This is a genomic window from Streptomyces sp. NPDC052114 (genome assembly GCF_040680155.1).
GTDB lineage: Bacteria > Actinomycetota > Actinomycetes > Streptomycetales > Streptomycetaceae > Streptomyces.
The window spans coordinates 472,185-572,379 of record NZ_JBFAWC010000004.1 but is presented as its reverse complement, the minus strand read 5'-3'; the positions used below and the strand labels follow the sequence as shown (position 1 = coordinate 572,379).

Annotated in this window: 73 protein-coding genes and 1 pseudogene (1 of these 74 running past the window's edge); 42 read left to right on the top strand and 32 right to left on the bottom strand. The window is 72.2% G+C overall.

Annotated elements, in window-relative coordinates; genetic code table 11:
- Positions 1–54 precede the first annotated feature (54 nt).
- From AB0L89_RS12290 to AB0L89_RS12275, 4 genes are all read right to left on the bottom strand, one after another.
- Positions 55–1,317, bottom strand: coding sequence for a transposase (locus AB0L89_RS12290; protein ID WP_365138527.1), 1,263 nt, complete (start codon positions 1,315–1,317; stop codon positions 55–57).
- Between the two features lie 218 nt (positions 1,318–1,535).
- Positions 1,536–2,177, bottom strand: a complete 642-nt coding sequence (locus AB0L89_RS12285) for a TetR family transcriptional regulator (protein WP_365138524.1) — start codon at positions 2,175–2,177, stop codon at positions 1,536–1,538.
- A 124-nt stretch (positions 2,178–2,301) separates the two neighbouring features.
- Positions 2,302–3,282, bottom strand: coding sequence for an NAD(P)-dependent oxidoreductase (locus AB0L89_RS12280; protein WP_365138521.1), 981 nt, complete (start codon positions 3,280–3,282; stop codon positions 2,302–2,304).
- Positions 3,279–3,905 (bottom strand): ScbR family autoregulator-binding transcription factor, encoded by a 627-nt coding sequence (locus AB0L89_RS12275; protein WP_365138518.1) that lies wholly within the window; start codon positions 3,903–3,905, stop codon positions 3,279–3,281. Before AB0L89_RS12275 ends, AB0L89_RS12280 begins: the two co-directional genes overlap by 4 nt.
- Before the next feature lie 141 nt (positions 3,906–4,046).
- On the opposite strand from AB0L89_RS12275, the gene AB0L89_RS12270 reads away from it, so the two are divergent.
- The 8 genes from AB0L89_RS12270 (at position 4,047) to AB0L89_RS12235 (ending at position 18,038) form a co-directional block, all read left to right on the top strand.
- Complete coding sequence (locus tag AB0L89_RS12270; protein ID WP_365138515.1) at positions 4,047–4,970, top strand: ScbA/BarX family gamma-butyrolactone biosynthesis protein; 924 nt, start codon at positions 4,047–4,049, stop codon at positions 4,968–4,970.
- A gap of 100 nt (positions 4,971–5,070) precedes the next feature.
- Positions 5,071–5,643: a GNAT family N-acetyltransferase gene (locus AB0L89_RS12265; RefSeq protein ID WP_365138512.1), complete on the top strand. Its 573-nt coding sequence runs from the start codon at positions 5,071–5,073 to the stop codon at positions 5,641–5,643.
- A gap of 329 nt (positions 5,644–5,972) precedes the next feature.
- The gene (locus AB0L89_RS12260) at positions 5,973–7,469 is read left to right on the top strand and encodes a 3' terminal RNA ribose 2'-O-methyltransferase Hen1 (RefSeq protein WP_365138509.1); all 1,497 of its coding nucleotides are present in this window, start codon (positions 5,973–5,975) and stop codon (positions 7,467–7,469) included.
- Entirely contained in the window at positions 7,466–10,126 is a 2,661-nt protein-coding gene (locus tag AB0L89_RS12255; protein ID WP_365138506.1) for a polynucleotide kinase-phosphatase, read from the top strand. Before AB0L89_RS12260 ends, AB0L89_RS12255 begins: the two co-directional genes overlap by 4 nt.
- Positions 10,127–10,187: 61 nt before the next feature.
- Entirely contained in the window at positions 10,188–11,420 is a 1,233-nt protein-coding gene (locus AB0L89_RS12250; RefSeq protein WP_365138503.1) for an arginine deiminase, read from the top strand.
- Positions 11,421–11,523: 103 nt separating this feature from the next.
- Positions 11,524–12,522 carry an ornithine carbamoyltransferase gene (argF, locus tag AB0L89_RS12245; protein ID WP_365138500.1) on the top strand — a complete coding sequence of 333 codons (999 nt, stop codon included), beginning with the start codon at positions 11,524–11,526 and terminating at the stop codon, positions 12,520–12,522.
- A gap of 138 nt (positions 12,523–12,660) precedes the next feature.
- Positions 12,661–14,106 carry an amino acid permease gene (locus AB0L89_RS12240; protein ID WP_365138497.1) on the top strand — a complete coding sequence of 482 codons (1,446 nt, stop codon included), beginning with the start codon at positions 12,661–12,663 and terminating at the stop codon, positions 14,104–14,106.
- A gap of 41 nt (positions 14,107–14,147) precedes the next feature.
- Positions 14,148–18,038 (top strand): trypsin-like peptidase domain-containing protein, encoded by a 3,891-nt coding sequence (locus AB0L89_RS12235; RefSeq protein ID WP_365138589.1) that lies wholly within the window; start codon positions 14,148–14,150, stop codon positions 18,036–18,038.
- On the opposite strand, the gene AB0L89_RS12230 is transcribed toward AB0L89_RS12235, so the two are convergent.
- Positions 18,031–18,474, bottom strand: a complete 444-nt coding sequence (locus AB0L89_RS12230) for an ATP-binding protein (protein ID WP_365138494.1) — start codon at positions 18,472–18,474, stop codon at positions 18,031–18,033. The two genes, AB0L89_RS12235 and AB0L89_RS12230, sit on opposite strands and share 8 nt — an antisense overlap.
- A 286-nt stretch (positions 18,475–18,760) precedes the next feature.
- Here AB0L89_RS12230 and AB0L89_RS12225 point away from each other — a divergent pair, with 286 nt between their 5' ends.
- Entirely contained in the window at positions 18,761–19,588 is an 828-nt protein-coding gene (locus tag AB0L89_RS12225; RefSeq protein WP_365138491.1) for an enoyl-CoA hydratase family protein, read from the top strand.
- 2 nt (positions 19,589–19,590) lie between these two features.
- Positions 19,591–21,906, top strand: coding sequence for a bifunctional salicylyl-CoA 5-hydroxylase/oxidoreductase (locus AB0L89_RS12220; RefSeq protein WP_365138488.1), 2,316 nt, complete (start codon positions 19,591–19,593; stop codon positions 21,904–21,906).
- Positions 21,907–21,908: 2 nt separating this feature from the next.
- Here AB0L89_RS12220 and AB0L89_RS12215 read toward each other — a convergent pair whose 3' ends face one another.
- Positions 21,909–22,730 (bottom strand): PaaX family transcriptional regulator C-terminal domain-containing protein, encoded by an 822-nt coding sequence (locus tag AB0L89_RS12215; RefSeq protein WP_365138485.1) that lies wholly within the window; start codon positions 22,728–22,730, stop codon positions 21,909–21,911.
- A gap of 4 nt (positions 22,731–22,734) precedes the next feature.
- Positions 22,735–24,393: an AMP-binding protein gene (locus AB0L89_RS12210; RefSeq protein ID WP_365138482.1), complete on the bottom strand. Its 1,659-nt coding sequence runs from the start codon at positions 24,391–24,393 to the stop codon at positions 22,735–22,737.
- 109 nt (positions 24,394–24,502) lie between these two features.
- On the opposite strand from AB0L89_RS12210, the gene AB0L89_RS12205 reads away from it, so the two are divergent.
- On the top strand, positions 24,503–25,669 hold the full coding sequence (locus AB0L89_RS12205; RefSeq protein ID WP_365138479.1) for an acyl-CoA dehydrogenase family protein: 1,167 nt from the start codon (positions 24,503–24,505) through the stop codon (positions 25,667–25,669).
- Positions 25,666–26,067 (top strand): RidA family protein, encoded by a 402-nt coding sequence (locus AB0L89_RS12200; RefSeq protein ID WP_365138476.1) that lies wholly within the window; start codon positions 25,666–25,668, stop codon positions 26,065–26,067. Before AB0L89_RS12205 ends, AB0L89_RS12200 begins: the two co-directional genes overlap by 4 nt.
- Before the next feature lie 75 nt (positions 26,068–26,142).
- Here AB0L89_RS12200 and AB0L89_RS12195 read toward each other — a convergent pair whose 3' ends face one another.
- The gene (locus tag AB0L89_RS12195) at positions 26,143–27,672 is read right to left on the bottom strand and encodes a UDP-N-acetylglucosamine 1-carboxyvinyltransferase (protein ID WP_365138473.1); all 1,530 of its coding nucleotides are present in this window, start codon (positions 27,670–27,672) and stop codon (positions 26,143–26,145) included.
- A 93-nt stretch (positions 27,673–27,765) separates the two neighbouring features.
- Positions 27,766–29,682: an amidohydrolase gene (locus AB0L89_RS12190; protein WP_365138470.1), complete on the bottom strand. Its 1,917-nt coding sequence runs from the start codon at positions 29,680–29,682 to the stop codon at positions 27,766–27,768.
- A gap of 165 nt (positions 29,683–29,847) precedes the next feature.
- Here AB0L89_RS12190 and AB0L89_RS12185 point away from each other — a divergent pair, with 165 nt between their 5' ends.
- Positions 29,848–30,861, top strand: a complete 1,014-nt coding sequence (locus AB0L89_RS12185) for a LacI family DNA-binding transcriptional regulator (RefSeq protein WP_365138467.1) — start codon at positions 29,848–29,850, stop codon at positions 30,859–30,861.
- On the opposite strand, the gene AB0L89_RS12180 is transcribed toward AB0L89_RS12185, so the two are convergent.
- Complete coding sequence (locus AB0L89_RS12180) at positions 30,856–31,452, bottom strand: TetR/AcrR family transcriptional regulator (protein ID WP_365138464.1); 597 nt, start codon at positions 31,450–31,452, stop codon at positions 30,856–30,858. The genes AB0L89_RS12185 and AB0L89_RS12180 overlap by 6 nt on opposite strands.
- 75 nt (positions 31,453–31,527) lie before the next feature.
- Between AB0L89_RS12180 and AB0L89_RS12175 the strand changes: the two genes are divergently transcribed.
- Complete coding sequence (locus AB0L89_RS12175) at positions 31,528–32,337, top strand: class I SAM-dependent methyltransferase (protein ID WP_365138461.1); 810 nt, start codon at positions 31,528–31,530, stop codon at positions 32,335–32,337.
- 237 nt (positions 32,338–32,574) lie between these two features.
- The gene (gene acnA, locus AB0L89_RS12170) at positions 32,575–35,289 is read left to right on the top strand and encodes an aconitate hydratase AcnA (protein WP_365138458.1); all 2,715 of its coding nucleotides are present in this window, start codon (positions 32,575–32,577) and stop codon (positions 35,287–35,289) included.
- Positions 35,290–35,371: 82 nt separating this feature from the next.
- Here acnA and AB0L89_RS12165 read toward each other — a convergent pair whose 3' ends face one another.
- Positions 35,372–36,679, bottom strand: a complete 1,308-nt coding sequence (locus AB0L89_RS12165) for an NAD(P)-binding domain-containing protein (RefSeq protein ID WP_365138455.1) — start codon at positions 36,677–36,679, stop codon at positions 35,372–35,374.
- Between the two features lie 91 nt (positions 36,680–36,770).
- On the opposite strand from AB0L89_RS12165, the gene AB0L89_RS12160 reads away from it, so the two are divergent.
- Positions 36,771–37,406, top strand: a complete 636-nt coding sequence (locus tag AB0L89_RS12160; protein WP_365138452.1) for a MerR family transcriptional regulator — start codon at positions 36,771–36,773, stop codon at positions 37,404–37,406.
- Here AB0L89_RS12160 and AB0L89_RS12155 read toward each other — a convergent pair whose 3' ends face one another.
- The 3 genes from AB0L89_RS12155 to AB0L89_RS12145 form a co-directional block, all read right to left on the bottom strand.
- On the bottom strand, positions 37,407–38,186 hold the full coding sequence (locus tag AB0L89_RS12155) for a hypothetical protein (RefSeq protein ID WP_365138450.1): 780 nt from the start codon (positions 38,184–38,186) through the stop codon (positions 37,407–37,409). It abuts the gene before it with no gap.
- A gap of 112 nt (positions 38,187–38,298) precedes the next feature.
- The gene (locus AB0L89_RS12150) at positions 38,299–38,691 is read right to left on the bottom strand and encodes a VOC family protein (RefSeq protein ID WP_365138448.1); all 393 of its coding nucleotides are present in this window, start codon (positions 38,689–38,691) and stop codon (positions 38,299–38,301) included.
- Positions 38,692–38,808: 117 nt separating this feature from the next.
- The gene (locus AB0L89_RS12145) at positions 38,809–40,149 is read right to left on the bottom strand and encodes an MFS transporter (RefSeq protein WP_365138445.1); all 1,341 of its coding nucleotides are present in this window, start codon (positions 40,147–40,149) and stop codon (positions 38,809–38,811) included.
- Between the two features lie 382 nt (positions 40,150–40,531).
- Here AB0L89_RS12145 and AB0L89_RS12140 point away from each other — a divergent pair, with 382 nt between their 5' ends.
- On the top strand, positions 40,532–41,704 hold the full coding sequence (locus AB0L89_RS12140; protein ID WP_365138442.1) for a S1 family peptidase: 1,173 nt from the start codon (positions 40,532–40,534) through the stop codon (positions 41,702–41,704).
- A gap of 34 nt (positions 41,705–41,738) precedes the next feature.
- On the opposite strand, the gene AB0L89_RS12135 is transcribed toward AB0L89_RS12140, so the two are convergent.
- From AB0L89_RS12135 to AB0L89_RS12125, 3 genes are all read right to left on the bottom strand, one after another.
- The gene (locus AB0L89_RS12135) at positions 41,739–43,673 is read right to left on the bottom strand and encodes a HEAT repeat domain-containing protein (RefSeq protein WP_365138439.1); all 1,935 of its coding nucleotides are present in this window, start codon (positions 43,671–43,673) and stop codon (positions 41,739–41,741) included.
- Entirely contained in the window at positions 43,674–44,387 is a 714-nt protein-coding gene (locus tag AB0L89_RS12130; protein ID WP_365138436.1) for an SAVMC3_10250 family protein, read from the bottom strand.
- Between the two features lie 80 nt (positions 44,388–44,467).
- Positions 44,468–48,373: a GH92 family glycosyl hydrolase gene (locus AB0L89_RS12125; RefSeq protein ID WP_365138433.1), complete on the bottom strand. Its 3,906-nt coding sequence runs from the start codon at positions 48,371–48,373 to the stop codon at positions 44,468–44,470.
- 691 nt (positions 48,374–49,064) lie between these two features.
- Between AB0L89_RS12125 and ngcE the strand changes: the two genes are divergently transcribed.
- From ngcE to AB0L89_RS12085, 8 genes are all read left to right on the top strand, one after another.
- A complete protein-coding gene (gene ngcE, locus AB0L89_RS12120; RefSeq protein WP_365138430.1) occupies positions 49,065–50,498 on the top strand; it encodes an N-acetylglucosamine/diacetylchitobiose ABC transporter substrate-binding protein in 1,434 nt (477 codons plus the stop codon).
- Positions 50,499–50,769: 271 nt separating this feature from the next.
- Positions 50,770–51,711, top strand: a complete 942-nt coding sequence (locus AB0L89_RS12115) for a sugar ABC transporter permease (protein WP_365138586.1) — start codon at positions 50,770–50,772, stop codon at positions 51,709–51,711.
- Between the two features lie 20 nt (positions 51,712–51,731).
- Positions 51,732–52,628, top strand: a complete 897-nt coding sequence (locus AB0L89_RS12110; RefSeq protein ID WP_365138427.1) for a carbohydrate ABC transporter permease — start codon at positions 51,732–51,734, stop codon at positions 52,626–52,628.
- 190 nt (positions 52,629–52,818) lie between these two features.
- Complete coding sequence (locus AB0L89_RS12105; protein ID WP_365138424.1) at positions 52,819–54,039, top strand: extracellular solute-binding protein; 1,221 nt, start codon at positions 52,819–52,821, stop codon at positions 54,037–54,039.
- 52 nt (positions 54,040–54,091) lie between these two features.
- Positions 54,092–55,039 carry a sugar ABC transporter permease gene (locus AB0L89_RS12100; RefSeq protein ID WP_365138421.1) on the top strand — a complete coding sequence of 316 codons (948 nt, stop codon included), beginning with the start codon at positions 54,092–54,094 and terminating at the stop codon, positions 55,037–55,039.
- Entirely contained in the window at positions 55,039–55,920 is an 882-nt protein-coding gene (locus AB0L89_RS12095; protein ID WP_365138418.1) for a carbohydrate ABC transporter permease, read from the top strand. The genes AB0L89_RS12100 and AB0L89_RS12095 overlap by 1 nt, the downstream gene beginning before the upstream one ends.
- Before the next feature lie 3 nt (positions 55,921–55,923).
- The gene (locus AB0L89_RS12090; protein WP_365138415.1) at positions 55,924–56,427 is read left to right on the top strand and encodes a hypothetical protein; all 504 of its coding nucleotides are present in this window, start codon (positions 55,924–55,926) and stop codon (positions 56,425–56,427) included.
- 42 nt (positions 56,428–56,469) lie between these two features.
- Positions 56,470–59,781 (top strand): CHAT domain-containing protein, encoded by a 3,312-nt coding sequence (locus AB0L89_RS12085; protein WP_365138412.1) that lies wholly within the window; start codon positions 56,470–56,472, stop codon positions 59,779–59,781.
- Positions 59,782–59,784: 3 nt separating this feature from the next.
- Here the strand turns inward: AB0L89_RS12085 and AB0L89_RS12080 are convergent, their stop codons facing one another.
- Positions 59,785–61,392, bottom strand: a complete 1,608-nt coding sequence (locus AB0L89_RS12080) for a serine/threonine-protein kinase (RefSeq protein ID WP_365138409.1) — start codon at positions 61,390–61,392, stop codon at positions 59,785–59,787.
- A 396-nt stretch (positions 61,393–61,788) separates the two neighbouring features.
- On the opposite strand from AB0L89_RS12080, the gene AB0L89_RS12075 reads away from it, so the two are divergent.
- The 7 genes from AB0L89_RS12075 (at position 61,789) to AB0L89_RS12045 (ending at position 71,967) form a co-directional block, all read left to right on the top strand.
- Positions 61,789–62,988, top strand: a complete 1,200-nt coding sequence (locus AB0L89_RS12075; protein WP_365138406.1) for an ROK family transcriptional regulator — start codon at positions 61,789–61,791, stop codon at positions 62,986–62,988.
- A 131-nt stretch (positions 62,989–63,119) separates the two neighbouring features.
- Complete coding sequence (locus tag AB0L89_RS12070) at positions 63,120–64,208, top strand: substrate-binding domain-containing protein (RefSeq protein ID WP_365138583.1); 1,089 nt, start codon at positions 63,120–63,122, stop codon at positions 64,206–64,208.
- A gap of 240 nt (positions 64,209–64,448) precedes the next feature.
- The gene (locus AB0L89_RS12065; RefSeq protein WP_365138403.1) at positions 64,449–65,249 is read left to right on the top strand and encodes an ATP-binding cassette domain-containing protein; all 801 of its coding nucleotides are present in this window, start codon (positions 64,449–64,451) and stop codon (positions 65,247–65,249) included.
- Positions 65,246–66,550, top strand: coding sequence for a sugar ABC transporter permease (locus AB0L89_RS12060; protein WP_365138400.1), 1,305 nt, complete (start codon positions 65,246–65,248; stop codon positions 66,548–66,550). Before AB0L89_RS12065 ends, AB0L89_RS12060 begins: the two co-directional genes overlap by 4 nt.
- A gap of 266 nt (positions 66,551–66,816) precedes the next feature.
- Positions 66,817–68,748, top strand: a complete 1,932-nt coding sequence (gene dxs / locus AB0L89_RS12055) for a 1-deoxy-D-xylulose-5-phosphate synthase (protein ID WP_365138397.1) — start codon at positions 66,817–66,819, stop codon at positions 68,746–68,748.
- A gap of 114 nt (positions 68,749–68,862) precedes the next feature.
- Positions 68,863–70,389, top strand: a complete 1,527-nt coding sequence (locus AB0L89_RS12050; RefSeq protein ID WP_365138394.1) for an amino acid permease — start codon at positions 68,863–68,865, stop codon at positions 70,387–70,389.
- Positions 70,390–70,473: 84 nt separating this feature from the next.
- Entirely contained in the window at positions 70,474–71,967 is a 1,494-nt protein-coding gene (locus tag AB0L89_RS12045) for a glycosyltransferase family 39 protein (RefSeq protein WP_365138391.1), read from the top strand.
- 88 nt (positions 71,968–72,055) lie between these two features.
- Here the strand turns inward: AB0L89_RS12045 and AB0L89_RS12040 are convergent, their stop codons facing one another.
- Positions 72,056–73,039 carry a hypothetical protein gene (locus AB0L89_RS12040; RefSeq protein WP_365138388.1) on the bottom strand — a complete coding sequence of 328 codons (984 nt, stop codon included), beginning with the start codon at positions 73,037–73,039 and terminating at the stop codon, positions 72,056–72,058.
- A gap of 23 nt (positions 73,040–73,062) precedes the next feature.
- Here AB0L89_RS12040 and AB0L89_RS12035 point away from each other — a divergent pair, with 23 nt between their 5' ends.
- The 5 genes from AB0L89_RS12035 to AB0L89_RS12015 all read left to right on the top strand — a co-directional run bounded on the left by AB0L89_RS12035 (position 73,063) and on the right by AB0L89_RS12015 (position 79,875).
- Complete coding sequence (locus AB0L89_RS12035) at positions 73,063–74,265, top strand: CapA family protein (protein ID WP_365138385.1); 1,203 nt, start codon at positions 73,063–73,065, stop codon at positions 74,263–74,265.
- A gap of 221 nt (positions 74,266–74,486) precedes the next feature.
- Entirely contained in the window at positions 74,487–76,724 is a 2,238-nt protein-coding gene (locus AB0L89_RS12030; protein WP_365138382.1) for a HAMP domain-containing protein, read from the top strand.
- Positions 76,725–76,729: 5 nt separating this feature from the next.
- Complete coding sequence (pgsB, locus tag AB0L89_RS12025) at positions 76,730–78,307, top strand: poly-gamma-glutamate synthase PgsB (protein ID WP_365138379.1); 1,578 nt, start codon at positions 76,730–76,732, stop codon at positions 78,305–78,307.
- A complete protein-coding gene (locus AB0L89_RS12020; RefSeq protein WP_037664152.1) occupies positions 78,304–78,786 on the top strand; it encodes a poly-gamma-glutamate biosynthesis protein PgsC/CapC in 483 nt (160 codons plus the stop codon). The genes pgsB and AB0L89_RS12020 overlap by 4 nt, the downstream gene beginning before the upstream one ends.
- Positions 78,787–78,801: 15 nt before the next feature.
- Positions 78,802–79,875: an NlpC/P60 family protein gene (locus tag AB0L89_RS12015; protein WP_365138376.1), complete on the top strand. Its 1,074-nt coding sequence runs from the start codon at positions 78,802–78,804 to the stop codon at positions 79,873–79,875.
- Between the two features lie 9 nt (positions 79,876–79,884).
- Here the strand turns inward: AB0L89_RS12015 and AB0L89_RS12010 are convergent, their stop codons facing one another.
- A complete protein-coding gene (locus tag AB0L89_RS12010; protein WP_365138373.1) occupies positions 79,885–80,256 on the bottom strand; it encodes an NTP pyrophosphohydrolase in 372 nt (123 codons plus the stop codon).
- Between the two features lie 64 nt (positions 80,257–80,320).
- On the opposite strand from AB0L89_RS12010, the gene AB0L89_RS12005 reads away from it, so the two are divergent.
- Complete coding sequence (locus AB0L89_RS12005; protein WP_365138370.1) at positions 80,321–81,391, top strand: hypothetical protein; 1,071 nt, start codon at positions 80,321–80,323, stop codon at positions 81,389–81,391.
- 87 nt (positions 81,392–81,478) lie between these two features.
- Here the strand turns inward: AB0L89_RS12005 and AB0L89_RS12000 are convergent, their stop codons facing one another.
- The 5 genes from AB0L89_RS12000 to AB0L89_RS11980 all read right to left on the bottom strand — a co-directional run bounded on the left by AB0L89_RS12000 (position 81,479) and on the right by AB0L89_RS11980 (position 88,117).
- Entirely contained in the window at positions 81,479–83,614 is a 2,136-nt protein-coding gene (locus tag AB0L89_RS12000; protein ID WP_365138367.1) for a 3-hydroxyacyl-CoA dehydrogenase NAD-binding domain-containing protein, read from the bottom strand.
- A complete protein-coding gene (locus tag AB0L89_RS11995) occupies positions 83,611–84,837 on the bottom strand; it encodes an acetyl-CoA C-acyltransferase (protein WP_365138364.1) in 1,227 nt (408 codons plus the stop codon). The genes AB0L89_RS12000 and AB0L89_RS11995 overlap by 4 nt, the downstream gene beginning before the upstream one ends.
- A 343-nt stretch (positions 84,838–85,180) precedes the next feature.
- Entirely contained in the window at positions 85,181–86,446 is a 1,266-nt protein-coding gene (locus AB0L89_RS11990; protein ID WP_365138361.1) for a ribonuclease D, read from the bottom strand.
- A gap of 78 nt (positions 86,447–86,524) precedes the next feature.
- Positions 86,525–87,187 (bottom strand): response regulator transcription factor, encoded by a 663-nt coding sequence (locus tag AB0L89_RS11985; protein ID WP_016643199.1) that lies wholly within the window; start codon positions 87,185–87,187, stop codon positions 86,525–86,527.
- Positions 87,188–87,457: 270 nt separating this feature from the next.
- A complete protein-coding gene (locus tag AB0L89_RS11980) occupies positions 87,458–88,117 on the bottom strand; it encodes a DUF3000 domain-containing protein (RefSeq protein ID WP_365138357.1) in 660 nt (219 codons plus the stop codon).
- A gap of 85 nt (positions 88,118–88,202) precedes the next feature.
- Between AB0L89_RS11980 and hemE the strand changes: the two genes are divergently transcribed.
- Positions 88,203–89,276, top strand: coding sequence for a uroporphyrinogen decarboxylase (gene hemE / locus AB0L89_RS11975; RefSeq protein ID WP_365138354.1), 1,074 nt, complete (start codon positions 88,203–88,205; stop codon positions 89,274–89,276).
- A gap of 110 nt (positions 89,277–89,386) precedes the next feature.
- On the opposite strand, the gene AB0L89_RS11970 is transcribed toward hemE, so the two are convergent.
- Positions 89,387–90,778 carry an FAD-dependent oxidoreductase gene (locus tag AB0L89_RS11970; RefSeq protein ID WP_365138351.1) on the bottom strand — a complete coding sequence of 464 codons (1,392 nt, stop codon included), beginning with the start codon at positions 90,776–90,778 and terminating at the stop codon, positions 89,387–89,389.
- A gap of 54 nt (positions 90,779–90,832) precedes the next feature.
- Positions 90,833–91,834 carry a DUF4349 domain-containing protein gene (locus AB0L89_RS11965; protein WP_365138348.1) on the bottom strand — a complete coding sequence of 334 codons (1,002 nt, stop codon included), beginning with the start codon at positions 91,832–91,834 and terminating at the stop codon, positions 90,833–90,835.
- 124 nt (positions 91,835–91,958) lie between these two features.
- On the opposite strand from AB0L89_RS11965, the gene hemG reads away from it, so the two are divergent.
- The 3 genes from hemG (at position 91,959) to AB0L89_RS11950 (ending at position 94,707) form a co-directional block, all read left to right on the top strand.
- Entirely contained in the window at positions 91,959–93,422 is a 1,464-nt protein-coding gene (gene hemG / locus AB0L89_RS11960; protein ID WP_365138345.1) for a protoporphyrinogen oxidase, read from the top strand.
- 4 nt (positions 93,423–93,426) lie between these two features.
- Positions 93,427–94,161, top strand: coding sequence for a hydrogen peroxide-dependent heme synthase (gene hemQ, locus AB0L89_RS11955; protein ID WP_365138342.1), 735 nt, complete (start codon positions 93,427–93,429; stop codon positions 94,159–94,161).
- Between the two features lie 171 nt (positions 94,162–94,332).
- Positions 94,333–94,707, top strand: a complete 375-nt coding sequence (locus AB0L89_RS11950; RefSeq protein ID WP_365138339.1) for an RNHCP domain-containing protein — start codon at positions 94,333–94,335, stop codon at positions 94,705–94,707.
- Positions 94,708–94,735: 28 nt separating this feature from the next.
- Here AB0L89_RS11950 and AB0L89_RS11945 read toward each other — a convergent pair whose 3' ends face one another.
- The 5 genes and pseudogenes from AB0L89_RS11945 to AB0L89_RS11925 all read right to left on the bottom strand — a co-directional run.
- Positions 94,736–96,337: an alpha/beta hydrolase gene (locus tag AB0L89_RS11945; protein ID WP_365138336.1), complete on the bottom strand. Its 1,602-nt coding sequence runs from the start codon at positions 96,335–96,337 to the stop codon at positions 94,736–94,738.
- Positions 96,338–96,467: 130 nt separating this feature from the next.
- Positions 96,468–97,241, bottom strand: coding sequence for a TIGR04222 domain-containing membrane protein (locus AB0L89_RS11940; RefSeq protein WP_365138333.1), 774 nt, complete (start codon positions 97,239–97,241; stop codon positions 96,468–96,470).
- Between the two features lie 189 nt (positions 97,242–97,430).
- A pseudogene (locus AB0L89_RS11935) lies at positions 97,431–98,171 on the bottom strand (DUF4142 domain-containing protein); the annotation flags it as partial.
- A 143-nt stretch (positions 98,172–98,314) separates the two neighbouring features.
- On the bottom strand, positions 98,315–99,427 hold the full coding sequence (locus AB0L89_RS11930; protein ID WP_365138330.1) for a TIGR04222 domain-containing membrane protein: 1,113 nt from the start codon (positions 99,425–99,427) through the stop codon (positions 98,315–98,317).
- A 4-nt stretch (positions 99,428–99,431) separates the two neighbouring features.
- Positions 99,432–100,195, bottom strand: partial view of a DUF692 domain-containing protein gene (locus AB0L89_RS11925; RefSeq protein ID WP_365138580.1) — the 3' portion only. The gene runs 556 nt beyond the window's last position; 764 of the gene's 1,320 nt are visible here — the last part of the coding sequence; the start codon falls outside the window, past its right edge; the stop codon is at positions 99,432–99,434.

Below are 100,195 nucleotides of genomic sequence, written 5' to 3'. Positions count from 1 at the left end.
GGCGGACACTCCCCCCGGAGTGTCCGCCGCCGTCGTCGTGCCGGGCCGGGCCGGTCAGGCCGAGCGCAGCGCGGGGGACCGGGCGTGGTCCGTCATGAGGGCGCGGTAGGCGAAGGCCCCGGACACCAGCGTCATGTGGTGGTGCCAGCCGGGGAAGGAGCGGCCCTCGAAGTCGTACAGGCCGAAGTCGTCGGTCAGGCTGTGCAGGGTCTCCGCCGTGGCGGTCTGCGCGCCGATCAGGCGCAGGAGGTCCTCGGTGGGCCGGTGGACCATGTTGGTGATCCACAGCTGTCCGCCGCGCGGGGTGCCAGGACCGGGCCGCGGGTCGGTGAAGAGGCGGTACGGGCGCGGATCCGCGGTCCGCTCCCCGGCGAGCCGCACCCACGCGGACCCGAGCCGGCCGCCGCCGGCCGCCTTGCCCTGCGTGCGCAGCAGCCGCTCGGCGTGCAGCGCGGGCACGGGCACGGGCTCGGTGCGGCGCGGGCCCCGGGGCGGGCCGTCCGGCACGAGCGGCAGCGAGGCCGGGACCGCGACGACGAACTCCCGTCCCCGCGCGCTCAGCCCGTGGACGAGCTCGCCAGGGTCGCCGTGCCCTGCGATGTCCGCCACCACGGGCAGCGGCCGCTGCGGGCTGCGGACGGTGAGGTTGTCGACGAGGCTCAGGACCCCGGCCGCCACCGAACGGGCCGTCACCGACTCCGGGATCCGGGCGCGGCTGCGCAGGACCGGGTCGTCCAGCCACGGGCCCGGCAGGTGCAGGGACCAGTCGACGGGGATCTCCCCGGCCGCGGTGGACAGGAAGGCGCCGAGGGCCAGCTGGCAGCTGACCGACCGGCCGCGCTCCGGCGCGAAGCGGCGGTGCACCCCGCAGGACTTGGTGCCCCGCTTGGGCAGCACGACCGGCGCGACGGTCCAGGCGCGGGGCCGCTCGTACCGGCTGACCTGCCAGATCAGGTCCTCCCGCACCTCCGACCAGAGCCACGGGCTGGCGTTGACGAACTGGTGCAGCGCCTGGGAGGCGGTGGGCGAGTCCGAGACGGAGGCCGCGAGCCGGCGCATCGTCTTCTTGCCCGGTGTCACCAGCAGCGCCTGCACATAGGCCTGCGCCCAGCGGCGCTGGTCGGCCCGGGGCAGCCGGCGGAAGAGCTCATCCGCGAAGGCCGGGGCCGAGGCCGGCGTCGAAGCCGTGGGCCCGGCCGGGGCCGCAAGTGCCGCCGACGCCGCAAGCGCCGCCGGCGCCGAAATCGAGGCCGAAGCCCGGGCATTGGCCATGGTCGGGGCCGACACCGGTCTACGGATCTCCTGCTGTACGAACATGCCCGTTCCCTCCCTCGTACCCGCCCGCCCACGGACGGCCCAGGGAAAGAATAGAGAACGATCGCTATTTTTTCTCCCCCGGGGTACGCATCGGCTCTACTTCGAGAGGTTCTCTCCGGTGAGAGGGGTGTGGAGAGTCGTGGAGAAACGATGGAGAGGCGGCCGAGGGGTGACCCAAGGGGCCACGGGGAGTGCGAGGGGCCGTTCCCGGGGGCTCGTCAGGCCGGCGCGGCGCGGCGTCCGCCCGCGGAGTCGCTGAGCAGCAGGTTCCAGAGCCGGTGCACGTGTTCCTGCGCGCTGCCGTCCAGGCGGCCCGCGCGTATCGCGGCCTCCGCGCCCGCCACCAGATAGATGACCAGCAGCTCGATGCCGTCGGGGTCCCAGCCGTCGTCCGCGAGGCCCTGGCCCTCCGCCGTCCTGTCGAGCAGCTCCCGCACCCGCGGCAGCCACACCGCGTGCCAGCCGTTCGGCCCGGCGCCCGCGCGCTCCTGGCCGAGCCGCGCGGCCGCCCGTACGACGGTGTCCTCCTCCAGGAGCCGGACCAGCGCCACCGTCAGCTCGATCAGGGGGCGCAGCTGTCGGGAGGGCCGCGCCGCGGTGCCGCGCAGGGCCTCCCGGGTGAGGGCCGCGCCCTCGACGCCCACCGCGGCGGCCAGGTGCCCCTTGGTGGGGAAGTGGAAGGTCAGCGCCCCCATGGTGACGCCCGCCGCGCCGCAGACGCGGGAGAGCGACGTGCCCGCGTAGCCGTTGCTGTCGAACTCGGCGGCTGCCGCCGCGACCAGTGCGCGGCGGGTCCGTACGGCTCGTGCCTGGCTCACCGGTGCGCCGGGCGCGGACAGGAGTGTCGCGGGGCCGGGCATGCGGGCAGCAGGCACAGAGGGCTTCGGGCGGGCGGTTCCACGTCTCCTCCGGGCAGAGTGGTGCGGCGGTACCGGGAAGCTATCCCACCGCTCTGCCGGGGACGTCGATCATCAGTCATATCGCCTACGGCTTTGGCAACTTGGCCTTCTGTTCCCGCTGTTCCCTTTCGTCCCGGTACCAGGCGGCCGAATCGGCCAGACGCGCGAGCGGTCCCGGCCCCTCGGGGCAGCCCGCCATAGGCCAGATCTCCTCGCTGCGGTACCAGTGGTCGCGGGCGACGAGGGCGAACTGACGCTCCGTCATGCGGCCCGGTGCGGCGTGGAAGCGGTCCAGGCACTCCTGCCACGTCCAGTCCTCCGTCACCGGGTCGAGCACCCCGAGCTCGGTCAGCCGGGACATCAGGTCCCCGTTGCGCACCGGGACCGGATGGCTGGCGTGGTGCACCCCGGCCGGCGAACTCTCCGTCCGGCAGGCCAGGGTGACGATCAGTCGGGCGAGATCGTCGACGTCCACCATGGACGAGAGTCCCCGGCCGCCGTCCCACTGCGCCGGGACACGCTTGCGCAGCTCGCCCAGCGCCGGGACGACCCAGCGGTCGCCGCGCCCCAGCACGAGCCCCGGCCGCAGGACCGTCGCGCCCGCGGCGAGCGCCGCCGACTCGCCCTCCAGGCGGGTCCGGCTCGCGGGTGACGTGGGCGCGGGGGCGACCTCGTCGACGTCGAGGCCGCTGTGCGGGCCCGGTCCGTAGACGGCCGCGGTGGACAGGTGGACGATCCGCCCGATCCCGGCGCGCCGCGCCTCCTCCATCAGGGCCCCGGTGCCGTGCACGTTGACCGCGGCGCAGGTGTCCTCGTCCCCGCTGACGAGCGAGGCGAGGTGGATGAGGACGTCCCCGTCGCGCCCGACGCCCCGCAGGGACTCCGGCGCCGTGAGGTCGGCGCTCGCCCAGTCGAGGCCGGGCAGCTCGGGGCGGCCGGCCGTGCTGCGCGCGAGCGCCCGCACCTGAACACCGCCCTCCTGGGGCCGGGCCGCGAGGAGGCGGCGCAGCACGGCGGAGCCGACGAAGCCGGTCGCGCCGGTGAGGATCACACGGGTCGGGTTCACGAGGTGGCCTCCGGGTCTCTGGGGGAGAGGTCGAGACGGGCGATGACGTCGGCGGGCGCGATGGCCGGCAGCAGATAGCGCCACATGATGGTGATGCGCTGCGGCAGGTCGGCGCGCTCGCAGGAGATGTGCGACATGATCTGGATCCCCGTGTACGAACCGACCAGTGTCCGCGCGAAGTCCGCCTTGTTCACGTCCGGCAGCAGCTCGCCCAACTCGTCGGCCCTGACGAGCTGTTCTCGGAACTGCTCGGTCCACCAGTCGTAGATGGTGTAGTCCTGCAGCCCGGACTCGTTCTGCTCGACCGCGAGCCGCACGCCCGCGCGCAGCAGGCTGTTGCGCTGCATCTCCAGGGCCAGGTACTGGGTCATGTCGACCAGCTGCTGCAGACCGTCCCGCTCCTGAGGGAACCTCAGGTCGGCGGCCTGTTCGAGGATCACCGCGCGGGCCAGGCCCTCCTTCGACTTGAAGTGGAAGTACACCGCGCCCGCGGTGACGCCCGCCTGGTCCAGGATCTTGTTGATGCTGGCTCCGGCGTATCCCACCTCGTCGAACACTTCGGCGGCCGCGCGGAGCAGTACCTCGCGCGTCCGTTGGGCCCGTTCTTGCATCTGGCGCGCCATGCTCCCGACTCCTGCGTCTTTCGACGTTGCTCGATGTTGCTCGACAAACAAAAAGAATGACCTCTATGTTATGCGTGCGGGCCTCGCAGGACCATCGGGTACCGCGGTCGCATCGCATCACGCACGTTGGGGAGAGTCAGTATGTCGTTGCACCTCGCTCAGGACCGTACCGCCGTCGTTCCGCAGGCCTTGACCCACAAGACAAATCAGGACGAAGTCCTGCTCGACCGCTGGGGGCGCACGGGCGACGACGCCTTCACGGTCATCGCGCGCTGGCCGCGTACACACGCGTTCTACCTCACCCGGGACGGACTGCACGACCCGCTCCTGCTGAGCGAGACGATTCGGCAGACCCTGCCGCTCATATCCCACGGCGCCTACGAGGTGCCGCTCGGCCACCAGCTCCTGTGGCACGACTTCCACTGGAGCCTGGCCCCCGAGGCGCTGGCCGCCGGCGAGGGCGACGCCGAGATCGAGCTGCGCATCACCTGCCCCGACGTGACCTACCGCAGGACCCGCGCGGCGTCGATCACCCTGCACGTCGAGGCCCTCCGCGACGGCACGCCGCTCGGCACCGCCCGCACCCGCTTCGCCATCCAGGACCGCGCCGTCTACGAGCGCCTGCGCGGCCAGTACGCCGACATCGCGGCGGCCAACGCCCGCGCGATCCCGCTGGCTCCCCCCGCCCCCGCGGCGCCGGTCGGCCGCGAGAGCTTCGCCGACGTCGTGCTCTCCAGCACCGACAGCGCCAACCGCTGGCAGCTGCGCGCAGACTCGGCCCACCCGGTGCTCTTCGACCACCCCGTCGACCACGCCCCGGGCATGCTGCTCCTCGAAGCCGCGCGCCAGTCCGCCCTGGCCATGGCCCACCCCCGCCCGATGACGGTGGTCGGCATGGACTCGGTCTTCACCCGCTACGTCGAACTGGACAGCCCCTGCTGGGTCCTGGCCGAGTCCCTCCCCGACGACCTGGCGGGCCGCACCCGCGTGCGCGTCGTCGCCGAGCAGAACGACGCGGTGCTCTACTCCTGCGTCGTGACCCTCGCCCCGGTCCCCGCGAACTAGCGCACGAGCGCTCCCGCGCGGGGTGGTCCGGCACCGGGTCGCCCCGCGCCCGCGTCGTCGCTCCTGATCGCCGGCGTGCGGGGAGCGATACGGTGAACACATGGCGTTAAGCGACAACAAGTCAGCAGAGGGCGGGACGGCCGGAGCCGTCACCTATCGCGTGGCCGAGAGCCAGGAGGACAAGTCCGCCGTCATCAAGGGCGAGTTCACCTCCGACACCGTCTTCGAAGTGACCCGTACGGACGGCGGGTTCACCATGCGGCCCGTCCGGCTTGATCCTCCGGTGCACAAGGTCTTCCCCGACGACGAGCCCGAGGACGACGGGGACCCGGAGGGCGGGCGCCGGGTCGTCGCGGTGCGCGGCGACCGCGTGTGCGGCTATGTCGACATGGAGTACGAGCCCTGGAACCGGCGGCTGATCATCGCCGACATCGAGGTGGTCGGTGACTGCCAGGGCCAGGGCATCGGGCGCACGCTGATGAACCACGCCATCGCCTGGGCCCGGGAGCGCGGTGCCGGGCACGTGTGGCTGGAAGTCACGAACATCAACGCTCCGGCCATCCGCGCGTACCAGCGGATGGGGTTCGGCTTCTGCGGTCTGGACACGTCCCTCTACAGCGGTACCGGGTCCGAGGGGGAGACGGCGCTCTACATGAGCCGCTTCCTCGACTGACCGCCGACCCACCCGGCCCGCCCGAGACGGCCCTTGTGTCCCGGTCCGCGCGGGAGCAGCGGCAGAGGGCGAAAAATCCTGAGTCCGCCTTCGATCAACGCTGTACGTTGAGAAGGCGCGCCGGAGATGGCGCGCCGCGCGAGCGGGTGACCGCGGCGCGGCGCCCACACCGTTCCGAGGCCGAGAAGGACGACGAGCTGTGATCACCGAAGCGCGCGCCCCGACCGCTGCGGTTCATCGAGCTCGGGCACCTGCGCAGCGGATGCGCGGCGCTTGAGACCGCTCGACACGTATCCGCAGCTCAGACCCCATTCCGAGGCCTACCCACCGTGTTCCTCACCATCACCACCACAGGCACCCCCGAACGCCCCGCGACCGACCTCGGCTTCCTGCTGCACAAGCATCCCGAGAAGGCGCAGGCGTTCTCCACCTCCTACGGCACCGCGCACGTCCTCTACCCGGAGGCGAGTGCCGAGCAGTGCACCGCCGCCCTGCTCCTGGAGGTCGATCCCGTCGCGCTCGTGCGGCGCGGCAAGGGGAAGGGCCGCGACCAGGCGCCCGACGCGGCCCTCGCGCAGTACGTGAACGACCGGCCCTACGCCGCGTCGTCGCTGCTCGCCGTGGCGCTGAGCGCGGTGTTCTCCAGCGCGATGCGCGGCGTGTGCAACGCCCGCCCCGAGCGGGCCGCGCAGCCGCTGCCGCTGCGCGTGGAGGTGCCCGCGCTGCCCGCGCGGGGCGGCGCCGCACTGGTGCGGGGGCTCTTCGAGCCGCTGGGCTGGACGGTGTCGGTGGAGCCGGTGCCGCTGGACGCGCGGTTCCCCGAGTGGGGCGACTCGCGGTACGTGCGCCTCGTGCTCGACGTGCCCGACGGGCGGCTCACCCTGGGCGAGGCGCTGCGGCACCTGTACGTCCTGCTGCCCGTCCTCGACGACGCCAAGCACTACTGGGTCTCGCCCGACGAGGTCGACAAGCTGCTGCGCGCGGGCGAGGGCTGGCTCGCCGCCCACCCGGAGCAGGAGCTCATCACCAGCCGCTATCTGGCACGGCGCCGCTCCCTGACCCGGGAGGCCAGGGAGCGCCTTGAGCTCGTGCGGCTGGCCGACGCGGACGACACGGACGTCGAGGAGATCGACAACGCCGTCGACGAGGAGCAGGACACCGAGGAGCAGCCGGTGCCGCTCGCCGTGCGGCGCCGCGAGGCGATCCTCGCCGCGCTGACCGCGGCCGGCGCCGGGCGTGTGCTCGACCTGGGCTGCGGCCAGGGCCAGTTGGTGCAGGCGCTGCTCAAGGACACCCGCTTCACCGAGATCGTCGGCGTCGACGTGTCCATGCGCGCGCTGACCGTCGCCTCCCGGCGGCTGAGGCTCGACCGCATGGGCGAGCGCCAGGCCGAGCGCGTCACGCTCCTGCAGGGCTCGCTCGCGTACACCGACAAGCGGCTCAAGGGCTACGACGCGGCGGTGCTCAGCGAGGTCATCGAGCACCTCGACGAGGAGCGGCTGCCCGCCCTGGAGTACGCGGTGTTCGGCTCCGCGCGGCCCCGCACGGTCCTCGTGACGACGCCGAACGTGGAGTACAACGTCCGCTGGGAGACGCTCCCGGCCGGTCACGCGCGCCACGGCGACCACCGCTTCGAGTGGACGCGCGAGGAGTTCGGCGCCTGGGCCCGCAAGGTGGCCGAACGGCACGGATACGCGGTGGAGTTCGTCCCCGTGGGCGACGACGACCCCGAGGTCGGCCCGCCGACGCAGATGGCGGTCTTCACGCAGGGCGAGGACCAGCGGAACAGCAGGGGCGAGGGCCCGAAGGGAGTGAAGGCGGCATGACGCAGCAGAACGAGGACCGCGACCGTGCGACGGCCGCGACCCCGCCGCCCGCCGGAGCGCCCGCCGCACCGGAGGCGTCCGCCCCCGCCGCGGGCCGCAGGCTCCCCGTCACCGACCTCTCCCTGGTCGTCCTGATCGGCGCCACCGGCTCCGGCAAGTCCACCTTCGCGCGGCGGCACTTCAAGGCCACCGAGGTCATCTCCAGCGACTTCTGCCGCGGCCTCGTCGCCGACGACGAGAACGACCAGAGCGCCAGCCGCGACGCCTTCGACGTACTGCGCTACATCGCGGGCAAGCGCCTGGCCGCGGGCCGGCGCACCGTCGTCGACGCGACCAGCGTGCAGAGCGACAGCCGCAAGCAGCTGATCGAGCTGGCCAGGCAGTACGACGTGCTGCCCATCGCCATCGTGCTCGACGTGCCCGAGGACGTCTGCGCCGCGCGCAACGCCGTGCGCGCGGACCGGGCGGGCCTGCCGCGCCGCGTCATCCAGCGCCACCAGCGCGAACTGCGCCGCTCCCTGCGGAACCTGGAGCGCGAGGGCTTCCGCAAGGTGCACGTCCTGCGGGGCGTCGAGGAGATCGACGGCGCCCGGATCGAGACGGAGAAGCGCTACAACGACCTCTCCCACCTCACCGGCCCCTTCGACATCGTCGGCGACATCCACGGCTGCGCCTCCGAGCTGGAGACCCTGCTCGGCAAGCTCGGCTACGTGGACGGCGTCCACCCGCAGGGCCGTACGGCCGTGTTCGTCGGCGACCTCGTCGACCGCGGCCCGGACACCCCGGGCGTGCTGCGCCGCGTGATGTCCATGGTCGGCTCCGGCAACGCCCTGTGCGTGCCCGGCAACCACGAGAACAAGCTCGGCCGGCACCTCAAGGGCCGCAAGGTCCAGCACACCCACGGACTCGCCGAGACGATCGAGCAGTTGGCGGGGGAGAGCGAGGAGTTCCGCACGCGGGTGCGGGAGTTCGTCGACGGCCTCGTCTCGCACTACGTCCTCGACGAGGGCAGGCTCGTCGTCTGCCACGCCGGTCTGCCCGAGAAGTACCACGGCCGCACCTCCGGCCGGGTCCGCTCGCACGCGCTGTACGGCGACACCACCGGCGAGACCGACGAGTTCGGCCTGCCGGTGCGCTACCCGTGGGCGGAGGAGTACCGCGGCAAGGCCGCCGTGGTCTACGGCCACACCCCGGTGCCCACCGCGTCCTGGCTGAACAACACCATCTGCCTGGACACCGGCGCCGTCTTCGGCGGACGGCTCACCGCGCTGCGCTGGCCGGAGCGCGAGCTCGTCGACGTACCGGCCGAGCGGGTCTGGTACGAGCCGGCCAGGCCCCTGCGCACCGAGGCGCCGGGCGGCCACGACGGACGGCCGCTCGACCTGGCCGACGTGCACGGGCGCCGCGTGGTGGAGACCCTTCCCCTGGCTCTCAACTCCGTTCGAGCAGGGGAGGCCCCGTCCGCGGGCCGTGTCGCGGTGCGCGAGGAGAACGCGGCGGCGGCCCTGGAGGTCATGAGCCGCTTCGCCGTCGACCCGCGCCTGCTGCCCTACCTGCCGCCGACGATGGCCCCGACCGCCACGTCGCAGCGGGAGGGCTACCTGGAGCACCCGGAGGAGGCCTTCGCCGCGTACGCGCGCGACGGCGTCGCCCGTGTCGTGTGCGAGGAGAAGCACATGGGCTCGCGCGCGGTGGCGCTGGTCTGCCGCGACGCGGACGTGGCCCGCGAGCGGTTCGGTGTGGACGGGGGCCCGACCGGGTCGCTCTACACCCGCACCGGCCGCCCGTTCTTCACGGACCGGGCCGTCACCGAGGAGATACTCGGCCGGCTGCGCGCCGCCGCCACCGAGGCGGGCCTGTGGGACGAGCTGGCGACCGACTGGCTGCTGCTCGACGCGGAGCTGATGCCGTGGTCGCTGAAGGCGTCCGGTCTGCTGCGCACGCAGTACGCGGCCGTCGGTGCCGCCTCCGGAGCCGTCTTCCCCGGCGCGCTCGCCGCCCTGGAGGCGGCGGCGGCGCGCGGTGTCGACACGGGCGACCTGCTGCCCAGGCAGCGGGAACGGGCGGCGGACGCGGCGGCGTTCACGGACGCCTACCGCCGCTACTGCTGGCCGACCGAGGGCCTGGAGGGCGTGCGTCTGGCGCCGTTCCAGATCCTCGCGGTGCAGGGCCGCAGCCTCGCCGGGCTGCCGCACGACGAGCAACTGGCCCTGATCGACCGCATGGTGGAGCACGACGGCACGGGCCTGCTGCAGACCACCCGCAGGCTCTACGTGGACACGGCCGACGAGGCGTCCGTGCGGGCGGGCGTGGACTGGTGGCTGGAGATGACCAGCCGCGGCGGCGAGGGCATGGTCGTCAAGCCGGTCGGCGCGCTGGTCCGCGACGACAAGGGGCGGCTCGTCCAGCCGGGCATCAAGTGCCGCGGCCGGGAGTACCTGCGGATCATCTACGGCCCGGAGTACACCAGGCCCGAGCACCTCGACCGGCTGCGGGGCCGCTTCCTCGGCCACAAGCGCTCGCTCGCCACCCGGGAGTACGCGCTCGGCCTGGAGGCGCTGGACCGCCTCGCGGACGGTGAGCCGCTGTGGCGCGTGCACGAGGCGGTGTTCGCGGTGCTCGCCCTGGAGTCGGAGCCGGTGGACCCGCGGCTCTGAGCCGCCACCGGGTCCGGCATAGACCGCGCGTGAGCCGTCCGGCCGGGGAAAGATGGACCCCATGGGATTCCATGTCGACTCCGAGGCCGGGCGGCTGCGCCGCGTCATCCTGCACCGCCCCGATCTGGAGCTCAAGCGGCTGACTCCGAGCAACAAGGACGCCCTGCTCTTCGACGACGTCCTGTGGGTGCGCAGGGCACGTCAGGAGCACGACGGGTTCGCGGACGTGCTCCGCGACCGGGGGGTGGCGGTCCACCTCTTCGGCGACCTGCTGACCGAGACCCTGGACGTGCCCACGGCGCGCACCCTCGTCCTGGACCGGGTCTTCGACGAGAAGGAGTACGGCCCGCTGGCCACCGACCACCTGCGGGAAGCGTTCGAGACCCTCCCGTCGACCGCGCTCGCCGAGGCGCTGGTCGGCGGCATGACCAAGCGGGAGTTCCTGGAGCGCCACCCCGAGCCGACTTCCGTGCGCTTCCACTGCATGGACCTGGACGACTTCCTGCTCGGCCCGCTGCCCAACCACCTCTTCACGCGCGACACCTCGGCCTGGATCTACGACGGCGTCTCCATCAACGCGATGCGCTGGCCCGCCCGGCAGCGCGAGACCGTGCACTTCGAGGCGATCTACCGGCACCATCCGCTCTTCCGCGACGAGGACTTCCACGTGTGGTCCGAGGGGCAGTCGGACTACCCCTCCACCATCGAGGGCGGTGACGTCCTGGTGATCGGCAGGGGCGCGGTGCTCATCGGCATGAGCGAGCGGACCACGCCCCAGGCCGTCGAGATGCTCGCGCACAAGCTGTTCGCGGCGGGTTCGGCGCAGACCATCGTGGCGCTCGACATGCCCAAGCGGCGCGCGTTCATGCACCTGGACACGGTGATGACGATGGTCGACGGCGACACCTTCACGCAGTACGCGGGCCTCGGCATGCTCCGCTCGTACACCATCGAACCGGGCGTCGGCGACCGGGAGTTGAAGGTCACCGACCATCCGCCGGAGCACATGCACCGGGCGATCGCCGCCGCGCTCGGGATCAGTGACGTCCGGGTGCTCACGGCGACGCAGGACGTGCACGCGGCCGAGCGCGAGCAGTGGGACGACGGCTGCAACGTCCTCGCGGTGGAGCCGGGCGTCGTCGTCGCGTACGAGAGGAACGCGACGACCAACACGTATCTGCGCAAGCAGGGCATCGAGGTGATCGAGATCCCGGGGAGCGAGCTGGGCCGCGGCCGGGGCGGCCCGCGGTGCATGAGCTGCCCGGTGGCGCGGGACGCCGTGCCCGGCGCATAGCCCCTGACGTGCCGGGACGGCCCTGTATATAAATGTGGAGCGTCGTATATAGTTTCAAGGTCCCCGTTCTTCAGCGTCCCCTATCCGCATCCAGGAGCACCCCATGGCCCCAGTCCTCACCGGCCGCCACTTCCTCAAGGAGCTGGACTTCACCACCGAGGAGTTCCGTGGCCTGCTCGCCCTGGCCGCGGAGCTGAAGGCCGCCAAGAAGGCGGGGACCGAGATCCAGCGGCTGCGCGGCAGGAACATCGCGCTGATCTTCGAGAAGAACTCCACGCGGACCCGCTGCTCCTTCGAGGTGGCCGCCGCCGACCAGGGCGCCGCGACGACGTACATCGACCCGTCCGGCTCCCACATCGGCAAGAAGGAGTCGGCGAAGGACACCGCCCGGGTGCTCGGGCGGATGTTCGACGCCATCCAGTTCCGCGGGGACGCCCAGGACACGGTCGAGACGCTCGCCGCCCACGCGGGCGTGCCGGTCTACAACGGCCTGACCGACGACTGGCACCCCACCCAGATGCTCGCCGACGTCCTCACGATGACCGAGCACAGCGGCAAGCCGCTGACCCGGATCGCCTACGCCTACCTCGGCGACGCCCGCTTCAACATGGGCAACTCCTACCTGATCACCGGCGCGCTGCTCGGCATGGACGTCCGCATCGTCGCGCCGAAGGCCTACTGGCCCGCCGAGGAGACCGTCGCGAGGGCCCACGAGATCGCCCGGTCCAGCGGCGCCCGCATCGCGCTGACGGAGTCCGTCGAGGAGGGCGTGCGGGGGGCCGACTTCGTCGCCACCGACGTCTGGGTCTCCATGGGCGAGCCCCAGGAGGTCTGGGACGAGCGCATCGCCGCCCTCGCCCCCTACGCCGTGACGATGGACGTGCTGCGCGCCACCGGCAACGCCGACGTCAAGTTCCTGCACTGCCTCCCGGCCTTCCACGACCTCGGGACCAAGGTCGCCCGTGAGCTCCACGAGCGGCACGGCATGACCTCCCTGGAGGTCACCGACGAGGTCTTCGAGTCGGCGCACTCCGTCGTCTTCGACGAGGCCGAGAACCGCATGCACACCATCAAGGCGGTCCTCGTCGCGACGCTCGCCTGACCGGCCGTACGCGGACCGTACGACCTGCCCCATCCGTTAGACCGGCACAAACTGGTGGGACCGGAACATCACGTCCGGCCCCACTGGTCCGCGGCCCACCCCTCGCCGCATCGCACCACCAGAAACGAGAACCACCCCATGAGCCCCACACGCACCACCGGGCTGCGCATCAAGTCCCCCGAACAGCTCGTCGCCGAATCGGGGGCGGACCTTGAGGGCCACGGCCTCAAGCGCACCATGGGGCTCTTCCAGCTCGTGTGCTTCGGCGTCGGCGCCATCGTCGGCACCGGCATCTTCGTCGGCCTGTCCGACTCGGTCGCCGAAGCCGGTCCCGCCGTCGCCGTCTCCTATGTGCTCGCGGCCGTGACCTGCATCTTCACCGCGTTCTCATTCGCCGAGCTGGGCGGCGCGATCCCTGTCTCCGGCAGCTCGTACTCCTTCGCGTACGCCTCCCTGGGCGAGCGCACCGCCTTCCTCGTGGGCTGGTGCCTGCTCCTGGAGTACGGCGTCTCCGTCTCCGCGGTCGCCGTCGGCTGGAGCCAGTACCTCAACGAACTCCTGCACAGCCTCACCGGCTGGGAGCTGCCCGCCGCCCTGTCCGCCGGGCCCGGGGAGGGCGGCGCGGTGAACCTGCCCGCCGTCGTCGTCATCCTGCTCGCCGCCGTCCTGCTGGTGCGCGGCATCCGCGAGAGCGCCCGCGCGACGGCCGCCATGGCGGTGCTGAAGATCGGCATCCTGCTGCTGTTCCTGGCCATCGCGTTCACCGCGTTCAAGGACGGCAACCTCACGCCCTTCGCGGGCGCCGGCGTCTCCGGCATCACCGCGGGCGCCTCCCTCGCGTTCTTCTCCTTCATCGGCTTCGACGCGGTCACCACGGCGGGCGAGGAGGTGAAGAACCCGCGGCGGAACATCCCGCTCGCGATCATGATCTGCATCGGCGTCGTCACGCTGCTCTACGTCGCCGTGGCGCTCGCGGCCATCGGCGCGCTCGGCTCGGACGCCGTCGCGGACAAGCCCGCCGCGCTCTCGCTGATCGTCAACCAGGTCACCGACTCGACCGTCGGCGGCGGCATCATCGCCTTCGGCGCGGTCGTCGCCATCGCCTCCGTCGTCCTCGCCGTGATGTACGGCCAGACCCGCATCCTGATGTCGATGTCCCGCGACGGCCTCATGCCGCGCGTCTTCGAGCGCGTCTCGCCCAGGACGTCGACACCGGTGGCCAACACCTGGATCGTCGCGGCGGTCGTCGCCGTCCCCGCCGCCTTCTCCTCGCTCGACGTGGTCGTCAACCTGACCACCATCGGCACGCTCGCGATCATGGTCGTGGTGAACATCGCGGTGATCGCGCTGCGCCGCTCGGAGCCGGACCTGCGGCGCACCTTCCGGGTGCCGTTCTACCCCGTCAGCCCGGTGCTCGGCGTGGGCTTCTGCCTCTATCTGATCTGGGGCACGGGCTGGTCGACCTGGGTCCAGTTCGCCGTGTTCGTCGCGGTGGGCGCGGCGGTGTACGCGGGGTACGGCCGCAGCAGGTCACGTCTGGCGAACGCGCCGGAGCAGGCCCCCTCCGAGGGGGTGTCCCAGTAAACTGATGCGCTGACCGGAGCGGGGGAGCGGCGGTGGGGGCAATGGGCCTGGACGTCGGGCGGGTCGCCGAGATCATCGTGACGACGGCGTACGGCGACCGGCGCCGCGGCTCCGGTTGCCTCGTCCGTGACGGCCTTGTCCTCACGGCCGAGCACGTCATACGCGGCGCGCTGGGCGTGGAGGTCCGCTTCGACGCCGACCGGCCGGGCGAACGCACCCACCGGGCGGCCGTCGCCTGGTCGCACGCGGGAGCCGACACGGCCCTCCTCTCGGTGCCGCGGGAGAAGGCGGACGGCCCCCTCGCCCTCGGCCGGATCGGCGAGCGCGACGCCGTCCTGCGCTGCACGACGCTGGGCTTTCCCCGGTACAAGCTGCGCACCGACCCGACGGGCGCCGCCCGCGCCTACCGCGACTCCAGCCACGCGGTGGGCTCGGCACCCGTCCTCGCCAACCGCCGCGAGGGCACCCTCGACCTGCGCGTCCCGCCGCCCGACCGGGACCCCGACCCGGACCGTTCGCCCTGGGAGGGCATGTCGGGCGCACCCGTCTTCAGCGGTGAACGGCTCATCGGCATCGTCGGCAGGCACCACCGCTCGGACGGCCTCGGCAGCCTCGCCGTGCTGCGCGTCGACCGCTGGCACGAGCACCTCGGCGCCGGTGAGCTCGACGCCCTGGAGACCCTGCTCGGGGTGCGCATGGGCCCGGACGGCGAACTGCGCGACGTACTGCCCCTGGACGGCGGGGCGCTGGCGCACAGCGCCCACCTGCGGCAGGTGCGCGACATCGCGCCGCCCGAACTCATCGGCCGCGAGCGGGAGATCGAGGAGCTCGTCACCTTCTGCGCGGGCCGCGACGAGCCGTACCAGTGGTGGCAGGCCCCGCCGTGGAGCGGCAAGACGGCCCTCGCCTCGACCTTCGTCCTGCACCCGCCCGCCGGGGTCCGCACGGTGTCGTTCTTCGTGACCGCGCGCTGGGCCGAACAGGCCGACAGCGACGCCTTCACCGACGCGCTGATCGCCCAGCTCGCGCCCCTCGCCGGCATCGAGGCGGCGGCCACGGGACGTGACGCGCTGCGCCGACTGCTCCTGGAGCGCGCCGCCGAGCGCCTGGCCGAACGCGACGAGATCCTGCTCCTCGTCGTCGACGGCCTGGACGAGGACCGCGCCGCGGGACCCGACAGCCCCCGCCCCAGCATCGCCACCCTCCTGCCGCCCCGGCCCCCCGACAACGTCCGGGTCCTGGTGACCAGCCGCCCGCACCCGGGCGTTCCCCTCGACGTGCCGGACGACCATCCGCTGCGGCGCTGCCCCTGCCGGCGCCTGGACGCGAACGAGTTCGCCCGGCACACCCGGGACGAGGCCAAGCGCGAGCTGCACGAGGCGCTGCGCGGCGACCGGTCGCAGGTGGACCTGATCGGCCTGCTCACCGCGGCCCAGGGCGGCCTGACCGCCCGCGACCTCGTCGAGCTGACGGGGATGCTGCCCTACCAACTGGAGTCCCGGCTCGCCAGCGTGCTCGGCCGCAGTCTGCGCACCCGCACCCGCTGGGGCCTGCGGGAGGAGCAGGGCCATCTGTTCGCCCACGAGACGCTGCGCGAGCAGGCCGAGCAGGCGCTCGGCCCGGCCGTCGCGGAGTACCGCGCCCGCATCCACGCGTGGGCCGACGAGTACCGCGACCGGGGCTGGCCCGAGGGGACGCCCGGCTATCTGCTGCACACCTACGGCAGGCTCCTCGCGGGCGGCGACGACCTGGAGCGCCTCCTCGCCACCATCACCGATCCGCGCCGGCAGGAACGACTCCTCGCCGTCACCGGCAGCGACGTCGTCGCACGGGCCGACGTCCAGGCCGCCCGCCGACGGCTCGTCGCGCTGCCCGGTGCCGACCTCGGCACGGTGAGCGCCCTGGCTTTGCTCGACGACGAGCTGGGGCAGCGGGGCGGGGCCCTGCCGGAGTGCCTGCCCGCCGTGTGGGCCGCTCTGGGGCGCCGGGCGCTCGCGGAAGGCATGGCCCGCTCCCTGCTCTCGCCCGAGGGCAGGCAGTACGCCCTGGCGCGGATGGTCGCGCACACGGCGGCGCCCGACCCGCGGCTCGCCCGGAGCGTGGCCGAGGAGACCGCGCACCTCGCGGAGCGCTCGGCGGTCACGTACGCCCATTTCCGGTTCTGCCTGGACCGCGCGGTCGGGCTGATCAGGGCGGGGGAACCCCGCGCCGCCCTGGCCGAGGCGCTGCGCCCGGAGCCGGTCGGGCAGCGGGTCGCCGTGCTGCGCGCCCTGGCCGAGCGCGTCCGCGCGGGCACGCTCGCCGGCGTGCGGGAACTGGCCGACGCCGCAGAGGAGTCGGCGGAGCTGCTGCGCAGGCGGCCGGACCGGGAGCAGCCCGACCGCGCCCTGCTCCTGGGGTGCGCGGCGCTGCTGGTCCGCGAGGCGTACCCGGAGCGCGGCGAGCGCCTCCTGCGGGCCGCGGAACAGGTGCCCCGCAGGCGCGCCGGGCTGGCTCTCTCCTCGCTCGCCCTGTTGATCTGGCCGACCGATCCCGTGCGCGCCGAGCGGCTGGACATCCGTGCGCGGCTGCGCGGCGGCACCGCGCACAGTCCCGAGGACGCGGCGCCCGGCGGCACGTTCGCGCTCTGCGCGGCGGCCGAACGCGGGGAGAACGTCGACCTGCCGCCGCGTGACGCCGAGGCGCGGCGGTACGCGGGCGAGGCGCTCGCGATGGCGGGGCGGTTCACGGAGGCCGGGCGGGCCGCGGCCACGCTGGCCCCCGAGACGGCCGCGGAGGTGGAGGCGGCGATCGCCCTCGGCCTGGCCGCCACCGCGCCCGAGGAGGCCGCCGCCCGTGCCCGGTCGCTCGCCGAGCGCTCGCGCAGCCCCGGCAGTGACCGCGTCGCCCTGCGGCCGGTGCTCTCGGTGCTCCCCGAGGCGCTCGCCGCCGCGGGCCACGGCGACCTGGCCCGCGGGCTCGCCCAGTACGCCGCCGAGCCGTCGACGACCTGGGCGTACGTCCTGGCCTGGCGGTCCGAGGGCGGGGCCGGGACGAAGGGCGCCCTGGGCAGGGCGGGGGTGCGACTGCCGAGCGGCGCGGGCGGGCTCCGGCCCGACGCGATCGACATGCTGGCCCGCTTCGAAGGGGTGGACCGGGCCGCCGCCCACGTCGAGGAGGGGTACGGCGAGAGGGCGGTCTCCGGTCTCGCCTCCCTGATCCGGCAGCTCCCGCCGGACGACCCGCGCCGGGCGCGGTACGCGGAGCTGGCCCGCGCGAAGGCCGGTGAGGAGGACCCGCGGCCCGATGCCTCCACCCTGTGGTGGGCGGCGCTCGCCGCGACCCTGTGGGGTCAGCCGGACGCGGTGCGCCAGTGGATCGCGAGCCGCGAGCGTGCCGTGGCCCGGAAGACGACGGCTGGACACTCCCGTATGCCGAGGGCGGTCTCCACGCGCTGGCTGACCTCGCCGTTCGAGCGCGCGTCGGCGGTGCTGGCCCTGGCCCGCGTCGACCGCGCCGAGGCCTTCACGCGGTTCAAGGAGTGGCGGCGCAGGGACGTGTGGCCGGGAAGCCCGCACCAGGCCGAGTCCGAGGCGCTCTGGGCGATGACCGCATTCCTGCTGGGGGACGCCGTCGGCGAGGGGGAGCCCCGGGTACCGGAGCACGCGGCGGGGCCGTTCCTCGCCATGGCCGCCCTCGCCCACCTGGGCGGCGGTCGTGAGTGGTGCTCGCTGGACGGCCTGCCCGGGAGCATTCCGGCGATGCTGCGCCGTCTCGTGCTCCTGCACGCCTACGCGGAACCGCCGCCGGAGGTCCGCGCGGCCTCGGGCGAGCGGCTCCTGCGCGATCTGCTGGTGCGCGACGACTGGTGGCGGGCGCTGCCCGTGCTCGCGCTGCTCGACCCGGCGGCGGTCGGCCGCTTCGGCGAGGCCGTGCGCGGTCGGCTCAGCTGACCGGGGGGCCGCCCGCGCACCCGTGGGCCGGCAGCGTGAACCAGACCGCCTTGCCGGAGTCGGTGGCGCGGTGGCCGCAGGACGAGCTGAGGGTGCGGATCAGCAGGAGGCCGCGTCCGTGCTCCTGCCAGGGGTCGGGCGCGTCGGCCGGGTCCGGGTCGGTGAGGTCGCCGGGCGGCAGCGGGTTGGAGTCGTGCACCTCGACCTGGCAGCCGGTCGGCAGCAGCTCGATCACCAGCTCTATGGGGTCGTGTCCCTCGGTGTGCTCGACGGCGTTGGCGACGAGCTCCGCGGTGAGCAGCTCGGCGGTGTCGGTGTCGGCGGTCGACTCGATGTCGTTGAGCGCGGTACGGACCAGGGCACGCGCGATCGGAACGGCCGCCGTGGTGTGCGGCAGGGCGATGCGCCACGAGGCGGGCGAGGGAGGTTCGGGCAAGGCGGGTCCGTTCAAGGCAGCAGGCGATCCTGCTTTCAACCGTACGAATCTTAAGCGCTATGTCGACAGGGGCGACGGTCGGGCATTTCCGGGACGTCCGGCCCTGCGGTGCTCCGGGAGACAAGACGCGTATATCGGGATTTCCGTTCCCGTTCGAGGCGTCCGGGACGGGTGGGGTGCGGGACCCCGCGACCGCTGTATCGCGTACTCGTGACGACGGTCACGGAACGGTGATACCTTCGTGAGGCAGCGCACTTCAGCCCCCAGGCCGAGGAGGCCGCACCTCATGAGTCCCTTCACCGGCTCCGCGTCCCGCACCCCCGACTGGCGGCATCTGCGCCTGGCCGTCGACGACGGGGTCGCCACGGTCACCCTCGCCCGCCCGGACAAGCTCAACGCGCTCACCTTCGGTGCCTACGCCGACCTGCGCGACCTGCTCGCCGAGCTCGCCCGCGACAAGTCGGTGCGGGCCCTGGTGCTCGGCGGTGAGGGGCGCGGCTTCTGCTCCGGCGGCGACGTCGACGAGATCATCGGCGCCACGCTCGCCATGGACACCGCCCAGCTCCTCGACTTCAACCGCATGACCGGGCAGGTCGTACGGGCCATCCGCGAATGTCCCTTCCCGGTGATCGCCGCCGTACACGGCGTGGCCGCGGGCGCCGGTGCCGTGCTCGCCCTCGCCGCGGACTTCCGCGTCGCCGACCCCTCGGCCCGCTTCGCCTTCCTCTTCACGCGCGTCGGCCTCTCCGGCGGCGACATGGGCGCCGCCTACCTCCTGCCGCGCGTCGTCGGCCTCGGCCACGCCACCCGGCTGCTGATGCTGGGCGAGCCGGTGCGCGCCCCCGAGGCCGAGCGGATCGGCCTGATCAGCGAGCTGACGGAGGAGGGTGCGGCGGCCGGGGCCGCCGCGACCCTGGCCCGCCGCCTCGCCGACGGCCCCGCCCTCGCGTACGCCCAGACCAAGGCGCTGCTCACCGCCGAACTTGACATGCCGCTCGCCGCCGCCGTCGAACTGGACGCGGCGACCCAGGCCCTGCTGATGAACGGTGAGGACTACGCCGAGTTCCACGCGGCCTTCACGGAGAAGCGCCCGCCGAAGTGGCAGGGGCGGTGACGATGGCCGGCCCCGCGACCTCCGCGCCCGCCCCCGCGCCGGGCAGTGCCCACCGCGTCGCCGTCATCGGCGGCGGCCCCGGCGGCCTCTACGCCGCGGCCCTGCTCAAGCGCCTCGACCCCGGCCGCGAGGTGACCGTCTGGGAGCGCAACGCCCCCGACGACACCTTCGGCTTCGGCGTGGTCCTCTCCGACGAGACCCTCGGCGGCATCGAACACGCCGACCCCGCCGTCTACGCCGCCCTCCAGGCCGAGTTCGTGCGCTGGGACGACATCGACATCGTCCACCGCGACCGGCGGCACACCTCCGGCGGCCACGGCTTCGCCGCGCTCGGCCGGCGCAGGCTCCTGGAGATCCTGCACGCGCGCTGCCGCGACCTCGGCGTCGAACTCCGCTTCCGCGCCGAGGCGCCGCCCGCCGCCACGCTCTCCTCGGCGTACGACCTGGTCGTCGCCGCCGACGGCGTGCACAGCCTCACCCGCGAGGCACACGCCGACGTCTTCGGGCCGAGCGTCACCACCCACCGCTGCCGCTACATCTGGCTCGCCGCCGACTTCGCCTTCGACGCGTTCCGCTTCGAGATCGCCGAGACCGAGCACGGCGTCATGCAGCTGCACGGCTACCCCTTCGCGCGCGACGCCTCCACGGTCATCGTGGAGATGCGCGAGGAGGTCTGGGAGGCCGCGGGCTTCGCGGAGCTCGACGAGCGCGAGTCCACCGAGCGCTGCGCCAAGATCTTCACGGACGCGCTCGGCGGCCGCCCCCTGCACGGCAACAACTCCTCCTGGATCAACTTCCGCACGGTCGTCAACTCCCGCTGGTCGCACGGCAACACCGTGCTGCTCGGCGACGCCGCCCACACCGCCCACTTCTCCATCGGCTCCGGCACCAAGCTCGCCGTCGAGGACGCCCTCGCCCTCGCGGCCTGCCTCCAGGAGCAGCCCGACATCCCGGGCGCCCTGGCCGCGTACGAGACCGAGCGCCGCCCCGTCGTCGCCTCCACGCAGCGCGCGGCCCGCGCCAGCCTGGAGTGGTTCGAGCGGCTGCCCGACTACCTCGACCAGCCGCCCCGCCAGTTCGCCTTCAACCTCCTCACCCGCAGCCGCCGCGTCACCCACGACAACCTCCGGCTGCGCGACGCGGACTTCACCCGAGGCGTCGAGCGCGACTTCGGCTGCCCGGACGGCACCCCGCCCATGTTCACGCCCTTCCGGCTGCGCGGACTGACCCTGCGCAACCGCGTCGTCGTCTCCCCGATGGACATGTACTCCGCCGTGGACGGCGTCCCCGGCGACTTCCACCTGGTCCACCTGGGCGCGCGGGCCCTCGGCGGCGCGGGCCTGGTCATGACCGAGATGGTCTGCGTCAGCGAGCACGGCCGGATCACCCCGGGCTGCGCCGGGCTCTACACCGCCGAACAGGCCGGGGCCTGGCGCCGCGTCACCGACTTCGTCCACGCCCAGGCGCCCGGCACCGCCCTCGGCGTCCAGCTGGGCCACTCGGGCCGCAAGGGCTCCACGAAGCTGATGTGGGAGGGCATCGACGAGCCGCTGCCCGACGGCAACTGGCCGCTCGCCGCCGCCTCCCCGCTGCCGTACCGGCCGGACGGGCAGACCCCGCGCGCCCTCTCCCGCGCCGGACTGACCGAGCTCCGCGAACAGTTCACCGCGGCCGCCCGCCGCGCCGACCTGGCCGGCTTCGACCTCCTCGAACTGCACTGCGCCCACGGCTACTTGCTCTCCGGCTTCCTCTCCCCGCTGACCAACCACCGCACGGACGCCTACGGCGGCTCCCTGGAGAACCGGCTCCGCTTCCCCCTCGAAGTCTTCGACGCGGTACGGGAGTCATGGCCGGACGGCAAACCGATGACCGTGCGCATCTCCGCCACCGACTGGGCCGAGGGCGGCACCACGGCCGAGGACGCCGTCGGGATCGCCCGCGCGTTCGCCGCGCACGGCGCCGACGCGATCGACGTCTCCACCGGCCAGGTCGTCAGTGACGAACACCCCGACTACGGCCGCTCCTACCAGACGCCGTACGCCGACCGGATCAGGAACGAGACCGGCATCCCCGTGATCACGGTCGGCGCGATCTCCTCGTGGGACGACGTCAACTCCCTGATCCTGGCGGGCCGCGCGGACCTCTGCGCCCTGGCCCGCCCCCACCTCTACGACCCCCACTGGACCCTGCACGCCGCCGCCGAACAGGACTACGCGGGACCGGGCGCGCCCTGGCCCGTGCAGTACCGCGCGGGCAGCCGCCGGCCCCGGACCGGCCGCACCGACACCCCCAAACAGCGCCTCACGCTGGGCGGCTGAGGTCAGCCGCCGCCGGCCACGAACCGCCCGCCGGCCTCCCGCAGCCGTCCGTCGAGCGCCGTGAACACCGCGGCGGACCGGGCGCCGGGCCAGCCGTCCGGCAGCAGCTCCGCGGGCAGCCCGGGGTCCGCGTAGGGGAGCCGGCGCCAGGAGTCGAGGGCCAGGAGGTAGTCGCGGTAGGCCTCCTCGGGCGGCGGGGGGCCACCGTCCCTGTGCTTCTCCCAGGAGTGCAGCACCGGCTCGTGCCGGTCCAGGAACGCCTCGTGCTCCTTGGCCAGCGAGGAGAGGTCCCACCAGCGCGCCACGGCCTCGGCCGTCGGCGCGAAGCCCAGGTGCTCACCGCGGAACAGGTCGACGTACGGAGCGAGTTGGAGGCGCTCCAGGGTGTGCCGCGTCTCCTCGTACAGATGCGCGGGGGCGATCCAGACGCCCGGTGCCGCCGTGCCGAAGCCGAGGCCCGCGAGGCGCGAGCGCAGCACGTGCCGCTTGTGGCGCTCCGCCTCGGGGACGGAGAAGACGGCGAGCACCCAGCCTGCGGCCGCCCCGGCGGCCGGCGGTCCGTAGATGCGGCGGTCGCCGTCCTCCAGGAGCTGACGGGCCTCGGGCGAGAGCGCGTAGCCCGCGGCGCCCGACTCCGTGCGCGCGGGCACCAGCAGGCCGCGCCGCTTGAGCCGGGACACCGACGACCGCACCGACGGCGCGTCGACGCCGACCGGCGCGAGGAGGCGCACCAGTTCGGCGACCGGCACCGGGCCGGGCGCGGCCCGGCCGTAGGCGCCGTAGAAGGTGACGATCAGGGACCGTGGAGTGTGCTGCTCGGACACGTGATCACTCTACGGGCCCGGACCCCGCGGGCGGTCCGCCCCGGTGCCCGGCCCGCAGCACGAAACGCTGCAGCTTCCCCGTCGCCGTCCGCGGCAGCGCGTCCAGGAAGACGATCTCGCGCGGGCATTTGTAGGGCACCAGCTCCGCCTTGACGAACGCGCGCAGCCGGTCCGCGTCCGGCGCCGCTCCCGCGCGCGGGACCACGTACGCCACCACCACCTGGCCGCGCAGCTCGTCGGCGCGCCCCACGACCGCCGCCTCGGCGACATCGGGGTGGCGCAGCAGGGCGTCCTCCACCTCGGGGCCCGCGATGTTGTAACCGGCCGAGATGATCATGTCGTCCGCGCGGGCGACGTAGCTGAAGTAGCCGTCGGCGTCGCGGATGTAGGTGTCACCGGTGACGTTCCAGCCGTGCCGCACGTACTGGAGCTGGCGGTCGTCGGCGAGGTAGCGGCAGCCGACCGGGCCGCGCACGGCGAGCAGTCCGGGCTCGCCGTCCGGCACCGGGGCGCCGGTCTCGTCGACCACGCGCGCGTGCCACCCCGGTACGGCCCGGCCCGTCGTGCCCGGCCTGATCGCGTCGTCCGCGGCGGAGATGAAGATGTGCAGCAGCTCGGTGGCGCCGATGCCGTTGATGACGCGGTGCCCGGTGCGCTCGTGCCAGGCCTGCCAGGTGGCCGCGGGGAGGTTCTCGCCGGCCGAGACGCAGCGGCGCAGCGAGGAGACGTCGTGCTCCGCCAGCTGGTCCAGCATCGTGCGGTACGCGGTCGGCGCCGTGAAGAGCACGGTGATCCCGTGCCGTCCGATCGCCGGCAGCAGCTGCTTGGGCCCGGCCTGTTCGAGCAGCACGGACGAGGCGCCGAAACGCAGCGGGAAGACGACCAGGCCGCCGAGCCCGAAGGTGAAGCCGAGCGGGGGACTGCCCGCGAAGACGTCGTCGGCGACCGGCTTGAGGACGTGGCGCGCGAAGGTGTCCGCGACGGCGAGCACGTCGCGGTGGAAGTGCATGCAGCCCTTGGGGCGGCCCGTGGTGCCGGACGTGAACGCGATCAGCGCGACGTCGTCGGCGGCCGTGTCCACCGCTTCGTACGACGCGGGCTGCCGTGCGGCACGCGCCAGGAGGTCGTCGGGGCCCTCGCCGCCGTACGTGGTGACGCTCAGGCCCGGTACGCCGGCCTTGATCAGGTCGTCGACCGAGCGGATGTCGCACAGCGCGTGCCGCACCTCGGCGATCTCGCACATCGTGGCGAGCTCCTGCGCGCGCTGCTGGGCGAGGACGGTCACGGCGACCGCGCCCGCCTTCATCACCGCGAGCCAACAGGCCGCGAGCCAGGGGGTGGTGGGCCCGCGCAGCAGCACGCGCTGCCCCGGCCGTACGTCGAGTTCGCCCGTCAGGACGTGCGCGATCCGGTCGACGTGGCCCTTGAGCACGCCGTACGTCCAGGTCTCGCCGGACGCCGCGTGGAAGGCGGGGCGCTCCGCGCCGAGCCGCTCCACGGTCCGGTCCAGGAGTTCCGCGCCGCAGTTGAGGCGGTCGGGGTAGTGCAGCTCGGGGCGGTCGTGGACCAGGGCGGGCCACCGTTCACGCGGCGGGAGATGGTCCCGGGCGAAGGTGTCGACGTGGCCGGATGGTGTCAGCCCTGGGTTGCCGGTGGATTCCATGGCGGCTCTGCCCCCTTGCCTGCCGGTCGGGCGCTGTGGTGGGCTCGCTCCATGAGCGTATCGTGATGGTGACGACAGTCAACGGTGCGCGATAGAGGAGGGGTCCGAGATGACGGCATTCTCGCTCAATGCGGAACAAACCGCCCGCTGTGCGGAGCTGCGCACCCTCGCCGCCGAGCGGCTGCGCCCGCTGGCCGAGAAGGGCGAGCCCGGTCATGTGAACCGGCCACTGGTGGCGGCCCTGGGGGAACTGGGGCTCCTGGACGGCCTGTTCACCTCCGGCGCCCTCGACCTCTGCCTGATGCGCGAGTCCCTCGCCCACGCCTGCACGGAGGCGGAGACCGCCCTCGCGCTGCAGGGCCTCGGCGCCCATCCGGTGCACGCCCACGGCTCGGCGGCGCAGCGGGAGCGCTGGCTGCCGGGGGTCCGCGCGGGGCGCACCGTCGCGGCCTTCGCGCTCTCCGAGCCGGGCGCGGGGTCCGACGCCGCGGCCCTCTCCCTGGAGGCGGCCGGGGACGGCGCCGGCGGCTGGCGCCTGACCGGCGAGAAGTGCTGGATCTCCAACGCCCCCGAGGCCGACCTCTACACCGTCTTCGCCCGTACGTCCCCGGGCGCGGGCTCCCGCGGCGTGACCGCCTTCCTGGTCCCCGCCGACCGCGCGGGCCTCACCGGCAGCCCCCTCGACATGCTCTCCCCGCACCCCATCGGAGCCCTCGCCTTCGACGGCGTGCGGGTCGACGGGGCCGACGTCCTCGGCGAGGTGGACCGCGGCTTCCGGGTCGCGATGACCACCCTCAACCGCTTCCGGCCCAGCGTCGGCGCGTTCGCGGTCGGCATGGCCCAGGCCGCCCTCGACGCCACCCTCGCCCACACCGCCGAACGGACCGCGTTCGGCGGCCCGTTGAAGGACCTCCAGTCGGTGGCCCACCAGGTCGCCGAGATGGCCACGCGCACGGAGGCGGCCCGCCTGATGGTGTACGCGGCGGCGGCCGCGTACGACCGCGAGGGCCCCCAGGCCCCGGGCATCGCCCGCCGCGCGGCCATGGCGAAGCTCCTTGCCACCGAGACCGCGCAGTACGTGGTTGACGCGGCCGTCCAGTTGCACGGCGCGCGTGCGCTGCGGCGCGGGCACCTCCTGGAACACCTGTACCGCGAGGTGCGCGCGCCCCGCATCTACGAGGGAGCGAGCGAGGTCCAGCGCACGATCATCGCGAAGGAGCTGTTCGCGAACCCGCCGCAGTCCGCCCCGACCTCAGCCGAGGAGCCGCCCGCATGAGCAGCCTGCACCGCGTCAACCCCGCCGAACTCTCCCCGCCCACCGGCTTCTCGCACGCCGTCGCCGCGACCGGCTCCCGGCTCGTCTTCCTCGCCGGGCAGACCGCCCTGGACGCCGAGGGCAAGGTGACCGGCGCGACGCTGCCCGAGCAGTTCGAGCGGGCGCTGGCCAACCTCCTCACCGCCCTGCACCACTGCGGCGGCACCCCCGCCGACCTCGCCCGCGTCACGGTGTACGCCACGGACGTCGCCGACTACCGCGAGCACGCCCCCGAACTGGGCCGCGTCTGGCGCCGCCTGGCGGGCCGCGACTACCCGGCGATGGCGGTGATCGGCATCGCCCGGCTGTGGGACGAGCAGGCCCTGGTGGAGGTGGACGGGGTGGCGGTGCTCGACTGAATCAGGGGCCCGACACGGCCACCGCCCGCACCCCGAAGGGAGTGCGGGCGGTGGACGGAGCGGCGGGCGTCGGGCTCAGATGTCCCGGAACGTCTCGATCTGCGCCCCCACGGAGTTGAGCCGCTCCGCCAGGTCCTCGTACCCGCGGTTGATGACGTACACGTTGCGGAGCACCGACGTGCCCTCCGCCGCCATCATCGCGAGCAGCACCACCACCGCGGGCCGCAGGGCCGGCGGGCACATCATCTCGGCGGCGCGCCAGCGGGTCGGGCCCTCGACCAGGACCCGGTGCGGGTCCAGGAGCTGGAGGCGCCCGCCGAGGCGGTTGAGGTCCGTCAGGTAGATCGCGCGGTTGTCGTAGACCCAGTCGTGGATCAGCGTCTTGCCCTGCGCCGCCGCCGCGATGGCCGCGAAGAAGGGGACGTTGTCGATGTTCAGGCCCGGGAACGGCATCGGGTGGATCTTGTCGATCGGCGCCTCCAGCTTGGAGGGCCGCACCGTGAGGTCGACCAGGCGCGTACGGCCGTTGTCCGCGAAGTACTCCGCCGTGCGGTCGTGGTCCAGGCCCATCTCCTCCAGGACCGCGAGCTCGATCTCCAGGAACTCGATCGGCACCCGGCGCACCGTCAGCTCGGACTCCGTGACGACGGCGGCGGCCAGCAGGCTCATCGCCTCGACCGGGTCCTCGGAGGGGGAGTAGTCGACGTCGACGTCGATGGTCGGGACACCGTGCACGGTCAGGGTGGTCGTGCCGATGCCCTCGACCTCGACGCCCAGCGCCTCCAGGAAGAAGCACAGGTCCTGGACCATGTAGTTCGACGAGGCGTTGCGGATGACGGTCGTACCGGCGCTGCGCGCGGCGGCGAGCAGCGCGTTCTCGGTGACGGTGTCCCCGCGCTCGGTGAGGACGATGGGGCGGTCGGGGGTGACGTCGCGCGCGACCTCGGCGTGATACAGCCCCTCGGTCGCCGCGATGTCCAGACCGAACCGGCGCAGCGCGATCATGTGTGGCTCGATCGTGCGGGTGCCCAGGTCGCAGCCGCCCGCGTACGGCAGCTTGAAGCGGTCCATGCGGTGCAGCAGCGGGCCGAGGAACATGATGATCGAGCGGGTCCGGATCGCGGCCTCCGCGTCGATGGCCTCCATGTCCAGCTTCGCGGGCGGCACGATCTCCAGGTCGACGCCGTCGTTGATCCAACGGGTGCGCACGCCGATGGAGTTGAGGACCTCGAGGAGGCGGTAGACCTCCTCGATGCGGGCGACGCGGCGCAGCACCGTGCGGCCCTTGTTGAGCAGGGACGCGCAGAGCAGCGCCACGCACGCGTTCTTGCTCGTCTTGACGTCGATGGCGCCGGAGAGCCGGCGGCCGCCGACCACCCGCAGGTGCATCGGCCCGGCGTAGCCGAGCGACACGATCTCGCTGTCGAGCGCCTCGCCGATCCGGGCGATCATCTCAAGGCTGATGTTCTGGTTGCCGCGCTCGATGCGGTTCACGGCGCTCTGGCTGGTGCTGAGCGCCTCGGCGAGCTGCGTCTGTGTCCAGCCCCGGTGTTGCCGGGCGTCACGGATGAGCTTGCCGATGCGTACGAGGTAGTCGTCTGCCATGCGTCGCAGGTTATCTCAGATATGAGATGGCGCACGCGCTGGGGTAGGCCATATGAGGAGCGGCCGCCCGGCGGCCGCTCCCCGAGGGGGAGTTCAGCCGCAGCCGCACGACGCGTGTCGCCCGCCGTGCACCGACGCGTGAGCCGTGGGCCGGGGCCCCGCCGCCGCCCGCGTCACTCGGGCGGCGGCCGCGCGACCTGCCGACGACTCGGCGTCGTGCACCACTGTGCCCCCGACGAGCGTGAGGCGCACCTCGACGGAGCTGATATCGGCCACCGGACACCGCGTCACATCGCGGTCGAGCAGCACGAGATCGGCCGCTTTCCCTCTCTCGACGGTCCCGGTCAGGTGCTCCGCGCGAAGTTGACGCGCGGTGCCCAAGGTGTGCATGAGCAGGGAGGACGTGCGCGTGAGGCCCTCCTCGGCGCGGTAGAGGTCGCCCTCGCCCTCCATGCCCCTGCGGTCGATCGCGGTACGGATCTGGTTCCAGACCTGTAGAGGGTCGACCGGCCAGTCCGAGCCACCCGCGAGCGCCGCGCGCCGGTCGCGCAGACTGCGCGCCGGGTACAGCCAACGGTGGCGCTCCGCCCCGATGTAGGGCAGCAGGGCGTCCATGGTCCAGGTGTTGCGGGCGGCCCACTGGAGCTGCATGCACGCGACGGCACCGAGCGCCGCGAAGCGGGGGAGGTCGGCGGGATCGACCAGTTGGAGGTGTGCCGTGGTGTTGCGGAGATCACGGCGGCCGGTCTTCCGCAGGGCGTACGCGTACCCGTCCAGGGAGGTGCGCACGGCGCGGTCGCCGATGGCGTGGGCGTGCATCTGCCAGCCCTCCGCGTTGAAGGCGGCGCTCAGCCGTCCGTAGTCCGCCGACGAGACGTACAGGTCGCCGCGGTGGTCGGTGGGTTTGCCGTCCTTGTCCAGATAGGGCTTCAGGAGCGCGGCGGTCTGCGCCGGGTACTCGATGACGCCGTCGAGGAACACCTTGATGGTGCCGAAGCGCAGTCCGCGTACGTCCGCGAAGTCCTTGCGCAGTCCCTTCGCGTACGCGACCGCGGCGGCCGGGTCCTTCGTCAGGTCGGTCTCGATGCGCAGGGCAGGAACGAAGCGCTGGAGGAGGCGGTCCGACCCGGCGAGCCGCCGGTACAGCTCCAGTTCGCCGCGGCCCACCACGGCCTCCATGAACGTCGTGACCCCGGACGCCGCCGCCTCCGCGAGGATTTTCGCGGCGGCATCGGCCAATTGGGTCTCGTCGGGCTCGGGGATGTGCCGCGAGACGAGCGGCTGCGCGTCGTCCTTGAGCACGCCGGTCGGCTTCCCGTCCGCCCCCTTCACGATCTTGCCGCCGACCGGGTCGGGCGTCGACGGCGTGATCTTCGCGATGTCCAGGGCGCGCTGATTGGCCCACAGGTTGTGGCCGTCGCCGCCGCGCAGGGCGATCGGGCGGCGGGTCGGCAGGGCGTCGAGCATGGAGTGGTGCGGGGCGGTGCCCTGCGGAAGCAGACCCACCGGGTTCCAGTCCTCCACGACCAGCCACCCGTCCGGCTCCTGCTCGGCGGAGTCCTTCAGGAACCCGGTCAGCGTCTTCTGGAGCTCCTCCACGGTCTGCTCGGCGCCCGCCAGCGAGGGCCGCAGCGAGCGGCCCGCGGCGTCCATCGGGTGGGCGTGCCCGTCGTGCACGCCGCTCATGACGGTGCCGCCGCGCGCGTCCACGACGTCGGTGTCCCGCCCGACGAAGCGGCGCAGTGCGGCGTCCGTCCCGACGGCGAGGATCTTCCCGTCCCGCCCGACGGCCACGGCGTCGGCCCGCGCGTGGTCCGAAGTCCCGGTGAACACACGGGCGTTGTGCACGACGAGCGCGGCGGACCGGCGGGTCGACGAGGCCTCGGCGGGCCCCGCGGCGGTGACGAGCCCGGCGGCCCCCGCGGCCCCGGCGGCGGTGAGGAGACCGCGCCGGGAGAGCGGGGGCGACGACGGCGGCGACGGCAGGGGCGGCAGGGACGACTGGGGCATGACCACACTCCAACGCGTAGCGGTGACGGGTGGAGGGAACCCTCGACGAGTAATCCGTTAACCAGAACCCGCCCCCGACGACGAATTCCGCACGAGGCGTCCCCGCGGGGACGCGGGCTGCCGTGTGAGGCGTCCGCGCGACCCGCCGCCACCGGACTCCGTACGATGTGCCGCGTGCCAGGGCCGACTCTCGCCGACATCGCCCGTGCCGCGGAGGTGTCCACCGCGACGGTCTCGCACGCCCTCAACGGCACCGGCCGGATCGGCGAGGCCACCCGCCGCCGGGTCCGCGAGACCGCCACCCGGCTCGGCTACGGCACCCCCCACGGCCCGCGCAGCCGCACGATCGGCATCGCCGTCACCACCTTTCCGGCCGCCTGGAACTACACGGAGATCGCCTACTTCTCGCGTGCGGTGAGCGCCGCCACCTCGGCCGCCCACGCGCGCGGCTACGCCCTCACCACGCTCCCCGCCGACCGCGCCGCCGACGACTCCTGGCACGGCCTCGCCGTCGACGGCATGGTGATCATGGACAGCCCGCGCGGCGACCCCATGGCGCGCGCCCTGCGCGCCCGGGGCATCCCGCTCGTCTTCGACGGCGTCCCCGGCGATCCGCACCCCGGCGACCACTGGGTCGACAACGACCACGAGAGCACCACCCGCGAGGTCCTCGACCACCTCGCCGCGTCCGGCGCCCGCCGCGTCGCCCTCCAGTCGGGCAACGGCGACGAGCACTACGCCCACGCGGTGACGGCGGCGTACGAACACTGGTGCGCGGAGCGCGGCGCGCCCGCGCTGATCGTGCCCTTCGACGTGACCGACACCCACGGCCACGCGTTCGACCCCCTGCTGCGGACCCCCGACCGCCCCGACGCGTTCTACGCCGCCTACGACCCCGGCGGCCGCCAACTCCTGACCGCCGCCCACCGGCACGGCCTGCGCGTCCCGGACGACCTGCGCGTGGTGTGCGCGAGCGAGGACCCCGCCTACGCCCGCACGACACCCCCGCTCACCACGGTCACCCTCGACCCGGACCGCACGGCCCGCACGGCGGTGACGCTCCTCGTCGACCTGATCGAGGGCAGCTGCACGACGCCACCGGGCCCGGTCGCCGTACCGGCCCGTCTGCTCGTGCGCGCGTCGTCCGACGTCACGGAGGTACGGCCGCCCGCGTCATGAGGACGGCGGCAGCACCCCCGCAAGCACCGTCCCCACGACCCTGCGGACCTCATCGGCCGGCGGCCGGGCGCCTTCGCGGCCCGCGAAGAGCAGGTGGCCGCTGCCGATCAGGGTGAGCGCGAGCGTGTCGACGTCGGCGTCCGGGGTCAGGCGGCCGAGGTCGCGTTCGGCCGTGAGATAGGCGGTCAGTGCCGTGCCGGCCTCCGTCAGGACGGGGAGGCCGACCGGTGTGGTCGCGCGCAGGCGGGCCCGCAGCGTGTCCCGCGCGGTGACCAGGCCGAGGATCGCCAGGGCGACCGAGCCGAACAGGTCCGTCAGGGCGCCGGTGACCCGGTCCGCCACCGTGCCCGTCCCCGCGGTGGCGCACAGGGCGGCGCCCCGTGCGTCGACGCGGGCGATCCGGTCGCGTACGAGCTCTTCGAGGAAGGCGTCGAAGTCGGCGAAGTGGCGGTGCAGCACCCCCTTGGCGCAGCCCGCCTCCGTGGTGACCGCGCGGCTGGTCAGCGCGTTCGGACCCGACCGCAGCAGCACGCGCTCGGCCGCGTCGAAGAGCTGCTCGCGCACATCGCGGATGGCGACCCCTGTCGGCACGGATGGTCCGCCCTTCTCTCGCTGATCCCGTTCGTCCCGTTGACGAGTGGGCATGCGCCCACTCAGAGTGGGCGCATGCCCACTATCCCCGAGAACCAGCCGCACCGACACCGTCAGGTGGCCGAGTCCTTCGGCGTCGACGCCGAGCGCTACGACCGGGCCAGGCCCCGCTACCCCGACGCCCTGGTCGCCCGGATCGCCGACGGCGCCCCCGCACCCGCCGTCCTCGACGTCGGCTGCGGCACGGGCATCGTGGCCCGGCAGCTCCGGGCGGCCGGCTGCGCGGTCCTCGGGGTCGAGCCCGACACGCGCATGGCCGAGGCGGCGGAGCGGCTCGGGGTCACGGTGGAGGTGGCCGCCTTCGAGGACTGGGACCCGGCGGGGCGGCGGTACGACGCGGTGGTGGCGGGTCAGGCCTGGCACTGGGTCGACCCGGTCGCGGGCGCCGCCAAGGCCGCACGCGTGCTGCGCCCCGGCGGCCGTCTGGCGGTGTTCTGGAACGTCCCCGAACTGCCGCCCGCCGTCTCGGAGGCCTTCGCCGAGGCGTACCGGCGCGTGGCGCCCGACTCGCCGATGGCGGTGGCGGCGGCGCCGCTCAGGACCGATGACCCGTACCGGCCCCTGCTCGACCTGGCCGCCGACGGCATACGGCGGGCGGACGGCCTCGCCGCGCCGGAGGAGTGGCGCTTCGACTGGGAGTGGACCTACACCCGTGACGCGTGGCTGGACCAGCTGCCGACCCAGGGCTCGCTCACCCGCCTCCCGGCGGACCGGCGGTCCGAGGTCCTGGCCGCGGTCGGCGCCGCCGTCGACACGCTGGGCGGCACCTTCACGGCGCGTTACGCGACGGTGGTGGTCACCGCGCGGGTGGCGGGCGACCGGTGAAATGTCCGGAGAAACGCGGCGGCGCGCGGCGGGCGGCGTGACCCAGGGCATGCGGACACGCCTCGTCGTACCCATGGGTGATGTACTAGGGTTATCTCGACATCGAGATATCTGCCGAGGCGCACCAGTAGCCGCCACCCGGTAAGGGTTACCTAACTAAGCCTTACCTTAGCGGATCGACGAGGAGTCGTGGCGGCAGGATGTGATGGAACGCGCACACATATGAAGGAGACTGTCGTGTCGGCGAACAGCTTCGACGCCCGCAGCACGCTGCGCGTGGGCGACGAGTCGTACGAGATCTTCAAGCTGGACAAGGTCGAGGGCTCCGCACGCCTTCCCTACAGCCTGAAGGTGCTGCTGGAGAACCTCCTCCGTACCGAGGACGGCGCGAACATCACCGCCGACCACATCCGTGCCCTCGGCAACTGGGACTCGCAGGCCCAGCCCTCGCAGGAGATCCAGTTCACGCCGGCCCGCGTGATCATGCAGGACTTCACCGGCGTGCCCTGCGTCGTGGACCTCGCCACCATGCGCGAGGCCGTGAAGGAGCTCGGCGGCGACCCCGCGAAGATCAACCCGCTGGCCCCGGCCGAGCTGGTCATCGACCACTCCGTCATCGCCGACAAGTTCGGCACCGCCGACGCCTTCGGCCAGAACGTCGAGCTGGAGTACGGCCGCAACAAGGAGCGCTACCAGTTCCTGCGCTGGGGCCAGACCGCCTTCGACGAGTTCAAGGTCGTCCCCCCGGGCACCGGCATCGTCCACCAGGTCAACATCGAGCACCTCGCTCGCACGGTCATGGTCCGCAACGGCCAGGCCTACCCCGACACGCTGGTCGGCACCGACTCGCACACCACGATGGTCAACGGCCTGGGCGTCCTGGGCTGGGGCGTCGGCGGCATCGAGGCCGAGGCCGCGATGCTCGGCCAGCCGGTCTCCATGCTCATCCCGCGCGTGGTCGGCTTCAAGCTGACCGGTGAGCTCAAGCCCGGCACCACCGCCACCGACCTGGTCCTCACGATCACCGAGATGCTGCGCAAGCACGGCGTCGTCGGCAAGTTCGTCGAGTTCTACGGCGAGGGCGTCGCCGCCACCTCGCTCGCCAACCGCGCCACCATCGGCAACATGTCGCCGGAGTTCGGCTCCACCGCCGCGATCTTCCCGATCGACGGCGAGACGCTGAACTACCTGAAGCTGACCGGCCGTTCCGAGCAGCAGGTCGCGCTCGTCGAGGCGTACGCCAAGGAGCAGGGCCTCTGGCTCGACCCGGCCGCCGAGCCCGACTTCTCCGAGAAGCTGGAGCTCGACCTCTCCACGGTCGTCCCCTCGATCGCCGGTCCGAAGCGTCCGCAGGACCGCATCGTCCTCGCCAACGCCGCCCAGCAGTTCGCCCTCGACGTACGCAACTACGTCGACACCGCGGACGAGGCCGGCCAGGAGTCCTTCCCGGCCTCCGACGCCCCGGCGACCACCAACGGCGTCCCGTCGCGGCCGACCACGGTCACGGCCCCCGACGGCTCGACCTACGAGATCGACCACGGCGCGGTGACGGTCGCGGCCATCACGTCCTGCACCAACACCTCGAACCCTTACGTGATGGTGGCCGCGGCCCTCGTCGCGAAGAAGGCGGTCGAGAAGGGCCTGACCCGCAAGCCGTGGGTCAAGACCACCCTCGCCCCGGGCTCGAAGGTCGTCACCGACTACTTCGACAAGGCCGGTCTGACGCCCTACCTCGACAAGGTCGGCTTCAACCTCGTCGGCTACGGCTGCACCACCTGCATCGGCAACTCGGGCCCGCTGCCCGAGGAGGTCTCGAAGGCCGTCAACGACCACGACCTGGCCGTGACGTCCGTCCTCTCCGGCAACCGGAACTTCGAGGGCCGCATCAACCCCGACGTCAAGATGAACTACCTGGCGTCCCCGCCGCTGGTCGTCGCGTACGCCATCGCAGGGTCGATGAAGGTCGACATCACGACCGAGGCGCTCGGCACCGACCAGGACGGCAAGCCGGTCTTCCTCAAGGACATCTGGCCCTCCGAGGCCGAGGTCAACGACGTCGTGGCGAACGCCATCGGCGAGGACATGTTCAACAAGTCCTACCAGGACGTCTTCGCGGGCGACGCCCAGTGGCAGGCGCTGTCCATCCCGACGGGCAACACCTTCGAGTGGGACGCCGAGTCGACGTACGTCCGCAAGCCCCCCTACTTCGAGGGCATGGCCCACGAGCCGTCCCCCGTCGAGGACATCGCGGGCGCCCGCGTCCTCGCCAAGCTGGGCGACTCGGTCACCACCGACCACATCTCGCCCGCCGGTGCGATCAAGGCCGACACCCCGGCCGGCAAGTACCTCACGGAGCACGGCGTCGAGCGCCGCGACTTCAACTCCTACGGCTCGCGCCGAGGCAACCACGAGGTCATGATCCGCGGCACGTTCGCCAACATCCGCCTGCGCAACCAGCTCGCGCCGGGCACCGAGGGCGGCTTCACCCGCGACTTCACGCAGGCCGACGGCCCCGTGTCGTTCATCTACGACGCCTCGCGCAACTACATCGAGCAGGGCACGCCGCTCGTCATCCTGGGCGGCAAGGAGTACGGCTCCGGCTCGTCCCGCGACTGGGCCGCCAAGGGCACCGCGCTCCTCGGCGTCAAGGCCGTCATCACCGAGTCGTACGAGCGCATCCACCGCTCGAACCTCATCGGCATGGGCGTCCTTCCGCTCCAGTTCCCGGAGGGCCAGTCGGCCGACTCCCTCGGCCTGACCGGCGAGGAGACCTTCTCCATCACCGGCGTGACCGAGCTGAACGACGGCTCGACCCCCCGCACGGTGAAGGTCACCACCGACACCGGCGTCGAGTTCGACGCGGTCGTCCGCATCGACACCCCCGGCGAGGCGGACTACTACCGCAACGGCGGCATCATGCAGTACGTGCTGCGCAGCCTGATCCGCAAGTAAGCGGTCAGGGCAGGCGGCTGAGGGCCGCACCCCCGGATACGTCCGGGGGTGCGGCCCTTTCCGCGTTCTCATGCGGTGGTGCTCACCTCGTGACCAGCGACTCCGGCGAGCCCGAGCGCATGACGTGGTCGACGTGGATCAGGCGGGCGAGGGCCCGGCCGTTCTCCACGTTCGCCGAGATGCCCACCGGGACCACGTAGTTCCCGTCCGGGAGCCCGGCGTAGTACAGGCCGGGGAGGGCTCCGAGGAGACCTCTGTCCTGGAGCGGCGCCCCGTTCGCGTCGAGCACGTGCCGCGGCAGGATGCGGTAGTCGGGACCGAATCCGGTGCACCAGACGATCGATGTGATGCCGTGGTGTGCCAGGTCGAGCCGCTCGCCGAAGTCGGCGACGTGCTCCATGGGGACCTCGGGGACGGGCTTCTCCTCCGGCGCCACGAAGCCCCGTCGGCGGATGCGGGCGTCGATCGTGTCGACGGCGTGCCGGAAGGAGCGGGCGGACTCCTCGGCGACGGCGACGACGTTGTCCTTGAGGAGGAGCGTCCGGCCGTCGGCCGCACGCACGGAGCCGACCAGGGTGACGCCCTGCGCGGCCAGGGTGCCGACGTTGAGGTCCTCGCGCTTGTCCCGTACGGCGGTCACCGGCAGGCCCGGCAGGACGGGGCCGCCGTCGCCGCCCACGGTCCCGAAGTCGTCGTACAGGGAGAGCGCCGACAGCCATTCGAGGAGGCCGCGGCCGCGGTAGTGGCGCGGCCACGCGCGATGCCGCCCGACCGCCAGGAAGGTGCGCCGCCCGGCGCCCGCCAGCTCGTGCGCGATCTGCTGGCCGCTGATGCCCGCGCCGACCACGAGCACCGCCCCGTCCGGCAGGGCCGCGGGATTGCGGTAGTAGCGGGAGTGCAGTTGGTGGACGGACGGGTCGACGTCGGCGGCGAGGGCGGGGGTGCGGGGTGCGGCGTAACCGCCCACCGCCACCACCAGGTTGCGGGACTCGACGACACCTCCGGCGGACAGCCGCGTCCTGAACCTCACCTCGTCGTGCTCCGAGGCGTCCGGCAGGCACTCGACCTCCCGGACGGGCGTGTGCTCGCGCACCCGCAGCTCGCTCTCCTGCGCGTACCGCCGCAGGCGCCGGGCCAGTTCGGGCCCCGACATGAACCCGTCGGGGTCGTCGCCGTCGTACTCCCGGCCGGGAAAGCGCACCGATCGGTTCCCGCTCCCGACCAGCAGGCTGTCCCACCGTTCGTGCGCCCAGGCCTGGCCGATCTCACCCCGCTCCAGGACGAGCGCCTCGCGCCCGAGCTCCGCCAGGGCCCCGGCCACGCCGCACCCCTGTTGTCCGGCGCCGATGACGACGGTCTCCACGTACTCGATGGACGTGTCTGATGTCATGACAGAACCCCTCCGCCGCGAGAACGCAGCTACTTAGGTTTACCTAAGTCAGACCTTGCCTTCTCAAGTCGTCTTGATGTCAACTGAGTTCATGACGCGGCGACGTGCGGTCCTCATCGGCGAAGCGGCGGCCCTGTACGGCCTGGCGCCGTCCACGGTGCGGTGGTGGGAGCGGCAGGGCGTGCTCGATCCGCCCGCCCGCGACGGCGGCAAGCGGCGCTACGGCGACATCGACCTGCGCCGCCTCGGCCTCGCCTATCTGTGCTGTGTGGTGGGGCGGATGCCGTTGGACCAGGCCGCCGTCGTCACCTCGGGGAAGGGCACGCGTGCGGCCTGGCAGGAGGCCATCGACGCCCAACTCGTGCGACTGGAGCGGACGATCGCGGAGCTGGAGGCGGCCCGGGGGTACCTCCGCCACGCGCTGAACTGCACGAGCGACGACATCGCGGGGAACTGCACCATCATGGACGCCGAGCTGACCGCGCGCACTCCGCGCGGGCGCTTCCCGGGCTCCGACATCGTCACCGCAGCCCGCACGGCCCGTGGCGACGCGGCGGGCGGGCCCCCGCGTGACGAAAACGCGGCGGCCGGCCCTCCGTGTGACGAAAGGCCGGCGTTCTGCCCCGGTTGCCGGGGGACGGTCACGCGATCGTCGCGCGGACGGCCCCGGACGTACTGCTCACCCGCCTGCCGGCAACGCGCCTACCGCGCGCGTCGCCGCGGGTGATCAGCTCAGAGGGATGTTCTTCACGGCGGACAGCAGCGGGACAAGTACGTAGTCGCCGTTGCCGGAGCCGCAGTTCGGGCTCGTCTCCTGGGTGTCGGAGATCTTCGTGCCCGTCGTGTACCGCGCGTCCGGGGCGGGCACCACGCTCGTCATGTGGCTCTTGAGCCGCTCCGAGTAGTACACGCACTGGTGCAGGTTGAGGTAGCGGCCCGCGGTCAGGTCCAGGGGCAGGGAGCCCGAGAGACCGGGGTTGGGTACGTGGTTGCCGTTGCCCGGACCGCAGGTGGGAGTGGTCTCCTTGGTGTTCGAGACCTTCGTGCCGGTGGAGTAGCGTCCGTCGCCGCTCGGCGTCACGAGGGTGGTGAAGCGGTCCGTGCTCGCGCTCCGGTAGTAGTCGCACTGCTGGAGGTTGAGGTAGCGCCCGGCGGTGAGGTCCAGCGCCTTGACGCCGTGCAGGAGCGGGACGGGTACGTGGTTGCCGTTCCCCGCGCCGCAGGCCGCCGTGGTGTCGGCGCTCGCGGAGTGCTTCGTGCCGGTGGAGTAGCGTCCGTCGCCGCTCGGCGTCACGAAGGTGTTGAAGTGGTCGTCGAGGCTGCTCGCGTAGTACGCGCACTGATGCAGGTTCAGATAGCCGGAGGCCGCCGCCTCCGCCTGCCGGGCCTGCCGGTCCTGCTGGTCATCAGCCGCCGGGGCCCGCCCGGTGGCGCCCAGGAAGGCGCCCGTGGCGAGGGTGAGGGCCAGTACCGGTCGCCACACGCGTGTGGCCGTCCATCGCGTCATTTCGGTTCTCCCGTCCGGGTGCGGGCCGCGCTCTGGAACCGTCCCGCACTTCATGCGACGAAGGTCCCAGGGGCACCCCGCACCCCGGTATCCCGAAATCAGGGGATTGCGGTCACGAGACGGGCCGGCCGCCGTACGGCACCGTGATCAGCTCCATGGCGTGGTCCGACGGGTCCAGGAAGTAGACGCCCTTCCCGCCGTCGTTGCGGTTGATCTCGCCGGGCTGCTTCTGGTGCGGGTCGGCCCAGTGCGTGATGCCGCGTTCGCTGATCCTCGCGTACGCCGCGTCGAACTCCGCCTCGGAGACGAGGAAGGCGTAGTGCTGCGGAGTGATCGATTCGGCGGGGATGGTGGCGAAGTCCAGCGTGACGCCGTTGCTCAGGTCCACCGCGATGAACGGGCCCCATTCCGCGGTGATCTCAAGGCCCAGCAGGTCCGCGAAGAAGTCGGCGGACTCCCGGTTGTTCCGGGCGTGGACGATCGTGTGGTTCAACTCGACTGACAAGGAATGCCTCCAGAAGGCATCTCCCGACACCTCCATGCCTCACCCGGCCGGTGACCGACACGCGATGTCGCCGGGGATCTTAGGCTCGGCGACATCGCGTTGTCGAGTCCGGTTCTCCTACCGACCGCGGCGACCGGTCAGCGCCACGGCCACCGCCGTGACCAGCACGCCTGCCGCCGCCCACGCGAACGCCGCCCGGAAATCGACCGCTTGGGTCGCACCGCCGCCGACCGCCGCGCCCACCAGGACCGCGAGGCCCAGCGAACCGCCGAGCTGGTCCACGGAGCGCTGCACCCCGGACGCGGCGCCCGCGTCCGCCTCCGTGACGTCGGACAGCGCGGCGTTCTGCAGGGCGAGCAGCCCGAGCCCCATCCCGGCCGCCACGGGCAGCATCCCCGGCAGCACGTCCACCCACAGGCCGCCCTCGTCCGGCAGCCGTGCCAGCCACCCGAGCCCGGCCGCCGTGAGCAGCAGACCCGCCAGCGCCGTGCGCCACATGCCGAGCGCGCCGATCAGCGAGGACGCCGCACGGATGGCGGCGAGCAGCACCGCGCAGAACGGCAGATACGCCAACCCGGCCTGGAACGGGCCGAGTCCGACCACGTCCTGGAGATACAGGGTGACCAGGAAGAACATCGCGGAGAGTCCGGCGCTGAGCGGAATCGTCGCGGCGTTGGCGACGGCGCGGGCGCGGTGGGTGAAGAAGGCGAGCGGCACGAGCGGGTGGTCCGTACGCGCCTCGACGGCGACGAACGCGGTCAGGAGCACCGCCCCGACGAGCAGTGAGGCCACCGATCCGCTCAGCGCGCCGTGGACGAGGGCGAGCGGTCCGCCGGTGAGGAGTGCCGCGCCGGGCAGGTCGAGCCGGCCGCCCAAGGGGCGCGGCCCGTCGGCGCGCACCAGCCGGGGAGTGAGCGCGACGACGGCCGTCACGATCGGCACGTTCACCCCGAAGATCCAGCGCCAGTCCAGGAGTTGGACGATGACGCCGGAGAGCAGGACGCCGACGACGAGACCGCTCGCGGAGATCGCGCCCCAGACGCCGAGTGCCTTGGCCCGCTCCGCGGGTGCGGGGAAGAGGAGCGCGATCAGCGACATGGCGGCGGGGGAGGCGAGCGCCTCGCCCACGCCCTGCGCGAACCGCGCGGCGATCAGCGTCTCCAGGTTCGGCGCGAGCCCCGCCGCGAGGGACGCGGCGCCGAACAGGACGGCGCCGAGCAGGAACATCCGGCGCCTGCCGAGCAGATCGGTCAGCCGCCCGCCGAGCAGCAACAGGCCGCCGCCGGCGAGCGTGTAGCCCGTGACGACCCAGGACAGGGAGGCCGTTTCGGCGCCGAAACGGGCGCCGATGGACGGGAGCGCGACGTTCACGACGGTGACGTCGATCGCGATGAGGAACTGGAGGAGGGAGAGCAGCGCGAGGCTGAGGGCGCGGCGGTCCCGCGTAGGGATGTTCATGAAGTGGGCACTCCAGGTCGGCCCCTGGCCGGTGAGCGGCGGGGGCTGAGGAAGACAGGTCGCTTCCGTGCCACGGACCCGCGGGGCGGGTGGGGCACCTGGAGTTACTTGGTCCCGGACATGAGAGGGACCGTAGCCGGTGGGCGGCGGGCGCGCACCTGGATTTTCCGGGAGCGGCGGCGTGGGCGCCCCGCGCCGCACGGGCATGGCTCCGGACGCGCGCGCGGCCGTGGTCCGCGCATCGGAAACGGAGCGCCGGGCGCCGTAGGTCTGGACTTGGCCGCGTGCGCTCTCTACGCTCTGCCGCACCATGAGCTGAGAGCGCTCTCAGATCTCAACTCCGCTCCACTACCGCCCTGTTGGAACGACGAGAGGTCCTCCTGTGAGACGCAAGACCAGCGCACGCCTCCGCCTGTCCGCCGTGCTCCTGACCACCGCCTGCGCGGCCGCCGGCCTCACCGCCACCGGCCTGGCCCCCGCCGCTGCCGCGGACCCCGCCCCGGCGCCGGAGTCCCGGCAGCCCGCCTCCCCGGCCCTCCTCGACGCGATGAAGCGCGACCTCGGCCTCACCCCCGCCGCCGCGCGCGAGCGCCTCGCCGACGAGCGGCAGGCCGTCAAGACCGAGCGCGCGGCCCGCAAGGCGGCCGGCGCGGCGTACGCCGGTTCCTGGTTCGACGCCGGGAGCGGTCGGCTCGCCGTCGCCGTCACCGGGCCGGGCGCCGCCGCGGAGGTGCGCGAGGCGGGCGCCGACGTCCGCGTCGTCGAGCACAGCGCCGCGCGGCTCGACGCGGCCAAGGCCCGGGTCGACAAGCTCAAGGCCCCGAAGAACGTCGCCAGTTGGCGGGTCGACGTCAAGGCGAACCGCGTCGTCGTGGACGTCGTCGAAGGGCACCGTGCCGACAACGATGTCAAGAGCTTCCTGCGGAAGGTCCGCGCCACCGCTCCCGTCCAGGTCGGCACGGTCGCGGACGCGCCGAGCACCTTCGCCGCCGGGACCGTCGGCGGCGACCCGTACTACACCGGCAACGTCCGCTGTTCCATCGGCTTCTCCGTGCACGGCGGCTTCGTCACGGCCGGGCACTGCGGCAAGGCCGGTGCGGGGGTGCGCGGCTGGGACGGCTCCGACATCGGTTCGTTCCAGGGCTCCTCGTTCCCCGACAACGACTACGCCTGGGTGTCCGTGGGCAACGGCTGGTGGACCGTCCCGGTCGTGCTCGGCTGGGGCACCATCCCGGACCAGCTGGTCCGCGGCTCGGCGGAGGCGCCGGTCGGCTCGTCGATCTGCCGCTCCGGCTCCACGACGAAGTGGCACTGCGGCAACCTCCTCGCCAAGAACGAGACCGTCAACTACTCCGACGGCACCGTCGTCCACCAGCTGACCAAGACCAGCGTCTGCGCCGAGGGCGGCGACTCCGGCGGCTCGTTCATCAGCGGCGACCAGGCCCAGGGCGTGACGTCCGGCGGCTGGGGCAACTGCAGCAGCGGCGGCGAGACGTGGTTCCAGCCGGTGAACGAAATCCTCCAGCGCTACGGGCTGACGCTGCACACGGCCTGATCCCCTTTCGGCGCCGGGGTGTCCCCGACCAGGATCAGCCCTGATCCGGGGCACCCCGCCGCCCCGCGATGACCGTCAGCGCCGCCCGCAACGCCCGCGTGTCCCGGTGGGGCGGGTGAGGGTGTGTCAGTACGTATGTGTCGGCCTCCTCCGTGTTGAGGGCCGTCAGGGAGGACAGGGCCGCGTCGCGGCAGTCCCAGTGGTCGTCCGTCAGCAGTGTTGTCAGGGGGACGGCCGCTGCCGGGTCCCCGCGCTCGCCCAGTGCCGCGGCCACCGCCAGATGGACCTCCTCCGGCTGGGCCGGATCGGTCAGTCGGCACAGGCCGGCGAGCGCTTCGGGGCCGGGGCACCGGGCCAGCGCGGCGATCAGGTCGCCGGTGAGCTCGGGGCGCGGCGAGTGGGTCAGGGAGGTGAGGACCGGCGCGGCCGGGGCGCCGATGCGGCCCAGGGCGTGGACGGCCGCCCGCGCGACGTCGCGGTCCGCGTCCCGGGCCGCGAGCGCCCCCAGCGCCTCGGCCGCCCCGGTCCCGGGGAAGGCGCCCAGGGCCTGCGCCGCCTGGAGCCGTACCGTCTCCGACGCTTCCCGTACGGCGGCGAGCACGACGGGGAGCGACTCCCGCGCCGCGATGCGTCCCAGTGCGTGCAGGGCGCGGGCCCGGAGCGTGCCGGGCTGCCCGTCGTCCGCCGCCAGAGACGCGAGGCCGGCCGCCGCGGGGCGGTGGCGCAGGGCCGCGAGCGCGTCGACGGCGGCGGCGCGCAGCCGCGGGGCCTCCTCCTCGTCGAGGGCGGCGGCGAGGAGCAGAGGCGCGGCTTCCGTGTGTTCCAGATGTCCCAACGCCCGTGCGGAGTAACGGCGTTGCGTCGCGTCGCCGATCCCGGACAGCAGGAGGAGAAGGGCCTGTACGGGCGGCTGCGGCAGGCGGGCCACCGCCCGCGCGGCCGCCTCGCCGATCCGCCGGTCACCGAGGGCGGCCAGCAGCGCCACGGTCGCCACCGCGCCGCCCACGGCCCCGAGCGCCCCGGCCGCCGCCCTGCGCACGGTCGGTACGGCCGCCTCGTCGAGCAGCTCGATCAGGGTCGGTACGTCGCGGTAGTCCTGTGCCTCACCGAAGAGGTCGGGCCGCTTCTGGATGAAGGCGCAGACCGTGACGGCGACACAGTCGGGGGTCCGGTACGGGGCGCGGCGGCCCGGCACGGAGTTCATCAGGTCGCCCCGCAGCTCGTCCCGCCCCGTCTTCGTGCGGGCGAGCAGCTCGGCCGCGGGCGCCGCGGTCGCCGCGTCCGGGTCCCGCAGCGCCCGGCGCAGCATGATCTCCGGGATCCAACCGGCTGGCGGTGGCCAGGACTCCTCGGGAAGGTCGGCGAGTGCCGCGACGGCCGCCCTGCGCAACGGGGGAGAGGTGGACTCGGAGTCCACGAGGAACAGCAGGGGCGCGCCCGTCCGCGGATCGCGCATCGCCCCGAGCGCCCGCACGGCGTGCACCTCGTCCCGGGGCAGCAGCGACCAGAGCGCGGCGAGCAGCGCGGGCACGGCCTCCGGGGGACGCAGCGCGGCCACCGCGTCGACCACGTGCTTCGAGGGGTGCGGCGCGGCGAGTCCGTCGATCAGCTCGCGGACGGCCTCGGGCCCGCCGAGGGTGCCCAGGGCTCCGTACAGCGTCTCCGGCCAGGTCGAGTTCTCCGGCAGTTCCCCGCGCAGCCGCCGCAGCAGGAAGGGGACGGCACGGCGCTCGCCGAGCCGTGCCAGCGGGGAGATGACCCACAGCTCCAGATGGCGGGCGTAGCGGCCCGGCATCGCCAGGCAGTGGAGGAGCGCCTCACAGGCCTCGGGTCCGCCGATGTCCCCGAGCAGTTCGGCGGCCCCCAGCGCCGTCGAGAAGTCCTCGGACCGCAGGCTCCGTCGCAGGCCCGCCACGTCCCCGGCCAGCCGCATCCGGATCAGGTCCGGGACCGCCTCGCCCGGCGCCACTCAGGCCCCCCGCTCCTGGTCCTCGTCCGCCATCGCCACGTACAGCGGGGTGCCGACGACGATCCGCAGTTGCCGCCCGTCGGGTCCGGTGACGGTGCCGGTCAGCAGGCGCCGGGCGAGGAACTCGGCGTACACGGGCGCGACCGTCAACGAGTCGGAGAATTCGAGGACTTGGTGCAGCGCCTGGTTCTCGTGGGCGGGCGTCACGGCCCGGGGCGTCCGGTACTGCCGCGGCCAGTCCTCCGGCGCGTCCTCCAGGAGCCGGAACAGCGACGGCAGCATGGAGTACGAGGCCCGGATCGTGTCCTGGGCCGTGCGCTGCCCGACCAGATGGCGCGCCGAGCCGATGAGCGCGACGACCGTGTCGCCCTCCCGCCCCGTGATGAACGTCGGCCCTTCGGGCGAGCCGTACCCCGCGATCCGCAGGCCCAGGTCGCCCCGGAACCACGGCCGCGGTTCCGTCATCCAGCTGACGTCGAACTCCCGCTCCAGATAGGCCTCGACGATGTCGAGCCGGTCGTACGTGCTCGTCTCGGCACGCGGCGACTGCACGGCGACGCTGAGCACCTTGAGGTCGACCTTCGCCTCGACGGCGAGGCGCTTGAGGAGCTTGGCCGGGATCTGCTCGTACAGCATGTCCAGCTTGTCGCCGGACAGATAGAGGTAGTACCGCACGCGGGAGGCCTCCGGGTCGTGAGCCGGGGTCCGCAGCATCGCACACTTCGGGACGCGGACGGGGGCGGGAGTGAACTCACCACTCCCGCCCCCGCGTCACCGCGATCCGCCGCGCCGGATCAGCTCAGGAGCTCCACCTCCGCGAGCGTCGCGGACCCGTCCGGCACCAGCCGGTAGTGCCCGTACGTCCCCGGATCGCTCACCGTGAAGGCCCGCGTCTGCTTGTCCCAGGCGAAGGACTCGCCGGACCGCTTGTCGAGGTCCTTCCACTTCTCGCCGTCCTTCGAGCCCTGGAGGACCCAGCCGCGCGGCGCCTTCGCCTTGTCGGCCGACGACGTCAGCGTGTACTGCACCGCCTTCGTCTCCTTGCCGACCGGCAGCTCCACGGCGGAGTCCGAAGTGGCCGCCGTCGCCGAGGAGTCGTCGAAGAGCGCGCCCTCGCCCTTGAGGGCGTCCTTGCGCGGCGACGGCACCTTGTCGTCCTGCGTGATCGACGTCGGCTGGCCGCCCTTGCCGGAGCCCCAGGCCGACGGCTTCGGACCCATGTCGAACTCCAGGACGCCGCCGCGCGCGATCTCCTCGTGGGGGAGCGCCGTCGACGTCCACTTCTTGCCGTTGACCCTCAGCCCCTGCACGTACACGTTCTCGGCGCTGTTCTTCGGCGCCTTCACGACCAGGTCGCGGCCGTTGTCGAGGTGCACGGTCATCTTGGTGAACTGCGGTGAGCCGATGGCGTATTCACCGCTGCCCATGACGAGCGGGTAGAAGCCGAGCGAGGAGAAGAGGTACCAGGCCGACTGCTCGCCGTTGTCCTCGTCGCCGTGGTAGCCCTGGCCGATCTCGCTGCCGGTGTAGAGGCGGGAGAGGACCTCGCGGACCTTCTCCTGCGTCTTGGCCGGCTGCCCGGCCGCGTCGTACATGTACGCCGCGTGGTGGGCCACCTGGTTGGAGTGGCCGTACATGCCCATGCGGACGTCGCGGGCCTCCGTCATCTCGTGGATGACGCCTCCGTAGGAGCCCGCGAACTCGGCGGAGCCGGTCTCGGGGGTCGCAAAGTACGTGTCGAGCTTGTCGCCCAGACCCTTGCGGCCGCCGTACAGGTTGGCGAGGCCGCGCGAGTCCTGCGGGGCGGTGAAGGCGTAGCCCCAGGCGTTGGTCTCCGTGTAGTCGTGGCCCCACACGCGCGGGTCGAACTTCTCCGAAGGCACCCGCCAGACGCCCTTGGCGTCCTTGCCCTGGAAGAAGCCGGCGCTCGTGCCCGCGCCCGCCGCCTTGCCGTCGAAGAGGTTCACGTAGTCACGGGCGCGGTTGAGGAAGTACGCCGACTCCTCCTTGTAGCGCTTCTTGCCCGTCTTCTTGAAGAGGGCGTCGCCCATGCGGGAGATGCCGTAGTCGTTGAGGTAGCCCTCCAGTGCCCACGACAGGCCCTCGTGGGTCTCGCTGGGCGTGTAGCCGAGGAACGGCGACTTCTCCATGCCCTTGCGGCCGACGCCCGAACTCGGCGGCACCACCGTCGCGTTCTTCACCGCCGCGTCGTACGCGGCCTCGGCGTCGAACTTCACGCCCTTGACGTACGCGTCGGCGAACGCCACGTCCGAGGAGGTCCCCGTCATCAGGTCCGCGTAGCCGGGCGAGGACCAGCGCGAGGTCCAGCCGCCGTCCTTGTACTGCTGCACGAACCCGTCGACCAGCTCGCCCGCCTTCTTCGGCGTGAGCAGCGAGTAGGCGGGCCACGTCGTGCGATACGTGTCCCAGAAGCCGTTGTTGACGTACGGCTTGCCCTCGACGATCTTCGCGCCGGTGTGGGTCGGGGTGTCGGGTCCGGTCTGCGGGGAGAACGGCGATGCGTACTTGTACGTCCCCTTGCCGCCCGTCGAACGCACCTTCTCGAAGCCCGAGTTGGGGTAGAGGTACAGCCGGTACAGGCTGGAGTAGAGGCTCGTGCGCTGGCCCTCGCTCGCGCCCTCGACCTCCACCTTGCCGAGCAGGTCGTCCCACTGCTTCTGCGCGCGGTTCTTCACGCGGTCGAAGGAGGTGCCGGACGGGATCTCCTGGGCGAGGTTGTCCTTCGCCTGGTCCAGGCTGATCAGCGACGTCGCGATCCGCAGGTTCACCGTGCGGTCCTTGCCCGCCGCGAAGCGGAGGTAGCCGGTGACGTCGCCGCCACCGCCGCCCTCCAGCTTGCCGCCCGCCGTGACGCCGTCGTCGAAGACGCCGTACACGAACATGCGCGTCGCGCCCGTCGACAGACCGGACTTGACGTCGGAGAAGCCGGAGACGATCCCCTTCTCCTTGTCGAGGGTCAGGCCGCCCTTCTCGGAGACGTTGTCGAAGATCACGCTCGCGTCGTCACCGGGATAGGTGAACCGCATCATCGCGGCGTGGTCGGTCGGCGCCATCTCGGCCTTCAGGCCGTTCTCGAACGTCACGCCGTAGTAGTGCGGGCGCGCCGTCTCCTGCTCGTGCTTGAACGGCAGCGCCCGCTTGGTGCGCGAGGCGCTCGGGGTGTCCTTGTCGACGGACGGCATCATCTGGAACGTCTGCCGGTCGCCCATCCACGGGCTCGGCTCGTGGCTCGCGCTGAACGCCTGGATCGTCGGCAGGTTGTCGTCGTTGTTGCCGCGCGCGTAGTCGTACAGCCAGCTCAGGGAGCCCGCGTTGGTCACCGGCGTCCAGAAGTTGAAGCCGTGCGGCACGGCCGTGGCCGGGAAGGTGTTGCCGCGCGAGAAGCCGCCGCTGGAGTTGGTGCCGCGCGTGGTGTCCGCGTAGTCGGAGGGGTGCGCCTTCGGCTTCGCGGGCGCCTTCTCCTTCAGCGACACGTCGTCCAGCCAGCCGCGGAACTTCGCCGGGCCCTTGGGGGAGTCGTACGCGAGGAGGATCCGGTCGACCGTCTTGCCGGCGGCGACCTCGCCGACGCGCGAGGCGACGTCGTTCCACTGGTTGACGTACAGCACCTTGGACGCGCCCTGGCCGCTCGGGTTCAGCGGGAAGCCGTGCCGGTCGACGGCCTTGAGGTCGCTGAGGTAGGTGCCGTCGGTGAAGGCGAGGTCCACGGCCACGTTCGTGGCGGCGTAGTCCAGGTCGCCCTCGGCCATCGAGGGGAAGACGCGGTAGCCGAGCTCGGTGTTCCGGCGCACCGGGACATTGACGTCGAAGACCTTGTTGTACGAGTAGCCGCGGCCGTCCGCCTTGTGCGTGCCCGCGTAGCGCAGCGCGTGCGTGCCGGTGAACCCGGCGCGGGACTTGGCGGTGGGGGAGCCGCTGGGGCCGCGGTCCACCAGGCTCAGCATGTCCTCGGGCGCGGGCGCCTGCGTGCCGCCCACCGAGAACTGGACGTCGGCGAGCTGGAGCGCGTCGTCGGCGCCGTTGTTGGCGGTGACGTCGAGCCGGAAGTGGGCGTAGGCCTTCGCGTCCCCCGGCTCGGCGAAGTCGTACTTCTTCGTCTTGTGCCGGCCGTCGAAGGACTCGCCCTTGCGCTCGTCGAGGACCGTCCACTCCTTGCCGTCGACCGAGCCCTTGAGCGTCCAGTCCTTGGGGTCGCGCTCGGCGTGGTCGTTGGCGGAGGTGAGCGCGTACGTCACGACCTTCGCGGGCTCGTCCAGGTCGAACTCCACCCAGCCGGTCTTCGCGAACGCCAGCCACTTGCTGGTCGCCTCGCCGTCGACGAGGTTCGCCGCGACCTCGCCCGAGCCCGCGTTCTCGCCGCTCGCGCGGACGTCCGTGACGTGGTCGTTGACGCTGCCGGGCAGCCCGGAGCTGAACTCGCCGTTGACGCCCGAGGCCTTCTTCCTGCCGTCGGGGCCCGTCTCGACGGTGCTGAGCCAGTCCGGCTGGGCCTCGCCGTCCTCGAAGGAGGAGACGAACTCCTTCTGCTGACGGGGAGGCCGCTCGGGCCCGGCGACGGCGGCCCCCTGTGCCGCCGCGACGAGCGCGAGCGCCAGGGCCCCGGCGGCCACGGCCGAGCGGGGTCCTTGACCGGGCGGGCGGTGGTGTCTGAAACGAGGTCTGCGTGCCGAGTGCGGCATCCCCGAGCCCCTCCTTGCGAGTTGGACAACGTTGTCACGGTCGCTGCGCAAGGTCTAGTAGGGCGGCAAGTGGCAAGTGGTGTCAAGGCTGTTGGCGTGGGGCGTGATGGTGTAGAGGAGGGTGCCGCGCCACAGGAGGAATCCGGCCAGGTGCCCGGCGGGCCGGGAACGGGCGAGTCGCTCCCGCCGGGACCGCCGGCCGAACCGGGGCGCGCCCGGCGCCCGGTGGGTCACCTGCGGGAAAGTCCATGGAAACCGCCGCGAAAGTCCACGTGGAACGGCGGTGATGTGCGAGAGGTTTCGCAGGAGAACATCGCAGGTCTCAACTCGGACAAGCCTGCCGGGCAATGCTGTATTCGATCTTGCCCACCTGGCGGCGAGTGGACTATACCTGTCGGCGTCTGCACGGCCGTTCGGCCGGTCGCGGGCCCGGGGCGGCAGGGCGCGGGAGTCCGGATGTGCCAACTCCGTTTTCCGCCAACCGAATCCGGTGTTCCGCTGCTTCGCCGCACCATCGCAGTCCCGTTTCACCGCAGTGCCGCTCCATCGCAGTCCCGCTCCACCGATCCACCGCACGACTTAGCTGTCACGCACGACCCAGCTGTAACGCACGACCCCAGCTTCACACCACCGCGGTGCCGGGGAGGGTCCGGTTCACCGCCTGAGTCCTGGAGAAGGCGAGGACTTGAGCATGGGATCCACCAGCGTCAACCGTCGTGATGTCATGAAGCGGGCGGCAGCCGTCGGCCTGCTCGCGGTCCCCGCCGTCGGGGCCCTCACCTCCTGCGCCAGCGGAGGCGGCGAGGACAACAAGGCCGAAAAGGGCAAGAAGTCCAAGAAGAACCCGCTGGGCGTGAAGAACGACGCGGGCCTGACGGTCTACATCTTCAACGGCGGATACGGCGACAAGTACGCCCAGTTCGTCACGGACATGTACGCCAAGAAGTACCCCGACGCCGAGGCGGACCAGAAGGCGACGACGAAGATCGCCACCCAGGTCCAGCCGAAGATCGTCCGGGGCAAGCCCACCGCGGACGTCGTCAACAACTCCGGCGCCGAGCAGATGAACATCGGCAAGCTGGTCCACAACAAGCAGGTCGCCGACCTCGGCGAGGTGCTCGACGCCCCCTCCTGGGACGACCCGGGCGTCACCGTGCGCGACACCCTGGTGCCGGTCGTCGAGGAGATGGGCCGCTTCGGCGGCAGAGAGTGCTACCAGCTCAACATCACGCTGACGGTGTACGGCAACTGGTACTCCAAGAAGCTCCTCGAAGAGGGCCTGGACTCCGCGTACCCCAAGACCTGGGACGAGATGCTCGCGGTCTGCAAGAAGGCCAAGGGCAAGGGCATCCACGGCTGGAGCTACCCGGGCGGCCACCCGCGCTACATGTTCTTCAGCATGTACGCGATGTTCGCCCAGCGCGGCGGCCGTGACGTCATCGAGGCGATGGACTACCTGGAGCCCGACGCCTGGAAGCACGACGCCGTCAAGGACGTCTTCGAGGCCTGGGAGGAGCTCGTCGCCAAGAAGTACGTGCTGACCGGCTTCGACGGCACCGAGGCGCACACCGAGATGCAGACCGCGTGGACGAAGGAGGGCAAGTGCCTCTTCGTCCCCAACGGCTCCTGGGTGGAGAACGAGGCGAAGGACACCACGCCCAAGGACTTCGCGATGACGGTGGGCGCGACCCCCTCGCTCGACTCCTCCGACAAGATGCCGTTCGGCACGCTCTACGCGCCGGCCGGTGAGCCCTTCATCGTCCCGGCCAAGGCCCGGAACCGCCAGGGCGGCCTGGAGTGGATGCGGATGATGTACAGCAAGGAAGCCGCCCTCAACCTCTTCAAGGAGGTCGGCTCCATCCCCGTCGTCAAGGGCGCCATCGACGGCCAGAAGCTGCCGTCCGGCGCGGCGAGCGCGAAGAAGGCCATCGACGCGGCGGGCGAGAACATCGTCATCCCCAAGTTCTTCGACTGGTACAACGAGCTGTTCCGCGAGGACTTCAACAACATGATCCACCAGTTCATGCAGGGCCAGATCGGCACCAAGCAGGCGATGGACACCATGCAGAAGGCCTCCGACCGGATCAAGAACGACCCCGACATCACCAAGATCAAGAAGGCCTGACCCTCCCGGGGTCCGGGGCCTTCGCGGCCCTGGCCCCGGTGCACGACGACCCCGGTACACGACCGAGGGCGTACGGCCCGGCGGGAACGCCACGGCACCCACCGGGTCGTACGGCACCCAACAGCACGTAGAGCATGTGACAGAGCGGGCGGGGCTGAGCAGCGTGAAGACCGACACCCGGGTGGACAATCCCCCACCTCCGAAGAAGCAGGCGGGCCGCGGGCCCGCGCCGGGCGCACCGAGCGCGCTGTTGTTCGCGCTGGCCGTGGTGCTGCCACCACGCTTCACTCCCGAGCGGGTCCGCTACGACCGGCGCTACCGCACGCTCGACAAGTACCGCTTCATCGTGGGCTTCCTCGCGGTGCCGCTCGCGTTCTACGCGCTCTTCGTCATCTCGCCCTTCCTGCAGGCGATCTACTACTCGTTCACCGACTGGTCCGGCGGCCCGGTCGCGAACTTCATCGGGTTCGACAACTACCAGAAGATGTGGAACGACGTCCGGTTCTGGGACTCGGTGAAGGTCAGCGCCCTGCTGCTGGTCGTCGCTCCGTTCCTCACCCTCGTCCTCGGCATCTTCTTCGCCTACATGATCACCTCGGGCGGCCGGCACCGCAGGGGCCAGGCCATCGCGGGCGTCGCGGGTTCGTCGTTCTACAAGGTCGTCTACTTCTTCCCGCAGGTGCTGTCCGTCGCCATCATCGCCGTGGTGTGGGGGCGCGTCCTCAACACCAACAGCGGCCTGATCAACGGCGGCCTCGACAAGATCGGCATCGACGGGCCCGCCTGGCTGGGCGGCGAGTGGTCCCTCGGCGTGATCTCGCTGCTCGTCGTCATCAGCTGGAGCTTCGTCGGCTTCTACGTCGTGCTGTTCTCCGCGGCGATGGGCTCGGTCCCCAAGGACATCTACGAGGCGGCGCTCCTGGACGGCGCGGGCCGCACCCGCACCTTCTTCAACGTCACGCTGCCGCTGATCTGGGACACGGTCCGCACCGGCTGGATCTACATGGGCATCCAGGCGCTCGACACCTTCGCGATCTGCCTGGTGATGGTGCCTCCGCACGTCCTGAAGGTGACTCCGGTCTTCCTCTACGAGCGCTTCCGTGACGGCCAGTACGGCTACGCCACGGCCATCGGCGTCGTCCTTCTCGCCCTGAGCATGGTCTTCTCCCTGATCGTCATGCGCGTCGGGAATCGCGACCGGATCGAATACTGAGACCGCGGGAGCTCTGCATCATGACCACGACCACCGCCGCCGGGCCCCGCGCCGAGACCAAGGACGCGCCCCGCCGCGAGAGAGAGACGGGCGGCGCCACCCTCAACGTCTTCTCGCACGCCTTCCTCGTCCTGTGGGTGATCCTCGCCGCGGGACCCCTGATCTGGGTCGCGCTCACCGCGTTCCGCCCCTCGGCCGAGATCCTCAGCGATCCGATGGGCTGGCCGGCCTCCTTCCACTGGGAGAACTTCGGCAACGCGTGGAACAAGGCCAATATCGGCCAGTACACCCTGAACTCGCTGATCATCCTGGCCGGTTCGCTGACCGGCACGATGCTGCTCGGGTCGATGGCGGCCTACGTCATCGCGCGCTTCACCTTCCCGGGCAACCGGCTCGTCTTCATGCTGTTCGCGGGCGGCATGATGTTCCCGGTCATCCTCGCGCTCGTGCCGCTCTTCGCGGTCATGGAGAACTTCGGTCTCCTCGACACCCGGCCGGGCCTGATGATCGCGTACATCGCGTACTCGCTGCCCTTCACCACCTTCTTCCTGACCTCCTTCTTCCGCACGCTGCCGACCGGCGTGCAGGAGGCGGCGATGGTCGACGGGGCCTCGCACACCCGGACGTTCTTCCAGATCATGCTGCCGATGGCCAAGCCGGGCCTGGTCAGCATCGGCATCTTCAACTTCCTCGGCCAGTGGAACCAGTACCTGCTTCCGCTGCTGCTCAACAACGAGGAGGAGAAGAACTACGTGCTGCCGCAGGGGCTCGCCTCGCTCGCGGTCTCCCAGGGGTACCGCGGAGACTGGGGCGCGCTCTTCGCGGGACTGACGATCGCCATGCTGCCGGTGCTCGTCGTGTACGCGGTCTTCCAGCGACAGGTACAGGCCGGTCTCACCGCGGGAGCCCTCAAGTGACCAGGTGGAGCAGGTGATTTCAGCTTGGCCACGAAAGTGGTCTAGGCCTGTTGAGGCGAATCGGGGCGTGAGTAGTCTCGGCCCACGGCGCCGCGGGGGGCGACTGTACGCGCTCAAGTCGACACCGATGTCGAAGGGTTGAACAGCAATGAGGAATCGATACGTCGCCACCGGTGCGGCAACACTCTGTATGGCGCTGGGACTTGCCGCCTGCAGCGGGGACAGCGACAGCGGTGACAGCAAGACCATCAAGCTCGTCGCCGCCGACTACGGCGACAAGGCCTCCAACGCCTCCAAGGTGTACTGGGCCGAGGTCAAGAAGGAATTCGAGAAGGCCAACAAGGGCTACAAGGTCGACGTCCAGGTCATCAACTGGAACGAGATCGACAAGTCCGTGAAGAACATGATCCAGGCGGGCAACGAGCCCGACCTGCTGCAGACCGGCGGCTACGCCGACAAGGTCGCGGACGACCTGCTGTACAAGGCGGACGAGGTCCTCTCGCCCGAGACCCGCGACAACCTCATCCCGTCCTTCGCCAAGGCCGGCGAGGTCGACGGCACCCAGTACGGCATACCGTGGGTCTCCTCCAGCCGCGTGATGTTCTACAACAAGGCCGTCTTCAAGAAGGCGGGCGTCAAGAACGCGCCGAAGAACTGGGACGAACTCGCCGCGGCCGCCAAGAAGATCAAGGACAAGAAGGCCGCCGACACGCCCTACGCCCTGCCGCTCGGCCCCGAGGAGACCCAGGGCGAGTCGATGATGTGGGAGCTCGGCAACGGCGGCGGCTACACCGACGCGGACGGCAAGTACACCCTCGACAGCGCGAAGAACGTCGAGACCTTCGAGTGGCTCAAGACCAGCCTGGTCAAGCCCGGCCTCACCTACGCCAACCCCGCCTCCACCGACCGCAAGACGGCCTTCGCGGACTTCGCGGCGGGCAAGGTCGGCATGCTCAACGGCCACCCGAGCCTGATCCAGATGGCCAAGGAGGGCAAGGTCGACTACGGCGTCGCGCCCATCCCCGGCAAGACGGGCCCGCTGAACAGCACCCTCGGCGTGGCCGACTGGATGATGGCGTTCAAGGACGGCGGCGCGGAGAAGGAAGGCGTGAAGAAGTTCCTGGACTTCACGTACTCCAAGAAGATGCTGGCGTTCGACGAGATGTACAACCTCATGCCGGTCACCAAGGACGCCCTGAAGCAGATGACGGACAGCGGCAAGCACAAGGACCTGGAGCCGTTCTTCCAGGTGCTGCCGAACGCGAAGTTCTACCCGCTGGGCGACACCTCGTGGGACGTCGTCTCCGCCGAGATCAAGAAGACCGGCGGCAAGGCGGTCTCCGACGACCCGAAGGCGGTCCTCGGCGACCTCCAGAAGAAGGCGGAGTCGGCGGCGGCGGAGTCCAAGTAGCCGTCACGTCACCGCAGTCACCCCCAGTTCACCCAGTTCGCAAGGAGTCCTTGTGTCACTGAAGGCCCCTCCGTCCCCGGCCGAGACCGGCCGGGGACGGGGCGGGCGCGCCCCCAGGCCGGTGAGCCGCCGCAGCGGCATAGCCAGGCTTGGCCCGCTGCCCTGGATTGCGCCCGTCATCCTGCTGATCCTCGCCGTGGTCGTCTGGCCCGTCATCGAGCTGATCCGCACCTCGTTCCTCAACATCTCCATCGCCGGCAAGGTGCGCGGCAGCGCCGGGACCGACAAGTTCAAGAAGCTCTTCGAGGAGAGCGACTTCGGTTCCGTCCTCCTGTGGACCGTGGTGTGGACGGTCGTCGTCGTCGGCGTCACGATGCTGCTCTCGCTGGCCCTCGCCCAGCTGTTCAACCAGCGGTTCCCCGGCCGCCGCATCACCCGCTGGGCGCTCATCGCACCCTGGGCGGCCTCCGTCCTGATGACCGCCATCGGCTTCAAGTGGATGCTCAACCAGACCGCGGGCGTCCTCAACACGCTGATGCTGGACCTGGGGCTCATCGACAGCTCCAAGGACTGGCTGGGCAAGCCGGAGACCGCCTGGCCGTGGATGATGGGCGTCGCCGTCTTCGTCTCGCTCCCCTTCACCACGTACACGCTGCTCGCCGGTCTGCAGACCATCCCGCAGGACGTGTACGAGGCGTCGCGGATCGACGGGGCGGGGCCCTGGCAGACGTACCGCCACATCACGCTCCCGATGCTGCGGCCCGCCTTCCTCGTCGGCGTCGTCATCAACCTCATCAACGTCTTCAACTCCTTCCCGATCATCTGGGCCATGACCCAGGGCGGACCGGGCTACGACACCTCCACGTCGATGGTGTTCATGTACAAGCTGAAGGAGACCGACATCGGTGAGTCCGCGGCCATGTCAGTCGTCAACTTCCTGATGGTCGTGGTGCTCGTGCTGATCTTCCTGAAGGTCAGCCGGTGGAACGAGGAGGACTGATGGCCACCGCGACGGCGACCCGCCCGGCGCCGCAGAAGGGCGGCGGGGGCGACCGGCCCAAGCGCACCTTCCGGCCGCGCACCCTGGTCATCACGGCCTGCGCCTGGCTCCTCGCGGCGATCTTCCTGGCGCCGTACCTGGAGATGATCGTCACCGCGCTCCGCCCCAAGGAGGAGCTGCGGGACCGCACGTACCTGCCCCAGAACCTGGAGTGGGCCAACTTCATCGACGTCTGGAAGGAGTCCGAGCTCGGCCAGAACCTCCAGGTCACCCTGCTGGTGGCCGGTGGCGCGACGCTCCTTGTCCTGCTGGTGTCGCTGCCCGCCGCGTACTACACGGCGCGCATGCGCTACCGGGGCCGCAAGCTCTTCCTCCTGCTGGTCCTGGTCACCCAGATGTTCCAGCCGACGGCGCTCCTGGTGGGCCTCTACCGCGAGTTCCACCAGCTGGACATGCTCAACTCGGTCTGGACGCTGATCCTCACCAACGCGGCGTTCAACCTCGCGTTCGCGGTGTGGATCCTGACGGCCTACATCTCCTCGATCCCGCCGGAGCTGGAGGAGGCCGCCATGGTCGACGGCACCAGCCGCTTCGGCGCCATGATCAAGGTGACCCTGCCGCTGGCCCTGCCGGGCGTGGTGACGGCCGTGATCTTCACCTTCATCACGTCCTGGAACGAGTTCGTGATGGGCCTGACCCTCACCACGGAACCGGACAAGCAGCCGCTGACGGTCGGCATCAACAACTTCATCGGCAACTACACGGTGCAGTGGAACTACCTGTTCGCCGCGTCGGTGGTCGCTATCGTGCCGGTCATCGTGCTGTTCGCCTTCATCGAGCGGCATGTCGTATCGGGGCTCACGGCGGGGTCGGTGAAGTAACACATGACGCAAGACGGTCGGTTGGACCAGGACCGGTTGGAGCGGGACGTCCGGACGCTGTCCGACGAGGCGGCCGTCCAGGCTCTCGCGGCCGTGGTCGAGGAGCGCGGGCTCCTCGACGCGGCACGGCAGTACGTCTGGGACGGTGCGGAGTTGAGCGAGACGCTTGACGCCGGGTACGTGTCCGAATACGTGCTGCCCGGACAACCGGTGCCGACAGAAGGGGAGTTGGCGCGTGCCATGCTGGCGTACGCCGCCTCCCTGGGGGAGGACATGGCACGAACGGTGGATGAGGCGGCCGACTACGCGCGGTCTCCGAGGGAGCGTTTCGACCTGGTGACGCTCGCGGTTCCCGTGCTCGTCGTCGTGCTCCTGCAGACCGAGGTGGCCGTGAAGCGGGACACACGCGGAAAGTGGAGCCTGACCATCCACAAGAGGGCCATGAAGGACGCGGCTCTCGGGCGCGTGTTCACGGCACTGCTGTCGCGGATCAGCGGCGGCAACTGAGGAGCGGGCGGGCGGCGCCCACGCGGCACCTACGGAGGCAGGATGGCGGTCTCGGCCAGGGCGTCCTACGCGTGGCGCTGCCCGCAGTGCGACCGGGAGTGCACGGACGTGGTGTGGCGCGTCGTCGACGCCCGCGAGCGCGCCGACGTCCTCGCGGCGGCGGGCCACGGCCTGGCCAGGGCCGACTGCCCCGGCTGCGGCGCGGGCGCGGACATCGACGCGCCGCTGCTGATCCTGCGCCCCGGTGTGACGGCGCCCCTGCTGCTCGGGGTCTCCTTCGCCGACCTCCGGGGCGACCCCCCGCCGTCCGCGCTCGCCCCGCTCGGTGAGGCCGAGCGGGCCGGGGCCTTCCGCGCGGACGTCTTCCACGGGCAGGTCATCCCGCTGCCCCGCAAGCTGCTCCCGGTCGTTCTGGCCCGCGACCTCGACCGGGACCTGGCCGACCCCGCGACGGCCCGCGCGGAGCTGCTGTCGCGGGGTCAGCCGGTGGCCGACAACTACGGGATGTTCCTCGGGTACCTCGCCCAGGAGCGCGAGGGCGCCGAGGTGAGCGAGCTCCTGTACGCGGTCCTGACGAGCATGCCGGACGAACTCGCCGAACTCCTGCGAACCCGGCCGGAGCTGACGCGCGACACCAAGGTGCGTGACGCGGGCCGCGCGGAGCTGCGCGCCGCCGAGGGCGCTCCGCACGCCCCGGACCTCCGGCGCCGCCAGCAGCTCCTCGACGACCTCAGTGACGGCACCACACCGCAGAGCGAGGCGCTGCGACGCTACTTCGACTCCCTGAGCCGCTTCGGCGGCGATCTGCGCGAACGGCTGCGGGAGCTGCACGAGGCGGCCTTCGCCGCCGAGGGGGCCGCGGGCATCGCAACGGCCCGGGAGGGCCTCGCGCTCGCCGCCGACCTCGGCGAGGAGCAGACGGAGACCGCGCTCGCCGCGCTGCTCGGCGAGCGCCTGGTGGGTGCCGCCCACGCCGGGCTCGACGCCGACCTTTCCGAGGCGTTCGGGCTCCTCGAACACGCGCTGGCCAAGCTGCCCGAGGGCAGTCTGGAATGGGTGCGCACCGCCAACAACCTGGCCAGCGCCTACTACTCGCGCGACGACGGCGACCGCTTGGAGGTCTGGGAGACCGCCCGCGACCTGCTGGCGCGCGCGAGTCGCTTGGACCGCGGGGAACACCCCGAGTTCTGGGCGAGGATCCAGACCAACTACGGGCTGCACCTGTCGGAGCGGCCGGGCGGCGATACCGCCGACCTCACCCTCGGCATCGACCACATCAGGGCCGGACTCGAAGAGCGATCGCTGGAACGCTCCACGGTCAACTGGGCCTACTCCATGGTCAACCTAGGCCTGCTCCTCGGCCGCCGGGCCGCGGCCGACGACGCGCGCGAGGCGGAGCAGTGCCACCGGGACGTGCTCCGGCACCTGCGGCCCGACGACGACCCAGCGCTGTGGTCGCAGGCGCAGTGCAACCTCGCCCACCTGCTGCTGTCCCGCGAACCCGCCGACGCCCGGGGCGCGCGGGCGGCGGCCGCCGCGGCGCTCGACCTGTCGCTGACCCGCCCCGGCCTCCTCAACACCGGGCGCATCACCTGGCTGCTCGCCCAGGCGAGCGACCTGCTCGACGGCCCCGACAACGCCGAGAGCGTCCGGCTGCGCCGCGCCGCCCTGGCCGCGGCCCCACCCGCCCTCGCGCCCTCCCTGCACCTCAACATCGCCAGGGAGCTCCTCAACTCCTGTGCGGAAGGGGAACGCTGGGAGGAGGCCGCCGACATCGCGTCCGACATGCTGATCGCGGTGAGCGCGCTCTACGACGCCCAGGTCACCGTCGCGAGCCGCCGCGGCGTGCTCGTCCAGGTGGACAGGCTCGCCCGCTGGACCGCCTTCCTGCTGGCCCGTGCGGGCCGTCCCGAGCGTGCGGTGGAGGCGATCGAACGCGGTCTTGCCTGCGAGCTCTCGGTGGTCGCCGGCCGCGGCGCCGCGGACCTGGCGGAACTCGAACGGATCGACCCCGCCGTGGCCCGCCGCTACCGCGAGGCCCAGGCCCGCTACGGGGCGTCCGTCGCCGAACCGTCCGCGATGACACCGGCCGGACTCGCCCCCGGCGCGCGGGAACAGGCCGTCGCGGAACGCGCCCTGCGCACGGTGGTCGAGGAGATCCGGGCGATCCCCGGCTTCGAGGACTTCCTGCGCACCACCGAACTGCGGGACATCGTCAGGGCGGCCGGCGGAGTGCCGCTCGCGTATCTGGTCAACGCGCCCTGGGGCAGCTACGTCCTGGTGGTCACCGGTGCCGAACCCGCCGTGCGCGCGGTGCACGTGCCCGAGGTGAGCAGCGTCACCCTGTTGCGGCTCCTGGTCATGGACCCGGAGGACGACACCACCGGGCTCTGGCTCGTCCAGCAGGCCACGAAGCTCAGGCGGCGCCGTGAGCTGCCCGCCACCCTGGAGCGGCTCGACGCCCTCGCGCCGCTCATGCGCCCGCTCGCCGAACTCCTCGCGACCGAGCCGGGCAAGGAGGCGGTCGTCGTGCCGACCGGCCTGCTCGGCCTGGTCCCGCTGCACGCCGTGCCGCTCGGCCCCGGGCCGGACCGTGTCCTCGACGACATCGGCACCCTGGCCGTCACCCCGTCGGCCGCCGTCCACGCCGCGTCCCGCGCGAGGGCGGCCCGTCCGCGGGAGGAGGCGCCGCACCTGGTGGCCGTCACCGACCCCGACGGCTCGCTGCCCGGCAGCCGCGGCGAACTCGCCGAGATCGTCGAGCTGTTCGGGCCGCGCGGCGAGGTCAGCAGCGCGGTGGGGGCGCAGGCCACCGTCGGCTGGGTCCTCGACCGCCTCGCCGACGCCTCGTATCTGCACCTGAGCTGCCACGGCAGCGCGGGCTCCGAGAGCCGGGGCGGCTCACTCGTGCTCGCCGACGGACACCTGGACATGGACGTCCTCGTACGGCACCGACTCCCGCGCTGCCGAATGACGGTGGCCAGCGCCTGTCAGTCGGGGCACTACGGCATCATCGAGGCGCCCGACGAGTTCCTCGGACTTCCGGCCGCCTTCCTCCAGGCGGGAGCCGCCTGCGCGGTGACCAGCCTGTGGCAGGTGGACGACATGGCGACCGCGTTCCTGATGACGCGGTTCTACGAACTCCTCGCCGACGGGCACGATCCGGTACCGGCGCTCGGCCGGTCGCGCCGGTGGCTGCGCCGCCTCACGTGGGACGGTCTCGCGGAGTACGCGCGCTCGCACCGGCACCTGGCGGACCTGACCGCGCGCTACGCCGCGCAGCCGATGCCGGGGCAGGAGCGTCCCTTCGCCTCGCCGGTCCACTGGGGGGCGTTCACGGCGTGGGGCGTGTGAAGGTCAGCCCCGCTGTGTCGGCCCGTACGCGTCGAGCGAGTAGTCCGTGACGGTCTTGCTCGGTGACTGGGGTGCCGTGACCCGCATCGTTGTGTAGCGCCCGCCGTTCAGGCCCGAGACGGTCACGTTCACGGAGTACTGGGCCTCCCTGCCCTCGGCGCAGCTGGGGGAGCAGATCCGCTGCCAGCCGTATCCGGTGGCGCGGGCGACCGGTGAGCCCCAGCCCGACCACGTCAGGCTCTTGAGCCCGCCGCCGCCGTCGCCGCAGGCCACAATGAGCGTGGCGGGCCTGGACAGGGGCTGCCCGCCGCAGTCGGCGATCGCCGCGGGCCGGGTGCTCGGCCGCGTCTCGATCCGCGTCGGGGGCTGCCGGGTGGGCTCGCTCTCGGCCGACGGCTCGGTGTCGGGCGTGGTCGCCTCCGCGGCGGGCGGCGCCTCGGTGGCCGGCTCCGGGCTCGGCTGCTCGGCCGTCCGCTCGACCGGCGCGGTCGCCCTCGGCGGCTTGTCGGTGGTCCGGGTGTCGCTCTCGCCCCCGGGAGCCAGGGCGACGACGGCCGCGGCGGTCAGCGTGGCGACCACGACGGCCGTGCCCGCGAGGACGGCGAACCGGGGCCGGGGCGGCTGGGGCGCGGCCGTCGGGCCGTCGGGGCCTCCCGTGCCGGGCGGGCCCTCGACGAGGGCCCTCTCCACGGCGTCCCGCTCCCGGGTGCGCCGCTCCAGCTCCTCCTGGAGCCGGGCGATCTCGGCCTGCTGCGCCGCGATCAGTTCGTGCACCTCGGTGGGCCAGGGCCGGGCGGGCCGCGTGATCCGGCCGATGTCCTCGAGGAGCCGGGCGGGGCTCGGCCGCTCGGCGGGGTCCTTGGCCAGGCAACGGGCGACGAGCGGCCGGACCTTCGCGGGCAGCGCGCCGAGGTCGGGTTCGGTGTGGACGATGTTGTACAGGGTCTGCGGCAGGGAGGGCCCGATGAAGGGACACGTGCCCGTGCACGCCATGACGAGGACCGTCCCCAGCGAGAACACGTCGCTCGCCGGTCCCACGGTCCGTCCCTCGGCCTGCTCGGGCGACATGAAGCCGGGGGAGCCGACGAGCACTCCGGAGTGGGTCGGCCCGGTGCCCGTACCGTCCTCGGTGGCCCGCGCGATGCCGAAGTCGATGACCCGGGGCCCGTCGTCCGTGAGCAGCACGTTCGACGGCTTCAGGTCCCGGTGCACGAGCCCGGCCCGATGGATGTCGGACAGGGCCGCCGCGAGCCCCGCCGCCATGCGCAGCACCGCCTCCTCGGGCAGCGTGCCGACGGCCGCGACCGCCTCCTGGAGCGAAGGGCCCGGGACGAACTCGGAGGTCAGCCACGGTTCTTCGGCATCCGCGTCGGCGTCGATCACCGCCGACGTATGCGCTCCCGACACCTTGCGGGACGCCGCCACCTCGCGGCGGAACCGGGCCCGGAAGCCGTCGTCCTCGACGAACTGTGTGCGTACCTGCTTCAGCGCGACCAGGCTGCCGTCCGGGGCGCTGCTCAGCAGGACCCGCCCCATGCCGCCCCTGCCCAGCTCCGCGATGGAGCGGTACCGCCCGACCTCCGCCGGATCGTTCGCCGTCAGCCGTTCCACCGCGTCCCCCGGATCGCACGAGCCGTTCAACGGACCAAGCAGCGTCTCGTGTCCCGTGAACCCCGGGCAAGGCGGTCTTTGGCCAAGCACGGGCGACCGATGGCCGTGCCGACACCTCTTGCATGCAACCCCGCCGTGACCAGTGGGCCCAAGGGGGGTGAGGAGACGCATGGCGGACCGGTGCGGGGGCGGGAATGCGGAGCAGGTCCATCCCATGGGCGGGCCGTCGGGGGCGGTCCGCCCACGCGGGCTGGATCTCCGTCAAGGACTTGACTGCGGCATCTCCTACAGCAGAGTTTGGAGTTCACAACTTGTACATGGCCCGGTTCCTGCTTCCGGGGCCGGCGTCATGGGCGGCTTCGGAGCCGCCCGAAATAGGGCAAAGGGTGAGAGTCAATGGAGACTCCGGGGTCGCAGTCCTCTCTGCACCGGGCCAATCTGGAGCGGGTCGTGCGCGCGGTGCGGCTCGCCGGGTCGCTCACGCAGGCGGAGATCGCGCGGACGACGGGCCTGTCGGCGGCGACGGTCTCCAACATCGTCCGCGAGCTGAAGGACGGCGGAACGGTCGAGGTCACGCCCACCTCGGCGGGCGGCAGAAGGGCCCGCAGCGTCTCGCTGAGCGGGGACGCGGGCATCGTCATCGGCGTCGACTTCGGCCATACGCACCTGCGCGTGGCTGTGGGCAACCTCGCCCACCAGGTCCTTGCCGAGGAGTCCGAGCCGCTGGACGTCGACGCGTCCGCCGCGCAGGGCTTCGACCGGGCCGAGCAGCTGGTCACCCGGCTGATCGGGGCCACCGGCGTGGACCCCACCAAGATCGCGGGCGTGGGACTGGGCGTGCCGGGCCCCATCGACGTGGAGTCCGGCACCCTCGGCTCGACGTCGATCCTGCCGGGCTGGACCGGCACCAAGCCCGCCGAGGAGCTGGGCGCCCGCCTCGGCGTGCCCGTGCACGTCGACAACGACGCCAACCTCGGCGCGCTCGGCGAGCTGGTCTGGGGGAGCGGCCGCGGGGTCAAGGACCTCGCGTACATCAAGGTCGCCAGCGGTGTCGGCGCCGGTCTGGTGATCAGCGGGCGGATCTACCGGGGGCCCGGCGGCACCGCGGGGGAGATCGGCCACATCACCCTGGACGAGTCGGGCCCGGTCTGCCGCTGCGGCAACCGCGGCTGCCTGGAGACCTTCACCGCCGCCCGCTACGTCCTGCCGCTGCTCCAGTCCAGCCACGGCACCGATCTGACCATGGAGCGCGTGGTCGGCCTCGCCCGCGACGGCGACCCGGGGTGCCGGCGCGTGATCGCGGACGTCGGGCGGCACATCGGCAGCGGTGTCGCGAATCTCTGCAACCTCCTCAACCCTTCCCGTGTCGTGCTGGGCGGCGACCTCGCGGAGGCCGGTGAGCTGGTCCTCGGGCCCATCAGGGAGTCGGTCGGGCGGTACGCGATCCCGAGTGCGGCGCGCCAACTGTCCGTGCTTCCGGGGGCGCTTGGGGGGCGGGCCGAGGTGCTGGGCGCCCTGGCGCTCGCACTCAGTGAGATGGGTGATTCGACCCTTTTGGACGGAACGCTGCCTGCGGGCGCACCTGCCTTCACTTAGATAACGCATGGCACCGTTGTCATCTCGTTAAGGATTTACTCCTTGACGCTGGTGTGGCGGCCGAGTTGACTTCGAGCCACCTCGGCCGCAACGACGCGGCCTCGTCAGGGAGGCACCCCACCATGAACGCAATGACGCGTCGCGTCGTCATAGGCACGGCCGCGGTTTCGATGGCACTGGCCATGACCGCCTGTGGCAAGGCCGGCGACGGCGACGACGACAAGGGCAGCGGCGACGGCAAGACCATCGGTCTGCTGCTCCCCGAGAACAAGACCACGCGCTACGAGACCTTCGACCGCCCCATCATGGAGGCGAAGATCAAGGAACTCTGCTCGGACTGCGAGGTCAAGTACAACAACGCCGCTCAGGACATCGAGACCCAGAAGAAGCAGTTCGAGGCCCTTGTCACGCAGGGCGTCAAGGTGATCATCCTGGACTCGGTCGACTACAAGTCCACCAAGTCCTGGGTCAAGCAGGCCGACAAGCAGGGCGTGAAGGTCGTCGCCTACGACCGCCTCGCCGAGGGCCCGCTCTCCGCCTACGTGTCGTACGACAACGAGAAGATCGGCCGCCTCCAGGGCGGGGCCATGGTCAAGGCGCTCGGCTCCAAGGCCAAGGACGCCAACGTCGTCATGATCAACGGCTCGCCGACCGACCCGAACGCCCCCTTCTTCAAGAAGGGCGCCCACTCGGTGCTCGACAAGCAGGTCAAGAAGATCGCGTACGAGCAGGACATCCCGGACTGGTCGCCGGACGAGGCGAACCGCAAGATGTCCTCCGCGATCGACAAGCTCGGCAAGGACGGCATCCAGGGCGTCTACGCCGCCAACGACGGCATGGCGGGCGGCGCGATCACCGCGCTCAAGCAGCGCGGCATCAAGGTTCCGGTCGGCGGTCAGGACGCCGAGCTCGCGGGCGTGCAGCGCCTGCTGAGCGGCGACCAGGACTACACGATCTACAAGGAGATCAAGCCGGAGGCCGAGACCACCGCCGAGATCGCCGTGCGCCTGCTCAAGGGCAAGAGCATCGACGACGTCGTCGACCGCAAGGTGAACTCGCTCAGCGGCGACTTCAAGGACATCCCCGCCAAGCTGTACGACGCGCAGGCGATCACCAAGGACGACGTCGCCGACACGATCGTCAAGGACAAGGTCTACAAGGTCAGCGAGATCTGCACGGCCCAGTACAAGAAGGCGTGCGACGCCGCGGGTATCAAGTAACACCCGCTTGCGGTAAAGCCGTTCGTACGAAGCGAGCTCCGCGGCGAGCTCCTGGCCGAGTCCTCGGGCGAGCTTCGCGGTGACCTCCGGGGAGCGTGAGAGCGCTCCACGGGCCCGTACGCACGACGGCCTCCCTTACCGGTCCGGTGCCCGCCCCACAAACCGCCCCGCAATCGGAGGGGCGGGCACCGGGCTTGCCCTTGCTGCACCACCATCCCCGCCGGACAGGCGGCGAAGGAGATGATTCACGTGTCCGCTACGCCCGTGCTGGCGTTGCGCGGGGTCTCCAAGCGGTTCGGCGCCGTCCAGGCGCTCACGGACGTAGACCTCGAGATCCACACCGGTGAGGTGGTCGCCCTCGTCGGCGACAACGGCGCCGGAAAGTCCACCCTCGTCAAGACGATCTCGGGCGTCCACCCGATCGACGACGGCACCATCGAGTGGGAGGGCAGGAGCGTCCGCATCGGACGCCCGCACGACGCCCAGAACCTCGGCGTGGCCACCGTCTACCAGGACCTCGCCCTCTGCGACAACCTCGACGTCGTCGCCAACCTCTTCCTCGGCAGCGAGCTGAAGAGCGCCTCCGTCCTCGACGAGATCAAGATGGAGAAGCGGGCCAGGGAGCTCCTGGACACCCTCTCCATCCGCATCCCCAGCGTCCGCATCCCGGTCGCGGCGCTCTCCGGCGGTCAGCGCCAGGTCGTCGCCATCGCCCGCGCGCTGGTCGGCGACCCCAAGGTCGTCATCCTCGACGAGCCCACCGCGGCCCTCGGCGTCGAGCAGACCGCGCAGGTCCTCGACCTGGTGGAGCGGCTGCGCGAGCGCGGCCACGGCGTCATCCTCATCAGCCACAACATGGCCGACGTGAAGGCCGTCGCGGACAAGGTCGCGGTGCTGCGCCTCGGCCGCAACAACGGCGTCTTCCCCGTCGCCGACACCACCAACGAAGAGATCATCGCCGCGATCACCGGCGCCACGGACAACGCCGTCACCCGCCGCAAGGCGCGCACGGCCACGGCGACGAAGGAGGACGCGAAGTGAGCGACCTCGCCAAGAGCCCGAAGGCCCCCGACGAGGCCGCGCCCGGCACCGTCGAGGCATCGGCCGCGCCCGTGCCGGCCGTCGACCCGCGCCTGCTCGTCCGCGAGGAGGGCCTGGCCGGCTACTGGACCGAGTTCAAGCGCAAGATGCGCGGCGGCGAGCTGGGCTCGCTGCCCGTCGTCATCGGCCTGATCGTCATCGCGATCATCTTCCAGCTGAAGAACGACCACTTCCTGGACGCGAGCAGCCTCGCGAACATCGCGGTCTTCACCTCCGGCCTCGGCATCATGGCCGTCGGCATCGTCTTCGTCCTGCTGCTGGGCGAGATCGACCTCTCGGTCGGCTCGGTGGCCGGCATGGGCGCGGCCGTCTGGGCCGTGCTGAGCGTCACGCACGGCCTGAACGACTGGCTCGCGGTGGTCATCGCGATCCTGTCCGGCATGGTCATCGGCGCCGTCCACGGCTTCTTCTTCGCCAAGATCGGCGTGCCCGCCTTCGTGGTCACCCTCGCGGGCTTCCTCGGCTGGAGCGGTCTGCAGATCTGGCTGATGGGCGGCGAGGGCAGCATCAACACGCCCGAGGGCAGCGTCGTCGAGGACCTGACCGGGCACTACTTCGCGGACAAGGGCGCCGCCTACGGCCTCGCCGCCGTCGCGATCATCGCGTACGCCGGGTCCCTGCTCCTGGACAGCCGCCGCCGCAAGAGCGCCGGGCTCCCGTCGCGTCCGGTCAGCGAGATCGTGCTGCGCACGGTCGTCGTCGCCGTCCTCGCGGGCGGCGCCGCCTACGAGCTGAACGAGCCCGAGGGCGCCCGCGGCCTGCCGCTGGCCCTGGTGCTCTTCCTCGCCGTCCTCGTCATCGCGGACTTCGTGGCCCGGCGCACCACCTTCGGCCGCCAGGTCTTCGCGGTCGGCGGCAACGCGGAGGCCGCGCGCCGCGCGGGCATCAACGTCGACCGGATCCGGATCACCGTCTTCGCGATCTCCGGCATGCTGGCGGCCTTCGGCGGGCTCTTCATCGCGAGCCTCTCCGGCGGTGCCACGAAGAGCCTGGGCGGCGGCAACACCCTGATGATGGTGATCGCCGCGGCGGTCATCGGCGGCACGAGCCTCTTCGGCGGCCGCGGCAAGGTGTGGTCCGCGCTGCTCGGCATGCTCGTGATCCAGTCGATTCAGCAGGGCCTGAACCTGCTCGGCATGGCGAGTGAGATTCAGTACATGATCACCGGTGCGGTTCTGCTCGCGGCGGTCGTGATCGACTCGGTGTCGCGCCGGACGCAGAAGTCGGCGGGGCGCGCGTAGCGGTCCCCCGGACCGTGCGGGTTCCTCGGTCGCGGGTTCGTCGTGGCTGGTCACGCAGTTCCGCGCGCCCCCCTCAGGCCCCTCCGGGCCCTTCGGGGGGCGCGCCTCGCGCACCGGCCAGGGAACACATGTTCCCTGGCCGGTGCGTCTGTTCGTGTGACCGGGAAAACGCCTCCCGGACGCGGTCCCCGGCGACGGAACATTAGACTCGACAGACCCGGCAATGCTCGAACAGCACATGTCAGCTCTACTGCAAGGAGGCACGGGTGCCGCTGCTGACCCGCATCACGGGACCGCGCGATCTGGACCGGCTCAGCGCCGAGGAGCTGAACCAGCTGGCCGGAGAGATCCGGGGCTTCCTGGTCGACGCAGTCTCCAAGACCGGCGGCCACCTCGGGCCCAACCTCGGCGTGGTCGAGCTCACGATCGCCCTGCACCGGGTCTTCGAGTCCCCCCAGGACAAGGTCCTCTTCGACACCGGCCACCAGAGCTACGTGCACAAGCTGCTCACCGGCCGCCAGGACTTCGGCGGGCTCCGCAACAAGGGCGGCCTGTCCGGCTACCCCTCGCGCGCCGAGTCCGAGCACGACGTGATCGAGAACAGCCACGCCTCGACGGTCCTCGGCTGGGCCGACGGCCTCGCCAAGGCCAACCAGGTGCGCGGCAAGGACGACCACGTCGTCGCCGTCATCGGTGACGGCGCGCTCACCGGCGGCATGGCCTGGGAGGCGCTGAACAACATCGCGGCCGCCAAGGACCGCCCGCTGGTCATCGTCGTCAACGACAACGAGCGTTCCTACGCCCCCACGATCGGCGGGCTCGCCGACCACCTGGCGACCCTGCGCACCACCGACGGCTACGAGCGCTTCCTGGCCCGCGGGAAGGACATCCTGGAGCGCACGCCCGTCGTCGGCAAGCCGCTCTACGAGACCCTGCACGGCGCGAAGAAGGGCCTGAAGGACTTCATCGCCCCGCAGGGCATGTTCGAGGACCTCGGCCTGAAGTACGTCGGCCCGATCGACGGCCACGACATCGAGGCCCTGGAGTCCGCCCTGCAGCGCGCCAAGCGCTTCGGCGGGCCGGTCATCGTGCACTGCCTCACCGAGAAGGGCCGCGGCTACAAGCCCGCCGAGGACGACGAGGCCGACCACTTCCACGGCATCGGCCCGATCCACCCCGACACCGGCCTGCCCATCGCCGCCGGCGGCATGGACTGGACGTCGGTGTTCGGCGAGGAGATGGTCAAGCTCGGCCACGAGCGCGAGGACATCGTCGCGATCACCGCGGCGATGCTGCAGCCCGTCGGCCTGGCGAAGTTCGCCAAGGCGTTCCCCGACCGGGTCTACGACGTCGGCATCGCCGAGCAGCACGCCGCCGTCTCGGCCGCGGGCCTGGCCACCGGCGGTCTGCACCCGGTCTTCGCCGTCTACGCGACCTTCCTCAACCGCGCCTTCGACCAGCTCCTGATGGACGTGGCCCTGCACAAGTGCGGCGTCACCTTCGTCCTGGACCGCGCGGGCGTCACCGGCACGGACGGCGCCTCGCACAACGGCATGTGGGACATGTCGATCCTGCAGTGCGTGCCGACCCTGCGGATCGCCGCCCCGCGCGACGCCGACCAGGTCCGCCTGCAACTGCGCGAGGCCGTCGAGGTCGACGACGCGCCGACCGTCGTGCGCTACTCCAAGGGCGCGGTCGGCCCGGCGGTCAAGGCCGTCGGCACGGTCGGCGGCATGGACGTGCTGCGCAAGCCGGGCACCGGCCGCCCGGACGTCCTGCTGGTCTCCGTCGGCGCGCTCGCGCCCATGTGCCTGGAGATCGCCGACCTGCTCGACAAGCAGGGCATCTCCACGACCGTCGTCGACCCCCGCTGGGTCAAGCCGGTCGACGAGGCCATGGCGCCGCTCGCCGAGCAGCACCGCGTCGTCGTCACCGTCGAGGACAACTCGCGCGCCGGCGGCGTCGGTTCGGCCGTCTCGCAGGCCCTGCGCGACGCCGGCGTCGATGTGCCGCTGCGCGACTTCGGCATCCCGCCGCGCTTCCTCGACCACGCCTCCCGCAAGGAGGTCATGGCCGAGATCGGGCTGACCGCCCCGGACATCGCCCGTCAGGTCACCGGCCTCGTCGCCAAGCTGGACGGCCGATTCGAGCGGTCCACCGCGGTGTCCGTGGACTCCGTGGAGCCCGCCCGCGACTGACGTCAACCCACGTGGCCGATGGGCCGGTCCCGACACCCTGTACGGGTGGTGGGACCGGCCCATTCGCGTGAATGGGCCCGTGCCGGGGCTTACGGGGTACTCGGCCTCTCGATCATGTCGGGGACGACAAGCGTGGGAGGTACGCCCGTGAGCAGCACCCTCTTCAGGACGAAGAGCGTCGAGCAGTCCATCAGGGACACCGAGGAGCCGGAGCACGCGCTCAAGAAGTCGTTGTCAGCCCTCGATCTCACGGTCTTCGGCGTCGGCGTCATCATCGGTACCGGCATCTTCGTCCTGACCGGAAAGATCGCCAAGGAGACGGCGGGCCCCTCGGTGGCCCTCGCCTTCGTCGTCGCCGGCCTCGTCTGCGGGCTCGCGGCGCTCTGCTACGCCGAGTTCGCGTCGACGGTGCCGGTGGCCGGGTCCGCGTACACCTTCTCGTATGCCTCGCTCGGCGAGTTCCCGGCCTGGATCATCGGCTGGGACCTGATCCTGGAGCTGGCGCTCGGCTGCGCCGTGGTCGCGGTCGGCTGGTCCGGCTACCTGCGCTCGCTCCTGGACACCGCGGGCCTGCATCTTCCGCAGGCCCTCAGCGGGACGCACGACGGCACCTTCGGCTTCGACCTGCTGGCCTGCATCCTCGTGCTCGTCCTCACCGGCATCCTGGTCGCGGGCATGAAGCTGTCCTCGCGGGTCACGAGCGTCATCGTCGCGGTCAAGGTCACCGTCGTGCTCCTGGTGATCGTCGTCGGGGCCTTCTTCATCACCGGCGCCAACTACGACCCGTTCATCCCGCCGGCCGAGCACGTCGAGGGCGGCGGCGGCATCACCGCGCCGCTGGTCCAGCTGATCTTCGGCTTCACGCCGTCGAACTTCGGCGTGATGGGCATCTTCACCGCGGCGGCCGTCGTCTTCTTCGCGTTCATCGGCTTCGACATCGTCGCGACCGCCGCCGAGGAGACCCACAACCCGCAGCGCGACGTGCCCCGCGGCATCCTCGGCTCGCTCTTCATCTGCACGCTCCTCTACGTCGCCGTCTCCGTCGTCGTCACCGGCATGCAGAAGTACACCGACCTCTCCACGGACGCGCCGCTCGCGGACGCCTTCAAGGCCGTCGGGCACCCCTTCTGGGCGGGCCTGATCAGCTTCGGCGCCGCCGTCGGCCTCACCTCGGTCTGCATGATCCTGCTGCTCGGCCAGACCCGGGTGTTCTTCGCGATGAGCCGCGACGGGCTGCTCCCGCAGACCTTCTCCAAGGTCCACCCGACGTTCGGCACCCCCTACCGCTCCACGATCCTGCTCGGCGGCATCGTCGCCGTCGTCGCCGGCTTCACCTCCATCGACGAGCTGGCCGAACTGGTCAACATCGGGACGCTGTTCGCCTTCGTCGTGGTCGCCCTCGGCGTCATCCTGCTCCGCAGGCAGCGCCCGGACCTGCCGCGCTCCTTCCGCACCCCGCTGGTGCCCTTCGTCCCGATCCTGTCGGTGCTCGCGTCCCTGTGGCTGATGCTGAACCTGCCGGCGGAGACCTGGCTGCGGTTCGGCGTCTGGATGGTGCTCGGCGTGGTCATCTACTTCGTGTACGGGCGTTCGCACAGCCGACTGCAGCAGCGCGACCCGAATGCCGGTGACGCACTGTAGTCGTCCGCCGTTCGGTACGCCTTCTTCTCCGGCCCCGTATGTCCCGATCCGTCGGGAACTGCGGGGCCGGATAGCGTGCTCCACATGGTCGCCGCGCCCTCCGCATCACTACGCTCCGTACGCACCCTCCGGGTGCCGGGCCCGCGCAAGGAGTACGTCCCCGACGGCGGCGCCCGGGACCCGTACTGGCCCCGGCTGCTGCCGCTGCTCGCCGCCCTGGCGTGCGTGACCCGGCTGCCGTCCTTCCGGTGGCCGCTGTGGAGCCCCGACGAGGGCTATCTCGCCGTCCAGGCGCGGATGTTGGCGGACGGCGGTGAGCTCTACGAGACGGTCGTCGACCGCAAGCCGCCGCTCGTCCCCTGGCTCTACGCGGGTGCCTTCGCGCTCTTCGGCGACACCTCGCTGCTCCCGCTGAAGGTCCTCGCGGTCGCCGCCCAGCTCCTGACCGCGGTGCTCCTGGTCTCCCTGGCCCGGCGCCGCTGGGGCGACGGCGCGGGCCGCACGGCGGGCGTCCTGTACCTCCTGATCTCGATCGGCCTCAACCCGGAGGACACCCAGGCGGCCACCTTCGAGATCTTCATGCTGCCCTGCACGGCCGCCGCCATGTGGTGCGCCGACCGCCGCAGATGGGGCGCCGCGGGGGCGGCGGTGGCCTTCGCCCTCCTCGCCAAGCAGACCGGGGGCGCGGTCCTGCTGCCGGTCGCCTGGCTGCTGTGGCGCTCCGGCGCGCCCCGGCGGGACGGACCGCGCCTGGCGGCCGGGCTGTGCGCCCCCGTGCTCGCCGCGGCGCTGGCGACGACGCCCGCGGGCTTCCTGTTCTGGACGGTGACGGGCTCGGGCGCGTACGCGTCCTTCACCGGCTCCGAACTGCACGTCCTGGCGCGGGGGTTGGTGAACGCGGCGATCCTCGCGGCGGCCTGCGCGGGCATCCTGCCGCCGGTCCTGCGCGTCCTGCGCCTGGCCCGCACCGGGGCGGGGGACCTGTGGCTCTGGCTCGCCTCGTCGGTGGCCGCGGTGCTGCTCGGCTTCCACTTCTTCGGCCACTACTACCTGCAACTCATGCCGCCGCTCGCCCTGTTGGGCGCGGCGGCGCTGCACATCCTGCCGGGCGAGCGGACCGCGCGGGCGATCGCGGCCTCGGGGTGTGCGTGCGCGGTGTTCCTGGCCTGGGGGCTGCTCGCGCCGCGCCCCGAACTGGCGCACGCGGTACGCCTCGCGGACGCGGTCGAGGCGCACACCGGACCGCACGACCGGGTGCTGTTCTGGGGCATGCACCCCGAGGCGTACTGGTTCGCCGACCGCGCGCCCGCCAGCCGGTATCTGACGGCCGGACTCCTCACCAACTACAGCGGGGGGCGCGACGGCCCTCAGGTGGGCGAGAAGTACGGGGTCGCGGGTGCCTGGCCCGTCTTCCGCGCGGAGTTGCGGGCCCGCCCGCCGGCGATGGTGGTCGACGACTCGCGGGGCAAGCCGTTCGCGCCGGAGCGGGTGCCGTCGCTGCGGCGGGTGCTGGGGGCGGGATATAAGCCCGTGATGTGGGTGGGGGGTGCGGTCCTCTATGTGCGGGTGGGGGAGTGAGGCGCCGACCGGAGGCTCTCGTCGGCGCGTCCGCGTTCGCGGCTCCGTCGTGGCTTGTCGCGCGGTTCTCGCGCCCCTTGCGGGGCGCTCAGGCGCCCTGCCACCTTTGCGTGATCTTCGTCAGGGCCTCCACCGCCCTGCCCTCGTGGTCGCGGTTCTCCCTGATCCTGGGGCCGAACTCCACGTGCAGGAACGGCACCCCGCGGTCGGCCGCCGCCCGGCCCTGCATGTTCGTGCGGCCCGCCAGGGGACACGACCTGGCCCAGGCGCGGCAGACCTCGAAGCCGCGGTCCTTCAGTGCGTCCGCGAGGGCGCGGCCCTCGGGGGCGGCCTTTCTGCCCTTGCCCGTGGAGGCGACGACGTCGTGATCCGGAGCCGAGTCGTCCGCCATGCCGTGGAGCTGGACGCCGGGCAGGCCCCGCCGCACGAGTTCGTCGCAGACGGCGTGGAACACCGTGTCCCTGCGGTGCGCCACGTCCGCCGAGTCGCCGCGGCCGGCTTTGCGATGCGCGCCAGCGATCACCATGATGCCACCGGGGGAGCGGCTCAGGAGCCGGGCGCCGAGCCGTTCGGTGTTGCGGTCGGCGACCGGATGCGGCACCTGCGCCGACCAGCGGACCGGACTGTCGAGGTCGATGTAGACGCGGCCCCAGCCGCGCGGCGCGGCGCCGTCCTCGGAGCGGTCGGAGATCTCCGCGTAGCGCCGTCCGCCGATCGGATCGGTGACCGTACGGACCGCGAAGTCCACGTCGGACAGCCGACGTTCCGCCTCTGACCTGTGGTTGTCAAGGAGAAGTCCGACGCCTTCGGCGACCGTGCGCCGGTCGTCGCGGGAGGGGCGGCGGTATCCGCTGTCCTCGTGGAAGCCTGCGGTGTAGTCGGTGACGAGCCGTTCCAGGTCCTCGCCGGAGCGGGCCGTCGCCGAGGGGCGCCGGTCCTTGCCGGAGGGCTTGGACCCCTCGTCCGAGGAGCCCGAACCGCACTGCGCCAGGCTGAGGACGGTGGCGGTGACGAGGCCGAGAACCCCGAGCTTCTTTGCGACTGCGACGGGCTTTGTGCGGGAGCGCTTCATGGTTGTATAAAGATATCCCTGTGATGACACGTCCCTTCCGCAGGCATTTCGTGACCTGTGCAGCCACCTCCCTCCTGCTGCTCGCCGGCACCGCCTGCGGCCCCTTCGGCAGCGACGACAAAGCCGCCGAGAGCGGCCGCTCGTTCACCGTCGCCGCCGCGGGCGACATCCTGATCCACCCGCAGCTGACCGAGCAGGCGCGCAAGGACGCCAAGGCCACGGGCAAGGGGGAGAAGGGCCTCGACTTCCGGCCGATGATGGCGGGTGTCAAGCCGGTCATCAGCAAGGCCGACCTGGGCATCTGTCACTTCGAGCCGGTGGTGGGCAAGCCCGGCGGGCCCTTCCAGAGCTACCCCGACTTCCTCGTGCCGCCGCAGATCGCCACGGCGGTCAAGGACGTCGGCTACGACCAGTGCTCGACGGCGTCCAACCACACCCTCGACCACGGCCCCGCCGGGGTGACCCGCACCCTGGACACCCTCGACAAGGCGGGCCTGCGGCACACCGGTTCCGCGCGGAGCGCGGCGGAGGCGAACAAGCCGCTCATCACCGACGTGAAGGGCGTCAAGGTCGCGCAGATCGCCTTCGCCTTCGGGTTCAACGGCCGCGAGGTGCCGAAGAACAAGCCGTGGATCGTCAACCAGAACGACTTCGACGCGATCGCGGCGGCCGAGAAGAAGGCGCGCGGCGCGGGCGCCGACGTCGTGATCCTCAGCATCCACTGGGGCCGCGAGAACCAGCCCAACGCCAGCGGTCCGCAGCTGAAGCTGGCCCGCAAGATCGCGCGGGAGACCGGGATCAACCTGGTCATCGGTCATCACGCGCACGTCGTCCAGCCGATGGAGAAGGTCGACGGCACCTGGATCGCGTACGGACTCGGCAACCAGATCGCCCGGCACGACGTGCCCAGCGGGCTGACCGAGGAGGGCGTCATCGGCTGGTTCGAGTTCGTCGAGCGCGGCGGGAAGTGGGACGTCGACGCCAAGTACGTACCGACGTTCACGGAGATCCCGCCGGACCCGGACGAGACCGGCGCCCTGCCGAAGGACGCGGTCGAGGACCACCGGCTCCTCGACGTCGCCGCCGCGCTCAGGGACGGCGAGAACCTCACCGAGCAGCAGCGTTCCCGCTACCGCCTCGCCTTCGAGCGCACCCAGGGCACGCTCCTGAACCGGGGCGCGAGCAAGGACGGTCTCGTGCCGCTGGAGGAGCTCCCGGCCGGCTGACGGAGGCCGCGCGCCGGGGCGGTGACGATGGTCAAACATCTTCCCGACGCGAGCTAGCTCACATTTCGCTTACTTCGTACATCCCTCCGCAGGGGTGGCGGGTCAAAGCTTTCCGGAACGCATGACTGTGCGCTTCCACCCCCCACGTCACTCCAGGAGAGGAGCACCCCTTGGCCGCTTCGCGTTCGAAGCGCCGGCACAAGGTTCGCCGAAGGACCGACATGTCCCTGCTGGGTGGCATACGTCCCCCCATCGCCGTGCTGTCGGTCCTGCTCCTCGCCCTCGCGGGCGTCACCGCCCTCACCCTCGGCCGCGCCGGCCAGGAGGCCGTGCCCCAGGCGGTCAAGTCGTCCCAGCAGCACTTCGCCGAGGACGGCGCCATCGCCCTGCGCGCCTCCATCGACGAGTCCGTCACCGACCTGACCCGCACCGCCGAGCTGTTCAGCGCCGGCGACCCGGTGCCCGCCGACGCCGTCCTCGACAAGACCGGCAGCGTCTACCAGAAGTGGATGGGCACCGCGATCGTCGAGATCGCCTCCGGGAAGCTGCTCGCCGCCCGCGGCGAGAACCTCCCGCTGACCGCCATCGACCGCGGAGCCCTCGCCGAGGAGGACGGCCTCGCCCCGCGCATGGTCCGCCTGGAGAACGGCGAGACCCGGCTCCTGTCCTTCGCCCTGCTCACCTGGAAGGGCCAGCCGCAACAGCTCCTGGTCGCCTCCAGCAGCCTGCGCTTCCCCGGCATCAGCCTCGGCAAGTTCCGCTCCATCGCCGTCGTCGACCAGGACGGCGCCGTCCTGAGCACCGACGGCATCCCCGAGCCCGAGCAGGTGCTCACCGACCTCCAGCGCGACGAGGTCAAGCAGTCCAACAAGCAGCTCAAGTCGTTCGCCCAGACCGCCGCGAAGAAGTCCCGCGCCCACCCGCTGATGTCCAAGGAGCCCGGCTCCGGCGGCTTCACCGGCGTCAGCGGCCACCTCACCGGCGAGCGCTACCTCGGCGAGCGCGCCGTCGCCGGGTACGCGAACCTCGCCGCCCCCGAGCCCGGCGAGTCCACCGTGGCGACCCGGCTCGGCCTCACCGTCGTCGCCATGGTCCCGGTCGCCGAGGACCCCACGGCCACCAGCGACTCCGCCTTCGGACTGCTCGCCGCGGGCGCCCTCCTGCTCATCGGCGGCGTCACCGTCTTCCTGCTCCTGCGGACCGTCCAGCGCCCCCTGATCCGGCTCTTCCTGGAGGGCCGCCGCCTCACCCGCGGCGACCTCGACCGGCCGGTCCCGGTGCCCAAGCGCGGCGAGGCCGCCCGCATCGGCGCCGCCCTCGAACGGCTGCGCCGCCAGCTCCTCGGCGAACCCGCCCAGGCACAGCAGGCGCCCGCCCGCCGCCGCAGGTTCGGCAGCCGCACCCTGATCGCCGTCTGCGCGGTCCTCCTGCTCGCCTGGTCCGCGCCGCTCCTGCTGCTGCTCAACCGCGCCGGCGACACCGTCGTCGTACCGCAGCAGATGGTCAACGACCAGCGCGAGCGCACCGACACCCTCACCGACCGCGTCCGCCGCGCCCTCAACGAAGGCCACGCCGACCTCACCTCGGTGGCCTCCCTCATGGGCGACCGCACCGAGCCGTCGGACATGACCAAGGTCCTGGAGAGCACCCTCAACCAGCACACCCGCTACCAGTCGCTCTACGTCCTCGACCGCGGCGGCAAGGTCCTGGCCGAGGCCGGCGGCGACCCCCGCAGCCCCTCCGGCAAGGGCCCCTCCGACCAGCCCATCCGCGTCGTCGACGAGGGCGGCAAGGAGCCGGTGATCATCGGCACGGCCGAGGTGCCTGGACGCGAGGGGGCCGCCGTCGTCGGCGAGTTCCGCATCGATTTCCTCAACTCGCTGCTCAAGCGCCCCGGCCTCGGCGAGGTCCGCGTCATCGACGACGAGCGCCGCACCATCGGCTCCAACAAGGGCTACCGCGAGTTCGAGGGCCTGCCGAGCGACCGCCTCGACGCGCTCGCCGAGGGCACCGGCCAGAAGGTCGGCCTCAGCCCGCGCCCCAGCGGCGTCCTCTACCGCGACGGCGACGACATCCAGATCGCGGCCGCCGCGCCCTTCGTCGGCGGCGGCGCCGCCCGCTCCCTGGGCTGGACCGTGCTCAGCTGGCAGCCCGCGTCCTCCCTGGAGATCCCGGAGTACAGCTACCAGAACCGCACGGTCCTTGCCGGGCTGCTCGGCATCACCGCCGCCGCGGCCTGCCTCGGCTGGCTGCACATCGTCGTGGTGCGCCCGCTGCGGCACCTCGCCGACCAGGCGGAGGCGCTCGCCGACGGGGACCGCCGCACCGTCCTGTACCCGCGCCACCACGACGAGGTCGGCGCCGTCACCCGCAGCCTCGAACTCATCAGGCAGCAGCTGCCGACGGGCACCCAGCGCAAGCGGGACGGCGTCACCGCCGGCCTCGCCGGAAGGAACTGAACCCCGTGCTCTTCCTCTACACCGTGCTCGTGGTGTGCTGCGCGATCCTGCTCGTCGCCGGCGTGATCGAACAGCGGCGGCACTTCACCAACCTGGCGCACATCCCCACCCGGGTCCTGGTCAACGGCATCCGCGGCAAGTCCTCCATCACCCGCCTGTGCGCGGGCGCGCTGCGCGGCGGCGGGCTCACCACGGTCGCCAAGACCACCGGCACCGCCGCCCGGTTCATCCACCCGGACGCCACCGAGGAGCCCGTCTACCGCAAGTTCGGCATCGCCAACGTCGTGGAGCAGATCGGCATCGTGCGTCGCGCCGCCGCGTACAATCCGGACGCCCTGGTCATCGAGTGCATGGCGGTCATGCCGGCGCTCCAGGAGATCAACCAGTCCAAGCTGATCCGCTCCACCATCGGCGTGCTCTGCAACGTCCGCGAGGACCACCTCGCCGAGATGGGCCCCACCCTCGACGACGTGGCGCGCTCGCTGTCGCGCTCCATGCCCGAGGGCGGCATCTGCGTCACCGCCGAGAAGGACCGCTACGCGATCCTCAAGGAGGAGGCCGAGGCCCGCGACTGCCGGTTGATCTACGCGGACCCGGAGTCGGTCACCGACGAGGAGCTGCGCGGCTTCAGCTGGTTCACCTTCAAGGAGAACGTGGCGATCGCGCTGACCGTCGCCGAACTCCTCGGCGTGGAGCGCGAGACGGCTCTCCAGGGCATGTACGACGCCCCGCCGGACCCCGGTGTCCTCTCCGTCGAGCGGTACGCCACCGAGGACGGCAAGAAGCTCCGCTTCGCCAACGTCTTCGCGGCCAACGACCCCGAGTCGACGCTGATGAACATCAACCAGCTGCTCGACCTCGGCGCGATCCACCGCCCGCTCAACGTGGTCATCAACTGCCGCCCCGACCGCGTCGAGCGCAACGGCCAGATGGGCGAGATCATCCCGGACCTCAAGCCGGAGAAGGTCTTCGTCATCGGTCACCCCGCCAAGTCGGCCATCGACGCGATCCCCGCAGAGTGGCGCTCGCGCGCCGTCGACCTCGGGGGCGACCGGCGCGACCCCGAGGAGTTCATGAACGAGATGCTCGGGCAGCTCGGTCCCGACTCCTCGCTCGTGGCGATCGGCAACATCCACGGCCAGGGCGAGCTGCTCCTGGAGCACCTCGCCGAACTCCCCGCCGACGAGAGCGAGGAGCCGGCGGCGCCCGCGCCCACCGCGCCCGCCGCCACCGCCGCCCCCGGCGACCCGGTGGAGACGATGCAGCTGTACGTGCCGCGCATCGACCCCTACCAGCACTATCCGGAGGCGTACGAGGAGCGGTACACGGCCCCGCTCCCGGTGGTGCAGCAGGCCGCCTACGGGACGCACGAGATGTACGTGCCGCAGCAGACGCAGCAGACGCGCGAGCCGCAGCGGCCGTCCGGGCCGTACGGACCCGAGCAGACGCACGAGCCCCACCCGCCCCAGGAACCGCAGCACCAACCCGCCAGGCCGCGCGGCATGTTCGAGCCGCGGGTCCCGCCCGCACCGCACGCCGCAGACGACCACCAGCAGTGGCACAGCCCAGGAGAGCCCCGTTGATTCCCTCCGTCCTCACCCCCGAGATCGCCGCGGTCGGCATCGCGCTCGGGCTGCTCTTCTCCCTGGTCTGCTATCTGACGACCAACCTCTCGCCCGGCGGCATGATCACCCCGGGCTGGCTCGCGCTGACCCTCGTCGAGGACCTCCAGCGCGCGGCCATGGTGGTCGGCGTGACCGTGCTGACCTACGTCGGCACCCTGCTCATGCAGCGCTTCGTGATCCTCTACGGCAAGCGGCTGTTCGCCGCGGTCGTGCTGCTCGGCGTCACGCTCCAGGCCACCGTGATGATCGTGCTCTCGCTCGAGTTCCCGCTCATGTACAGCAACCAGACCCTCGGCTTCATCGTGCCGGGCCTGATCGCCTACCAGCTGGTGCGCCAGCCCAAGGGCCCCACCCTGCTCGCCACGGGCTCGGTGACGCTCATGGCCTACGTCGTCCTCACCGCCGGGATCCTCCTCGGCTTCATGCCGTCCGCCTGATTCCAGGAGCCACTCATGCCGCCCAAGAAGAAGCGTCCCGCCCTGCACGCGGTGACCGTGCTCGCCCTGCTCGCCGGCAGCGCCTATCTGACCGTGGAACTGCGCAAGGACGAAGAGGCCAAGGCGCCCAAGGTGCAGGCCGTCACCGACACCCCGGGGCTGAGCAGCAGCACCGGGCAGCAGGGCAGCGGCAAGCAGACGTGGGAGCGCCTGAAGAACCCCGACCGCTCCGTGCTGCGCACCGACGGCGGCAAGGTCCTCGCCACCTTCACCGACGGCGCGCGCACCGCGACGCTGACCGGACCGAGCCGCACCTTCACCGAGCCCGCCAACACCAAGTCCCGTGTCGTGACGAACGACTGGGTGCGGCTGATGCCGGAGACCTGGCGCGAGGGCGCGGAGAAGGAGAAGTGGTTCAAGGACTGGTACAAGGAGTTCTCCGGCAGCGAGGAGGACGACATCTTCGCGATGGCCTTCCAGTACGTGGAGGGCGCGCCGGTCAAGAAGGACGACGAGGGCATCGCGTACGCCGGTGACGCCAACTTCGGCCCGCTGAACCCCGACGGCAGCGCGGGCAACGACCTGCGCCTTGAGGAGTCGGACTTCTTCGACTACCTCGGCATCCCGTACACCTTCCGCAACGGCACCACGATGCAGCCCGAGAAGATGCGCGCCCGCTCCATGGACTGCTCGGGCTTCATCCGTACCGTCTTCGGCTACCGCGCCCGCTACCCGCTGATGGCCACCGACAAGGTCGGCGACGGCCTGCCCCGCACCGCCAACGGCATGGCGCGCGGCAAGGTCGGCACGGACGTCATCCCGCTCAAGGGCATCGGCGCGGCCGACCGCCCCAAGTCGATCGACGTGGTCCAGCCGGGCGACCTGGTCTTCTTCAAGCTCGACGCCCGCACCAAGCAGCGCCTTGACCACGTCGGCATCTTCCTGGGCCACGACGCCGACGGCCACAAGATCTTCATCTCCAGCCGCGAGGAGGTCAACGGCCCCACCATCGGCGACAAGGGCGGCACGTCGCGTCTGGACGGCAACGGCTACTACGCCTCGACGCTGCGCAGCGCGAAGCGCATCTGAGGGTCCCGGCTACCCGGGGCGCACGGTGCGCGGGCCCGCGCACTCGGCCCCGGTGTCGCCGACCCTGCGGCGCAGTTCGCGGTCGGCGGTGACCACCAGGCAGGGGCGTCCGGCCGCCTCGGCGGCCAGCTCCACGATCCGGTCGTCGCCGCTGCCGGGCGCGGTGTCCACGCGGACGCCCGGCACGGACTCCACGCCGCGCGCGGCCCCCTCGACGACGAGGACGATGTCCAGCGGGCCCGGCCGGTCCGGCAGCCCCTCGGCGGCGTACGCGGCCAGGGAGTCCCGCAGCCGCTCGGTGGCCCCGCGGCGGTCGCGCCACCAGCCGTCGGGGACGGAGCCGACGACGTTGGCCGCATCGACGACGACGAGAGTTGTCATGCGGCAAACGTAAACTAATCGGCAAAACGCTGTGCGTCGTGAAGCGAAAGGGTGGCGCCGAGTCATGCCGTCGAGGTCCATCAGCACCGGTGCTCCGGATACCGCCCGCTGGCTGCTGAGGGGCCGGGACGGCCGGCTCACGGCGTACGCCCGCGCCGAGGGCGGACTCCTGCGCTGGACGGAGCGGCGGCCCGGCGGCCCGGACTGGCGCGGCCCCGACTTCTTCGAGGCCCCCGACCTGACGTACCTCACCCTGGCCCAGGGCGCCGACGGGTACGTGCACTTCGTGGGGCGCCGGGAGCGTCCGGGCGACGACGGCAAGGCGGTCGTCGACGTCGTGCACTCCATCCAGTACCAGTCGGGGCGGCCGCTCATGGACTGGCGCTCGCTCGGCAATCCGCACACCAAGCTCGTCGAGCGCGCCCCGAGGCTCGGCGCGCCCGCCGCCGCGGTGGACGCCGCGGGCACCGTCCACGTCTTCGTGCGGGACGCCGTGGGCAGCGTGCGGATGCGCCGCGAGGGCAAGGGCGGCAAGTGGGAGGGGTGGAAGGACTTCAAGGTCCGCGACACCCTGGACGGCATCGCCGCGCTCGCCACGGCCACGGGCCGCGTGGAGGTCCTCGCCCCCGCCGCCAAGGCCACGCTGCGCTGGGCCCAGGAGAGCCAGGGCGGCGACCTGGCGCGCGCCGACGACGTGCCGCTCGCCCCGGTCCCCGGCTCCGGCACGGTCCTGGAGACCGCCGCCGACCGGTTCACGTACTACGCGGCCGACGTCGACGGCGACGGTGTGCTCGCCCACCGTCCGGCCGACGGCGGGGCGGCGATCCCGCTCGGCGGCACGCCCTCGCAGGGCCCCACGGCCGCCCTGCGGACGACGGTCGACGGCCACGAGTGCACGGTCCTCGCGCACCGCACGTCCACCGGCCGCCCGGCGCTCGCCGCGTTCCCGACGCAGGACGAGGCGGCGGGCCTGTGGTGGGCGGAGACCGGCGAACCCTGCCTGGGCGCACCGGCGTTGGCGCTGGACGCGCACGGGCGCGTGGTCATGGCGGCGATCGGCCTCGACGGCACCCTGCGCCTGGCCCGCCAGAAGGCGGAGCCGGGGCTGGCGCTGGGGGCGTGGGACCGGGTCTGAGCCGGGCCGCGGCACGGAACGACGGCGGGGCCGTACGGGAGCGGACTCCCGTACGGCCCCGCCGTGTCGAGGCGATGTGCGGCGGCGTTACGCCGGGACGCTCGCCACGCCCTGCGCGAGGAACCGCTTGCCGTTCACCCGCTCGCTGACGCCCTCACGGTCCAGGTACGGCGTGATGCCGCCCAGGTGGAAGGGCCAGCCCGCGCCGGTGATCAGGCAGAGGTCGATGTCCTGCGCCTCGGCGACGACACCCTCGTCGAGCATGAGCCCGATCTCCTGGGCGACGGCGTCCAGGACGCGGTCGCGGACCTGCTCCTCGGTCAGGACGGAGTCGCCCTGCTTCAGGAGGGCGGCGACCTCCGGGTCGAGCTCCGGCTTCCCGCTGTCGTACACGTAGAAGCCGCGCTTGCCCGCCTTGACGACGGCCGCGAGGTTCGGGGAGACCGTGAAGCGGTCCGGGAAGGAGCGGTTGAGCGTCTCCGACACGTGCAGACCGATGGCCGGGCCGACCAGTTCGAGCAGGACCAGCGGCGACATCGGCAGACCGAGCGGCTCGACGGCCTTCTCGGCGACGGCGACCGGGGTGCCCTCGTCGATGACGTTCTGGATCTCGCCCATGAAGCGGGTCAGGATGCGGTTCACGACGAACGCCGGGGCGTCCTTCACGAGCACCGCGGTCTTCTTCAGCTTCTTGGCGACGCCGAAGGCCGTGGCCAGCGAGGCGTCGTCGGTCTGCTCGCCGCGCACGATCTCCAGGAGCGGCAGGATCGCGACGGGGTTGAAGAAGTGGAAGCCGACGACCCGCTCGGGGTGCTTCAGCTTCGACGCCATCTCGCTCACCGACAGCGAGGAGGTGTTGGTGGCGAGGATCGCGTGCGCCGGAGCGACGGCCTCGACCTCGGCGAACACCTGCTGCTTGACGCCGATCTCCTCGAAGACGGCCTCGATGATGAAGTCGGCGTCGGCGAAGCCCTCGGCCTTGTCCAGGACACCGGAGACGAGCGCCTTGAGGCGGTTCGCCTTGTCCTGGTTGACGCGGCCCTTGAGGAGCAGCTTGTCGATCTCCTCGTGGACGTAGCCCACGCCCTTGTCGACGCGCTCCTGGTCGATGTCGGTCAGCACGACCGGCACCTCCAGGCGGCGCAGGAACAGCAGCGCGAGCTGCGAGGCCATCAGACCGGCGCCGACGACGCCGACCTTGGTGACCGGGCGCGCCAGGTTCTTGTCCGGGGCGCCGGCGGGGCGCTTGCCGCGCTTCTGCACGAGGTTGAACGAGTAGATGCCCGCGCGCAGTTCACCGCCCATGATGAGGTCGGCGAGCGCGGTGTCCTCGGCGTCGAAGCCCTGCTGGAGGTCGCCGTCCTTGGCGGCCGCGATGATCTCCAGGGCGCGGTACGCGGCCGGGGCGGCGCCGTGCACCTTGGAGTCGGCGATGGCACGGCCGCGCGCGACGGCGGCGTCCCAGCCCTCGCCGCGGTCGATCTCGGGGCGGACGACCTCGGTCGTGCCGCCGAGGACCGACGCGGTCCAGATCAGCGACTGCTCCAGGAAGTCGGCGCCCTCGAAGATCGCGTCGGCGATGCCGAGCTCGAAGACCTGCTTGCCCTTGAGCTGGCGGTTCTGGTTCAGCGAGTTCTCGATGATGACCGAGACGGCCTTGTCGGCGCCGATCAGGTTCGGGAGCAGCGCGCAGCCGCCCCAGCCCGGGACCAGGCCGAGGAAGACCTCGGGCAGCGAGAAGGCGGGCAGCGCCTTGGAGACGGTGCGGTAGGTGCAGTGCAGACCGACCTCGACGCCACCGCCCATGGCGGCGCCGTTGTAGTACGCGAAGGTCGGCACGGCGAGGCCCGAGAGGCGCTTGAACACCTCGTGGCCGCCCTTGCCGATGGCGAGCGCGTCCTCGTGGTGCTTGAGCAGCTCGACGCCCTTGAGGTCGGCGCCGACGGCGAAGATGAACGGCTTGCCGGTGATGCCGACGCCGACGATTCCGCCCTCGGCCGCCTCCTTCTCGACCTGGTCGATCGCGGCGTCGAGGTTCGCCAGCGAGGCCGGGCCGAAGGTGGTCGGCTTGGTGTGGTCGAAGCCGTTGTCCAGCGTGATGAGGGCGAAGCGGCCCGCGCCCGCCGGGAGGTCGAGGTGGCGTACGTGCGCCTGCGTGACGACCTCGTCCGGGAACAGCTCGGCCGCACCCTTCAGAAGCTCAGCGGTGGTCGTGGTGCTCACTTCTCGCCTCCGGCGTCCTTGTGGTGGGGGTTCTCCCAGATGACCGTGGCGCCCATGCCGAAGCCGACGCACATGGTCGTGAGGCCGTAGCGGACCTCCGGCTGCTCCTCGAACTGCCGCGCCAGCTGCGTCATCAGGCGTACGCCGGAGGAGGCGAGCGGGTGGCCGAACGCGATGGCGCCGCCGTACTGGTTGACGCGCGCGTCGTCGTCGGCGATGCCGTAGTGCTCCAGGAAGGCGAGCACCTGCACGGCGAAGGCCTCGTTGATCTCGAAGAGACCGATGTCGGAGATGGACAGGCCCGCCTGGGCCAGCGCCTTCTCCGTCGCCGGGATCGGGCCGTAGCCCATGACCTCGGGCTCGACGCCAGCGAAGGAGTAGGAGACCAGCCGCATCTTGACCGGCAGGCCGTTCTCGCGGGCGAACTCCTCGGAGGCGATGAGCGAGGCGGTGGCGCCGTCGTTCAGACCGGCGGCGTTGCCCGCGGTGACGCGGCCGTGCGTACGGAACGGCGTCTTGAGGCCCGCGAGGTTCTCCAGCGTCGTGCCCGGACGCATCGGCTCGTCGGCGGTGGCGAGGCCCCAGCCGGTCTCACCGGCCTCCGCGTTGGTCCGGCGTACGGAGATCGGCACGAGGTCGGCCTGGATCTTGCCGTCGGCGTACGCCTTGGCGGCCTTCTCCTGCGAGCGCACCGCGTACTCGTCGGCGCGCTGCTTGGTGATGCTCGGGTAGCGGTCGTGGAGGTTCTCCGCCGTCATGCCCATGAACAGCGCGGACTCGTCCACGAGCTTCTCGCTCACGAACCGCGGGTTCGGGTCGACGCCCTCGCCCATGGGGTGGCGGCCCATGTGCTCGACACCGCCGGCGACGGCGATGTCGTACGCACCGAAGGCGACGCTGCCCGCGACGGAGGTCACGGCGGTCAGGGCACCGGCACACATGCGGTCGATGGAGTAGCCGGGCACGGACTGCGGGAGTCCGGCGAGGATGCCGGCGGTGCGGCCGATCGTCAGGCCCTGGTCGCCGATCTGCGTGGTCGCGGCGATGGCGACCTCGTCGATCTTGGCGGGGTCGAGGTCCGGGTTGCGGCGCAGCAGCTCCCGGATGGCCTTCACGACGAGGTCATCGGCACGGGTCTCGTGGTAGATGCCCTTCGGGCCCGCCTTGCCGAACGGGGTGCGGACGCCGTCCACGAAGACGACGTCCCTGACGGTACGAGGCACGATGGCTCTCCTCCAGGGTGCGGTGCGCCTGCCGGCGCGCTTCCGCAGTCCACCCTACTTGTCGGTAACTATGCGGCCAAGGCCCGCCGGGTGCCGCTCTGGCGAGGCGAAGGTCACACTCGTCGATGCCTCCGATCGGAACTCGGCACCGGGGTGGTGCCCACCGTTCCGTCGTGCGGAACGGGTGGGCACCACGGGACCCCCGGCCCGCAACGGGGCCTCCCCCGGCCCGCGACGCGAACCACCCGCCCACCCGGTTCGCCGCTCGGTGCGGAGTGTTGGGTGGGCGGGTGGGAAAGGTCTTCGCCGCGAAGCGGCGGCCTGAACGCGCGACGACCGGCAGTCAGCCGAGAGCCGTCACCAGAACGGGCGTGACGAGCGAGATCTGCCACTGCCGAGCCCCGTGCCCGGCAAGGGCGGCCGCCACGGAATCCCCGTTCACCTGGGCCGGCGGCTCCCAGCAGACGCGCCGGACCGTGTCCGGAGTGATCAGGTTCTCCTGCGGCATGTGCAGCTGCTCGGCCAGCGCCGAGACCGCCGCCCGCGCCGCGGAGAGCCGTGCCGCCGCGGCGGGGTCCCGGTCCGCCCAGGACCGCGGCGGCGGAGGCCCGCTCACCGCCTGCCCCGGCTGCGGAAGCTCCGAGTCCGGCAGCGCCTTCGCACGGTCGACCGCGGCCTGCCACTGCTCCAGCTGACGCCGCCCCATGCGGTGCCCGAAGCCGGTGAGCCCCGCGAGCGCGTGCACGTTCGGCGGCAGGGCGAGCGCCGCCTCGACGATCGCGCCGTCGCTCAGGACCTTGCCCGGCGACACGTCACGCCGCTGCGCGACCCGGTCGCGCGCGGTCCACAGCTCCCGCACGGCCGCCATCTGGCGACGCCGCCGCACCTTGTGCATGCCGGACGTCCGGCGCCAGGGGTCCTTGCGGGGCGGCGCGGGCGGCGCGGAGGCGATGGCGTCGAACTCCTCGCGGGCCCACTCCAGCTTGCCCTGCCGGTCGAGCTCCTTCTCCAGGGCGTCGCGCAGGTCGACGAGGAGCTCGACGTCCAGCGCCGCGTACCGCAGCCAGGGCTCGGGCAGGGGGCGCGTCGACCAGTCGACGGCGGAGTGCCCCTTCTCCAGGACGAAGCCGAGCACGCTCTCGACCATCGCGCCGAGCCCCACCCGGGGGAACCCGGCGAGCCGGCCCGCCAGCTCCGTGTCGAAGATGCGCGCGGGGACCATGCCTATCTCCCGCAGGCACGGCAGGTCCTGGGTGGCGGCGTGCAGCACCCACTCCGTGTCGCCGATGGCCTCGCCGAGCCCGGACAGGTCGGGGCAGGCGACGGGGTCGATCAGCGCGGTGCCCGCGCCCTCGCGGCGGAGCTGGACGAGATAGGCCCGCTGGCCGTACCGGTAGCCGGACGCGCGTTCGGCGTCGACGGCGACGGGGCCGGTGCCGGCGGCGAACGCGGCGATCGTCGCGGCGAGGGTCTCCTCGTCGGCGATCACCGGCGGCACGCCGTCACGCGGCTCGAGCAAGGGGATCGGCGCCGTTTCGACGTCGTCCGGAGGGCCGCCTCCGGTGGTTCGCAGTGAGCTGTCTGCTGCGGTCTCTTGGGCGTCGGTCACCTGTCAAGGGTATCTGTGTATGCACGGCGCCCGTCGACGGAACGTTCCGTCGACGGGCGCGCGAGGGTTGTAAATCAGTCAGTGGATGATTCCGGTGCGCAGGGCGACCGCCACCATCCCGGCCCGGTCACCCGTGCCGAGCTTGCGCGCGATGCGGGCGAGGTGGCTCTTCACGGTCAGCGCGGACAGGCCCATCGAGACGCCGATGGCCTTGTTGGACTGGCCCTCCGCGACGAGGCGGAGCACCTCGACCTCACGTCCGGACAGCTCGCGGTAGCCGCCGGGGTGGCTCGGGGTGCCCGGAGGGCGGCGGTGCATTCGGGCGGCGGCCGAGCCGATCGGAGCGGCGCCGGGGCGGGTGGGGAGTCCGACGTTCGTACGGGTGCCGGTGACGACGTAACCCTTCACACCGCCCGCGAGGGCGTTGCGCACGGCACCGATGTCGTCGGCGGCGGAGAGGGCGAGGCCGTTGGGCCAGCCCGCGGCGCGGGTCTCGGACAGGAGCGTCAGGCCGGAGCCGTCGGGGAGGTGGACGTCTGCGACGCAGATGTCCCGGGGGTTGCCGATGCGGGGACGAGCCTCCGCGATGGACGAGGCCTCGATGACGTCGCGTACACCGAGCGCCCACAGGTGGCGGGTGACGGTGGAACGGACGCGGGGGTCGGCCACGACGACCATGGCGGTCGGCTTGTTCGGGCGGTAGGCGACCAGGCTTGCGGGCTGCTCGAGGAGAACGGACACCAGGCCTCCTGGGGTGGCGGGACGGGCACCGGCTCGGGGATGAAGCCGGGACGAACCGTGCTTTTCAAGGTCACAAACCTCTTCGGCAGCAAACCCGTCGGCCTTTAGAGAATGATCACGATTTGATGAGCCTGAATCCGGGCAATTCGGACATGTGCTCGATCATCCGAAGATCGAACCGAACACGGGCCCTTCCGGGTGACCCCGCCGTCCCTCAAAAGAGTGGGGCCGCCGCAGCCGCGACGGCCCCATCCGGCAACAGCCCGGACCTCAAGGGGAAAGCGGTCCTCTTCGCTGCGGCAGCGACACCACGGACCCGTCCCCGGGACCCGTCGGCGGCAGCCCCGCGACCTGGCAGAGCAGATCGCACCACGCCGCCAGATGCGCCCCCGCGTCCGGCACCCCGCCGGACCCCTCGCGGGGGGTCCACGACGCGCGGATCTCGATCTGCGAGGCGGGCGGCCGCTCGGACAGGCCCCCGAAGTAGTGCGACCCCGCACGTGTCACCGTGCCGCTCGCCTCGCCCGCCGAGAGCCCCCGCGCGCGCAGCGCCCCGGTCAGCCAGGACCAGCACACCTCCGGCAGCAGCGGGTCCGCCGCCATCTCCGGTTCCAGTTCCGCCCGCACGAGGGTGACGAGCCGGAAGGTGCCCTGCCACGCGTCGTGCCCGGACGGGTCGTGCAGCAGCACGAGCCGCCCGTCCGCGAGGTCCTCGTCGTCCTCGACGACCGCCGCCTCCAACGCGTACGCGTACGGCGCGAGCCGCTGCGGCGGCCGCGTCGGGTCGATCTCGATCTCCGGCCGCAGCCGTGCCCCCCGTAGCGCGTCGACCGCCGCGCGGAAGGGCAGCGGAGTCGAATCCGCCACCTTTCCCTCCGAACTCTCCATCTCGCCAGCGCCGTCCGACCGTTGTTCCTGAGCCGCAGCCATGCGGGGAAGGTTAAGGGGAACCGCGCCTTCGCGCAGGGAGAGACACCCGTCAGGGGGTCCCCGGTCAACGTGCGAGACTTTCCGCGTGAGTGCCAATGACAGCCGTCGCCCCGAGGGCCGGCAGAACGCAGCGACGTACGACTCCGCCTTCATGAAGGCCTGCAGGCGCGAGGCCGTGCCGCACACGCCCGTCTGGTTCATGCGCCAGGCGGGGCGCTCACTGCCCGAGTACCGCAAGGTTCGCGAGGGCACGGCCATGCTGGAGTCCTGCATGCGCCCCGACCTCGTCACGGAGATCACGCTGCAGCCGGTGCGCCGCCACGGCGTCGACGCGGCGATCTACTTCAGCGACATCGTCGTACCGCTCAAGGCGATCGGGATCGACCTCGACATCAAGCCGGGCGTCGGGCCCGTCGTCGAGAACCCCATCCGCTCGCGCGCCGACCTCGCGCAGCTGCGGGACCTCACCCCGGAGGACGTCCACTACGTCACCGAGGCGATCGGCATGCTGACCGCCGAGCTCGGGTCGACGCCGCTCATCGGGTTCGCCGGTGCGCCGTTCACCCTCGCGAGCTACCTCGTGGAGGGCGGCCCGAGCCGCAACCACGAGCACACCAAGGCCCTCATGTACGGCGACCCGCAGCTGTGGGCCGACCTGCTCGACCGCCTCGCGGAGATCACCGGCGCCTTCCTGAAGGTGCAGATCGAGGCGGGCGCCAGCGCCGTGCAGCTCTTCGACTCGTGGGTGGGCGCCCTGTCGCCCGCCGACTACCGCAGCCGCGTGATGCCCGCGTCGACGAAGGTCTTCGACGCCGTCTCCTCCTACGGCGTGCCCCGCATCCACTTCGGCGTCGGCACCGGTGAGCTGCTCGGGCTGATGGGTGAGGCCGGCGCCGACGTCGTGGGCGTCGACTGGCGCGTACCGCTCGACGAGGCCGTGCGCCGCGTCGGCCCCGGCAAGGCGCTCCAGGGCAACCTCGACCCGGCCGTCCTCTTCTCCACCCGCGAGGCCGTCGAGGCCAAGACGGACGAGGTGCTCGCCGCCGCGAGCGGCCTGGAGGGCCACATCTTCAACCTCGGCCACGGCGTCCTGCCGACCACGGACCCCGAGGCGCTGACCCGCCTCGTCGAGTACGTGCACACGCGCACCGCCGTCTGAAAGATGACCGAAAAGGGTCCCTGTCCGACCGGACAGGGACCCTTTTCGCACGTCGGCCGCGGCCGGAGGCGGGCCGGCCCGCGGGCCGGGAGCTCCCGCGGGCCGAAATCTCAGCCCGCCCGCCGGACCGCCGCCACCGCCTTGCGCGCCGCCACCAGGACCGGGTCCCAGACGGGGGAGAACGGCGGCGCGTACCCCAGGTCGAGCGCCGTCATCTGATCCACCGTCATGCCCGCCGTCAGCGCCACCGCCGCGATGTCGACGCGCTTGGCCGCGCCCTCGCGGCCGACGATCTGCACGCCGAGCAGCCTGCCCGTGCGCCGCTCCGCCAGCATCTTCACCGTCATCAGGGCCGCGCCCGGGTAGTAACCGGCCCGGCTCGTCGACTCGATGGTCACCGTCACGTACTGGAGCCCCGCCGCCCGCGCGTCCTTCTCGCGCAGGCCGGTGCGGGCGATCTCCAGGTCGCACACCTTGCTGACCGCCGTGCCGACCACACCCGGGAACGTCGCGTAACCCCCGCCCGCGTTCGACCCGATGACCTGGCCGTGCTTGTTCGCGTGCGTGCCGAGCGCGATGTGCCGCTCGCGCCCCGACACCAGGTCGAGGACCTCCACGCAGTCGCCGCCCGCCCAGACGACCCCGCCCGCCGCGGCCCCCCGCACCCGCATCGCGAGGTCGGTGAGCAGACCGCCGTGCTCGCCCAGCGGCAGGCCCGCCTCGCGCGCGAGGCCGGTCTCGGGGCGGACGCCGATGCCGAGCACCACCACGTCCGCCGGGTACTCGGCGTCCTCCGTGGCCACCGCCCTGACCCGGCCGCCGTCGCCCGTGAGGATCTTGGTGACCTCGGCGTCGTTCACCATCTCGATGCCCATGCCCGACATGGCCTCGTGCACGAGGCGGCCCATGTCCGCGTCGAGCGTCGACATCGGCTCCTTGCCGCGGTTGACGACCGTGACCCGGTAGCCGCGGTTGATCAGCGCCTCCGCCATCTCGACGCCGATGTAGCCCGCGCCGATCACCACCGCGCGCCGGCCCTCGGTCCGCGCCAGGGTGTCCAGCAGGGCCTGGCCGTCGTCGAGGGTCTGCACCCCGTGCACGCCGGGCGCGTCGATGCCGGGCAGCGCCGGACGGATCGGCCGCGCCCCGGTCGCGATGACGAGCTTGTCGTACGACGTCCAGTACTCCTCGTCCGCTTCGAGGTCGCGGGCCAGGACGCGGCGGCCCGCGACGTCGATGCGGACCACCTCCGTGCGCATCCGCAGATCGATCGCGCGCTCCCGGTGCTCCTCGGGGCCGCGCGCGATCAGCGCGTCCCGCTCCTCGACGTCGCCGCCCACCCAGTAGGGGATGCCGCAGGCCGAGAACGAGGTGAAGTGGCCGCGTTCGAACGCGACGATCTCCAGCTCGTCCGGGCCCTTCAGCCTGCGTGCCTGCGACGCGGCCGACATCCCGGCCGCGTCGCCCCCGATGACCACCAATCGCTCACGTGTGCTGCTCATGGGCACACGCTACGGCGGCCGGGCGCCGCGCCCCACCGGGGGCGCGGACATCGGTCAGTCCTGGTCGCCCCGCCCGCCCCCGGCGGCCGGCGGCACCGGCGGCACGGCCGGGATCCCGGCGGGTGCCGCGGCCCCACGGCGCGGCAGCCGGGGCCGCACGACCCGGAGCCACAGCACCAGCAGCAGCGCCGCCACCGCCACGAACGGCAGCACCGCGGCGAGCGCGACGGCGATCCACCGCAGCATCGTCACGAACGCGCCCCAGCCGCCCGCGAGCGCGTCCACGAACGACGGATCGTCGTCCTGGGCGACCGCCTTCGCCGGGCCCTCGGTGAGCGACAGCGTGATCGTCGCCATGCTCGTGCGGTCCTTCAGCGAGGCCTGCTGGGCCAGGAGCGCCTCCAGGTCCGACTGACGGGTGCTCAACTCCCCTTCCAGCGTGACCACATCGCTGAGCTTCGTCGCCTTGTCCATCAGCTCGCGCACGCGCGCCACGCTCGCCCGCTGCGACGCGACGCGGCTCTGCACGTCGACGACCTGGTCGGTGACGTCCTCGGCCTTGGCCTCGCGGTCGAGCAGCTTGCCGGTGCCCTCCAGGGACGCGAGGACGTCCTCGTACTTGTCCTGCGGGACGCGCAGGACGACGCGGCTGCGCTCACGGCCGTCGGAGTCGCGGGTGGTGTTCTCGTTCCCCACGATGCCGCCCGCGTCCTCGGCGGCCGCGCGGGCGTCCGCCAGGGCGCCGGACACGTCCTTGACGCGCACCGTCAGCTTCGCGGTGCGGATGATGTGCGTGCCGGTGGCCTTCGGCGGCTTCTTCGCGCCGGACTGACCGGCCCGGGAGTCCTCGGACCCGCCGCCGCCCGCGTCGGCGGCCCCCTTCCGCCCGGCCTCGGCGCCCGCCGCCTTGTCGTCGGAGCCGCCCCCGCTGTCGCTGTCGCCCCCGGCCGCCGAGCAGCCCGTGACGGCCAGCGCGAGCGCGAGCAGGAGCCCGAGGAGGGCCGAGACGGTGCGGTGCCGGGGCGGGCGGTAAGTGGACCTGCTGGACGTGTGCATCGGCGTACCCCCCGAGGGACGTGGTGACTGTGCTCCTACGACGCAGGACCGGGGCGAAACGATGGTTGCCGACGGGTCCCGATGCGGTCACGGTCAGGACTCGCCGGTCTGAGAGAGTGGGGGCATGCGCGCAACGGACACAGGAACGGGCAGCGGCCACGCCGTCGTCATCGGGGGCGGGATCGCCGGACTGGCCGCCGCGCACCGATTGCTCGCCGCCGGGACGGCGACGCGCGTGACCCTTCTTGAGGCCTCCGACCGGCTCGGCGGCAAACTGCACGCCGGCGAGATCGCCGGGGTCCGCGTCGACCTCGGCGCCGAGTCGATGCTCGCCCGCCGCCCCGAGGCCGTCGCGCTCGCCCGCGAGACCGGCCTCGCCGACCGCCTCCAGCCGCCCGCCACGGCGACCGCCGCGATCTGGACCCGCGGCGCCCTGCGCCCCATGCCCAAGGGCCACGTCATGGGCGTGCCCGGCGACGCCTCCGCCCTCGCCGGTGTCCTCTCCGAAGAGGGCCTGGGCCGCATCGGGCAGGACCGCGACCTGCCGCCCACCGAGGTCGGCGACGACGTCGCCGTCGGTGAGTACGTCGCCGCGCGCCTGGGCCGCGAGGTCGTCGACCGCCTCGTGGAGCCCCTGCTCGGCGGGGTGTACGCCGGGGACGCGTACCGCATCTCGATGCGCTCGGCCGTCCCGCAGCTCTTCGAGGCCGCCCGCACGCACACCTCCCTCACCGAGGGCGTCCGCGACATCCAGGCGCGCGCTGCGCGCAACCAGCAGACCGGGCCCGTCTTCATGGGCATCGACGGCGGCATCGGACAGCTGCCGCTTGCCGTCGCCGGGTCGCTGCGCGCGCGTGGCGCCCGGATTCTGACCAACACGCCGGTCACCGAGCTGCTGCGCACGCCCGACGGCTGGCGCGTCGTCACCGAGAACGGCCTCTACGAAGCCGACGCCGTCGTCGTCGCCCTGCCCGCGCCCGCCGCCGCGCACCTCCTGGCGGCCGTCGCGCCCGCCGCGGCCGCCGAGCTGCGCACCGTCGAGTACGCCTCCATGGCGCTCACCACCCTCGCCTACCGGCGCGACGAGATCGACCTCCCCGAAGGCAGTGGTTTTCTCGTGCCGCCCGTCGACGGGCACACCATCAAGGCGTCCACCTTCGCCAGCCGCAAGTGGGGCTGGATCGACCGCCAGGACCCGGACCTGCTCGTCCTGCGCACCTCCGTCGGGCGCTACGGCGAGACGAAGATCCTGGAGCGCGACGACGCCGAGCTCGTCGAGGTCTCCCGGCACGACCTGCGCGCGGCCACCGGCCTGACCGCCACGCCCGTCGCCGCCCGCGTCACCCGCTGGAACGACGGACTCCCGCAGTACCCCGTGGGCCACCACGCGCGCGTGGCCCGCATCCGCGCCCACGTCGCCGCGCTGCCCGGCCTCGCGGTCTGCGGAGCGGCGTACGACGGCGTCGGCATCCCCGCCTGTATCGCGAGCGCCAACGCCGCCGTCGACCAGCTGGCCGGTGACCTCGCCGGTGTGCAGGAGCTCACCCGGAACCCGGTGCAGAGTCTGCACGGCGGCGGAGGAGAATAGCCGCATGAGTGACGACGCCCCCGCCAATCCGCCCGTCGGCAAGACGCAGAACGCCGGCAAGAAGGCCAAGGACCTCAACGAGGTCATCCGCTACACGCTGTGGTCCGTCTTCAAGCTGCGCGACGCGCTGCCCGAGGACCGCGCGGGCTACGCGGACGAGGTCCAGGACCTGTTCGACCAGCTGGCCGCCAAGGACATCACGGTCCGCGGCACGTACGACGTCTCGGGGCTGCGCGCCGACGCCGACGTCATGATCTGGTGGCACGCCGAGACCGCCGACGAGCTGCAGGAGGCCTACAACCTCTTCCGGCGCACCAAGCTGGGCCGCGCCCTGGAGCCGGTCTGGTCGAACATGGCGCTGCACCGCCCCGCCGAGTTCAACAAGTCGCACATCCCGGCCTTCCTGGCCGACGAGACGCCGCGCAACTACGTCAGCGTCTACCCCTTCGTGCGCTCCTACGACTGGTACCTGCTGCCCGACGAGGACCGCCGCCGCATGCTCGCCGACCACGGCAAGATGGCCCGCGGCTACCCCGACGTGCGCGCCAACACGGTCGCCTCGTTCTCGCTGGGCGACTACGAGTGGATCCTCGCCTTCGAGGCCGACGAGCTCTACCGCATCGTCGACCTCATGCGTCACCTGCGCGCCTCCGAGGCCCGGATGCACGTCCGCGAAGAGGTGCCGTTCTACACCGGCCGCCGCAAGTCCGTGGCCGAGCTGGTGGCGGGTCTCGCCTAGCCGGTAATTCGCTTGCCGCGCCCGCCCGGTGCGGGTTTCATCGAGAGGTCGGGCCGACTGGGGCCCGGCCTTTCGTGTGCGTGGACCAGAAAGCCGGTGAGTGTATGCCCAGGGCCCTGCGGAATCCTTCGAGCCCACCCCCTTCCGCATTGCTCAGGAGTCACTCCGACCATGTCCCGCAACACGTCCAGGCGGGCGCGCACTGAAGCACGCGCCCGGTCCTTCCGCTGTCTGCACTGCGGTCTCGACGTCCCGACGACCGCGCCCGGCACCGGCCACCGCAACCACTGCCCGAACTGCCTGTGGAGCCGTCACCTCGACGACACCCCCGGCGACCGGGCCGCGGACTGCGGCGCCCGGATGGAACCCCTCGCCATCTCCGTGCGCGGAGACGGCGAATGGGTCCTCGTCCACCGCTGCACCCACTGCGGTGTCCTGCACGCGAATCGCACGGCGGGCGACGACAACGCCTTGCCGCTGACGCGGCTGGCGGTCCGCCCCTTGGCACAGCCGCCGTTCCCGCTGGAACGGCTCGGCGCGCTCTGAGCGCCCCCCAAGGGGCGCGGCGACGGGCTCAGAGGTCCTTGGGAAGCGCCGCGGCCCGTTCCCCCGTCAGGGGCTCGGGCTCCCGGTGCGGCGCGCACGCCGCGCGCCGCACCGGCACGGTGCCCTCCAGGAGATACGCGTCCAGGTGACCGTTGACGCACTGGTTGGGCCCGGCGCCGATGCCGTGCGTGCCCGCGCCCTCCTCGGTCACCAGGACCGAGCCGGCCAGCCTTCGGTTCAGCTCCTTGGCGCCCTCGTAGGGGGTCGCCGCGTCCCGCTCGGCCGCCAGGATCAGGGTGGGCGGCAGCGCGCCCTCGGCCGTCCCCACGTCGACCGGCTGCTGCCGGGGCGCGGACCAGTAGGCGCACGGCAGGTTCATCCAGGCGTTGTCCCAGGTCTCGAAGGGGGCGACGCGCGCGAGCCGGGAGTTGTCGCGGTCCCAGATCCGGAAGTCCGTGGGCCAGGGCGCGTCGTTGCACTCGACGGCCGTGTAGACGGCGTTGCCGTTCTCCTCCTCGACGGCCCCCCTCGGCTCGGGCGCGGCCTGCTCGATGAGCGGCTTCGGGTCGCCCTTCAGATACGCGGAGAGCGCCGACGCCCGCGTCGGCCAGTAGTCGTCGTAGTACCCGGCCTTGAGGAAGGCGGCCTGCAACTGGCCGGGGCCGACCTTGCCGCCCGCCGGCTTGTGGGCCAGCTCGGCGCGCACCTTCTCGTAGCTGCGCAGCACGTCCTCGGGCGTCGCGCCGAGGTGGTACGTCTTGTCGTGCTTGGCCACCCACGTGCGGAAGTCCGCCCAGCGCCGCTCGAAGGCCGCGGACTGGTCGAGGTTGTTGTCGTACCAGATCTGCGCGGGGTCGGGGTCGACCGCCGAGTCGAAGACCATGCGGCGCACGTGGGACGGGAACATCGTCGCGTAGACGGCTCCGAAGTAGGTGCCGTACGAGGCACCCATGAACGTCAGCTTCCGCTCGCCGAGCGCGGCCCGCAGCACGTCCAGGTCGCGCGCGTTGTTCAGCGTCGTGTAGTGCCGCAGCCCGGGGTTGCGGGCCGCGCACCCGCGCGCGTAGGACTGCGCCTGCGCGATGCGCTCCCGCTTGTACGAGGCGTCGGGGTGGGTCGGCGCCTGCGTGGGCGCCTTGGCGAACTGCTTGGGGTTCTGGCAGGACAGCGGCGCCGAGCGGCCGACGCCGCGCGGGGCGTAGCCGACCAGGTCGTACGCCGCCGCGATGCGCTTCCACTCGGGCATGACGCCCACCAGCGGGAAGTACGTGCCGGACGCGCCGGGACCGCCCGGGTTGAACACGAGCGCGCCCTGGCGCGCGGTCTTCTTGCCCCGGTCGCCGCCCGTCGCCTTGGTGCGGCTGACGGTCAGCTTGATCTGCCGTCCGTCGGGCCGGGCGTAGTCGAGCGGGACGGAGACGGTGCCGCAGCGGACCGACGGGGGCAGTCCTTCGGCCTCGGCGCAGGCGCCCCAGCGGATTCCGGCGGCCTCGGCGCGCTGGGCGGCGAGGACGGTGCCGTGGGCCTCGGGGGTGGGCGTGGTGCCGCTCGCGCTTCCCGCGGGGGCGGCGACGAGGGCGGTCAGGACCAAGGATCCGGCGGTTCCGTAGCGGGCGGCTGCTGCTCTCATCGCGCTTGTCTACCCCTCATGTCCGGCCGTGCGTTCCGGGCGGTGATCAATAAAGGGGATGATTCGTGCGGTGTTTCGCGAAGTAAAGCACCGGCCTGCCGGTGTCGCCGGTGTCGGCCCGATCAGCCCGTCAATGACGCCGTTGGGCCGATGCGCCGGGGCCGCGGTGGGAGAAGGCCGCCCGCAGGCCGGGATCGCCCGTCGCGCGGACCCCGCGCACGGCCACGGCGGTGAGGTGGTCGCCGTGCGTCGAGAGCGTGCCGAGGAGGCGCTGGCCCGCGGGGGACGCCCACCGGGTGTAGGGGTGGACCTCGACGCGCGCGATGACCAGACAGGCCACGCACAGGATCAGCGGCAGCGCGAACCAGAGCCCCACCGGCACCTGCCCCTCGGCAGGCCGCTCCTGTGTCGGCAGCAGCACCGCGACGGTGCCGAGGGCGAGGACGACCACCGCCGCGGCCCGCACCTGGCGCACCGCGGCCGCGACGCCCGAGCCCAGTCCGTCGGGAACGGCGAGGCCCGCCACGACGAGCCGGTCGGCGAGCGCCCGCACCGGGTCGGCGGCCGCCGCGCCCCGGCGTATCGGCGCTATCCGCGACTGCCCCGCGGGGCCGATCGCGCCGAGCACCGAGCGCTCCATGTCGTCGCGGCCCACCGGATCGACCACGGTCGCCCAGCCGGTGTGCGCGATCAGGAGCCGCCGTGCCCTGGCCATCGCGACGAGCGTCACGTCGGCCACGCGGGAGGGGCCGCCGGACAGGAAGGCGGCTTCGTAGAGGGTGAGTTCGTGCCCGGGGACCGCGGCCCGCTCCTGTGCGGCGGCGCGGCTCGTGGCCAGGCAGAGGCGACCGCAGGACAGGCCGGTCGCGGCCCAGGCGATCAGGAGCAGGGGAACCCAGAACATGGCGGTGTTCTATGCGAAGGAGCGGCCGGGCGCCATGGTTTATTCACCATGTGGACGCGGGGTGACGGGTAGGTAACGTTCCGTTTTTCCCCGCAGGTCGCGGGACTCCCTCTTCTCCCGCTCCTTCGTCCCCTTCTTTCCTTGTCCCTTCTGTCCCTTCCCCTGCTCGGGGGCCGGGTCCGGCTTCCGTGGCTTCGGGCGTGAGGCGGCCGGGGGCAGAGGGAAGGTGGGGGAGGGGGTGACGGGTGTGGCGAAGTCGGGGGAGGCCGTCGGGCCGGGGGGTGCCGGGGAGCGGGTCACGGGGCCCGGGGCCGCCGTCGCCGCGTCCCGCGCCAGGCCGTCGAAGTCGACCAGGCCGGTCTTCTCCAGGACCGTGATGTGGTCGAGGACGGTCGTGTTCGCGTCGTCGGCCAGCTCGCGCACCAGCGAGTTGCGGGTGTTCGCGCGCACCTCGGCCACGACGGCGAAGACCTTGCCGTGCGCGCGGCGCAGGATGTTCGCGAACTTCTCGTTGTACGTCTCGCCGCGGGCCGCACTCAACTCCCGCAGCCAGCCCTGCTGTTGGTCGTTCGGCTGGCTGGGCAGTTCCAGGCTGAGGCGGGCCGCGACCTCGCGTACGCGCGCGTCCAGGAACGTGTGGCCCTCGACGAGGTGCTCGCCCGCGGTCCGCACGGCCTTCGTGGTGCCGCGCTCCTCGGCCTGCTGCCCGGCGGGCATCTCCCACAGGCCCGCGAGGCGCACCTTCGTGATGAACTCCCGGTCCAGGGCGGACAGCGGTCCGAAGTCGGTCGACACGGTCTCGGCGTTGAGCCGGTCGAGGCCGGTGCCCGAGCGGTCCTCGTAGGACCAGAGCGGAAAGATCAGTGCGGCCAGTGTCGCGACGAGACCCGCGACGATGAGGCCGGTGCCGTTGATGATTCGGGATCGCATGGTGCCTCCTGTTGCGGCACCGCACGTTAGTGCGCCCCGGGCGGGGCGCGGTCCGATACGGCGGGGAGTACGTCAACCGCCGTACGGGGCACGTCGGTTGACGGCGTGGGCGTGCGCCCCCAGAAGGCGGGAGGCCGCCTTCGTCATGAGGACCCGCCGCCTCCGCCGCCTCCGCCGCAGGAGGAACCGCCGCCCCCGCCCCCGCACGAGGACCCGCCCCCGCCCCCGCCGCACGAGGACCCGCCGCCGCTGGAGCAGGCCGAGCCCCCGCCGCTCGAACACGCCGACCCGCCGCCCCCTGAGCACGAGGACCCGCCGTCCCCGCCGCCCGAGCAGGCGAACCCGCCCCCGCCGCCCGTCCCGCACCAGACGGACGTGCCGCCGCCCCCGTTCCACCCGCTCGGATCCTGGTACGGAGCGGGGTGCGGGCCCGCGGGCGCCGTCGCCGGGGTGCGGACCCTGGCCGCGGCGACCAGCTGGGGCCGCAGGTCGGGGTGGGCCGCCGCGAGGCCGCGGACCGCCACCAGGTGCGCGGCGCCCGTGAGGTGGCCCGAGGAGGCGACGTACTCGCGCAGGGCGTACCGCCCGGCGACGGTCAGCTGCTTCGAGGTGATCGAGAGGCAGATCAGGCCGGTCGCCATGCCGAAGACGAGGCCGGGCACCAGCTGCGCGATGTCGACGGGCAGCGAGTCGAAGCGGTCCGGTGCCGTGTAGTCGCCCGGGGCGGGGGCGTCGGCCGCCAGCAGCAGCGTGGTCACGGCCGACACCACGAAGCCGAAGAAGCTCAGGGCGACCAGCGCCCCGGCCCAGCGCCGCCACTTGTGCTGGCGGCCCGGCCGCACGACGAGGCCGCGCCGGGCGAGCGCCTCGCCCGTCTCCTGCACGGGCAGGCTCCGCATCACGCCCGCCCGCAGCCAGTGCAGCGCGCCGTTCGGCGCCGCCGCGTGGGCGTCGACGACGGCCTGCTCGGCGGCGTTCCTGGCCACGGGGCGGGTGATGCCGACGACGCCGGGGCCCGCGACGGTCAGCCTGCCGTCCTCGTGCAGGCCCGCGATCAGCGCGTCGGCGGCGCGGGCGGGCCCGCCGGAGAGGAACGCGGCCTCCAGGGTGCCCCGGACGTAGACGCCGTGCTCGGGATCCAGCGGTTGTCTCGCCTGGTACGGGGACCTGGTGCGACGGGCCGCCGCCACGCCCCGGATCAGCTCCGCGGCGACGAGCGAGACGGCGATGGTGTAGACGACGCCCGCGGCGCTCATGACGTCACCGCCCGAGGGCCCGGCGGGCGGCGTCCAGGAGCCGGGCGGTGGGCCGCCGGGACAGCGGCGCGGGACCCGAGCGCTCCCGCCACCACCGGCCCAGCTCCTCCCGGGCCGCCTCGTCCTCGGGCCGGTCCGCGAGCAGCAGGTGCTCGGCGAAGTGCAGCGCGTCATGGCGGTAGCCGCCCGTCATGGGGCGGGTCCGGGCGTACGCGAGGAAGTCGGCGCGGTACGCCGTGCCGAGGATGCGGGGCAGTTCGGGCGCGACCTTCGCGACGACGTCGGCGCGCTTGGCGGCCAGGGCGTGGCTCTGCACCCGCAGGCGCGCGTGGTCGAAGCCCTCCGGCACGGGGGTGCCCGCGACGAGCGAGGAGAGCAGGGCGGCCTGGGCGAGGGCGGTGCGCTGGCGGGCGTCCGCGGAGGCGGGCGGCACGTCGCGCCGCGCGGTGCGGGGCTCCGCCGACCGTGCGCCGGCCGTCGTCACCGTGGCCCGTATCGCCGCCAACTCCCGCTCCAGCTCCGCCGGTTCGGGGAAGTTCTCGTCGCGCTCCAGGAGGACACCGGGCGGGCTGACCCGGGACGCGAGGTCGGCGAGGACCGCGAGGACCGGCTCGGGCACGGGGTGCGCATGGCTGTCGTGCCAGACGCCGTCCCGCTCGAAGCCGCCCGCCACATGGACGTACGCGATGGCCTCGACGGGCAGTTCGTCCAGCGCCTTCGCCGGGTCCTCGCCGCGGTTGACGTGGTTCGTGTGGAGGTTGGCGACGT

Excerpts from the sequence above, each read along its gene's own strand:
- AB0L89_RS12290 (WP_365138527.1), bottom strand. The coding sequence starts at position 1,317 with ATGTTCGTACAGCAGGAGATCCGTAGACCGGTGTCGGCCCCGACCATG.
- AB0L89_RS12285 (WP_365138524.1), bottom strand. The coding sequence starts at position 2,177 with ATGCCCGGCCCCGCGACACTCCTGTCCGCGCCCGGCGCACCGGTGAGC.
- AB0L89_RS12275 (WP_365138518.1), bottom strand. The coding sequence starts at position 3,905 with ATGGCGCGCCAGATGCAAGAACGGGCCCAACGGACGCGCGAGGTACTG.
- AB0L89_RS12270 (WP_365138515.1), top strand. The coding sequence starts at position 4,047 with ATGTCGTTGCACCTCGCTCAGGACCGTACCGCCGTCGTTCCGCAGGCC.
- AB0L89_RS12265 (WP_365138512.1), top strand. The coding sequence starts at position 5,071 with ATGGCGTTAAGCGACAACAAGTCAGCAGAGGGCGGGACGGCCGGAGCC.
- AB0L89_RS12255 (WP_365138506.1), top strand. The coding sequence starts at position 7,466 with ATGACGCAGCAGAACGAGGACCGCGACCGTGCGACGGCCGCGACCCCG.
- AB0L89_RS12250 (WP_365138503.1), top strand. The coding sequence starts at position 10,188 with ATGGGATTCCATGTCGACTCCGAGGCCGGGCGGCTGCGCCGCGTCATC.
- argF (WP_365138500.1), top strand. The coding sequence starts at position 11,524 with ATGGCCCCAGTCCTCACCGGCCGCCACTTCCTCAAGGAGCTGGACTTC.
- AB0L89_RS12240 (WP_365138497.1), top strand. The coding sequence starts at position 12,661 with ATGAGCCCCACACGCACCACCGGGCTGCGCATCAAGTCCCCCGAACAG.
- AB0L89_RS12235 (WP_365138589.1), top strand. The coding sequence starts at position 14,148 with ATGGGCCTGGACGTCGGGCGGGTCGCCGAGATCATCGTGACGACGGCG.
- AB0L89_RS12225 (WP_365138491.1), top strand. The coding sequence starts at position 18,761 with ATGAGTCCCTTCACCGGCTCCGCGTCCCGCACCCCCGACTGGCGGCAT.
- AB0L89_RS12220 (WP_365138488.1), top strand. The coding sequence starts at position 19,591 with ATGGCCGGCCCCGCGACCTCCGCGCCCGCCCCCGCGCCGGGCAGTGCC.
- AB0L89_RS12210 (WP_365138482.1), bottom strand. The coding sequence starts at position 24,393 with ATGGAATCCACCGGCAACCCAGGGCTGACACCATCCGGCCACGTCGAC.
- AB0L89_RS12205 (WP_365138479.1), top strand. The coding sequence starts at position 24,503 with ATGACGGCATTCTCGCTCAATGCGGAACAAACCGCCCGCTGTGCGGAG.
- AB0L89_RS12200 (WP_365138476.1), top strand. The coding sequence starts at position 25,666 with ATGAGCAGCCTGCACCGCGTCAACCCCGCCGAACTCTCCCCGCCCACC.
- AB0L89_RS12195 (WP_365138473.1), bottom strand. The coding sequence starts at position 27,672 with ATGGCAGACGACTACCTCGTACGCATCGGCAAGCTCATCCGTGACGCC.
- AB0L89_RS12190 (WP_365138470.1), bottom strand. The coding sequence starts at position 29,682 with ATGCCCCAGTCGTCCCTGCCGCCCCTGCCGTCGCCGCCGTCGTCGCCC.
- AB0L89_RS12185 (WP_365138467.1), top strand. The coding sequence starts at position 29,848 with ATGTGCCGCGTGCCAGGGCCGACTCTCGCCGACATCGCCCGTGCCGCG.
- AB0L89_RS12175 (WP_365138461.1), top strand. The coding sequence starts at position 31,528 with ATGCCCACTATCCCCGAGAACCAGCCGCACCGACACCGTCAGGTGGCC.
- AB0L89_RS12165 (WP_365138455.1), bottom strand. The coding sequence starts at position 36,679 with ATGACATCAGACACGTCCATCGAGTACGTGGAGACCGTCGTCATCGGC.
- AB0L89_RS12160 (WP_365138452.1), top strand. The coding sequence starts at position 36,771 with ATGACGCGGCGACGTGCGGTCCTCATCGGCGAAGCGGCGGCCCTGTAC.
- AB0L89_RS12155 (WP_365138450.1), bottom strand. The coding sequence starts at position 38,186 with ATGACGCGATGGACGGCCACACGCGTGTGGCGACCGGTACTGGCCCTC.
- AB0L89_RS12145 (WP_365138445.1), bottom strand. The coding sequence starts at position 40,149 with ATGAACATCCCTACGCGGGACCGCCGCGCCCTCAGCCTCGCGCTGCTC.
- AB0L89_RS12130 (WP_365138436.1), bottom strand. The coding sequence starts at position 44,387 with ATGCTGCGGACCCCGGCTCACGACCCGGAGGCCTCCCGCGTGCGGTAC.
- AB0L89_RS12125 (WP_365138433.1), bottom strand. The coding sequence starts at position 48,373 with ATGCCGCACTCGGCACGCAGACCTCGTTTCAGACACCACCGCCCGCCC.
- ngcE (WP_365138430.1), top strand. The coding sequence starts at position 49,065 with ATGGGATCCACCAGCGTCAACCGTCGTGATGTCATGAAGCGGGCGGCA.
- AB0L89_RS12110 (WP_365138427.1), top strand. The coding sequence starts at position 51,732 with ATGACCACGACCACCGCCGCCGGGCCCCGCGCCGAGACCAAGGACGCG.
- AB0L89_RS12105 (WP_365138424.1), top strand. The coding sequence starts at position 52,819 with ATGGCGCTGGGACTTGCCGCCTGCAGCGGGGACAGCGACAGCGGTGAC.
- AB0L89_RS12095 (WP_365138418.1), top strand. The coding sequence starts at position 55,039 with ATGGCCACCGCGACGGCGACCCGCCCGGCGCCGCAGAAGGGCGGCGGG.
- AB0L89_RS12090 (WP_365138415.1), top strand. The coding sequence starts at position 55,924 with ATGACGCAAGACGGTCGGTTGGACCAGGACCGGTTGGAGCGGGACGTC.
- AB0L89_RS12085 (WP_365138412.1), top strand. The coding sequence starts at position 56,470 with ATGGCGGTCTCGGCCAGGGCGTCCTACGCGTGGCGCTGCCCGCAGTGC.
- AB0L89_RS12075 (WP_365138406.1), top strand. The coding sequence starts at position 61,789 with ATGGAGACTCCGGGGTCGCAGTCCTCTCTGCACCGGGCCAATCTGGAG.
- AB0L89_RS12070 (WP_365138583.1), top strand. The coding sequence starts at position 63,120 with ATGACGCGTCGCGTCGTCATAGGCACGGCCGCGGTTTCGATGGCACTG.
- AB0L89_RS12065 (WP_365138403.1), top strand. The coding sequence starts at position 64,449 with ATGATTCACGTGTCCGCTACGCCCGTGCTGGCGTTGCGCGGGGTCTCC.
- AB0L89_RS12050 (WP_365138394.1), top strand. The coding sequence starts at position 68,863 with ATGTCGGGGACGACAAGCGTGGGAGGTACGCCCGTGAGCAGCACCCTC.
- AB0L89_RS12045 (WP_365138391.1), top strand. The coding sequence starts at position 70,474 with ATGGTCGCCGCGCCCTCCGCATCACTACGCTCCGTACGCACCCTCCGG.
- AB0L89_RS12040 (WP_365138388.1), bottom strand. The coding sequence starts at position 73,039 with ATGAAGCGCTCCCGCACAAAGCCCGTCGCAGTCGCAAAGAAGCTCGGG.
- AB0L89_RS12035 (WP_365138385.1), top strand. The coding sequence starts at position 73,063 with ATGACACGTCCCTTCCGCAGGCATTTCGTGACCTGTGCAGCCACCTCC.
- AB0L89_RS12030 (WP_365138382.1), top strand. The coding sequence starts at position 74,487 with ATGTCCCTGCTGGGTGGCATACGTCCCCCCATCGCCGTGCTGTCGGTC.
- AB0L89_RS12015 (WP_365138376.1), top strand. The coding sequence starts at position 78,802 with ATGCCGCCCAAGAAGAAGCGTCCCGCCCTGCACGCGGTGACCGTGCTC.
- AB0L89_RS12010 (WP_365138373.1), bottom strand. The coding sequence starts at position 80,256 with ATGACAACTCTCGTCGTCGTCGATGCGGCCAACGTCGTCGGCTCCGTC.
- AB0L89_RS12005 (WP_365138370.1), top strand. The coding sequence starts at position 80,321 with ATGCCGTCGAGGTCCATCAGCACCGGTGCTCCGGATACCGCCCGCTGG.
- AB0L89_RS11980 (WP_365138357.1), bottom strand. The coding sequence starts at position 88,117 with ATGGCTGCGGCTCAGGAACAACGGTCGGACGGCGCTGGCGAGATGGAG.
- AB0L89_RS11970 (WP_365138351.1), bottom strand. The coding sequence starts at position 90,778 with ATGAGCAGCACACGTGAGCGATTGGTGGTCATCGGGGGCGACGCGGCC.
- AB0L89_RS11965 (WP_365138348.1), bottom strand. The coding sequence starts at position 91,834 with ATGCACACGTCCAGCAGGTCCACTTACCGCCCGCCCCGGCACCGCACC.
- hemG (WP_365138345.1), top strand. The coding sequence starts at position 91,959 with ATGCGCGCAACGGACACAGGAACGGGCAGCGGCCACGCCGTCGTCATC.
- hemQ (WP_365138342.1), top strand. The coding sequence starts at position 93,427 with ATGAGTGACGACGCCCCCGCCAATCCGCCCGTCGGCAAGACGCAGAAC.
- AB0L89_RS11950 (WP_365138339.1), top strand. The coding sequence starts at position 94,333 with ATGTCCCGCAACACGTCCAGGCGGGCGCGCACTGAAGCACGCGCCCGG.
- AB0L89_RS11945 (WP_365138336.1), bottom strand. The coding sequence starts at position 96,337 with ATGAGAGCAGCAGCCGCCCGCTACGGAACCGCCGGATCCTTGGTCCTG.
- AB0L89_RS11940 (WP_365138333.1), bottom strand. The coding sequence starts at position 97,241 with ATGTTCTGGGTTCCCCTGCTCCTGATCGCCTGGGCCGCGACCGGCCTG.
- AB0L89_RS11930 (WP_365138330.1), bottom strand. The coding sequence starts at position 99,427 with ATGAGCGCCGCGGGCGTCGTCTACACCATCGCCGTCTCGCTCGTCGCC.